The 113,062-nt window shown below is 54.4% G+C and carries 108 protein-coding genes, 2 tRNA genes and 1 other RNA gene (2 of these 111 running past the window's edge); 66 read left to right on the top strand and 45 right to left on the bottom strand.

Annotated elements, in window-relative coordinates; genetic code table 11:
* Together DOP62_RS04335 and cobO are read left to right on the top strand one after the other, a co-directional pair.
* A protein-coding gene (locus DOP62_RS04335) for a CobW family GTP-binding protein (protein WP_208673525.1) crosses the window boundary here: on the top strand, positions 1-797 show its 3' portion. The gene continues 358 nt to the left of window position 1, outside the view; 797 of the gene's 1,155 nt are visible here — the last part of the coding sequence; its start codon lies beyond the left edge, outside the window; its stop codon occupies positions 795-797.
* A 3-nt stretch (positions 798-800) separates the two neighbouring features.
* Complete coding sequence (cobO, locus tag DOP62_RS04330) at positions 801-1,448, top strand: cob(I)yrinic acid a,c-diamide adenosyltransferase (protein WP_208673522.1); 648 nt, start codon at positions 801-803, stop codon at positions 1,446-1,448.
* A gap of 6 nt (positions 1,449-1,454) precedes the next feature.
* Here the strand turns inward: cobO and purN are convergent, their stop codons facing one another.
* Both purN and obgE read right to left on the bottom strand, forming a co-directional pair.
* Positions 1,455-2,084, bottom strand: a complete 630-nt coding sequence (gene purN / locus DOP62_RS04325) for a phosphoribosylglycinamide formyltransferase (RefSeq protein WP_208673520.1) — start codon at positions 2,082-2,084, stop codon at positions 1,455-1,457.
* A 119-nt stretch (positions 2,085-2,203) separates the two neighbouring features.
* The gene (gene obgE, locus DOP62_RS04320) at positions 2,204-3,235 is read right to left on the bottom strand and encodes a GTPase ObgE (protein ID WP_208673517.1); all 1,032 of its coding nucleotides are present in this window, start codon (positions 3,233-3,235) and stop codon (positions 2,204-2,206) included.
* 99 nt (positions 3,236-3,334) lie between these two features.
* On the opposite strand from obgE, the gene DOP62_RS04315 reads away from it, so the two are divergent.
* Together DOP62_RS04315 and DOP62_RS04310 are read left to right on the top strand one after the other, a co-directional pair.
* The gene (locus DOP62_RS04315; protein WP_275937700.1) at positions 3,335-4,522 is read left to right on the top strand and encodes an ABC transporter ATP-binding protein; all 1,188 of its coding nucleotides are present in this window, start codon (positions 3,335-3,337) and stop codon (positions 4,520-4,522) included.
* Between the two features lie 88 nt (positions 4,523-4,610).
* On the top strand, positions 4,611-5,621 hold the full coding sequence (locus DOP62_RS04310; protein WP_208673514.1) for an LCP family protein: 1,011 nt from the start codon (positions 4,611-4,613) through the stop codon (positions 5,619-5,621).
* A 22-nt stretch (positions 5,622-5,643) separates the two neighbouring features.
* Here DOP62_RS04310 and DOP62_RS04305 read toward each other — a convergent pair whose 3' ends face one another.
* Positions 5,644-6,999 (bottom strand): 16S rRNA (cytosine(967)-C(5))-methyltransferase, encoded by a 1,356-nt coding sequence (locus DOP62_RS04305; protein ID WP_208677046.1) that lies wholly within the window; start codon positions 6,997-6,999, stop codon positions 5,644-5,646.
* Positions 6,935-7,315, bottom strand: coding sequence for an MGMT family protein (locus DOP62_RS04300; RefSeq protein WP_208673512.1), 381 nt, complete (start codon positions 7,313-7,315; stop codon positions 6,935-6,937). The genes DOP62_RS04305 and DOP62_RS04300 overlap by 65 nt, the downstream gene beginning before the upstream one ends.
* Before the next feature lie 213 nt (positions 7,316-7,528).
* Here DOP62_RS04300 and DOP62_RS04295 point away from each other — a divergent pair, with 213 nt between their 5' ends.
* Entirely contained in the window at positions 7,529-8,053 is a 525-nt protein-coding gene (locus tag DOP62_RS04295; RefSeq protein ID WP_208673509.1) for a hypothetical protein, read from the top strand.
* A 13-nt stretch (positions 8,054-8,066) separates the two neighbouring features.
* On the top strand, positions 8,067-9,029 hold the full coding sequence (locus tag DOP62_RS04290) for an inositol monophosphatase family protein (RefSeq protein WP_208673507.1): 963 nt from the start codon (positions 8,067-8,069) through the stop codon (positions 9,027-9,029).
* A gap of 87 nt (positions 9,030-9,116) precedes the next feature.
* Here DOP62_RS04290 and rsmD read toward each other — a convergent pair whose 3' ends face one another.
* Complete coding sequence (gene rsmD, locus DOP62_RS04285; protein ID WP_208673505.1) at positions 9,117-9,665, bottom strand: 16S rRNA (guanine(966)-N(2))-methyltransferase RsmD; 549 nt, start codon at positions 9,663-9,665, stop codon at positions 9,117-9,119.
* Positions 9,662-10,315: an imidazole glycerol phosphate synthase subunit HisH gene (gene hisH, locus DOP62_RS04280; protein WP_208673502.1), complete on the bottom strand. Its 654-nt coding sequence runs from the start codon at positions 10,313-10,315 to the stop codon at positions 9,662-9,664. The genes rsmD and hisH overlap by 4 nt, the downstream gene beginning before the upstream one ends.
* Positions 10,316-10,511: 196 nt before the next feature.
* Between hisH and DOP62_RS04275 the strand changes: the two genes are divergently transcribed.
* Positions 10,512-12,086 carry a DUF3370 domain-containing protein gene (locus DOP62_RS04275; protein WP_370538873.1) on the top strand — a complete coding sequence of 525 codons (1,575 nt, stop codon included), beginning with the start codon at positions 10,512-10,514 and terminating at the stop codon, positions 12,084-12,086.
* A 145-nt stretch (positions 12,087-12,231) separates the two neighbouring features.
* Here the strand turns inward: DOP62_RS04275 and DOP62_RS04270 are convergent.
* Together DOP62_RS04270 and radC are read right to left on the bottom strand one after the other, a co-directional pair.
* Positions 12,232-12,303 (bottom strand) — tRNA-Val (locus DOP62_RS04270).
* Between the two features lie 41 nt (positions 12,304-12,344).
* Positions 12,345-13,079 (bottom strand): RadC family protein, encoded by a 735-nt coding sequence (radC, locus tag DOP62_RS04265; RefSeq protein WP_208673499.1) that lies wholly within the window; start codon positions 13,077-13,079, stop codon positions 12,345-12,347.
* 27 nt (positions 13,080-13,106) lie between these two features.
* Here radC and DOP62_RS04260 point away from each other — a divergent pair, with 27 nt between their 5' ends.
* Entirely contained in the window at positions 13,107-13,976 is an 870-nt protein-coding gene (locus DOP62_RS04260; protein WP_208673497.1) for an EamA family transporter, read from the top strand.
* Here DOP62_RS04260 and cobM read toward each other — a convergent pair.
* The 5 genes from cobM to DOP62_RS04235 all read right to left on the bottom strand — a co-directional run bounded on the left by cobM (position 13,945) and on the right by DOP62_RS04235 (position 18,205).
* Positions 13,945-14,775 (bottom strand): precorrin-4 C(11)-methyltransferase, encoded by an 831-nt coding sequence (gene cobM / locus DOP62_RS04255; RefSeq protein WP_208673494.1) that lies wholly within the window; start codon positions 14,773-14,775, stop codon positions 13,945-13,947. The genes DOP62_RS04260 and cobM overlap by 32 nt on opposite strands.
* Positions 14,729-15,598 (bottom strand): prolipoprotein diacylglyceryl transferase, encoded by an 870-nt coding sequence (gene lgt / locus DOP62_RS04250; RefSeq protein ID WP_208673493.1) that lies wholly within the window; start codon positions 15,596-15,598, stop codon positions 14,729-14,731. The genes cobM and lgt overlap by 47 nt, the downstream gene beginning before the upstream one ends.
* Positions 15,599-15,680: 82 nt before the next feature.
* Complete coding sequence (petA, locus tag DOP62_RS04245) at positions 15,681-16,655, bottom strand: cytochrome f (protein ID WP_208673491.1); 975 nt, start codon at positions 16,653-16,655, stop codon at positions 15,681-15,683.
* 46 nt (positions 16,656-16,701) lie between these two features.
* Entirely contained in the window at positions 16,702-17,241 is a 540-nt protein-coding gene (petC, locus tag DOP62_RS04240; RefSeq protein ID WP_208673489.1) for a cytochrome b6-f complex iron-sulfur subunit, read from the bottom strand.
* A gap of 331 nt (positions 17,242-17,572) precedes the next feature.
* Positions 17,573-18,205, bottom strand: a complete 633-nt coding sequence (locus DOP62_RS04235) for a potassium channel family protein (RefSeq protein ID WP_228383068.1) — start codon at positions 18,203-18,205, stop codon at positions 17,573-17,575.
* A gap of 328 nt (positions 18,206-18,533) precedes the next feature.
* Here DOP62_RS04235 and DOP62_RS04230 point away from each other — a divergent pair, with 328 nt between their 5' ends.
* From DOP62_RS04230 to DOP62_RS04220, 3 genes are all read left to right on the top strand, one after another.
* Positions 18,534-19,037: a methyltransferase family protein gene (locus DOP62_RS04230; RefSeq protein WP_208673487.1), complete on the top strand. Its 504-nt coding sequence runs from the start codon at positions 18,534-18,536 to the stop codon at positions 19,035-19,037.
* A 213-nt stretch (positions 19,038-19,250) separates the two neighbouring features.
* Entirely contained in the window at positions 19,251-19,952 is a 702-nt protein-coding gene (locus tag DOP62_RS04225) for a hypothetical protein (protein WP_208673484.1), read from the top strand.
* Positions 19,949-21,043 (top strand): FUSC family protein, encoded by a 1,095-nt coding sequence (locus DOP62_RS04220; protein WP_208673482.1) that lies wholly within the window; start codon positions 19,949-19,951, stop codon positions 21,041-21,043. Before DOP62_RS04225 ends, DOP62_RS04220 begins: the two co-directional genes overlap by 4 nt.
* Before the next feature lie 110 nt (positions 21,044-21,153).
* On the opposite strand, the gene mnmA is transcribed toward DOP62_RS04220, so the two are convergent.
* Positions 21,154-22,224, bottom strand: a complete 1,071-nt coding sequence (mnmA, locus tag DOP62_RS04215) for a tRNA 2-thiouridine(34) synthase MnmA (RefSeq protein ID WP_208673480.1) — start codon at positions 22,222-22,224, stop codon at positions 21,154-21,156.
* 120 nt (positions 22,225-22,344) lie between these two features.
* On the opposite strand from mnmA, the gene DOP62_RS04210 reads away from it, so the two are divergent.
* Together DOP62_RS04210 and lipA are read left to right on the top strand one after the other, a co-directional pair.
* The gene (locus DOP62_RS04210) at positions 22,345-23,064 is read left to right on the top strand and encodes a hypothetical protein (RefSeq protein ID WP_208673478.1); all 720 of its coding nucleotides are present in this window, start codon (positions 22,345-22,347) and stop codon (positions 23,062-23,064) included.
* Positions 23,065-23,209: 145 nt separating this feature from the next.
* A complete protein-coding gene (lipA, locus tag DOP62_RS04205) occupies positions 23,210-24,139 on the top strand; it encodes a lipoyl synthase (RefSeq protein ID WP_208673476.1) in 930 nt (309 codons plus the stop codon).
* Positions 24,140-24,232: 93 nt separating this feature from the next.
* On the opposite strand, the gene DOP62_RS04200 is transcribed toward lipA, so the two are convergent.
* Positions 24,233-24,304 (bottom strand) — tRNA-Val (locus DOP62_RS04200).
* Positions 24,305-25,093: 789 nt separating this feature from the next.
* On the opposite strand from DOP62_RS04200, the gene DOP62_RS04195 reads away from it, so the two are divergent.
* The 11 genes from DOP62_RS04195 to DOP62_RS04145 all read left to right on the top strand — a co-directional run bounded on the left by DOP62_RS04195 (position 25,094) and on the right by DOP62_RS04145 (position 37,470).
* Complete coding sequence (locus DOP62_RS04195; protein WP_208677044.1) at positions 25,094-25,510, top strand: TerB family tellurite resistance protein; 417 nt, start codon at positions 25,094-25,096, stop codon at positions 25,508-25,510.
* Between the two features lie 121 nt (positions 25,511-25,631).
* Positions 25,632-26,366: a hypothetical protein gene (locus DOP62_RS04190; protein ID WP_370538872.1), complete on the top strand. Its 735-nt coding sequence runs from the start codon at positions 25,632-25,634 to the stop codon at positions 26,364-26,366.
* Between the two features lie 25 nt (positions 26,367-26,391).
* The gene (locus tag DOP62_RS04185) at positions 26,392-27,297 is read left to right on the top strand and encodes a 6-carboxytetrahydropterin synthase (RefSeq protein ID WP_261789814.1); all 906 of its coding nucleotides are present in this window, start codon (positions 26,392-26,394) and stop codon (positions 27,295-27,297) included.
* An 81-nt stretch (positions 27,298-27,378) separates the two neighbouring features.
* Positions 27,379-27,654, top strand: coding sequence for a hypothetical protein (locus DOP62_RS04180; protein WP_208673472.1), 276 nt, complete (start codon positions 27,379-27,381; stop codon positions 27,652-27,654).
* A gap of 121 nt (positions 27,655-27,775) precedes the next feature.
* Entirely contained in the window at positions 27,776-28,501 is a 726-nt protein-coding gene (gene purC, locus DOP62_RS04175) for a phosphoribosylaminoimidazolesuccinocarboxamide synthase (protein ID WP_208673470.1), read from the top strand.
* Positions 28,502-28,617: 116 nt separating this feature from the next.
* Positions 28,618-30,777: a BamA/TamA family outer membrane protein gene (locus DOP62_RS04170; RefSeq protein WP_208673468.1), complete on the top strand. Its 2,160-nt coding sequence runs from the start codon at positions 28,618-28,620 to the stop codon at positions 30,775-30,777.
* A gap of 9 nt (positions 30,778-30,786) precedes the next feature.
* The gene (gene lpxC / locus DOP62_RS04165) at positions 30,787-31,641 is read left to right on the top strand and encodes a UDP-3-O-acyl-N-acetylglucosamine deacetylase (protein ID WP_208673466.1); all 855 of its coding nucleotides are present in this window, start codon (positions 30,787-30,789) and stop codon (positions 31,639-31,641) included.
* Positions 31,642-31,659: 18 nt separating this feature from the next.
* Positions 31,660-32,127, top strand: a complete 468-nt coding sequence (gene fabZ / locus DOP62_RS04160) for a 3-hydroxyacyl-ACP dehydratase FabZ (protein ID WP_208673464.1) — start codon at positions 31,660-31,662, stop codon at positions 32,125-32,127.
* 6 nt (positions 32,128-32,133) lie between these two features.
* Positions 32,134-32,940, top strand: a complete 807-nt coding sequence (gene lpxA / locus DOP62_RS04155; protein ID WP_208673463.1) for an acyl-ACP--UDP-N-acetylglucosamine O-acyltransferase — start codon at positions 32,134-32,136, stop codon at positions 32,938-32,940.
* A complete protein-coding gene (lpxB, locus tag DOP62_RS04150; RefSeq protein ID WP_338438617.1) occupies positions 32,941-34,140 on the top strand; it encodes a lipid-A-disaccharide synthase in 1,200 nt (399 codons plus the stop codon). It begins immediately after the preceding gene.
* A 144-nt stretch (positions 34,141-34,284) separates the two neighbouring features.
* Positions 34,285-37,470 carry a sensor domain-containing phosphodiesterase gene (locus DOP62_RS04145; protein ID WP_208673461.1) on the top strand — a complete coding sequence of 1,062 codons (3,186 nt, stop codon included), beginning with the start codon at positions 34,285-34,287 and terminating at the stop codon, positions 37,468-37,470.
* A gap of 18 nt (positions 37,471-37,488) precedes the next feature.
* Here DOP62_RS04145 and DOP62_RS04140 read toward each other — a convergent pair whose 3' ends face one another.
* Genes DOP62_RS04140 through yidD form a run of 4 tightly spaced genes read right to left on the bottom strand, consistent with a single transcriptional unit; the run spans position 37,489 to position 39,961 of the window.
* On the bottom strand, positions 37,489-37,926 hold the full coding sequence (locus tag DOP62_RS04140) for an HIT family protein (RefSeq protein ID WP_208673460.1): 438 nt from the start codon (positions 37,924-37,926) through the stop codon (positions 37,489-37,491).
* Complete coding sequence (locus DOP62_RS04135; RefSeq protein WP_370538871.1) at positions 37,923-39,431, bottom strand: UDP-N-acetylmuramoyl-L-alanyl-D-glutamate--2,6-diaminopimelate ligase; 1,509 nt, start codon at positions 39,429-39,431, stop codon at positions 37,923-37,925. The genes DOP62_RS04140 and DOP62_RS04135 overlap by 4 nt, the downstream gene beginning before the upstream one ends.
* Before the next feature lie 24 nt (positions 39,432-39,455).
* Positions 39,456-39,722 (bottom strand): glutaredoxin family protein, encoded by a 267-nt coding sequence (locus DOP62_RS04130; protein WP_208673458.1) that lies wholly within the window; start codon positions 39,720-39,722, stop codon positions 39,456-39,458.
* Positions 39,713-39,961: a membrane protein insertion efficiency factor YidD gene (yidD, locus tag DOP62_RS04125; RefSeq protein WP_208673456.1), complete on the bottom strand. Its 249-nt coding sequence runs from the start codon at positions 39,959-39,961 to the stop codon at positions 39,713-39,715. Before yidD ends, DOP62_RS04130 begins: the two co-directional genes overlap by 10 nt.
* A gap of 72 nt (positions 39,962-40,033) precedes the next feature.
* On the opposite strand from yidD, the gene rpsD reads away from it, so the two are divergent.
* The 5 genes from rpsD to DOP62_RS04100 all read left to right on the top strand — a co-directional run bounded on the left by rpsD (position 40,034) and on the right by DOP62_RS04100 (position 46,662).
* Entirely contained in the window at positions 40,034-40,642 is a 609-nt protein-coding gene (gene rpsD, locus DOP62_RS04120; RefSeq protein ID WP_208673454.1) for a 30S ribosomal protein S4, read from the top strand.
* Between the two features lie 893 nt (positions 40,643-41,535).
* Positions 41,536-42,888 carry a CmpA/NrtA family ABC transporter substrate-binding protein gene (locus tag DOP62_RS04115; protein ID WP_208673453.1) on the top strand — a complete coding sequence of 451 codons (1,353 nt, stop codon included), beginning with the start codon at positions 41,536-41,538 and terminating at the stop codon, positions 42,886-42,888.
* A 53-nt stretch (positions 42,889-42,941) separates the two neighbouring features.
* Positions 42,942-43,778, top strand: coding sequence for a nitrate ABC transporter permease (gene ntrB, locus DOP62_RS04110; protein ID WP_208673452.1), 837 nt, complete (start codon positions 42,942-42,944; stop codon positions 43,776-43,778).
* A gap of 28 nt (positions 43,779-43,806) precedes the next feature.
* Positions 43,807-45,801: a nitrate ABC transporter ATP-binding protein gene (locus DOP62_RS04105; RefSeq protein ID WP_208673451.1), complete on the top strand. Its 1,995-nt coding sequence runs from the start codon at positions 43,807-43,809 to the stop codon at positions 45,799-45,801.
* A 24-nt stretch (positions 45,802-45,825) separates the two neighbouring features.
* On the top strand, positions 45,826-46,662 hold the full coding sequence (locus tag DOP62_RS04100) for a nitrate ABC transporter ATP-binding protein (RefSeq protein ID WP_208673450.1): 837 nt from the start codon (positions 45,826-45,828) through the stop codon (positions 46,660-46,662).
* 198 nt (positions 46,663-46,860) lie between these two features.
* Here the strand turns inward: DOP62_RS04100 and DOP62_RS04095 are convergent, their stop codons facing one another.
* Genes DOP62_RS04095 through DOP62_RS04085 form a run of 3 tightly spaced genes read right to left on the bottom strand, consistent with a single transcriptional unit; the run spans position 46,861 to position 49,737 of the window.
* Positions 46,861-48,483 carry a 2-isopropylmalate synthase gene (locus DOP62_RS04095; RefSeq protein WP_208673449.1) on the bottom strand — a complete coding sequence of 541 codons (1,623 nt, stop codon included), beginning with the start codon at positions 48,481-48,483 and terminating at the stop codon, positions 46,861-46,863.
* Between the two features lie 60 nt (positions 48,484-48,543).
* On the bottom strand, positions 48,544-49,275 hold the full coding sequence (locus DOP62_RS04090) for a lipoate--protein ligase family protein (RefSeq protein ID WP_208673447.1): 732 nt from the start codon (positions 49,273-49,275) through the stop codon (positions 48,544-48,546).
* A 9-nt stretch (positions 49,276-49,284) separates the two neighbouring features.
* A complete protein-coding gene (locus tag DOP62_RS04085) occupies positions 49,285-49,737 on the bottom strand; it encodes a YbjN domain-containing protein (protein WP_208673445.1) in 453 nt (150 codons plus the stop codon).
* A 119-nt stretch (positions 49,738-49,856) separates the two neighbouring features.
* Between DOP62_RS04085 and DOP62_RS04080 the strand changes: the two genes are divergently transcribed.
* A complete protein-coding gene (locus tag DOP62_RS04080) occupies positions 49,857-50,612 on the top strand; it encodes a sulfite exporter TauE/SafE family protein (protein WP_208677861.1) in 756 nt (251 codons plus the stop codon).
* Between the two features lie 12 nt (positions 50,613-50,624).
* Here the strand turns inward: DOP62_RS04080 and DOP62_RS04075 are convergent, their stop codons facing one another.
* Both DOP62_RS04075 and DOP62_RS04070 read right to left on the bottom strand, forming a co-directional pair.
* A complete protein-coding gene (locus tag DOP62_RS04075; protein ID WP_208673444.1) occupies positions 50,625-51,353 on the bottom strand; it encodes an ABC transporter ATP-binding protein in 729 nt (242 codons plus the stop codon).
* Positions 51,354-51,438: 85 nt separating this feature from the next.
* The gene (locus DOP62_RS04070; protein ID WP_208677042.1) at positions 51,439-52,995 is read right to left on the bottom strand and encodes an NAD(P)H-quinone oxidoreductase subunit N; all 1,557 of its coding nucleotides are present in this window, start codon (positions 52,993-52,995) and stop codon (positions 51,439-51,441) included.
* A 238-nt stretch (positions 52,996-53,233) separates the two neighbouring features.
* Here DOP62_RS04070 and topA point away from each other — a divergent pair, with 238 nt between their 5' ends.
* On the top strand, positions 53,234-55,885 hold the full coding sequence (gene topA, locus DOP62_RS04065) for a type I DNA topoisomerase (protein ID WP_208673442.1): 2,652 nt from the start codon (positions 53,234-53,236) through the stop codon (positions 55,883-55,885).
* A 4-nt stretch (positions 55,886-55,889) separates the two neighbouring features.
* On the top strand, positions 55,890-56,849 hold the full coding sequence (locus DOP62_RS04060) for an S-layer homology domain-containing protein (RefSeq protein ID WP_208673440.1): 960 nt from the start codon (positions 55,890-55,892) through the stop codon (positions 56,847-56,849).
* On the opposite strand, the gene DOP62_RS04055 is transcribed toward DOP62_RS04060, so the two are convergent.
* Positions 56,785-57,048: a hypothetical protein gene (locus DOP62_RS04055; RefSeq protein ID WP_208673438.1), complete on the bottom strand. Its 264-nt coding sequence runs from the start codon at positions 57,046-57,048 to the stop codon at positions 56,785-56,787. The genes DOP62_RS04060 and DOP62_RS04055 overlap by 65 nt on opposite strands.
* Before the next feature lie 398 nt (positions 57,049-57,446).
* On the opposite strand from DOP62_RS04055, the gene bchL reads away from it, so the two are divergent.
* The 11 genes from bchL (at position 57,447) to ssrS (ending at position 67,678) form a co-directional block, all read left to right on the top strand.
* The gene (bchL, locus tag DOP62_RS04050; protein WP_208673436.1) at positions 57,447-58,307 is read left to right on the top strand and encodes a ferredoxin:protochlorophyllide reductase (ATP-dependent) iron-sulfur ATP-binding protein; all 861 of its coding nucleotides are present in this window, start codon (positions 57,447-57,449) and stop codon (positions 58,305-58,307) included.
* A gap of 65 nt (positions 58,308-58,372) precedes the next feature.
* Positions 58,373-59,773 (top strand): ferredoxin:protochlorophyllide reductase (ATP-dependent) subunit N, encoded by a 1,401-nt coding sequence (locus tag DOP62_RS04045; RefSeq protein ID WP_370538870.1) that lies wholly within the window; start codon positions 58,373-58,375, stop codon positions 59,771-59,773.
* A gap of 326 nt (positions 59,774-60,099) precedes the next feature.
* A complete protein-coding gene (locus DOP62_RS04040) occupies positions 60,100-60,408 on the top strand; it encodes a carbon dioxide-concentrating mechanism protein CcmK (protein ID WP_011242449.1) in 309 nt (102 codons plus the stop codon).
* A gap of 147 nt (positions 60,409-60,555) precedes the next feature.
* Positions 60,556-60,855 (top strand): EutN/CcmL family microcompartment protein, encoded by a 300-nt coding sequence (locus DOP62_RS04035; RefSeq protein ID WP_208673434.1) that lies wholly within the window; start codon positions 60,556-60,558, stop codon positions 60,853-60,855.
* Positions 60,856-60,921: 66 nt separating this feature from the next.
* Positions 60,922-62,544, top strand: a complete 1,623-nt coding sequence (locus DOP62_RS04030) for a ribulose bisphosphate carboxylase small subunit (protein ID WP_208673433.1) — start codon at positions 60,922-60,924, stop codon at positions 62,542-62,544.
* A 34-nt stretch (positions 62,545-62,578) separates the two neighbouring features.
* A complete protein-coding gene (locus DOP62_RS04025; RefSeq protein ID WP_208673431.1) occupies positions 62,579-63,082 on the top strand; it encodes a hypothetical protein in 504 nt (167 codons plus the stop codon).
* Positions 63,083-63,123: 41 nt separating this feature from the next.
* Positions 63,124-63,951 (top strand): carbon dioxide-concentrating mechanism protein CcmK, encoded by an 828-nt coding sequence (locus DOP62_RS04020; RefSeq protein ID WP_208673429.1) that lies wholly within the window; start codon positions 63,124-63,126, stop codon positions 63,949-63,951.
* 390 nt (positions 63,952-64,341) lie between these two features.
* Positions 64,342-65,760 carry a form I ribulose bisphosphate carboxylase large subunit gene (locus tag DOP62_RS04015; protein ID WP_208673426.1) on the top strand — a complete coding sequence of 473 codons (1,419 nt, stop codon included), beginning with the start codon at positions 64,342-64,344 and terminating at the stop codon, positions 65,758-65,760.
* Positions 65,761-65,849: 89 nt separating this feature from the next.
* Positions 65,850-66,185, top strand: coding sequence for a ribulose bisphosphate carboxylase small subunit (locus tag DOP62_RS04010; protein ID WP_208673424.1), 336 nt, complete (start codon positions 65,850-65,852; stop codon positions 66,183-66,185).
* Positions 66,186-66,286: 101 nt separating this feature from the next.
* Positions 66,287-67,474 (top strand): 5-(carboxyamino)imidazole ribonucleotide synthase, encoded by a 1,188-nt coding sequence (gene purK / locus DOP62_RS04005; RefSeq protein WP_208673422.1) that lies wholly within the window; start codon positions 66,287-66,289, stop codon positions 67,472-67,474.
* A 22-nt stretch (positions 67,475-67,496) separates the two neighbouring features.
* A non-coding RNA gene (gene ssrS / locus DOP62_RS04000) (6S RNA) lies at positions 67,497-67,678 on the top strand.
* Positions 67,679-67,729: 51 nt separating this feature from the next.
* Here ssrS and DOP62_RS03995 read toward each other — a convergent pair.
* Entirely contained in the window at positions 67,730-68,140 is a 411-nt protein-coding gene (locus DOP62_RS03995) for a hypothetical protein (protein ID WP_208673421.1), read from the bottom strand.
* A 50-nt stretch (positions 68,141-68,190) separates the two neighbouring features.
* Positions 68,191-69,033: a hypothetical protein gene (locus tag DOP62_RS03990; RefSeq protein ID WP_261789812.1), complete on the bottom strand. Its 843-nt coding sequence runs from the start codon at positions 69,031-69,033 to the stop codon at positions 68,191-68,193.
* A gap of 324 nt (positions 69,034-69,357) precedes the next feature.
* On the opposite strand from DOP62_RS03990, the gene DOP62_RS03985 reads away from it, so the two are divergent.
* Positions 69,358-69,795, top strand: coding sequence for a peptidylprolyl isomerase (locus tag DOP62_RS03985; protein ID WP_208673419.1), 438 nt, complete (start codon positions 69,358-69,360; stop codon positions 69,793-69,795).
* A 32-nt stretch (positions 69,796-69,827) separates the two neighbouring features.
* Here DOP62_RS03985 and ribBA read toward each other — a convergent pair whose 3' ends face one another.
* Entirely contained in the window at positions 69,828-71,513 is a 1,686-nt protein-coding gene (ribBA, locus tag DOP62_RS03980) for a bifunctional 3,4-dihydroxy-2-butanone-4-phosphate synthase/GTP cyclohydrolase II (RefSeq protein WP_208673417.1), read from the bottom strand.
* 296 nt (positions 71,514-71,809) lie between these two features.
* Here ribBA and argC point away from each other — a divergent pair, with 296 nt between their 5' ends.
* Positions 71,810-72,868, top strand: a complete 1,059-nt coding sequence (gene argC, locus DOP62_RS03975; RefSeq protein WP_208673416.1) for an N-acetyl-gamma-glutamyl-phosphate reductase — start codon at positions 71,810-71,812, stop codon at positions 72,866-72,868.
* Between the two features lie 109 nt (positions 72,869-72,977).
* Here the strand turns inward: argC and DOP62_RS03970 are convergent, their stop codons facing one another.
* From DOP62_RS03970 to DOP62_RS03960, 3 genes are all read right to left on the bottom strand, one after another.
* The gene (locus DOP62_RS03970; protein WP_208673415.1) at positions 72,978-73,577 is read right to left on the bottom strand and encodes a hypothetical protein; all 600 of its coding nucleotides are present in this window, start codon (positions 73,575-73,577) and stop codon (positions 72,978-72,980) included.
* A 120-nt stretch (positions 73,578-73,697) separates the two neighbouring features.
* Positions 73,698-75,446 (bottom strand): 2-succinyl-5-enolpyruvyl-6-hydroxy-3-cyclohexene-1-carboxylic-acid synthase, encoded by a 1,749-nt coding sequence (gene menD, locus DOP62_RS03965; protein WP_208673414.1) that lies wholly within the window; start codon positions 75,444-75,446, stop codon positions 73,698-73,700.
* 59 nt (positions 75,447-75,505) lie between these two features.
* Positions 75,506-75,925, bottom strand: a complete 420-nt coding sequence (locus DOP62_RS03960) for a hypothetical protein (RefSeq protein WP_261789811.1) — start codon at positions 75,923-75,925, stop codon at positions 75,506-75,508.
* A 106-nt stretch (positions 75,926-76,031) separates the two neighbouring features.
* On the opposite strand from DOP62_RS03960, the gene DOP62_RS03955 reads away from it, so the two are divergent.
* Positions 76,032-76,310 carry a DUF6439 family protein gene (locus tag DOP62_RS03955; protein WP_208673412.1) on the top strand — a complete coding sequence of 93 codons (279 nt, stop codon included), beginning with the start codon at positions 76,032-76,034 and terminating at the stop codon, positions 76,308-76,310.
* A gap of 16 nt (positions 76,311-76,326) precedes the next feature.
* On the opposite strand, the gene DOP62_RS03950 is transcribed toward DOP62_RS03955, so the two are convergent.
* From DOP62_RS03950 to psaM, 4 genes are all read right to left on the bottom strand, one after another.
* Positions 76,327-76,794, bottom strand: coding sequence for an ATP-binding protein (locus tag DOP62_RS03950; RefSeq protein WP_261789810.1), 468 nt, complete (start codon positions 76,792-76,794; stop codon positions 76,327-76,329).
* 228 nt (positions 76,795-77,022) lie between these two features.
* Positions 77,023-77,481 carry a hypothetical protein gene (locus tag DOP62_RS03945; RefSeq protein WP_208673410.1) on the bottom strand — a complete coding sequence of 153 codons (459 nt, stop codon included), beginning with the start codon at positions 77,479-77,481 and terminating at the stop codon, positions 77,023-77,025.
* Positions 77,482-77,513: 32 nt separating this feature from the next.
* The gene (locus tag DOP62_RS03940; protein WP_208673408.1) at positions 77,514-77,897 is read right to left on the bottom strand and encodes a hypothetical protein; all 384 of its coding nucleotides are present in this window, start codon (positions 77,895-77,897) and stop codon (positions 77,514-77,516) included.
* Positions 77,898-78,048: 151 nt separating this feature from the next.
* Positions 78,049-78,138 carry a photosystem I reaction center subunit XII gene (gene psaM, locus DOP62_RS03935; protein WP_208673406.1) on the bottom strand — a complete coding sequence of 30 codons (90 nt, stop codon included), beginning with the start codon at positions 78,136-78,138 and terminating at the stop codon, positions 78,049-78,051.
* A gap of 123 nt (positions 78,139-78,261) precedes the next feature.
* Between psaM and phoU the strand changes: the two genes are divergently transcribed.
* From phoU to DOP62_RS03875, 12 genes are all read left to right on the top strand, one after another.
* Positions 78,262-78,936 carry a phosphate signaling complex protein PhoU gene (phoU, locus tag DOP62_RS03930; protein ID WP_208677041.1) on the top strand — a complete coding sequence of 225 codons (675 nt, stop codon included), beginning with the start codon at positions 78,262-78,264 and terminating at the stop codon, positions 78,934-78,936.
* Positions 78,937-79,260: 324 nt separating this feature from the next.
* Positions 79,261-81,498: a ribonuclease R family protein gene (locus DOP62_RS03925; protein ID WP_208673404.1), complete on the top strand. Its 2,238-nt coding sequence runs from the start codon at positions 79,261-79,263 to the stop codon at positions 81,496-81,498.
* On the top strand, positions 81,495-82,133 hold the full coding sequence (locus DOP62_RS03920) for a flavin prenyltransferase UbiX (RefSeq protein WP_208673403.1): 639 nt from the start codon (positions 81,495-81,497) through the stop codon (positions 82,131-82,133). The genes DOP62_RS03925 and DOP62_RS03920 overlap by 4 nt, the downstream gene beginning before the upstream one ends.
* Before the next feature lie 2 nt (positions 82,134-82,135).
* Positions 82,136-82,714, top strand: coding sequence for a hypothetical protein (locus DOP62_RS03915; protein ID WP_208673402.1), 579 nt, complete (start codon positions 82,136-82,138; stop codon positions 82,712-82,714).
* A gap of 61 nt (positions 82,715-82,775) precedes the next feature.
* A complete protein-coding gene (locus tag DOP62_RS03910; protein WP_208673401.1) occupies positions 82,776-83,201 on the top strand; it encodes a DUF2996 domain-containing protein in 426 nt (141 codons plus the stop codon).
* Between the two features lie 153 nt (positions 83,202-83,354).
* Positions 83,355-84,431 carry a magnesium-protoporphyrin IX monomethyl ester (oxidative) cyclase gene (gene acsF, locus DOP62_RS03905; RefSeq protein ID WP_208673400.1) on the top strand — a complete coding sequence of 359 codons (1,077 nt, stop codon included), beginning with the start codon at positions 83,355-83,357 and terminating at the stop codon, positions 84,429-84,431.
* A 169-nt stretch (positions 84,432-84,600) separates the two neighbouring features.
* Positions 84,601-85,341, top strand: a complete 741-nt coding sequence (locus DOP62_RS03900; RefSeq protein ID WP_208673399.1) for a peptidylprolyl isomerase — start codon at positions 84,601-84,603, stop codon at positions 85,339-85,341.
* A 14-nt stretch (positions 85,342-85,355) separates the two neighbouring features.
* The gene (locus DOP62_RS03895; RefSeq protein WP_208673398.1) at positions 85,356-88,349 is read left to right on the top strand and encodes a peptidase domain-containing ABC transporter; all 2,994 of its coding nucleotides are present in this window, start codon (positions 85,356-85,358) and stop codon (positions 88,347-88,349) included.
* Between the two features lie 33 nt (positions 88,350-88,382).
* Positions 88,383-89,702, top strand: coding sequence for an HlyD family type I secretion periplasmic adaptor subunit (locus tag DOP62_RS03890; protein ID WP_208673397.1), 1,320 nt, complete (start codon positions 88,383-88,385; stop codon positions 89,700-89,702).
* A 13-nt stretch (positions 89,703-89,715) separates the two neighbouring features.
* Positions 89,716-90,849, top strand: a complete 1,134-nt coding sequence (locus tag DOP62_RS03885) for a class I SAM-dependent methyltransferase (RefSeq protein WP_208673396.1) — start codon at positions 89,716-89,718, stop codon at positions 90,847-90,849.
* Positions 90,850-90,907: 58 nt separating this feature from the next.
* The gene (locus DOP62_RS03880) at positions 90,908-91,900 is read left to right on the top strand and encodes a glycosyltransferase family 4 protein (protein WP_370538869.1); all 993 of its coding nucleotides are present in this window, start codon (positions 90,908-90,910) and stop codon (positions 91,898-91,900) included.
* 93 nt (positions 91,901-91,993) lie between these two features.
* Positions 91,994-94,375 carry a glycosyltransferase family 4 protein gene (locus DOP62_RS03875; RefSeq protein WP_208673394.1) on the top strand — a complete coding sequence of 794 codons (2,382 nt, stop codon included), beginning with the start codon at positions 91,994-91,996 and terminating at the stop codon, positions 94,373-94,375.
* A 44-nt stretch (positions 94,376-94,419) separates the two neighbouring features.
* Here DOP62_RS03875 and dcd read toward each other — a convergent pair whose 3' ends face one another.
* Complete coding sequence (gene dcd / locus DOP62_RS03870) at positions 94,420-95,001, bottom strand: dCTP deaminase (RefSeq protein WP_011244505.1); 582 nt, start codon at positions 94,999-95,001, stop codon at positions 94,420-94,422.
* A gap of 53 nt (positions 95,002-95,054) precedes the next feature.
* Between dcd and DOP62_RS03865 the strand changes: the two genes are divergently transcribed.
* The 4 genes from DOP62_RS03865 (at position 95,055) to argJ (ending at position 99,197) form a co-directional block, all read left to right on the top strand.
* Positions 95,055-95,543 carry a cupin domain-containing protein gene (locus DOP62_RS03865; RefSeq protein WP_208673393.1) on the top strand — a complete coding sequence of 163 codons (489 nt, stop codon included), beginning with the start codon at positions 95,055-95,057 and terminating at the stop codon, positions 95,541-95,543.
* 79 nt (positions 95,544-95,622) lie between these two features.
* The gene (leuC, locus tag DOP62_RS03860) at positions 95,623-97,029 is read left to right on the top strand and encodes a 3-isopropylmalate dehydratase large subunit (protein ID WP_208677039.1); all 1,407 of its coding nucleotides are present in this window, start codon (positions 95,623-95,625) and stop codon (positions 97,027-97,029) included.
* Entirely contained in the window at positions 97,030-97,920 is an 891-nt protein-coding gene (locus tag DOP62_RS03855) for a TIGR04168 family protein (protein ID WP_208673392.1), read from the top strand.
* 32 nt (positions 97,921-97,952) lie between these two features.
* Positions 97,953-99,197: a bifunctional ornithine acetyltransferase/N-acetylglutamate synthase gene (argJ, locus tag DOP62_RS03850; RefSeq protein ID WP_208673391.1), complete on the top strand. Its 1,245-nt coding sequence runs from the start codon at positions 97,953-97,955 to the stop codon at positions 99,195-99,197.
* Between the two features lie 29 nt (positions 99,198-99,226).
* Here the strand turns inward: argJ and DOP62_RS03845 are convergent, their stop codons facing one another.
* From DOP62_RS03845 to DOP62_RS03835, 3 genes are read right to left on the bottom strand one after another with little or no spacing between them, the layout of a single operon-like run.
* A complete protein-coding gene (locus DOP62_RS03845) occupies positions 99,227-101,218 on the bottom strand; it encodes a transglutaminase TgpA family protein (protein ID WP_208673389.1) in 1,992 nt (663 codons plus the stop codon).
* A complete protein-coding gene (locus tag DOP62_RS03840) occupies positions 101,215-102,207 on the bottom strand; it encodes a DUF58 domain-containing protein (protein WP_370538868.1) in 993 nt (330 codons plus the stop codon). The genes DOP62_RS03845 and DOP62_RS03840 overlap by 4 nt, the downstream gene beginning before the upstream one ends.
* A complete protein-coding gene (locus tag DOP62_RS03835) occupies positions 102,204-103,142 on the bottom strand; it encodes an AAA family ATPase (protein WP_208673388.1) in 939 nt (312 codons plus the stop codon). The genes DOP62_RS03840 and DOP62_RS03835 overlap by 4 nt, the downstream gene beginning before the upstream one ends.
* Positions 103,143-103,365: 223 nt before the next feature.
* Between DOP62_RS03835 and DOP62_RS03830 the strand changes: the two genes are divergently transcribed.
* Entirely contained in the window at positions 103,366-103,572 is a 207-nt protein-coding gene (locus DOP62_RS03830) for a DUF896 domain-containing protein (RefSeq protein WP_208673387.1), read from the top strand.
* A 31-nt stretch (positions 103,573-103,603) separates the two neighbouring features.
* On the opposite strand, the gene nadB is transcribed toward DOP62_RS03830, so the two are convergent.
* The 5 genes from nadB to DOP62_RS03805 all read right to left on the bottom strand — a co-directional run bounded on the left by nadB (position 103,604) and on the right by DOP62_RS03805 (position 107,939).
* On the bottom strand, positions 103,604-105,256 hold the full coding sequence (gene nadB, locus DOP62_RS03825; protein WP_208677037.1) for an L-aspartate oxidase: 1,653 nt from the start codon (positions 105,254-105,256) through the stop codon (positions 103,604-103,606).
* Positions 105,257-105,343: 87 nt separating this feature from the next.
* Complete coding sequence (gene psbU / locus DOP62_RS03820) at positions 105,344-105,754, bottom strand: photosystem II complex extrinsic protein PsbU (RefSeq protein ID WP_208673386.1); 411 nt, start codon at positions 105,752-105,754, stop codon at positions 105,344-105,346.
* Positions 105,755-105,934: 180 nt separating this feature from the next.
* On the bottom strand, positions 105,935-106,654 hold the full coding sequence (locus DOP62_RS03815) for a GUN4 domain-containing protein (protein WP_208673385.1): 720 nt from the start codon (positions 106,652-106,654) through the stop codon (positions 105,935-105,937).
* Complete coding sequence (locus DOP62_RS03810) at positions 106,654-107,175, bottom strand: adenylyltransferase/cytidyltransferase family protein (protein ID WP_208673384.1); 522 nt, start codon at positions 107,173-107,175, stop codon at positions 106,654-106,656. Before DOP62_RS03810 ends, DOP62_RS03815 begins: the two co-directional genes overlap by 1 nt.
* On the bottom strand, positions 107,172-107,939 hold the full coding sequence (locus tag DOP62_RS03805; protein ID WP_208673383.1) for an HAD-IA family hydrolase: 768 nt from the start codon (positions 107,937-107,939) through the stop codon (positions 107,172-107,174). The genes DOP62_RS03810 and DOP62_RS03805 overlap by 4 nt, the downstream gene beginning before the upstream one ends.
* 46 nt (positions 107,940-107,985) lie before the next feature.
* Here DOP62_RS03805 and recJ point away from each other — a divergent pair, with 46 nt between their 5' ends.
* From recJ to DOP62_RS03790, 3 genes are all read left to right on the top strand, one after another.
* On the top strand, positions 107,986-109,983 hold the full coding sequence (gene recJ, locus DOP62_RS03800) for a single-stranded-DNA-specific exonuclease RecJ (protein WP_370538867.1): 1,998 nt from the start codon (positions 107,986-107,988) through the stop codon (positions 109,981-109,983).
* Between the two features lie 78 nt (positions 109,984-110,061).
* On the top strand, positions 110,062-111,351 hold the full coding sequence (locus tag DOP62_RS03795) for a glycosyltransferase family 4 protein (protein ID WP_208673380.1): 1,290 nt from the start codon (positions 110,062-110,064) through the stop codon (positions 111,349-111,351).
* 48 nt (positions 111,352-111,399) lie between these two features.
* Positions 111,400-112,458 (top strand): class I SAM-dependent methyltransferase, encoded by a 1,059-nt coding sequence (locus DOP62_RS03790; RefSeq protein ID WP_208673379.1) that lies wholly within the window; start codon positions 111,400-111,402, stop codon positions 112,456-112,458.
* A gap of 104 nt (positions 112,459-112,562) precedes the next feature.
* Here the strand turns inward: DOP62_RS03790 and DOP62_RS03785 are convergent, their stop codons facing one another.
* Positions 112,563-113,062, bottom strand: the 3' portion of a protein-coding gene (locus DOP62_RS03785) for a glycoside hydrolase family 57 protein (protein ID WP_208673378.1). 1,096 nt of this gene lie beyond the right edge of the window; 500 of the gene's 1,596 nt are visible here — the last part of the coding sequence; the start codon falls outside the window, past its right edge — the gene reads right to left on this strand; the stop codon is at positions 112,563-112,565.

The raw sequence follows: 113,062 nt of genomic DNA, 5'->3' as shown, positions 1-113,062 counted from the left end.
TGACGTTCTTGGGCTCGGAACTGCGGGATTTAACGCGACTCGATTCGATTGTCACCGTTGTTGATGCTGAGAACTACAGTCTCGACTTATTCAATAGCCAAGCGGCTTATAACCAGCTGCTCTACGGCGACATCATTCTCTTGAATAAATGTGACTTGGTTTCAGAGTCTCGCTTGCAGGATCTGGAGACGAAGATTCGCGAGATTAAAGCCGATGCGCGCATTCTCCGCACGACTCAAGCCCAAGTGCCACTGCCGTTGATTTTGAGTGTGGCACTGTTTGAATCCGATCGCTATTTCGATAGCCGCGACCACAGTGATTGCGATCACGACCATGGGCATTGCACCCACGAAGAACATGATCATCATCACGCTGAGCACGAGCATCACGATCACTCAGCCTGCGACCACGAACATGGTCATTGCGAACATGATCATGACCACCATCACCACCATGATCATGCCGCCAATCACCTAGAAATTGATGGCTTTACCTCGCTCTCTTTCCAGAGCGATCGCCCCTTTGCGATTCGAAAGCTGCAGAATTTCCTTGATAATCAGCTGCCGATCAATGTATTTCGAGCCAAGGGCATTCTTTGGTTTGATGAAAGTGAAAAACGCCACATTTTCCACTTAAGCGGCAAGCGTTTCAGTATTGACGACAGCGAGTGGACAGGGCCAAAACGCAATCAATTGGTGCTGATTGGTCAGGGTCTGGACCATGCTCAACTCCAACAGCAGCTAGAGGCCTGTTTGACACTGCCAAGTACAACTCGCGGCAAAGGGTTTGGGCGCTAAACCATGACCGATTTAGATCAAACTGCGATCGCGCTCAATGAGGTTGCTGGCCTGAGTGATGAGCAGCATCGTGCCAAAATGCTGCGCCGCAAACAGGTGCAAGAACAGCGTTTGGCCAGCCGCGATCGCGAAAAAGGGCTGGTGATTGTCCACACCGGCGACGGCAAGGGCAAGACGACAGCCGCTCTGGGAATGGTGCTGCGGAGCCTCGGCCATGGCTATCGCGTCGCGATCGTGCAGTTCATCAAAGGCGCTTGGGAACCGGCAGAAAAAGCGGCTTTTTCAGTCTGGGGCGATCGCCTCGAATTTCATGCCATGGGCGACGGTTTCACTTGGGAAACCCAAGACCGGCAGCGAGATATTCAAAGTGCCCAAACGGCTTGGCAGACAGCCTTAAGCTACATCCGCAACCCTGATTTCCGTTTGGTGCTGCTGGATGAGGTCAACGTCGCCCTCAAACTGGGCTACCTAGCGCCCGAGCAAATTCTGGCAGGGCTGACCGAAAAGCCCGACGACAGCCATGTGATTCTGACGGGGCGCGGGGCGCCCGCCGCGATCGTGGAAGTGGCGGATTTGGTCACCGAGATGAAGCTGGTCAAGCACCCGTTCCGAGAGCAGGGTGTGAAAGCGCAAGCCGGTATCGAGTTTTAGACACTGCTAAACAGGCAGGGGCGATCGCGCAGCAGCAAGGGCGATCGCCAGCGGCAGGATCTTATGCTCTTCCACTTGGATCCGCTGCTGGAGACTGTCCACCGTATCGTCTGGTAAGACAGGCACAGCCGCTTGCACCAAAATCGGGCCGCTGTCTACATCGAGAGTGACTAAGTGGGCAGTACAGCCACTAATCCGCACCTTGGCCGCGATCGCCTGCTCCACCGCCCGAATGCCCTTGAAGCTGGGCAGCAAGCTGGGATGGATGTTGATGATTCGCTCCGGAAAGGCCTGAATCAGTGTTTCGGTGACAAGGCGCATCCAGCCCGCCATGGCGATCCACTCGACCCCGCGATCGCGGAATGCTGTAATGATTGCCGCATCCAAATCTTCTCGACTGGCAAACTGACGGTGATCCAAGAGCAGCGCTGGAATTCCCAACCGCTCGGCTCGTTGGCGCACGTAAGCTTCAGGATTGTTGTAAATCAGCAGCCGAATCTCAGCCTGCAGCTGACCTGCCGCGATCGCCTGTGCCAAGGCTTCAAAATTGCTGCCATTGCCAGAGGCCAACACCCCCAAGGCGATCGAGGTTGAGGACTCAGTAGGAGAGCGATCGGGCACGATGAGACTCGACATAGCCAGTCAATACAAGGTCTTTAGGAACAGACAGCATTGGGAGGAAAGCCAAGAGCGGCTGCACTCAGACTGAGAGTGCACAAAATAGCCCCAGTGTTTGCCAATTCAAGCGTCCTACGTCAGTTCAAGACGCGCGTTTCACTGAGCTCTGCTGCCGCATCTAGTTCATCCAGCCACTGCCAGACCAAGCGCAACAAAGCCTCCAGACCCCGGCGATCGGCACTGGAAATGCAGAGTAGCGGCACCGTCGTCAGTGCTTGAAATTCGGCTTGCCAGAAGCTGAGATCCTCATCGAGGACGGCATCAATTTTATTGAGAGCCAGAATCTGTGGGCGATCGCTCAAGCCGCGACCGTAAGCCTTGAGTTCTGCCTGAATCGTCCGCCAGTCTGCGATCGGATCTTCTGCAGTCAGGTCAACGAGGTGGATCAGCAAGCGCGTCCGCTCAATATGGCGGAGAAAATCGTGACCCAAACCGGCGCCCCGATGGGCTCCTTCAATCAAGCCGGGAATGTCCGCAAAAACGGTGCCATCGCCGGTTTCTCGGCGCACGACTCCGAGGTTGGGCACCAGCGTTGTAAATGGATAGTCAGCAATCTTGGGCTTGGCTGCAGACAGGACCGAGATCAGCGTCGACTTACCTGCGTTGGGCAGGCCAATCAGTCCCACTTCCGCCAGTAGCTTCAGCTCCAGCCGTAACTGCCGCTCTTCTCCTGGCAGCCCGGGCAGAGCATGTTCAGGTGCGCGATTGCTGTTGCTGAGAAAATGCTGGTTGCCTAGGCCGCCCTTACCGCCCTGCGCCACCTTCAAGATTTGGCCTGCACTGGTGAGATCGCCGAGACATTCATCGGTTTCAGCGTCATAAACCGCCGTGCCACAGGGCACTTGAATGATCAGATCATCAGCGCTGGCACCGGTCATTCCCTTGGGGCCACCCCGCTCCCCATCCTGAGCTTTGAAGAGGCGGAGATAGCGAAAATCGAGCAGGGTTTGCAGTTGCTCCGTCGCAACCAAAATGACGGAACCCCCGCGCCCACCGTTGCCACCGGAGGGGCCGCCAGCCGGCACATATTTTTCTCGGCGGAATGCCACAATGCCATCGCCTCCATCGCCTGCTTTGACGCAGATTGTGGCGTGATCAATGAACTGCATGGCGTTGAGGAATCAAACTTCCATTTTAAGTGGTCGCTGCGATCGGTTGCCGGAGTCACGAGTGCTAAGCTGTTCCCGACCTTAGGCCGGGATTACAACGTGGCTGGCGTTGTTTTTGAAGAGATCGAGAAGCGTTTTCCAGAACAGGCCCGATCGCCCCAGAAAGGCGAGGTCGTGGTTCTGAATGGCATCAATCTCGAAATCGCCGACGGCGAGTTTATGGTCGTGGTCGGTCCTTCGGGCTGTGGCAAAAGTACGCTGCTGCGCTTACTGGCCGGGCTAGAAACGCCGACTCGTGGCCTGATTAAAGTGGGCGATCGCCGGGTGGATCGACTGCCTGCCAAGGCTCGCGATATTGCCATGGTCTTCCAGAGCTACGCGCTCTATCCGCACCTCAGCGTCTACGACAACTTGGCTTTTGGACTGCGGCGGCAGGGCGATCGCCCTTGGTGGCAACAGCAACTGGCTCTCGCGACGCGATCGCTGCCGAAATCCTTGCAGTATGAACCGGAGCAAGAAGCTCGGATCAAGCGACGGGTGCGGGAAGTGGCAACGATGCTGCAACTCGATACCTTGCTCGATCGCCAGCCCAAACAACTCTCGGGTGGCCAGAAACAACGGGTGGCCTTGGGACGTGCGATCGCTCGCAACCCCCAAGTTTTCTTAATGGATGAGCCGCTCTCCAACCTCGATGCCAAGTTGCGGGCAGAAACCCGGGCCCAGATTGTCTCGCTGCAACGACAACTGGGTGTGACGACGCTCTACGTCACCCACGATCAGACGGAAGCAATGACCATGGGCGATCGCATTGCGGTGCTCAACCGTGGCCATCTGCAGCAGGTGGCTTCACCGCTTGAGATCTATGAGCGACCCGCCAACCGCTTTGTGGCGCAATTCATTGGGTCGCCTCCAATGAACTTAATTCCAGTAACTGTACGGGCACCCCTGCAGCTCACGACCGAAAACTTCCGCTGTACCCTGCCGGAAGCTTGGGAACCGGTGCTGCGCCTCTACGATGGCCAAACAGTGGAGCTAGGGATTCGCCCAGAGCATCTTGAAGTTGGAGCGGCTGCTTCGAAGAACCTGCTGATTACTGTGACGGGCGTCGAAGCCCTCGGTAGCGATACCTTCATTGCCGGCGAACTGAAGGAGAGTGGCGTCGCGGTCCAGGCCCGCCTAGCGCCTCAACAACGCTGGCAGATGGGCGATAGCCTCTGGCTGACCTTTAAGCCTGATCAGGTGCATCTGTTTGATTTAGAAACTGGAAAAGCAATTCGTCCTAGCTAGGTCTGTGCCAGCTCTGCGGAGCGACCGTCCACCCGCAATTCTGCGATCGCAGAAGCGCTAGTCTAGATCCCGCCTCCTCAAAACTTCTATGGCGCGTCGCTTTTGGAAACGCAGCCTGCAGCTCACTGCGGTGGGACTTCTGGCCGGTTGTGTTTGGTTTGGACTCCAGCCATTGCCCCTGCGCAAAGTCAACAACGGCGATCGCCTACCAACCGCTTCGAGTCAACCACTCCTCGGTCTAACGGGTTTACAGCGCCCCTTCAGTCTCTTGATCTTGGGGGTGGACCAAGTACCGGATCCGGAAGCTTCGCCCGAGGCGATGTTTCGAGGCCGCAGCGACACGATGCTGTTTGTCTACCTCGATCCACAACGGGGGCGATCGCTGGTGGTATCGCTCCCGCGGGATACCCGCACTGAACTACCGGGTTACGGCATCGACAAAATCAACGCGGCCAATGTCTATGGTGGGCCTGTTTTAGCAGCAGAAACCACCCAGAGCCTCCTCGGTAAAGTCACCGTTGATCGCTATATCCGGGTTGAACAAAGAGCGATCGCCCGATTCATCGATGGCATTGGTGGCCTGACCGTTACGGTGCCAGAGCGGATGCAGTATCGGGATGTGACCCAAAACCTGACGATTGATCTCGAAGCGGGGCAACAGCATCTCAGTGGCGATCGCGCTGTGCAGTTTCTCCGCTTTCGGCAGGATGGGCTGGGCGATGTCGGTCGTATTCAACGGCAGCAAGCCCTCCTGAAAGCGCTGCAGCAGCAAGTGCTCAACCCCCTTGGAATCCTGCGGTTGCCCCTCGGCCTTGCCCTGAGCCAGCCCTACATCGACAGCGATTTAAGCGGCGCAGAGGTGTTGGCGATCGCAGCTTTTCTTGCCAGCAATAAACCCGTCGAAGTCTCGACCTTGCCGGGGCAGCCCAGCGGCAGTAGCTACGCGATTAGCTATTGGCTGCCGGACTACAACGCGATCGATGACTGGGTGGCCCAAGAGATTACACCGTCCCCCCTCTCGAGCAGTGGTTGGGATTGGTTCAAAACGGAGGTTGGCCGTTTTCTGCCCTTACCGCCCGCCGGTGCGGAAGCCAATTGATGCTCTTCCTAAGCAGGAGAGCCTAAGCGCTCAGCGGCGATCGCTGCAGTCGTGCCCCAAAGAAACCATCGCGATCGTGCCGATGGGGCCAGATGCGCAGGGTGCCGTTTGCTTCAGCCCAAGCTTGAAAAGGACTCTCTTCAGGGAGGGGAGCTAGTTGCCAATCGGAGTGGCGCTGCAAAAACTGCTCGATCACAGCTTCATTCTCGGCTGGATGGAGGGTGCAAGTGGCGTAGACCAAAATCCCATTGGGTTTTAGACAAGTGGCAGCAGCTTCGAGAATTTCTGCCTGCAACTGCGCCAGTTCCGCCACGCTCTCAGGGCTCTGCCGCCAACGACCGTCGGCATGGCGATGCAGCGTGCCTAAGCCCGAACAGGGAGCATCCACTAAAACGCGATCGGCCTGAATGCCATGCAGCTGGCGTCCGTCGATCGCACGGGTGGTGATGCTCTTCAACTGCAAGCGCTGGGCATTTTCTTGCACCTTACGCAGGCGCTTGGCGGATGGATCGCAGGCAATTACCTGACCGCGATCGCCTATCAATTCGGCCAAATGAGTGGATTTACCCCCTGGCGCAGCGCAGACATCCAACACGGTTTCACCCGGCTGCGGATCGACGAGGTGAGCAATCAACTGGGCACTGCTGTCTTGGACCATCCACCAGCCTTCGTCAAAGCCCGGGAGCTGTCGAATCGGGCCGGGCGGATCGATCAGTCGCAGGGCTTGGGGCAGTTGTGGATCGGGGGTACTGCGAATGGCCACGGCTTCCAGTGCTGCTTGCACCTGCGATCGCTCACAGCGCAGGGGATTGATCCGCAGGTCGATGCTGGGTGGCTGATTGAACCAGTGACAGAGAAATTCGGCTTCGTCCAAGCCCAGGCGATCGCTCCAGAACTGCACGAGCCAGTCGGGAAAGCTTTGGTGGATAGCCAAGGCTGTGACTGGATTGCTCGGTAGCGGCAGTGGATCGCGCTCTTCAGACTGGCGGAGATATTGGCGCAAAATCGCGTTGACGGCCCCAGCCAACCCCCCTAATCCCAGTTGTTTGGCGAGCTGCACAGTTTCCGCTACGGCAGCTGCTGTTGGAATCTGTTCGAGATAACGCAGTTGGTATAGCCCCAGTTGCAACACTGTTCGCAACACCGGAGGTTGCTGGGCTGCAGGTCGTTGGGCCAGCAGATCGATCAGGACATCCAAGGTGCGCTGGCGTCGCACACAGCCGTAGACCAATTCCGTCACCAGCCGGCGATCGGCTCCAGCCAAGCCCGATCGCTGTAGATGGCGATCGAGGGCAAGATCCGCAAACGCTCCGTCACGAATTGTCGTCAGGGTTTGAAACGCTACCCAACGGGCATTGCCCCGACTGGGACGCGGCAGAGTCGGGTTGCCAGCGGTAGCGGTGGAGACTGAGGCGTCCTTGTGAGTCAAATTCAATTCCTTCAGCTTCGAGCAGGTGACGCTGCAAATAATCACTGCCATGCCGCAGCGCAGACATGGATACTTCTCCCCGTGCATTGACCACCCGATGCCAGGGAATCGTGTCGGTCAGACTGGGCGCGACCCGATAGAGGGCATAGCCGACGACCCGAGGTTTTCCCGCTAGTCCAGCCAAGGTTGCGACTTGTCCGTAGGTGGCAACGCAGCCAACGGGAATTTGGCGAACCACTGCGTAAATCTGATCGTAGGTACTCACCTGGTGACAGAACAGCGCATCAGTATCAGGAATTTCGGTGATCAGAGATCGCTGGGATGAGGGCGGTCGCCTTTGCTGATCTTAGGGCGAGTTCAGGGGCGATCGTCACAATCCCAACAGTCAGAGACTGCGATCGGATGTCAAAATCAAGGACAACTCCTCCCTGAGCAGTGGCTTGGAACACTCTGCCCGACGCGACTGGAGACTCTATCAATGATGCTTCGATCGATCGCTCACACCCTCGTTTCTGCCCTTGGCATAAGCTTGGGCGCTGTTCTGCCCGCGATCGCCCAGACTCCTCCCCCAGCCACGCCTCCTTCTCCCCCGGCTCAGCCCCCGCAAATTCGGGAGTTAGCGAGAACCCCCTCCAAGTGCTACATCGGTCGTGATCCAGCCTCACTGACGCCTTACGACTGCGAGATCATCGCGATTTATACCAGCAAACAGCCCTACCCTAGCGGCGTCCAAATCAAATGGAGCTATGGCGGCCTCAGCGACTTCAGTCGATCGCAGACAGGCGAATGGCGTTGGTATGACCCGACGGGCAAGCGTTGGCTCGACACCCAGCCGACCTGGCTAGAACTCGAAGCCAGTGGTTGTTTCCGGTTCGGCAATATGTGCTTCGGTCGCGGCTTCCCGATCGTGCCGGAAATGAAAGCCACCACTCCATCGGCCAATCCGCCTAAAGCTGCTCCTCCGGCAGAACAGCCTCGCGGCACATCGACGCCTGCCACCTAGCCCGACCCTGCGCGTGACCCTGCTTCCTGTCTGTCCTGAACTCCACGCAGCCCTGACTGCGGTGCAATCAGCTGCCCAACTCTGCCAAACCGTGCGTCGCGATCGCCAAGCCACGGCTCTGTGCAAACCGGATCAAAGTCCGGTGACCGTAGCGGACTATGGTGCTCAAGCCCTGATTGCTGCGCATTTGAGTGAAACCTTTCCAGCCGATCCGCTGGTCGGTGAAGAGGATGCCAGTCTTTTGGCAGCTGATGTGCTGGATCAGATTACCGACTATGTCCGGCTGCAGCGACCACAAGCCTCACCTGATACCGTAGCGGCTTGGATTCAGCGGGGTAAAGGTCAACCCGGCGATCGCTTTTGGACTCTTGACCCAATTGATGGCACCAAAGGCTACGTGCGAGGCGACCAATACGCGATCGCGCTGGCTCTGATCGTTGAAGGCCAGGTAGAAGTGGCAGCGATTGCAGCACCCGCCCTTGATGGTCCGGATGGTGCGCTCTTTGCAGCGGTGCGGGGACAAGGCGCTTGGCAAATTCAGGGCGATCGCGTCATTCCCCTTCAAGTCAGCGATCGCCAAGCTACCGCTGCCCTCCGACTCGAAAGCGTGGAACGGGAGCATGGCCATCCCGCTTGGCAGGATGCGATCGCCACTCGGGCGGGATTAGTCACCCCGGCTCGGGCTGTCGATAGCTTGGTCAAATATGCGTTGATTGCCCGCGGCGAAGCGGACCTTTACTTACGGCTGGTCAATCCCGAGAGCGATCGCCGCGAGAACATTTGGGACCATGCAGCGGGCGTTCTCTTGCTACAGGAAGCGGGTGGCTGCGTCAGTGACCAAACCGGGCGATCGCTGGACTTTGGTGCTGGCAGTAAGCTCTTCAACAACCAAGGCATTGCTGCCAGTAATGCTGCCTGTCATGCTGCAGTTCTAGCGGCACTGCGGGCTCAAACCCCGCTCTTAGAACTGGTTTAATCTCCTGCTCAACCTCAAGGCCGGCAGGCTTGATGCAACTGGTCTAATTGACCTGTCGAGTGCAATAGCCAAGCTGCTCAATAAGCATTAAGCTTTGGTTTTCCAAGTAATCAGGCTAATAGCGGTACTGCCATAGCGGCGAGATTGTTTGAGTGTGAACCCAGGGGGAAGGGCGATCGCCCGATCAGGACGATGTTCTACCGCAATTTCTCCCTGAGTCTTCAGGAGCGATCGCTCAGCCAACAAAGCTAAAACTGGCTCATAGAGATCGCTGTCGTAGGGAGGATCGAAGTAGATCAGGTCGAAGGGCGCAGCCATCAGGGTGGCCAATATCCGGCAGACCTCTCCCTTCAACAGCCGTACCTCTTGGTCATCAGCTTGCAGCTTTTGCCAGTTGTGGGCGATCGCGCGACAAGCTTTCGGGGATTGCTCAATGCCCCAGACAGCGCTGGCGCCCCGTAATAGGGCTTCGCCCCCCATGGCCCCGCTGCCCGTGCACAGGTCAAGCCAACGACAGTTAGGAACGTGGAGTTGCCAGATGTTGAACACGGCATTGCGGACTCGAGCCGGTGTGGGTCGCGTGGTCAGACCAGCAGGGGTCTGCAGCGATCGGCCGCCCGACAGACGGATGCTCATGCCACTGGTTGGAGCTGGCTAGCCGCCACTTGTGCCACGAAGTTTGCCAAGAGCTGTAAGCCCGTCTTCGCGGATTTTTCCGGGTGAAACTGCACCGCCCAGAGGCGATCGCTGGCGATCGCAGCCGTTACCTGTTGAGATCCATGCTGTACGGTCGCTGCAGTCACAGCTGGATCGCTGGGAACCACGTGGTAGGTGTGGACAAAGTAGAACCAGGGATCTGAACCCAGATTTTGCCAGAGTAGACAATCAGGCTGTTGGAGCTGGAGTTGATTCCAACCCATATGGGGAATCACTAAGCCAGGCTCACTCCGAAACCGCTCCACTCGCCCCGACAGAATGCCTAATCCAGCCTCTTGACCTTCAGCACTGGACTCAAACAGTAGTTGCAGACCTAAACAAATGCCTAGAAAAGGCTTGCCGCTTGTCGCTGCTTGATGCAGTGGCTCAATTAACTGGCGATCGCGCAGGTGCTGCATGGCTGGATCAAACGATCCAACACCCGGCAGTAGGACTGCATCTGCCGCCAGAATCGTTGCCGGATCAGCCGTCACAATGGGATTGGCACCCGCTGCCTCTAACCCTTTGCATGCAGAGTGCAAGTTGCCCATGTCATAGTCAACCACGGCAATTTGAGGAGTGGAGGCCATGACGTTGCAGCTCAGCAGAAACAGAGTCGACTTTTATCTTAAGAGCCAATGGGAGCCAGTCGCTCTCAGACTTGCCCCTGGTGCAGGAATCGCCTAGAGTTTTAGCTTTGGCGGCATTTGCCTTTCGTAATGCACCGCTGGTTAGAGCTTTTGTTGTACTGCCGCCGACCTGCGTAGTCCGCAGTTCCTAGCCTTTATGCTGTTTCCGTTTTTTCCTGTGCCGCCAGCGTTTGTCCTTCCCGCTTTAACTGAAGGGCTGACGGAACAATCCTTGAGTCAAGTTCCTACCGATCCGAATCCAGCAGCAGAACCGCTGCCAGGTTTTACAACCAATCCTCCCACCACTCCACCACCGCGTCTGCGACCACTGCGACCCCTCCGTCCTAATCTGGCGCCGAATTTGCCGCCAGCCCTAGAGCCTGAAATTAGCCAGCCCCAAGAGATTCGCCCCCTACCGGGTCGGCTCGATTCAGTGCCGGTTTTTAATAGCAACAATCCTGAGATTGTCTCTGGTGAGGGTATTTTGCTCTCGACCCTGCCGCCTGAGGGCATGGTCAATGCGGAGGCCCATCTCGGCTATGCCTTTGAGGGGCGCTTCGATATTTTCACGCACCACATTTCCCGAGCTGCAACCCCAGAGCAGGTGCGGACGATGTTTCAGGGGGTTGTGCTCTACAACCCTAGCGATCGCCCAGTCACGGTGCAGGTGTTGAACGGCGCAACCTATCTGACGCGACCCGATGCGCTGTTCTTGCCCCTTGAGTCTTATCTGGAAGATTCTCGAGGCAGTGTGTTTTCGGGTCCTGGGAGCCGCGTTGTCAACGAAGTCCTGCGAGGTAACCGTCAGGGAGTTTTGCCGGAGTCGATCGTCATTCCACCGCGATCGCCCCAACTGCTGCTCAATCTGCCGATTCCAGTTGGGCCGCTGACCCCCTCATCCAACACGCGATCGCTACTGATGCGCTTGCAGAGCGATGGCAAAGTCTATGCCGCGAATGTGGCACTGTATGCCCCTCGAGATGAACAGGGCAACGAGCGAGCACCCAGCCTTGAGGACTATTGGACAACCCTGCAGACTGGATCGCTCGTCAAGCCTAATGATGCGATTCCCACTCCACCACGATCGGTCTTTTTTGTCAGCCGTCTGATCTATGGTCGAGTGGCGGGAGTGGCCGAAGGCTCAGTCTGGCGCACCACCGTCACCGACCCAAACAGCGACAAACTCACTATTGCGGGACCGGGCCGAGCGATCGCCTATCCAATCAGCACGTTGCCGCGGGGCACACTGGGAACCGAACAGGTGCAAAGCGCACCGATGTTAGCGCGCTATCCCTTCTCGGCCTATCTCTCCCATGGCAATTACGGGGTCGAGTACGACCTGACCTTCCCGCTGTTTAATGGCAGCGATCGCAGTCAAGCCGTTGCTGTCGTCTTCCATACGCCTGTCAAAACGGATGACGGGGGCATCCTGCGCTTCCTGCGAGAGCCTCCCGATCGCGTCTTCTATCGGGGGACGGTCCGCCTACAGTTTGAGAACGATCGCGGTCGTGAGGAAACGCGCTTTGTTCACATCGTGCAGAAGCGTGGCCAGCTTGGGGAACCGCTGATTATTTTGAATTTGAAGCCCCAAGAGATGCGCAAGGTGCGAGCCACCCTGCTCTATCCAGCTGATGCAACACCGCCACAGGTCTTTTCGATCTACACCCTCGACCCAGTCTCTGCAGGCCAACTGCAGCCGGTCATTCGCGATCGCGACCTCCGACGCTTTTGATAACTCAATAGACCGAGCCAAGGGTTATGAGTCACGCCGCCAAATCGGTTAAGGCTCGACTGCTGCTCTCTGGAAAAACACCCAGAGAACTGCGATCGCAGCCTTGCAAGCAATTAAAAGCCTACAAGCGGGAGGCTTAAAAAGATGGGCGATACTGGATTCGAACCAGTGACCCCTTCCGTGTGAAGGAAGTGCGCTACCACTGTGCTAATCGCCCGCAAGCTCTAATCTTACGGTGACTTTAGCGATCGCGCAAGCTCAGTCACCCTGGGGAAATTTCTGCCAAAGTCCTGTCGTATCGCGCAAGCTGCGGTGGTGTCCTTGTCCCAGAATGAGGTGGTCGAGCACGGGTAACTCCAGTGCTTGCCCGAGTTTCAGCAGTTGTTCCGTCAAACTGAGGTCGGCACTGCTGGGATCGACCTGACCGGATGGATGGTTGTGGGCCACGATCAAGCGGGTTGCCCCAAGTCGTAGCGCCTCTCGGAAAATTTCGCGGGGATTGGCCAAGGTTTCAGTCGCCGTGCCAATCGTCAACACCCGTTGGCCAATCAGATTGTGGCGGACATCCAATAGTAGCAGGGCAAAGCGTTCCTGCTCCGCCCACATTAGATCTGCACTGAGAGCTTTGGCAGCTGCTTCTGGGGAAGTAATCGGCAGGACTGTGTTGACATCGGTTTGATAAACCCGTTTTCCTAACTCGATCGCAGCCGCGATCGCCGTCGCCTTGGCCGGACCAATGCCGGGGATTTGCATCAGCTCAGCGACGGTAATTTGCCGCAGCACCCGCAGTGGTTCGCGCTGGTGTTGACCGAGCTGACTGAGCAAGAGTTGACCTAGCCCAACGGCTGATAGACCACCCGGCCCTTGTCCCGTTCCCAACAGAATCGCCAGTAATTCAGCCGTCGAAAGACCACTCGGCCCCGATCGCATCAGCCGCTCCCGCGGTCGCTCATCTTCGGGTAGATCAGCCACGCGCAAACCAGAAGTCGCCATAGGATTGCAGAGAGACGCTTCCTCAGCATGCCCACGGAGATTCGCTTGGCACCTTGGTTACTACTTGCCAGCCTGACAGCCACCTGTGAGGCGACCAAAGATCTATTCGCCAAGCGCAGTTTGCAGCAACTCTCCGCCACTCGTCTAGCCGCTTTGCTCTCGCTGCTAACGACGCTCCTGCTTTTGCCGATTGTGCTCTGGCAGGGGATTCCAGCGATCGGGCCCAACTTTTGGTGGAGCTGCTTGCTGGGCAGCAGTCTGAATTTAGTGGCCTTTTGGCTCTACGCGCGGGCGCTGCAGATGGGCGAGTTGTCGCTGGTAGCCCCGATCGTCAACTTGACACCCCTGTTTCTGCTGCTGACCTCACCGCTGATTGTGGCGGAACATTTGGCTTGGCAGGACAGTGCTGGCGTGATTCTGCTGGTCATCGGGGCTTATCAACTAAATCGCCGCGATCGCGACAGTAGCTCCCGTTTGCAACCCCTCATTGATCTCTGGCAGCAGCCGGCTCAACGAATCATGGTGTTTGTGGCGTTTCTTTGGAGCATCACCAGCAACCTCGACAAAATTGGTGTCCAGTCGTCTGATCCCTATTTCTGGCTGCTCTGCCTGTTTGGCAGTACTGGCATCGTTCTGCTGATCTTGGGGCGCGGTTTAGGGCCTGTCCGCAAATATCCTTGGCGATCGCTCAGTGCCATGGCGATCTTCAATAGCGTCGGTGTTGTGGCTCAAATGGTGGCGCTCAACCAAGCGACGGTCGTACAAATCATTTCCGTCAAACGCCTCAGCACCCTGATCGGCGTGGTCTATGGCGCTGTCTTCTTCGGGGAAAAGCAGCTCCGTCAGCGCTTTTTTGGGGCAGCCCTCATGATGGCTGGGGCGATCGTGCTGCTGTAGCTTCTGGTCGAAACAGATGGTGATAATCGGGGTTGTAGAGCTGCGATCGCCCTGCATCCGCCACATCCAAAGCGGGACTGACTAGATACAGCACCGTGCGATCGAGCTGCTGATCTTGGGTAATCTGCGCCAGCTCCGATAGCTTCCCTAGCCAGATCGCTTCATCCGGCCAACCCAGTCGATAGCAAACTGCGATCGGGGTTTCTGGCGGGTAATGCTCCAACAGTTCCGACTGTGCTTTCTCGGCTTGGCGAGCGCTGAGATAGAGACAGAGACTGGCCTGATGCGCGGCCAAAGACGATAGGGATTCGCGATCGGGCAGCCCAATCCGACCGGCGCAGCGAGTCAAAATGATCGTCTGCACAAGCCCTGGCAGGGTGAGCTCTTGCCCCAGTCGAGCTGCTGCTGCTTGAAAGGCACTGACGCCGGGAATGACTTGGTAGGGGATGCCCTGCGATCGCAGACCGGCGATTTGTTCCGCGATCGTGCTGTAGAGACTGGGATCGCCATCGTGGAGTCGCGCCACGATCGCCCCCGCTGCCACTCGCTCTTTGAGGATCGGCAGAATCTCTTCTAGCGTGCGATGGGCCGTTGGCAGTCGTTCTGCGTCTGGCCTTGCATCAGCCAAGATCGCAGGCGGTACCAATGAATCGGTGTAGAGCAGAACATCGGCGGCGGCAATCAGCTTTTGAGCCCGTACCGTCATTAGCTCCGGGTCGCCTGGGCCAACGCCGACGAAGTAAACGCCTGCACTAAAGCTCACTGCGCGACTCCCCCGAGAGTGCCGGACGAACCACATCTGGCAGCGATCGCTTCAAGCCATAGATCCAGACCAATCCCAGCACCCCAAAGGCGATCGAGACCAGACTGACGGCTTGGGCAATGCGCAGGGAACCCAGCATCAAGCTGTCAGTCCGCAGTCCCTCAATCCAAACACGACCCAAACTGTAGCCAATCAGATAAATGCAGGTCAGTGCACCAGCTTTGAGTGGTAAGCGCTGGCGTAGACCTTGGCGAAAAAGCCAGATCAGCAACAGACAGAGCAGTAAATTCCATAGCGATTCGTAGAGAAACGTTGGATGGAAATACTCGCTTTGAATGTAGTCCAGTGGACGGCGATCGATGGGAATGAAGAGTTTCCACGGTAGATCGGTCGGCGTACCAAAGGCTTCAGAGTTAAAGAAGTTGCCCCATCGCCCGATCGCCTGACCCAGAGCCAGCGAGGGCACCACCACATCGGTAAGCTGCCACAAGGAAATTTTGCGTTGGCGAGCAAAGAGTATGAGCGCTGCAGTTCCACCCAGGATTGCCCCGTGAATTGCGATGCCCCCGTGCCAAATCGCAAAGATTTCAGCGGGTCGACTGGCATACTGACGCCACTCAAACAGAACGTAGTAAAGCCGAGCGGCAGGAATTGCACCGATCACGAGCCAGACGGCGAGATCCGCGATCGCATTGGGATCGATATCGCGACGTCGAGCTAAACGCGATGACAGACTAATCCCCAACAGCACTGCCGAGGCGATCAAGACGCCATACCAGCGGATGCTGATAGGTCCCAGTTCGACGATGGTTGGACCTGGGGAGGTGAATTGCAGGGCCAAGAGAGTCACGATCGCCACCGTTACGCAGTCCTTATCTATACAAATACAAAGAGGGCAAGCGAAGCCTGCCCTCTTCCTTACAGCAGTGATTGAGTTCTGACTAGAAGTTCAGCTCAGCTGCTTGCACTTTCTCGACCTGTTTCTTCTTGAGCACCAGCAGCATTTGCGCCAGCATCACGGCGAAGAAGAAGGCCACAACACCCAAGACACGGTTGCTGCTTTGCAGAACGATCTCGGTGTCAATTTGGCCAAAGCCACCGACGTTGGGGTCATTGGTCAAGGCTGCACCTGCAGCGACTTCCGCGCCCACTTCCACAATCGGGGTGGGGCCAGCCGGCACGGCTTCGGTCACAGTCGTGCCATCTTCTTTACGGATGACGATGTCATAGCCGCTTGCCGTTTCGGTGACCGCATCGATCACGCCAGCAGCAGGGGCGGTATAAACGCCGTTATTGCTCTTTTGACCGGTCGGGTAGACCTGACCCCGGCCACGGTTGCCACCAACGTGGATTTGGTATTTGCCAAAGAAGACGTTTTTGTCTTTGGCCGGATCGGGCGAGAGCACTGGGAAGACAATCTCTTGGTGATCATCGCCGGGCAGCGGACCAACCAAGATGATGTTTTCTTGGTCTGCGGAGTAGTTGGTGAAGTAGACGTTGCCGATCTCTTCTTTCAGTTCTTCAGAGATGCGGTCTTCAGGTGCGAGCTTGAAGCCATCGGGCAGCATCAAGACAGCACCGACGTTCAGTCCACCTTTGCTGCCATCTCCCAAGACCTGCTGGGACGAGCGATCGTAGGGGATTTTGACAACGGCTTTGAACACGGTGTCAGGCAAGACCGAGTGAGGCACTTCCACTTCAGTCGGCTTTTTGGCCAAGTGGCAGTTTGCGCAGACAATTTTGCCCGTCGCTTCCCGCGGCGAAGCGTAGTTTTCTTGGGCCCAGAAGGGGTAGGCAGCAGCAGCTTGGGGCTGGAGCCAATCTGCGGCTCCCAACAGTCCTAGGCTGAGGCAGGCAACCAAGCTCAGGCGACCCAGTTGGCGCACGAGAGCTTTTGGAGAAAAACGCATGTTCATGGCTTTACTACAGGGCTCGGAAGTCTTCAGAGGACGGAGGGAGTAACTAAGCCCACCAGGGGTTGTCGCCGGTCCGGAAGTCGGTTTCGGTCCAAGGCGAGAGGAAGACTTTGTCGTCGTTCACAGAAACGTGCGCCAGTGCCAAGGACAACGGTGCGGGACCGCGGACCACTTTGCCGGTCGCGTCGTACTGCGAACCGTGGCAAGGGCACTTGAATTTGTTTTCGCTCGCATTCCAAGGCACCACGCAGCCCAAGTGGGTGCAAACCGCGTTGATGCCGTAGTCACTGATCGCTTCAGTGCTTTCGACCACGAGGTAGGTGGGGTCGCCCTTCAGGCCTTGCACCAAGGTGCGATCGCCCACATTGTGATCAGCCAAAAACTTAGAGAGGACGACATCATTGCCAAGCGCGTCCTTGGCCGAGACACCGCCGCCACTTCCACCACTGGAAGGCGGAATGAAGTAGTTCACCACCGGATAGAGGGCACCCAGGGCGACACCTGTGACTGAGCCGAAGGTCAGCAGGTTCATGAACTGCCGACGCCCCATGCTGGGGACGTCTGAAGCTCCCGATACTTGAGTCATAAAACCGACGCTGCAATGGTTATCCTGCAAGGATGTATTATCGCACTCCCCCTGTATCGTTAAGAAATTAGCGGTCAAGTATTGAGTTTTGTAACTTTCTGAAAGCCGCCTCTGCTAGCGCTATCTCTGATGAAAAGCCTTAGCCAGACTGGCGATCGCTAACTCACAACTCAGCAACTGTGAGCAAGCCATCTGTTGGTGGTTGCTGGGGCTCTGGGAACTTTGCTAGGGCGGAATGGTGATGCTACTTGGCTGGATGGAGTCAGGCTGAAGTCTTTTACCCCAGCGAACTGGGGTGACTCTGCATTGCCTGACGGTAGGAGTCTGCTGTTTAGGCTCTGGGCGAATTTTGGCTGCTGTAAAGACTGACGAGACGAGCGATCACGATAGCCAAATAGAGTTGGCCAAACATCGCTTCAAAGCCAGCGAGCAGTTTGGCAACTGGATTGATTGGAACGATGTCGCCAAAGCCTGTGCTCGTCAGAGTGATGAAACTGAAGTAGACAAAGGGATTGTTGTCCTGATGTTCTGGCAGGATTAAGAACGCTTGAGAATCTAAAACAGCGATCGCTTGGTAGAGAATCGACCAAAGAATTGCAATTAGCAGATAGATGCAAATTCCGCCTTTGACAAGATCCGCAGTGACCTGGGATTGACGCAGCAGAGTTTGAATCAGCAATGTGATCACTACTCCGAGGAAGAGAGAAGAGCTTAAGAGTGTAATAAAGCGAAAGAGAATACTGAGAACCGGGAAGAACTGAAAGCCACCTAATTCATTAGTGACAATCGTCCCGAAGGTGACAATGGTCAGTCCTAGAAGCAATCGCGAGATGTGTTGCGAGGGACGAGTGATTTTCAGGACTTGCAGTAAGCTACTGAGTAAAATAAAGGAGACAATAATTGTTTCAATTTTGTCTATCTTAAAAATAACGCCGATTGAGACAATGCTAATTAGGATAAACAACAGTTGATTGTAGGGCCGTTCAAGAGAAAGCTTAAGAAACTGCCACCGCATCATACCCTCACTGGTCGACTTTCATGGATAGCCTAATCCCATCATTTCAAGCACACTTAGAGAAGTCAACGTTTGTTTCGGACTGGGGATCGAGACTCGATCGGTAGAGGGTGAATAGGGAAAATCTTGGATAAATTCAAAAAGCAATTGAAAGACTTGAATGGTTCTTTCATGAATTTTATTTATAAATAATCGATAAAATTTAAGATAAACTCTCGGTTTTCGCCAGATATTAATGACAATCTGGCAATGGTGAAAACAGTGATTGGAGATAACCATGGATCTGTTTCAGCGTTGGGGTTTTGACTGGAAACATTGGTATCGGGGCGATCGCGGTGAGTATTGGCTGTTCGCACAATTGGCTTTGCTGGCAGCCTTAGTTGTGGTGCCGCGCTGGCCCATTCCGATCGCAGCAGATTGGATTGTCTGGCGTTGGGCGATTGCACTGCCTTTCTTATTGATCGGGGCTGGGCTAGCGATCGCGGGTCTTCGCTTTTTGGGCGACAGCCTCACGCCTTTGCCGGCTCCTCATGCAGAATCTACCCTCGTTCAAGCTGGCATTTATGCTTGGATCCGCCATCCTCTCTACAGCGGTCTCATGATCGGTAGCATCGGTTGGGCAATCGCCCTCTGGAGTCTGAGTCAGGCTGCGATCGCTTTCGTGTTAATTCTGGTGCTGATCGGTAAAGCACGGCTTGAGGAACGCTGGTTACGCGATCGCTACTCTGACTACGCCGATTACCAATCCCGCGTGAAGGCCTTTATTCCCGGATTGATCTAACGCCGACAATTCATTTGCCTGTGGACTCGTCGGAGGCTGTAACTGCCAATCAAGAAAAGCAACTGCAAAGTTAGCTGTCTGTGGCCTGGGTTACCCTAGTGTCGACTGGCAAACGCTCTCGGACGTTCAGCTGCACTGGATTGGAGTGAATGGTGGCGCTAATCAGGCAACCACAACTGGCACGAGTTATCGCACAAGGAGGGAGGTAGAGAAATGCGCTTCCATCTCCGTAGCCGCTCGGGCGAAGAAATTGTCCTTTATCTGCGACCTGGCAATCCGGCAGCGCCCATTGAAATGGCGGGGCCAGCCAATCTCTGTGGTACGGTTTCGACCCTGCTCAAGATGTCCTTAACAGGTCTATCGGCTACCTCTGAGGATTTGCTGAGCCTCTGCGAATACGATCCGGTTTTCCGCCACTGGTTTCGCCTTGAAGCTGTGGTGAAGGATGGCGAGCCAGACCCAGCGCAGCGGGAAGACGCGAAGTTCGCGGCGATGGAACCCATCTATCCCTCCCAAGTGGCGGCGATGCGTCTTGGCGAACGCCTGATTGCGGCCAGTCTGGTGACCAAAGAGCAATTGGATGAGGCGCTCAAGGGTATCCAAGAACAGATGCCTCACCTACAAGTGGGTGAAATTCTCTGTGGTCGCGGCTATCTCCGCCATAAGACCATGGAGTTTTTCCTCGATCCTGTCACGCAGATGAACACGGCATTTTTGACCCTGCGCCTAGGTGAACGCTTGCAAGCTGCTGGAGTCGTGGACGATCGCGATGTACATCGTGCTCTGCAATGTCAGCAATGGTTGCCTCTCTCTCTGGGTCGGTTGCTGGTGCTCAACGGATCGGTGTCTCAGGCCACGGCAGACTTCTTTGGTCGGTTGACGATTGAACCGACGGATCTGTCCTTGCAAGCATGAAGTCGTTGCAAACGACACTGACCCGAGGACAATGGCGTCACCTTTGGAAAAGTGCTTCAGGTGCCGCGATCGCTGTGGCGATTGGCAATCAGCTTGATCGCCTAGAACCCGATATCTGGAGCGTCAGCGATACCACTTGGAGTGCCGTCACGGTTCTTGTTGTCCTCCAAGCCAATCTAGGTGGCTTGTTACAAGCCAGCAGCAGTCGTCTCCAAGGCACCATCATCGGTGGCACCTGCGGTACGTTGGTCGGTCTCCTGCTTGGCTTTACACCTTGGAGTGCCGGTGTTGCCGTCTTTTTCTCCCTTGCTTTCTGTCTGACCGCCCGCTTAAATGATGCTCTACGATTAGCGGGACTGACGAGCTTAATCGTCCAAAGTAGTTTTGCCATCGGTGTCAGTCAGCCTTGGCTGGTCGGTCTTGGGCGTTTGACCAGTGTCTTTGTTGGAATTGCGATCGCGGTTGGCGTGTCGTTGTTGCTCTGGCCTCGACCAGCTCTGCTGCAGTTAGAACAGGGGTTGCGATCGCTGTTTGCCGATGCAGCACAGTTATACGCTGCCTTGAATTTGAGTGGCGAGCAGGATGATGCGATCGCAGAACCCCAGCGTTTGACGAGTCTCCAACTGCTGCGGCAACAGCTCCGGCGCAATCGCCAAAGCCTGCAGGAAACGCAGCATGAACCTTGGCTAGACCTCAAACGGCACAGCCAGCTAGAACTCCAAGCCCGAGAAGCCGACACCTTAGTCTTTGCCCTGCATGCCTTGGTGGAACTGCGTCGAGAAGGTCCCTTGCCTGCCGATTTAGCGATCGCTGAGCTGGATCACATGATTCAACAGGCTCTCCAAAAACTGGCCGAAACCCTCAGCCTCCCACCGGAGCTATGCCAGCAACTTGCCAGCGTTCTCGAAGCGCAATTTGAGCATCTGCGAGTTCTGCGACAACAACGGGCGCTGCGATCGCTGGATGAGTCCGATTTACTGCGTGGTCTAGCGCTCTTGCAGGAACGCTCCTTGATCAGTCGCCTGTTGCTGCGGCTGGGCGGCTGGCCAGAAGACAATCCCTTCTGGGATCCAGCTTCTCCGTCCGCTTAAACCCTGCAACAGTTTATTGATTTGACGTTGCTGTGCAGGAAAGAGCCGCTTGGATTGTGAGGGCAGACAGCCTATCTATCATTCAGTTCTTCTACTTGCTCTGGAGTCGCTTAGGCATGCTCCAAAGACTCTGCCCGATCGATGATGCCGCCACCCAAGAGGCGATCGCCGTCGTACCAAACAGCTGCTTGGCCCGGCGTGATGCTGAACTGGGGGTCTTCAAAACAGATGCGAGCCCGATCGCCCGGCAGGGGAATGACAGAACAAGGCACTGGTGCTGAGCGATAGCGCACTTGAACGGCTGCTGGAATCGGTATTTCTGGTTCTGCGATCGAGACCCAGTTGACCCGCGAAACAGTGCATTCAGCCTGAGCAGCGCTGTTGCGATCGCCCACCACAACACGATTATTCACAGGGTCGATCGCAATGACATACAGGGGTTCACTGTGGGCAATGCCCAAGCCTTTACGCTGACCGATCGTGTAGTGATGAATGCCCGTGTGTTTACCGAGGACGCGACCGCTTTGATCAACAATGTCGCCTTCGCGAGCTTGGATATAGCGATCGAGAAAAGCGCGCATTGAGCCATGAACCTCCGCCAGACAGAGATCCTGACTTTCGGGTTTTTCAGCAGTGCGCAATCCCAGCTCCGCCGCTATTTGGCGGGTTTCCGGTTTAGTCAGTTCTCCCAGGGGAAATTTGACGGACTGGAGAACCGATTGGGGCAGGTCGTAGAGAAAATAAGTCTGGTCTTTATTGCGATCGACAGCACGCAGCAGCTCTGTCCGTCCCGTCTCAGGGTTGTGGCGCAGCCGAGCATAGTGTCCTGTTGCGATCGCATCAGCTTTCAGCTCTGTCTTGGCATAGTCCAGCATCGGGCCAAACTTGACCGCCCGATTGCACTGAGAGCAGGGCAGAGGTGTAATTCCGGCTTCGTAACCCTGCACAACATAGTCAACAATGGCTTCTTGGAAGCGATCGCGGCTATCGACTACGTGGTAAGGCACACCCATCTGCTCACAGATGCCTGCCGCATCCACCATGCCTTCCGAGCAGCACTGTCCCTTGCCCTTCATCAGCCAGAGCGTTAGTCCTTCCACAGCGTAGCCTTGGCGGTGCAGTAACGCCGCAGCGACGGAACTATCGACTCCGCCTGAGAGTCCGACGACAACGCGCTCCATTATTTCTGTCAATGTTGGGCAGCAGTAGCAGTTCTAGGCTAACACCGACGACTTGCGAGCCGGAGAGCAACCCGTTAGACTCACAGCCAACGAGCAGAGGGCTTGGAGCCCCGACCCTAAATGCCTGTGCGATCGCCAATTTTCCTCTTTAGTGGACTGCTGGGCAGCCTGGTTTCCACTGCTGCTGCGATCGCCCAAGATATTTTGCCGCCGCCCCCTCCAACTGCTGTCCCTTCTGCTCCAATTCCGGTCCAGCCCGCGCCGGCCAATGTGGCCCCACCCGTCACCCCCAGTCCATCAGTAGGCGTTCCCACCGGTGAATCAGTGCCAAGCACTGGCAACTATGTGGTCTTCGTCAATAGTTCGAGTCAGGCCCTACTCGACATCATGCGGGCTGTTGATCCCAGCATTGCTTTTCTCAATTTTGAAGGGCGGACGGTCATTACCTTGGGCACCTTTGCCACGGCGGCCGAAGCCAAACAACGGCTGCAGCAATTTCAAGCCTTGGGCATCACCGGCTTTGCCAAAAATACAGTGGATGGTCGGTTGATTCCGGCTTTGGAACTGCCCAGTCCCTTTGCCAACACGCCGCGCCCCATCCCCACCACCTACAATCGCGGCTATTACCTAGCGATTCCGAGCTTTAGCCAAGATGTACCAACTCTCACGAGTTTGCTGACCCGCTACGATTTGCAGGGCGGTCAGGTGCAAAGCCGATCGCTCCCCCTTGGGAACTTTGTCGTGATTGGTCCCTATGCCCAGTCGAGTCAACTGAATACTGTGTTGCAGACGCTCCGTAAAGCGGGCCTACAAACAGTGCGTATTTACTACGGCGGCTAGTGCATTTCGAAGCAATCTTGCCCTGCGCTCGATCCTATGACTTATCACTTGCAGCTGTAGTTTCGCTTGTCAGAGTCTCTCTACAGGTGCTTGGGCAGAGGCGATCGTGTTTGTCATTGGCTAGCGACGCAGCCTCTCGGCAGCCATGTCACAATGCCTGCAGCATTGGACGTTCGCGGTGAATGCTTCTCGCCAGCCTGCTTCTACCTTGCCCCCTTGGTTGCGATCAGGCCTTGGGCGTGCCAGTGAAGTTTCCCGAGTCCAGCAGGTCATCAAGCAGCGTCAGATTCACACCATTTGCGAGGAAGGACGTTGTCCTAATCGCGGCGAATGCTATGCCCGAGGAACGGCCACGTTTTTGCTGGTGGGACCCACCTGCACACGGTCCTGTGCTTTTTGTCAGGTGGATAAGGGGCATGCACCGCAGCCGATCGATCCTGCTGAACCCAGTCGGATTGCTGAAGCAGTTGAGACTTTGGGATTGCAGTATGTGGTGCTGACGGCGGTTGCCCGCGACGATTTGCCGGATCAAGGGGCAGGCCAGTTTGCTACAACGATGCGGGCGATCGCCCAGCGCTGCCCTCAGACACAGATTGAAGTGCTGACGCCGGATTTTTGGGGCGGTGACCCCGATCGCGATCGCGCAGAGCAGGCACAAGTCGATCGCTTGGCTGTGGTTTTGGCCGAGCAACCAGTCTGCTTTAACCACAACCTCGAAACCGTCGAGCGACTCCAAGGGCAAGTCCGACGTGGGGCACGCTTCGATCGCTCCCTGCGGTTGTTGTCTCTCGCTAAGCACCTGGCACCTGCCATCCCTACCAAATCAGGCTTGATGCTGGGTTTGGGTGAAACTCAAGCTGAGATCATTGAAACCTTGCAAGCGCTTCGGCAGGTAGGGTGCGATCGCCTTACCCTTGGCCAATATCTGCAGCCTTCCCTGGCCCATTTGCCCGTGCAGCGCTACTGGACACCAGCCGAGTTTGAAGAACTGGGTGCGATCGCCCGTGAGTTGGGCTTTCAAATGGTGCGATCGGGACCGCTAGTCCGCAGTTCCTACCACGCTGATAGTGGGTGAGCTTGGACTGCTCTTGACCTCGATTCTGCTCTATGTCTGGTCTCTAGCAGCCCAAAAAATGACCAGCAAGCGCTGAATTTGAGAAGTTTAGTATGGGCGATACTGGATTTGAACCAGTGGCTCCCACCTTGTCATGGTGGTACTCTACCCCTGAGTTAATCGCCCGCGCCTTTGCGCAGTTATTAATATTGCAGCCTCTAACCGTAACTGTCAAGCAGGCTGGCCATTAATTCTGTGGCATTGTTGTGCTCTCCGACCGAAACCTGACTTCAGACTGGCTAGTGGTGCAAACCAAGACTGCTGGGGCACTCATATCTCTATCCATACCTACCGAGCGTGAAGTCACTGTCGCGATCGCTGAGTCTACCGAACAGTTGCACTGCTGGAATCTCTGACGACTGAGAAACAACCAAAACCTCATTTAGGCAGGAACTAGGCTGACCAATCCCTGATCCCTGAGTTCCATGATCATTGACAACTGCCTGCCTCAATCCCTGCGAACTCATACAAGCAATCAATTACTGCTTTGAAATTTATCTTGATTTGATAGTGAGTTCTTATTTCATAGGTAAGAATTGAGACGCTCACTCAGCAGTCAAAGCCTTGCTGTTTTTTGAAGGAAATTGAGCTTCTCATGATAGTTATTCAATAGAGAATATTGGTTATTTAAGTAGTGAGACTTTGATAATTAATGTCGGACGATGGTTGTATTGGGGTCTTTGTTGATTATATTTGACATCAAAAATATCAATGTTTCAACGTTATTAACAGAGCGATCGCCGTAAACTGTGCGGTTCATCTAGGCGTGAGACCGCGTCTTGACTTGTCTTCAGAAATGCAGGGACAAACATAAAGAATGGTTTGCGAAAGGCCCAGTTTTTTCGAGCAGCTTCTATCGTAGAGGTGAGATTAGACTCAAAAATCTTTCTCTCAGTTGCATTGGTGTCTGTAACCATGCGTCCTTCCACTCTTGAGCCTCACGATCAACGATCTGTCTTACGCTTGCTCATTGGTGCTGCTTGGCTAGATGGCGACATGCAGCCCGAGGAAAGGCATTACTTGCAAGGCTTATTAGAAAAATATCGTTTAGCGACTGATCCAGAATTTCAGGATCTCATGGCTCGATCGCTACCCATTTCTCCAGCTGTTTTTGAGCAGTGGTTAAGCGCTTATTTACGACAGCATCCACGTCGAGAAGATGTTGAAAGTCTGCTCGATCAAATCAGCAGCGTCATCTACGCTGACAGTCTCATCGATGCCCGCGAGGCGGCTGTTCTCTGCGAAATTGAGCAAGAACTGGAGCATCGGCCGGCCTTGCGTCTGCTCGATCGCCTCCAAACTTTCTTCCATCACTGTCTTGTAATGTCATGACCGCTGTCATTGGACTGTTGTGCAGTGGTTGCGATGGGGGCTGCTCTTCAGTGTGCTTGCGGTCATCTATGGGAACGCCGGTAGAATAGGCCTGAAGCGCTGGCGATGCTTGGTGGCTGCTGTGCCTGTTCGCTCCCGTACTCTTTGGCATCCTGTCCGGCGACTGCCCTTGCCTTGGGGCGATCGCAGCTTGCCACTTCCCAAAAGCGCACTCTACGGCGGGGCATTACTGCTCCTCTTTCTTTGGGACTGGCAGATATCGCTGTCGTTAACGCTGGGAGCTGGCGCAACGCTGTGGCTGTACCGCCTGCAGCGCCTTGATTGGTCTCGACGTCAGCAGCAAGTGCAGCGTTGGTTGCGGGGGCGCGATCGCCGCTGGTTATTGGCTGCTGGTGGGGGTGGCTTGGTGTCCTTAGCGCTTTACACGAGCAGCAGTATTTGGACGGAAGAAGGTCGGCCTTGGCTCGCCTTCAGTAACTTCGCTGAAACCATGGGATTGCTTGCTTTAGCGGCTCTCTTGGTTGGTTTTGTCAGTCAGCAACAGCACCGCGATCGCGAAGGCATTTTTGATCAAGCATTGGTAACCTTGACGGCGGCAGATCCGTTGCAACGACTTTTAGCCGTGCGATCGCTACAGCGGTTACAAGCCCAACAGTTGCTCGAACCTAGCGAGCAACGGTTATTGCAAGACGCGTTGCTCTTGTTGCTGCGTCAAGAAACGGAGGACAGCATCCGAGAGCTGGCTTTGAGCCTGATTGATCGTCGCAGCGATCGAGCATTGCTGGCGGCTGCACCGCAGCCTCTGCAGCTCAACCCTCGCACCACCACAACCGAGACGCTCCCTGCGCAACCCTAGGGTCTGGGATAAAGCCACTATCCTAATGAGAGACAGCCAATCACGGGATCGCGATCGCCACGCCATGGAGTGCATCATCAACCGTCGGGCACTATTTTCTGCGAGCCACCGCTATTGGCTCCCGGAACTCAGTGAGGCCGAGAACCAGAAATTGTTTGGTGCCTGTGCCCGCTTCCCTGGCCACGGACACAACTATGTGCTCTACGTGTCCATGCGGGGCGAACTGGATGAGTACGGCATGGTGCTCAACCTCTCAGACGTGAAGCGGGTCATTAAAGACGAAGTCACCAGTCAACTGGACTATGCCTATCTCAATGATGTTTGGCCAGAGTTTCAGGCGAGCTTGCCCACCACTGAAAACCTAGCGCGGGTAATCTGGCAGCGACTGGCGCCTCACCTGCCGATCGTGCGCATTCAACTGTTCGAGAGCCCGAGCCTTTGGGCTGACTATCTAGGACAAGCCATGGAAGCCTACCTGACCATTCAGACCCACTTCAGTGCTGCTCACCGCCTTGCGAAAGAGAGCCTTAGCTTTGAGGAAAACTGTGAAATCTATGGCAAATGTGCGCGCCCCCATGGCCACGGCCATAACTATCACCTCGAAGTGACTGTTGCGGGCGAGATTGATCCGCGCACGGGTATGCTGGCGGATTTGGCAGCCCTACAACGAGTGGTGCAAGACACAGTCGTCGAGCCTTTTGACCACAGCTTTTTGAACAAGGACATTCCCTACTTTGCTGAGGTGGTACCGACGGCAGAGAATATCGCTGTCCACATCCGCGATCTGCTGGCGGGGCCGATCCGTGAGTTGGGCGCACGCCTATACAAGGTCAAACTGATCGAAAGTCCTAACAATTCTGCAGAAGTCTATTGCCCACAGCCTAGTCGCCTGTCATCTGACGTAGAAGCAGCAGTTCCGGTCTTGCTCTAGTCGCGATGGTCACTGACCTGCGTTGGGCTGCAGTCATTTTGATGGCTGCTAGTCATCTCTATCGTTTTGGATTGAAGGTTGATGCGATCGCCTGCTGAGCATTTCCAAGACTTGGAAGCCCTGATGCTGACGAAAGCTGCTGAACTGGAAGCTGATGTGCGATCGCTGCAACAGCAAGATCAAACAACAGAATGGCCTACGGCGTGGAAGCGGCACTATAACCACCGCTTTGCCCAAATCTTTTGTCAGTCGCGGCCATTGCGCAATTGGGCAGCAGATGCTGCAGCTTGGGGCCTATTGCCCGATCGCCGCTATCCCTCAGCGGGTAATCAGCCTGCTTCCAGCGATCGCCCCTGATTCACGGGATCCGAGGATAAGCGCTGCTTGCCTCCTAATCATCCTCAGGGTCCTCAACATTGCCGCTGGCTCTCGCAGTGTACCAGCGCAGTAAAATGGAACGTCACTCCGCCCTAGTTACATGAGCGCTCCCCTCTACGAAGGCAAGGCCAAAATCGTCTATGCCACCGATGATCCACAGGTTTATCGTACTTACTTTAAGGACGATGCCACTGCCTTTAATGCTCAAAAGCGGGGACAAATCAGTGGCAAAGGAGCGATCAACTGCGCTGTCTCCAGCTATCTGTTTCGGGTCCTAGCTCAGGCCGGTGTTACCAACCACTTCATCGAGCAGATCTCCGAGCGGGAGATGAACGTTCAAGCTGTTGAGATTGTGCCCTTAGAAGTTGTCGTTCGGAATTTAGCGGCGGGTAGCCTCTGCAAACAAACAGGGCTGGCTGAAGGAACTGCAATCGCGCCGCCGTTGGTAGAGTTCTACCTCAAAAATGATGCCCTCGGGGATCCATTGCTCACCCCCGATCGCCTTCGTCTTCTGAAGATTGCGACTGAGGCAGAAGTGCAGCACCTGCAAACGGCTGCCCTTCAGGTCAATGCGTTGCTCCAGACCTTTTTCAACCGCTGCGGCATCACGTTAGTCGATTTCAAATTGGAATTCGGCCGCGATCGCCAAGGTCAAATTCTCCTCGCTGACGAAATTAGCCCAGATACCTGTCGACTTTGGGATCAGCAGGAATCCGATCCTGAAAAGCGCATTTTGGACAAGGATCGCTTCCGCCGCGATCTCGGAGACGTGGAAGCTGCCTACGCACGTGTTTTAGATTTAGTGGCCCAGCAAGCGCAGGCGTAACAAAAAGTGTGGGGTAGAATTGCGGCGTTCTGGCCGTGTGCAACTTTCCGGTTGCCATGACGTCCTGGGCGAGGGCTATGCGATATCGGTCTGTCCGTCGGTGGTGTGAGAGAGATATGTCGAAATCCAATCAGGTGCAACGCCTAGCCTTAAGCGTCTACTGTGCCACCGCGATCGCGATCGCAGCGTCACCCGCTCAAGCTGAAACCCAAGCAACGCCGGCGCCTTCTAAGCCGACGGTGGCTAATTTCAAGATTGAAGGTCCTACGGCAGTTCCTGAACCGGCCGCGATCGCCAGCCCAGTGCCGCTGGCACAAACGTCGCCTGCGCCTGATGGCGGGGTCACTCCTACTCCGACCCCAACAACGCCGTCTCCGACCCCCGAGACGCCCCCGACGGTTCCTCCGGCAACAGTACCTGTTCCTGCTGCAGAAACACCGGCTCAACCAGAGCCCCAAGTTCTTGTTTCTGAAGTGCAGATTGTCGGGGTGGCAGGAAATCCCGATGAAGCGCAGCTCCTGGATGCAATCTACGGCGCCATTCGTACTCAAGCGGGAGCGACATCAACACGGACGCAGCTCCAAAATGACGTCAATGCCATCTTTGGCACGGGCTTGTTCAGCAATGTTCAGGTGTTGCCTGAAGACACACCGCTCGGGGTGCAGATCACCTTTGTGGTTGAGCCCAATCCCGTTCTCAGCAAAATTGAACTGGACGGAGCCAAGGTTCTCCCCGATTCAGTCGTTCAAGAAACCTTTAAGGACGACTACGGCAAGATTTTGAACCTGCAAACCCTGCAGGCTCGGATCCGTACTCTCAACACTTGGTACCGCGAGAACGGTTATGTGTTGGCTCAGGTGGTGGATGCTTCGCGGATTAGTCCAAACGGTGAGGTGACGCTCCGAGTTGCGGAAGGTGTCATCAGTGAGCTGATCGTCCGTTTCCAAAATGCGGAAGGGCGATCGACTGATGAAGAAGGAAATCCCATTCGTGGCAAAACTCGGCCTTTTATCGTCACGCGGGAATATTCCTTCAAAGAAGGTGACGTTTTTAACCGCCCCCAAGCAGAAGCGGGGTTGCGCCGAATTTTTGGCCTAGGCTTGTTCAGTGACGTACGTCTCAACCTTGAGCCGGATCCCCGCGATCCGACGAAGGTCGTTGTCGTTACCAACGTGCAGGAAAGCTCAACTGGTAACTTCTCAGCTGGCGTGGGTTTTAGTGATGCCAGCGGTCTGTTCGGGACCATTGGCCTACAAGAGCAAAACTTTGGCGGGAATAACCAGAAGCTAGGCTTCCAGCTCTCACTGGGTCAGCGCCAAGCCCTGTTTGACATTAGCTTCAGTGATCCGTGGATTGCTGGCGATCCCTTCCGATCGTCCTACAGCGTCAATGTATTCCGCAGTGCAGAGCTGGCGCTGCAATTTACCAATGGGCCGATCGATGTCAATTTGCCCAACGGGAATAGCATCATCACGCAACGGACGGGGACTCAAATTCTCTTCACGCGTCCCCAATCTGACCCCTACACGCGGCCAGAGTGGACGCTGTTTGGCGGCGTCAGCTTTAACATCGTTGACATCACGGACATCAACGGTACGGCTTTTGCCCAAGATGAGTTTGGGAACCCGCTAACAGCGTCTGGCGGCTCGCAAGACACCCTGTTTGGCCTCATTTTTGGTGCAGTCCGCGACACTCGTGACAACGTCGCCACACCAACTCGCGGTAACTTCTTCCGGTTCAACATCGACCAGTTCCTCCCGATCACTGCGAATGGGGTGTTCTACAACCGGATTCGGGCGGGCTACAGCTTTTACGTACCGGTGCGTCTGCTCCGCTTCCAAGAGGGCTGCCGTAAGGACAATCCGACGGCAGAGGAATGCCCTCAAACCTTGGCCTTCAATATCCAAGCTGGTACAGCCCTCGGTAACTTGCCACCTTACGAAGCCTTCTGTATTGGCGGTGTCAACACGGTGCGGGGCTATGAAGAATGCGGCCTTGCCAGTGGCCGTAGTTTTGTTGTCGCAAGCGCAGAATATCGCTTCCCAATCATCAGCCAATTCCTCGGTGGCGCCCTCTTTGCTGATGCCGGTACATCCTTGGGTAGTGATAGTGCCGTGATTGGGGCGCCGGCTGTGGTGCGTGGTAAGCCTGGCGGAGGGGTTGGCTACGGCTTTGGGGTTCGCATTGCTACACCGGTAGGACCAGTACGGCTGGACTTGGGTTTCACGCCGGATCAGGGCAACCGCATCCAGTTTGCGATTGGCGAAAAATTCTGAGGCGAGACTATGGCGATCGCAATTCCCCGTCGGACTCTCGCAGGGCCTGTTGACTGCACGGGTGTAGGGCTTCACAGCGGTGTGGAAGTCACCGTGCGCCTAGAGCCCGCAGTGAGTGGCAGCGATCGCCGCTTTGTTCGTACTGATCTGCCGGGCTCACCGGAGATTCCTGTTCACCTCGATCACGTCCACGAGACGCTGCTCTCAACAGAGTTAGCAACGGAGCAAGCCAGTGTTCGCACCGTTGAGCATCTACTGGCTGTTCTCGCTGGTTTGGGCGTCACAGATGTTCGAATTGCGATCGATGGACCGGAGCTACCGCTGCTCGATGGCTCAGGGGCGGAATGGCTAGCTGCGATCGCTGCGGTCGGTACGGTCGAAATTGCGGGCTTCCTGCCAGTTCCTATGTTGACCGAGCCACTGACGGTGACTGAAGGGGATGCCTTTGTCACAGCCGTGCCTGCTGAAGAAACGCGTCTCAGCTACGGTATTGACTTTGATCTTGCCCCAATCGGAAATCAATGGTTTAGTGTGCGCTGGCGGCCTGATGACTGGGAGCGCGAGGTGGTGCCAGCTCGAACCTTTGGTCTGGCTCCTCAAATTGAAGCCTTGCGCCAGCAGGGCTTGATTCGCGGGGGTAGCTTGGAAAATGCTTTGGTCTGCGATCACGATCGCTGGCTGAATCCGCCGCTGCGTTTTTCAAACGAGCCCGTGCGTCATAAACTCTTAGATCTGGCTGGGGACCTGAGCTTGCTCGGTGTCCTGCCCCAGGCCCACATCCTTGCCTACAAAGCCAGTCATCGGCTCCATGTTCGCTTTGCCCGTGAACTCCAAGCCCGCTTGACTAGCCTTGCTTCCTGTTGACCTTTCTTCGCTCTCTACATGACCGCCAACCCGGATGCTCCAGCCTTGCCGACGTTGCCCTTGGCCGTGGAGACGATTCAAGGCCTGCTGCCCCACCGCTACCCGTTTGCCCTTGTCGATCGCATCATTGACTATGTACCGGGTGAACGAGCGGTTGGGATTAAAAATGTGACTTTTAATGAGCCGCAGTTTCAGGGGCATTTCCCAGGGCGACCGCTGATGCCGGGAGTCCTGATTGTGGAAGCTATGGCCCAAGTCGGTGGCGTGATTGTCACCCTGATGCCAGATATGCCGAAAGGTCTGTTTGTGTTTGCGGGCATTGACCAAGTGCGCTTCCGGCGGCCGGTGGTGCCCGGCGATCAGCTGGTCTTAACGGCCCAACTCCTCAGCGTTAAGCGCCGTCGCTTCTGCAAAATCCAAGGTGAGGCGATGGTGGATGGCCAGCTGGCAGCCAGCGGAGAACTGTTGTTCTCGCTCGTGGAGTAACGGCTGGTGAGTGCAGTAATTCACCCCACCGCAATCATCGCGCCGGGGGCCGAGATTCACCCCAGCGTCCAAGTCGGCCCCTATGCCGTCATTGGTGAGCATGTGCGAATTGGGGCGCATACGACTATCGGTGCCCATGCCGTTATCGATGGCTGGACCGAAATTGGTGAAGAGAATCGGATCTTTCCAGGAGCGGCGATCGGACTGGAGTCGCAGGACAAAAAAACCGATGGTTCTCTCAGCGTTGTGCGGATCGGCGATCGCAACCGCATTCGTGAGTACGTAACCATCAACCGTGCCACCAAAGCGGGCGAGGCGACGATTATCGGTAACGATAATCTGCTGATGGCCTATGTCCATGTGGCGCATAACTGCGTCCTTCAGAACCGGATTGTCATTTCCAACGCGGTCTCATTGGCGGGACACATTGTGGTCGAGTCAGGAGCGGTGATTGGCGGCATGTCGGGGCTGCATCAGTTCGTCCATGTCGGTCGCAATGCCATGATCGGTGGCATGAGTCGGGTTGAGCGAGATGTGCCGCCCTACATGCTGGTGGAAGGCAACCCGGCCCGCGTGCGATCGCTCAACCTCGTAGGGCTAGAGCGGGCAGGGCTGCGGGATGGACAAGAAGGCGAGGTGTTCAAGCAGTTGAAGCAGGCCTATCGGCTGCTCTATCGCTCGGATCTCTTGCTGAAGGAAGCGATCGCGGAAATTCGCCAGATCTCAGACCTTGAGCACCTACAACACCTCTGTAACTTCCTCGAAGCTTCTCAAGGGAGCGAGCGTCGGGGTCCGACTCCGGGTAGCAAGTAAGTGGCAGCACTTCGACTGTTCATCAGCACCGGCGAAGTCTCAGGCGATTTGCAGGGCAGCCTGCTGATTGCGGCGCTGTTTCGGCAGGCTCAGCAGCTAGGCATTGAGCTGGAAGTGTTCGCCTTGGGAGGCGATCGCATGGCAGCAGCCGGTGCGACGCTGCTGGCCAATACGATCGGCATCAGTTCAATTGGCATCTGGGAAGCGCTGCCCTACGTCTGGCCAACGTGGCGTTTACAGCAAAAGATCGCGCGGCAGATTCGTGAAACGCCACTCGATGCTGCAATTTTGATTGACTACATCGGTCCCAATATTGGCTGGGGCGGGCGTTTGCCAAAATCCCATCCCAACATTCCGATCTTTTATTACATCGCACCTCAGGAATGGGTCTGGTCGTTTGGTGAGGGCAAGACGACTCAACTCGTCGGTTTCAGCAATCGCATTTTCGCCATCTTCCCCGGTGAAGCCAAGTACTACCGCGAACGCGGGGCAGCTGTGAGTTTCGTCGGCCATCCCCTGATTGACGAACTCCAAAATCGGCCCGATCGCGCCATGGCTCGTGCCCAGCTGGGTTTGCAGGATCAGGAGCGGGCGATCGCTCTCTATCCGGCTTCTCGACCTCAAGAGCTAAAGTTTCTGCTACCGACTGTCCTTGCTGCGGCTCAGCAACTCAACAACGAGCTGCCGAATCTCCGCTTCTTTGTACCACTCTCCCAAGAGCAGTTTCGAGCAACGATTGAGCAAGCTGCTCAAGATTTAAGCCTGCCCTTGCAAGTTGTTGGTGGTGAGACAACAAGGCTAGTGCAAGCGGCGGCGGATTTGGCGATCGCGAAGTCAGGAACCGTCAACCTCGAAATTGGCCTACAGGGTGTTCCCCAAGTTGTGATTTATCGGGTTGGTGCAGTGACCGCCTGGATTGCGCGTCATATTTTGCGCTTCTCGATTCCCTTCATGTCGCCCGTCAACTTGGTGAATATGGAGGCGATTGTGCCGGAGCTGCTGCAGGATGAGGCCAACCCTGATCGCATTGCGGCGGAAGCGAAGACTATTCTGCTGGATCCTGAGCGGCAGGCGGCAATTCAAGCTGGTTACGGACGCATGCGCCAAAGTCTAGGTGAACCCGGTGTTTGCGATCGGGCTGCAAAAGAAATTCTGATATCCGTTCTCAAACAACAGAGTTCTATTGATACGACTGACTAATCACGAATAGTTTTCTGCCTGCTCTAGCCAATACCTGTAGTTGCTGGCACTATGCGGACGAGATGGTATCGTCTAGGACTCCGGAGTGGTCACAGAAAGATTTACACTGCCTAGATCAGTCGCCGCTCAATTTGCAGAAACCGGATGTTAGAACAGCCTACAGGTCCGTTGTTTGAGCAAATTAGCCGCGAGGACTGGGAAAAAACGCCGGAAAGTGTGCAGCAATTGATCCAGGCTTTGTTGAGCGTGGCCGATCTGAGCGCGCAAAAAAGCACCCAAACCAGTGCGGGTCGCCAAGCCATCAATCAATTTCTCCGCGAGAGTTTGCGCTATCAACAGGTCGTCGAGGCACAGACAGATTTAATTTTGCGATCGCGTCCAGATACGACTGTCGTCTTTGCAAACAAACCACTGTGTGAGGTTCTCGGACTGCCCGTAGGCGAGATTAGTGGGCTGGCATGGGATAGCCTTGTTCCTCCTGATGATCTCACAAAACTCCAAGACAAAATTGCTGGATTAAGTCTCGAGAGCCCAACATTTGAGAGTCTAAATCGCAACTACGGAGAAGAGCAAAAAATCAAGTGGATTCAGTGGGTTAATCAGGGAATTTTTAACGATTCTGGTCAGTTGATTGAGATTCAGTCAGTCGGTCGAGATGTGACAACCTTGATCGAGCAAATTAAGAAGGAGAAAACCCTTAACCATGTCTTTGAAGCTATCCGTAAATCGCTGGATCTGAAAACTGTTTTTGAAACTGCAACAGCTGAGTTTGCAAAAATCCTCGATGGACTCAGTTGTTCGATTGTCCAATATCTCAGTGATCAACAGGTTTGGATTCACGTTGCAGACTTTCAATATGATAAGAGCCGAGAATCAACCGTTGGCACAAGAATTTCAGACTTGAACAACCCGTTTGCTGAGCAGCTTAAAAAGTTTCAGATTGTCCGTGTTGAAAATACTAAGCATATTAAAGATGAAGTTAACAGAGAGCTGGCTAAGTCTATCCCAGGTGCCTGGTTATTAATTCCTTTGGTCGTTGAGGAGAAGCTCTGGGGAAGCTTTACTATCATTGCGACACAACAGCCTTTTGTCTGGACTGAGAGTCAAGTTGATTTAGCTTGCAGTGTCGCGAGCCAGCTAGAAGTCGCGATTCAGCAAGCCAATCTCTATCAAAAAGTTCAGCAAGAACTCAGCGATCGCTGCAAAGCAGAAGCATCTCTAAAGGAAAGTCAGACTCGTTTTCAGAAAATTGCTGATAACTTGCCTGGTGTTATTTATGGTTATCAGCTAAAGACGGATGGCAGTGATGAGTTTACCTACATTAGCTCTGGCTTCCAAGAAGTTTATGGTGTTGATCCAGCCAGAGCACTAGAGGACAGCAATGTTGTCTGGCAAATGATTCATCCTGAAGACGTTGAGGTTCTGAGAGCTGCAACTCTAGAATCCCAGAATACTCTACAGACTTGGGAAGTTGAGTTTCGCATTATTACTTCTGCTGGAGATTTGAAATGGATGCAAGGGAGGGCTCGACCGACCCGCCAAGACAATGGGGAGACGGTGTGGGATGGCTTAATTATTGATATTAGCGATCGCAAAAAAATAGAAGCTGAATTACAAGCAAGTGAAGAGCGCTACCGATTGCTTGCAGAAAATACCAGTGATCTGATTTGCCTGCATGAAGCAGATGGTGCCTATCTCTATATCAGCCCTTCTGTTGAATCCCTCTTAGGTTTTTCCAGTGAGGAAATGATTGGTCAAAGCCCCTATGAATTCTTCCATCCGCAAGACCGTGATCGCATTCGTGAAGAAGTCCATCGCGCTGTTCTTCAGGGAGCTGAAGTCCCAGTTGTCTATCGGATGCGCAAGAAATCAGAGGGTTATATTTGGTTTGAAACATTAACGAAACCAATTTTTAACACAGAGGGAGAAGTTACTGGGATTCAGACAACCTCTCGAGATGTGACTCAACGAATTGAAATTCAAAATAAACTTCAGCATGATGCTTGGCATGATGATTTAACTGGCTTATCTAATCGAAATCTTCTGATCGAACGCTTAGAACTTGCGATTCATCGAGCTAAGCGAATCAAAAACTATAAGTTTGCAGTGCTATTTTTAGATCTCGATCGCTTTAAGGTCATTAATGATAGCTTAGGACATCTAGTTGGTGATAAGTTATTAGTCGAAATTTCGAACAAACTAAAATCAATGATTCGTTCCCATGATCTAGCGGCACGGCTAGGTGGGGATGAATTTGTGCTTTTAATCGAAGACATCCAGAGTTTAGAAGAGCCGATCAAAATTGCAGAGAGGGTTCTAGCATCCGTTCAAGCTCCCTTGGAATTAGAAGATCGCTTAATTTACACCTCAGCTAGCATTGGCATTGTCCTGGGTAGTAGTGACTATAAGGATGCCAATCATCTTCTGAGAGATGCAGACATTGCGATGTATCGATCTAAGGCTCGCGGCAGGGCCCGTTATGAAGTCTTTGATACGGCGATGCATGCTCAGGCTCTTGAGCGTCTTCATCTCGAAAATGATTTACGTCAGGCGATCGCCCGTCAAGAATTTATATTATATTACCAACCTATTATTCAATTAAAGACGGGTGAAATTACGGGTTTTGAAGCCCTCATTCGCTGGCAACATCCAACACAGGGAATCAAGCCTCCCAAGGATTTGATTCCGATCGCGGAAGAAACGGGTTTAATCACCACAATTGACTATTGGGTCTTGACTCAAGCTTGTTGCCAACTAGCAGAATGGCAGTCTCATTATCCTGAGACCTCAAATCTCAATATGAGCGTGAATTTATCAGCTCAAGATCTAAAGTATGGTCAGCTGATGCAAGAGATTCAATCCGCTCTGCAAGATTCAAAAATCAGTCCTAGCTTACTCACGCTAGAAATTACTGAAAGTATGTTGGTTGAGAATACGGATGAAACGATTCAGCTGCTTTCTGAAATCAACCAACAAGGCATCCAAATTAGCATTGATGACTTTGGAACTGGATATTCGTCGCTTCGCTATCTACACACTCTGCCAGTCAACAACCTGAAGGTTGACAGCTCATTTGTTGGTGAAATCACTCATAATCCTAATAACTATCAAATCGTCAGCACAATTATTGCTCTTAATAACCAGCTAGGGCTAAAAGCGATTGCCGAAGGTATCGAAACGCGTGAACAATTGGATTTACTGAGTACGCTTGGCTATCAGTATGGTCAAGGTTACCTATTCGCAAGACCTCTTAGTCCAGAAGAGGTTGAATCCCTTTTGTCCAATCATCAACACTTGCAAGGTTCCGATCGCCTCCGACTGACTTTTTAGCATCTAGAGAAAGTCCCTCTAACTATCTCCTTTGCTATTCAGGTTGAAATCTGCTTTGTTTGTGTTTGAGGATGGCAGCCAATAGGCAGCCTGCTCTGGCAAGACCCAGCGAATACCGCCACGCGGATCGGGGCGATCGCCTGAATAACGGGGAATCAGGTGAATGTGAGCTTGGGTGATCGTTTGACCTGCTGCCAGCCCGTCATTGATGCCGATATTGAAAGCATCAGGTTGATAGCGCTCTTGTAGCTGCGATCGCACGATCGCGACGAGTTCCCAACTGGATTGAAACTCCTCAGGTGGCAGCTCGAATAGGGACTGGACTGCTCGTTTGGGAACGACCAGACTATGTCCTGGTGAGACTGGATAGCGATCGCGAAAGGCCACTGCCCAGTCATTTTCGGCCAGCAGGTCTAAAGAGGCTCGTCCGCCAAAAGCGGCTAATCCATCACTCATGCAGACTGACGCTCGGCTAAAGCTAGCCGTGCCTGCTCGCGATCGTCGAAGTGGATTTTCGTCGTGCCAAGAATCTGATAGTCCTCGTGGCCTTTCCCTGCCAAGAGCACACCATCCCCAGGCTGAGCCGAGAGAATCGCCTGACGAATGGCCACCGTGCGATCGGCTTCGACGACGACCGGGCTTTCTGCCGGGATGCCCGCCACAATATCCGCCAAAATCTGACGCGGGTCTTCGGTGCGCGGGTTATCAGAGGTGACAATCACCCGATCGGCCAGCCGTGCCGCAATTTCGCCCATCAGGGGCCGCTTGGTGCGATCGCGATCGCCTCCACAGCCAAACACGCAGATCAGCTCACCCTGAATAAATGGACGAGCCGCTTTCAATAGGTTTTCAAGACTGTCGGGCGTGTGGGCATAGTCGACAATCACCGTCGGGTCTGTCTCCCGACCCACAACCCGTTCCATGCGACCGGGTACACCAGCAAAGTCAGGGACGGCAGCCAGCATCGTCTCGATCGATAAGCCCAGTGTCCAGCCCGCCGCGATCGCCCCCAACAAATTGGCGAGGTTGAATTGACCGACGAGAGGCGATCGGAAGGGGAAAGCCCCCTCTGGCGTTTTGATGGTGCCTTCAACGCCGGTTGGCCCGTACTGCAAGTCTGTGGTGCAAAAGTCTGCCGTGCCTGAAACGCTGTAGGTGAGACATTGCTCGGGCGGCGTCATGGCGATCAAGCGCTGACCGTAGGCATCATCGGCGTTGATAATAGCTTTGCCGCGCAGATAGGGCGGCGCAAACAACCTTGCCTTGGCTGCAAAGTAGGCCTCCATCGTTTGGTGATAGTCCAAGTGGTCTTGGGTGAGGTTCGTGAAAACGGCGACATCAAAGCCGCAACCATTAACCCGACCCTGATCCAACGCGTGGGAACTGACTTCCATGACTGCAGCTTGGCAGTCTGCTGCAACGGCGGTCGCTAGTTGGGCATGTAAATCAGTAGCAAAGGGCGTTGTATGTTGCGCCACTTCGGAGTAGCCAGGCCAGCGGTTATAGAGCGTGCCTAACAGCGCTGTCTTTGTGTCTGCAGCGTTGAGAAAGTGCTCAATTAAATGGGTCGTGGTGGTTTTACCGTTAGTGCCCGTCACCCCTGCTAACTTCAAGGCCTGGGCTGGTTGGTTGTAGAAGGCTGCCGCGATCGCCCCAGCAGTGACCGGCATTTGATCACTCAGGATCAAGCAAGCATCTGGATTGGCAGAGAGCGGACGTTGCGCCAGAGCAGTGGGGGTGACAATTGCAGCAACCGCCCCAGCCGCGATCGCTTCTGGCCAAAACTGGCCGCCATCCACTTGGGTGCCGGGCATCCCCAGGAACAGATCCCCCGGTTGGCAACGGCGCGAGTCGGTCTGCAGACCGGTGATCGCTAAATCTAAGGCAGCATGTTGCGGTTGGAGGACCTGGGTCGGAGTTGAAGCGAGCAGCGATCGCAGGTTCATGGGTTCCCTCCGCATTGGGCGTTAGCGTGTTGTAGCAGATCAGGCGCGATCGTTAAAGCGTTGCAACAGGCTTTCGACTTGGCTGAGGCTGGCGCGGGGGGCTAAGCGTGGCAAGGGGGTCTCGCGTCCATCGGATTCGACTCGACAAAGTACCGGGACTTCAAACTGATAGGCCGCAAACCACTGGGCATTGAGGCTGATATCGCGGACTTCCAACTCGATCGGCAGCGATCGCACCTGTTGCAGCTTTTCGGCCAGTCCCTCACAGAGATGACAGCCGTCTTTGCTGTAGAGCACTAGTCGCATGGTGTCTTTCCGCAGGCACAGGAGGGCAAGGGCGGAACCGGATCATAACCGCCGGGATGAAAAGGGTGGCAACGGAGAATGCGACGAATGGTTAGCCAACTGCCTTTGAGGGGGCCAAAGCGATCGATCGCTTCCAGCCCGTACTGGGAGCAGGTCGGATAGAAGCGACAACTAGCGGGAGTCAATGGCGAAATCCAGCGGCGATAGAACTGGATCAAGGCCATAAGCAGCAATTTCATCCGTTCATCCGGCGAGGTTGCGCAATCGCGGTATGATGTGAGTTTTGGACAAATCCTTCAGAGGACTGCCCGATGTCTCGATATAGAGGCCCACGCCTCAGAATTGTACGGCGCTTGGGGGACCTACCTGGTCTCACCCGTAAGGCTGCTCGTCGGTCTTACCCCCCTGGTCAGCACGGCCAAGCCCGGCGCAAGCGCTCAGAGTACGCGATTCGTCTTGAAGAAAAGCAAAAGCTTCGCTTTAACTACGGCTTGTCGGAACGACAACTGGTTCGCTACGTGAAGAAGGCGCGCCGTATGCAAGGGTCCACCGGGACCAACTTGCTGCAGCTGATGGAAATGCGCCTTGACAACATCATCTTTCGTCTTGGCTTTGCGCCCACGATCCCGGGTGCTCGTCAGCTGGTCAACCACGGCCACATCACGGTCAATGGCCGCGTCGTGGACATTGCGAGCTACAACTGCCGCCCCGGTGAAGTGATTGGAGTTCGTCAGCGAGAAGCCTCTCGCAAACTGGTGACGGCCAACCTGGAATACCCAGGTCTCTCTAACGTGCCTGTGCACCTCGACCTTGACAAAAACAAGCTCGAAGCAAAAGTGACCGGTAATTGCGAGCGCGAATGGGTTGCGCTGCAAATTAACGAACTACTGGTGGTCGAGTACTACTCGCGCAAAGTGTAGACTCCCCACCCCTTACTCTGACCGCAACAGCTCCTGCCTTTGGGTGGGGGCTGTTGTTGTTTGTGCATCTACAGCGGTTGCAACCATCCTCCCCCTGATCCCAATCAAAAGCACGGTTGGATGGGCAGTGCTTCATCGCGATCGAGACGTCTGCTTGAGCGAGTTGACTAGGTTGATAGCCTCGCAACGCACTGGCAGGCACTCGTCCTACGGCCCTGCTGATGCGGTGAATAGCTTAATGAGTGACACCCATAGGTATCGTGGCTGAACTTATCGGCTGCCTGAGGCTAGAGATTAGAGATGCCCAGAGGCGGGCGATCGCAGTCAGCTTGCAACCTCATGACAAGCCTTTTGGTCTTGGCATGCGATCGCTTTATTAATCATTGAATTCATCTCAACTCAATGATTAATAACAATTAAAAATTCCTAGTTTTTGAATTGTTTTGGGCAATGGTGCATCTAAAAGCATGATTCTACCTACAATCTTGAGTCCCAAGTGCCATAAGAACGATTAAGTCAATCCAGTACTGAGGATTGAGTTGGTCATCGCAATAATTACAACAGCTCAATTGTGATGATTGTTTAGCTTATCGAATAGAAAAACTTATCTCGGCGATTGAAAAAATAAGAGCAATTTCAGCGTTTAACGCTTGCGTAATCCTGTCAAAAGACCGTAAATATCTCTACATGCAAAGCGCAAAGTCCATTGACTAAGCTCTATAGGAAAACCTAGGAGCGTCCGTTTAGGGAGTCAGCGATCGCATCTATAGAGAGCAGATCATCTTTCTATAGATGTCAGGAAGACAGAGCGTTTCTGCGCCTCTCGTGAAGCAATTTGCACAACTTGTCCATCTTTAGCAGCATCTCCTGTTGTGGGATGTAGGGGGAGACGTATGAACGAATTTCGTCCAGTCAATCGTCGTCAGTTTCTGTTCACCCTTGGTGCAACAGCAGCCAGTTCTATTTTGCTAAAAGCCTGTGGTAACCCTCCTTCATCTACTGGCGATAGCAGTTCCAGCACAACTCAGCCGATCGCCGCTGGCGCAGGTGATCTCGAAGTCAAAACGATCAAATTGGGCTACATTCCCATTTTTGAATCAGCCCCACTGATCATTGGCCGCGAAAAAGGATTTTTTGCCAAGTATGGCTTGGATGTTGAAGTTTCCAAACAAGCCAGCTGGGCTGCTGCTCGCGATAACGTTATCTTGGGCTCCGCTGGCGGTGGCATTGATGGTGGTCAGTGGCAAATGCCCATGCCTGCCTTGCTGACTGAGGGCGCAATCAGTAATGGCCAGAAAGTACCCATGTATGTCCTGGCTTGTCTCAATACTCAGGGCAATGGCATTGCTGTCTCCAATCAGCTCAAAGCCCAGAATCTGGGTTTAAACCTCACCCCCAATCGCGACTTTATCCTGAACTATCCGCAAACTAACGGCCGTAAGTTCAAGGCCTCTTATACCTTCCCCAACGCCAACCAAGATCTTTGGATTCGCTACTGGTTTGCATCAGCTGGGATTGATCCCGATCAGGATATTGAGCTCCTGACTGTTCCCAGTGCAGAAACGTTGCAAAGCATGCGCAATGGCACGATCGATTGCTTTAGTACTGGGGATCCTTGGCCGTCGCGAATTGCCAATGATGGCATCGGTTATCAAGCGGCTCTGACGGGGCAAATGTGGCCGTTCCACCCCGAAGAGTTCCTCGCCGTACGAGCGGACTGGGTCGACAAACATCCGAAAGCCACGATCGCCCTACTGATGGGCTTGATGGAAGCGCAGCAATGGTGTGACCAGCGGGAAAACCGGGCAGAAATGGCCAAGATCCTCTCTGGTCGGAACTTCTTCAATGTGCCGGTTTCGATCTTGCAGCCGATTCTGGAAGGTCAAATCAAAGTTGGAGCGGATGGTAAAGATCTCAACAACTTTGAGGCTGGTCCCCTCTTCTGGAAGAGCCCTCGCGGCAGTGTCTCCTATCCCTACAAGGGTTTGACCCTGTGGTTCCTGATCGAATCGATGCGCTGGGGCTTCAACAAGCAAGTACTACCGGATATTGCCGCTGCTCAGAAACTCAATGATCGCGTGACTCGCGAAGACCTATGGCAAGAAGCCGCCAAGAAATTGGGCGTGCCAGCGGCGGATATTCCAACAGGTTCTAGCCGTGGTACCGAGACCTTCTTTGATGGCATCACTTACAACCCAGAAAATCCGCAAGCGTATCTCCAGAGCTTGAAGATTAAACGGGCTTAAAGCGCATCAATTCTCAACTTTAGTTCAGTCAATATCAGGAGATAGACAAGACCATGGTTACTGCACGGGAAACAAGACGAAACGGCAGTCGTTCCTCTGGCTTGAAGAAATGGCGTCAAAAGCTAGACGGTATCTTGCTACCGCTAGCAGGAATCTTGGGCTTCCTCATCATTTGGCAGATCTTTTCTAGCAGCGGGGCAACCCGCTTGCCCGGCCCGCTCAGCCTATTCACAGAGGAGAGAACGCGGGAATTACTGCTCTATCCCTTCTTGGATCGCGGCGGGCTGGATAAAGGTCTGTTCTGGCAGACGATCGCCAGCTTGACGCGGGTTGCCCAGGGCTTTTCAATTGCTGCCATTGTTGGTATTTCAGTTGGCATCTTGGTGGGCTTAAATCGCACACTCAATGCCACGTTGGATCCGCTCTTCCAGTTCCTGCGCATGATTGCGCCGCTGGCTTGGGTGCCGATCGCATTGGTTGCCTTCCAGCAAAACCAGCCTGCTGCTATCTTCGTCATTTTCATCACGGCAGTTTGGCCCATTTTGATCAACACGGCGGAAGGCGTTCGTCAGATTCCCCAGGACTACAACAACGTGGCCCGAGTGCTGCGGATGTCGAAAAGTAAGTATCTGATCAAGGTTGTCTTACCAGCAGCTCTGCCTTACATCTTCACGGGTCTACGCATTGCGATCGGTTTGTCTTGGTTGGCAATTATTGCTGCTGAAATCGTGATGTCTGGCATCGTTGGCATCGGCTTTTTTATCTGGGATGCCTATCAGCAAAACTACGTCAGCGACATCATTCTGGCTGTGATTTATATCGGTGCTGTTGGCTTGTTACTCGATCGCTGTGTGGCTTGGCTTCAACGCTGGATTCTACGCAATATGTAAGGTTTTCCAAACACTCGGGGGATTGATCATGAGTCTATTTGTTGCTGTTGAAAACATTGAAAAATCATTCCCTCTGAGTGGTGGGAATGAATACCTTGCCCTCAAGGGAATTGATCTGGAAATCAAACAAGGGGAATTCATCTCGCTGATTGGCCACTCCGGCTGCGGGAAATCGACCCTGCTCAACCTGATCGCTGGCCTTGAATTACCGACAGATGGTGCAGTCAGTCTGGAGGGTCAGCAGATCACAGCACCAGGGCCAGACCGGATGGTGGTCTTCCAGAACTACTCGCTTTTCCCTTGGCTAACGGTGCGCGAAAATATTGCACTGGCCGTTGATGAAGTGCTGCGCGATCTGCCGAAAGAAGAACGGCAAGCGATCGTGGAAGAGCACATCCAACTGGTGGGCTTGGGGCATGCAGCGGATAAGCCACCTGCTCAACTTTCTGGTGGGATGAAACAACGGGTCGCGATCGCCCGAGGCTTAGCAACCCGACCAAAATTGCTGCTGCTGGATGAACCCTTTGGAGCACTGGATGCGCTGACCCGCGGCAATCTGCAAGAAAAGCTGATGCAGATTTGTGAAGAGAACCACGTCACGGCTGTGATGGTCACCCACGACGTTGATGAAGCAGTGCTGCTGTCTGACCGGATCGTGATGCTGACCAACGGCCCCGGCTCGAAAATTGGCGGCATTTTGGAAGTCGATATCCCTCGCCCGCGCAAGCGGATGGATGTGGTGCACCACCCCAGCTACTACAGTCTGCGATCGGAAATCATTTACTTCCTTAATCAGCAAAAGCGGGTCAAGAAACTCAATGCCCGCAAGGTGACTACCGTGGCGCGGCATGGTCTGGAAAAGGTCAACCTCGAAATTGGCTATGTGCCTCTGATGGCCTGCGCACCGCTGGTTGTCGCTCAAGAAAAAGGCTTCTTCGCCAAGCATGGGCTGGATGAAGTCAGCCTCGTACGGGAAACCAGTTGGCGCGGCATTGTTGATGGTCTGTCTGGCAACTACTTAGATGCTGCTCAGATGCCCTCTGGGATGCCGGTTTGGATGTCAGTCGGGGGGCATGGCGATCGCCCGCTGCCGATTGTCTCTTCACTGACCATGAGCCGGAATGGCAATGGCATCACGCTGTCGAAAGCCCTGTACGACGAGGGCATTCGGACGGTTGATGACTTCCGAAACTTGCTGCGCAGCACGGCAGACAAGCAGCACATCATGGGCATTGTCCATCCGGCTTCGATGCATAATCTGTTGCTGCGCTACTGGCTGGCGGCCAATCAGATCGATCCCGATCGCGAGGTGCAATTGCGCACGATTCCACCGGCGCAGATGGTGGCGGATCTCAAGGACGGCACGATCGATGGCTACTGCATCGGTGAACCGTGGAACGCTTGGGCCGCTCAGAAAGACGTCGGTTTCACGATCGCCAACGACCTCGAGATTTGGAACGGCCATCCGGGCAAAGTGCTCGGTGTTCGCGAAGACTGGGCCAACCGCTATCCCAACAGCCATGTGGCCTTGGTCAAGGCGCTACTGGAAGCCTGCCAATATTGCGAAGATCCCGCTAATTGGGATGAACTGCGCGACTTGCTGAGCGATCGCCGTTACCTGAGTTGCCCGAAGGAATACATCCAGTTCAGCCAGACGACCGATGGTAGCCCCGACCTGACGGTGCCTCACCATCGCTTTGCAGGCGCGGGCGTCAACCGTCCCAGCCGGACAGAGCATCTCTGGATCATGACCCAGCTGGCTCGCTGGGGTGATATCCCCTTCCCCCGCAACTGGGTTGAGATTCTAGAGCGCGTTTGTCGGGTGGGTGTCTTCAGCACGGCTGCCCGCGAACTGGGTCTTTCAGAAGTCGTGAGCTATCAGCGCACCACACCCGTCGAACTGTTTGATGGTGTGCCCTTCAACGCCGAAGACCCGATCGCCTACCTCAACTCCTTGCCAATTCACCGCGACTTCAGCGTGGCAGAAATCGCCCTCGATCAGCCTCGTGCGATCGCCGCCTAGACTCCCCTCCAGAGGACTTGTGTCATGCAAACCCTACGTCACCATCAGCCGACGGCGCTTTCCTCGCCGGGGCGTGATCCCTTCCTAGTTGTCGAGAATGTCTCCAAAATCTACGAGACACCTAAAGGACCCTACACCGTTCTTGATGGCGTTAATCTCACCGTTCAAGAAGGCGAATTCATCTGCGTGATTGGCCACTCGGGCTGTGGCAAATCAACGCTCTTGAACATGGTTTCGGGATTCAATCAACCGTCCTATGGTTCCGTGCGCTTAAAGGGTCAAGAAATCGATCGCCCCGGTCCCGATCGCATGGTGGTGTTCCAAAACTATGCGCTCCTGCCTTGGATGACAGCCTTTGAGAACGTCTACCTCGCAGTGGATTGTGTGAACCCCCAAATGCGGGAAGGAGAAAAGCGGGAAATAGTCCGCGAACACCTCGCCATGGTTGGCTTGACGGAAGCGGCTGATAAGAAAATCACCCAAATTTCGGGCGGGATGAAACAACGGGTGGCGATCGCACGGGCTCTCTCGATTCGTCCTGAAGTGCTGATTCTGGATGAGCCGTTTGGGGCACTCGATGCGATTACCAAGGAGGAGTTGCAGGAAGAGCTACTCAAAATCTGGAACGATCATCGCTGCACCGTGCTGATGATTACCCACGACATTGATGAAGCCCTGTTCCTTGCCGATCGCTTGGTGATGATGACCAATGGTCCATCAGCCAAGATTGGCGAAATTTTGGAAATTCCCTTCCCGCGTCCCCGCGATCGCGAGCGAATTATGGAAGACCCGCAGTACTACGACCTGCGCAACTACGCGTTGGATTTTCTCTACAACCGCTTTGCCCACGACGACGAGTAAACCGGAACTCAACTCCAAACACAGCCTCAAAGACTCCCTCTGCCTGCATGGGCGAGGGATTTTTTATTAGGCGAGCTTGAAAATAAGTTCATTGTCCGCAACCATGCGTGGGAGCAGGGATCCTTTAGGGGGCCCCTGTTCCTATCCGCCTCAGCCATCCCAGACGGTGGCTTACTGCTTCTTGGTTGCAGCGGTTGGTTAGCGGCCGAAGCCCGCAGTGACCGGTTCTTGTGGGTGCAGCGGCTTATCTTTTTGGAGTGCCTCAGCCAAACGGTTGAGTGCGTGGATGTAGGCTTGAGCCGAGGCAACGAGAATATCGGTATTGGCTGAATGCCCTGAGAAAATGCGATCGTCATGGCGCAGACGAATCGTCACTTCCCCGATCGCGTCAATCCCAGCCGTTACCGACTTGACCGAGAACTCGATCAGCTCATTCGGGATATTGACGACGCGATTGATGGCTCGATAAATAGCATCGACTGGTCCTGTGCCGATCGCCGCATCGGTCAGTTCTTCCCCTTCGGGAGTGCGCAGCGTCACGGTTGCTGTGGGACGGGCATGATCGCCCGCCGACACTTGCACCAGCTCTAGCTTGAACAGCTCAGGGGCTTGCTGAGTTTCGTCATTGACGATCGCTTCCAGATCGCGATCGGTGACTTCCCGTTTTTTATCTGCCAACTCCTTGAAGCGCAGGAAGGCACGATTCAAATCGTCCTCGCTGAGCTCATAGCCCAGCTCCTGCAAACGAGTGCGGAAGGCATTCCGTCCGGACAGTTTGCCGAGGGTAATGCGATTGGTGCTGAGGCCAATCGTTTCAGCATCAACGATTTCGTAGGTCAGCTTGTTCTTGAGAACGCCATCTTGGTGAATACCCGACTCATGCGCAAATGCATTCGCTCCCACGATCGCCTTATTCGGCTGCACCAACATGCCGGTCAAGTTGGAGACCAAGCGCGAGGTTTTATAAATTTCGCGGGTGTTGATTTGAGTCAGCGGTGCTTCCGATTCTGCAGGACGGCCCAAGAAAGGATTAAAGTACTGCCGCCGCACATGCAGCGCCATCACCAGCTCTTCCAGCGCCGCATTGCCAGCTCGCTCTCCGATGCCATTGATTGTGCATTCCAACTGGCGTGCACCATTCTTGATCGCTTCGAGGAAATTGGCGACGGCCAAGCCTAAGTCGTTGTGGCCGTGGACGGAAATAATCGCTTGGTCGATATTGCGAACATTGTGCCTAATGCCAGCAATCAAGCCCCCAAATTCGCTCGGGGTCGTGTAACCGACCGTGTCGGGAATGTTGATCGTCTTGGCTCCCGCCGCGATCGCCGCTTCTAGGCATTCATAGAGGAACTCTGGATCGGAGCGGCCAGCATCTTCGGGCGAGAACTCGACATCCTCTACCAGCGAGGCAGCATAGCCAACCATCTCAGGGATGACGGCCAACACCTCAGCCCGACTCTTCTTGAGCTTGTATTCGAGGTGAATATCAGAAGTGGCGATGAAGGTATGGATGCGCCCTTTTGCCGCTGGTGCGAGTGCTTCCGCCGCCGCCTTAATATCCTGACGAGTGGCTCGCGCCAAACTGCAAATCGTGGGGCCATCGGCTGTGCCGACTTCGGCAGCAATGCGCTGAACCGCTTCAAAATCACCGGGACTCGCAAAGGCAAAACCGGCTTCAATAATGTCGACATTCAGTCGAGCCAGTTGACGCGCGATCGCCAGTTTCTCTTCCAGGTTCAGGCTTGCGCCGGGCGACTGTTCGCCATCCCGGAGCGTGGTATCGAAAATGAGAATCCGGTCGTTCGAGCTTGCGCTGGCCATCGGACGGTTGCCAGAAAAACTGTTTTTATTCTAGGTGCCGAACTTCGCGCTTGCGGTGTTTTACTGGGTGAGCGGTGACGGTGGCTTGTGGATCTGGAACCGCGATCGCCGCTCATCAACAGCCTGCCAATCCGCAGCTGTCAAGGACCCATCAGTTAGGTTCAGGCCATAACAATCCGCGAAGCTACTGACCAATGTGGTCGCGAGAGTGGCGATCGGGAGGTCGAGAACTGGTGGCGGTGTTGTCCCCAAGACCTGGGGCCAGCAATCGGGGGGGTGCAGCTGAATTGAGCCTTGCTGCAGGACGGTGCGATCGCGCCAAAGCTGAGCGCTGCCAATACACTTGCGTCCGTCCGCGAGTCGTAAATCAGCAACCGTTGCGCGAGCAAAGCAATCGATCGCTGTGCGATCGGGGCGATCGCTGCCTGTGATCAGGGGCTGCTCCAAACGCTGAAACGCCTGTCGGAGGAACTGCGAGAGAAGGCAGTAGGTCTGACGGCGATCGCGATCGGCGGGCGCAGGCGTTACCAAGGAATAGCAAAGGTCGCCGCCATGCAAGACAGCTCGCCCCCCTGTTGGTCGACGCACGATGGGGCAAGACCAATTGGTCGAGAAGGAAGCCTGATGCCAGCCCAAAGAGAGAGTCGGTTCGGGCCAGCTAAAGAGTCGAAACGTTGGGGGTCGGCGATCGCGACGCACCTCTTCCAACAGCCAATCATCCAAGGCCATCTGCCAGTCGCCAGATGCGACGAGCCAAGGCAGCAGTTGCCAAGACCGTGTTGAGAAGGGCACCACTCGGCGTTAGGCGGGCAGTCCATCGACATAGGTGGCAGCAATACTGGCTACCAAGGTGATGGCTCGCGAAATTTCGCCCGCTGAGAGATCGGCCACAGTGCGGCTTGCGACCATCGTGACGTGATCGTCGTATAGCGCAAACCGAGCTTCCAAGGTCTCTGCCCAGTTGAGAGTGAGCAAGCGGTGCAGAAGACTGGCATCTGCCGGCGTGCTCAGCGGAAACACCTTGGACCACACCGTAAACAGGTCGTCTTCACTCGATCCTGTCAGTTGGACAAAGACTTCGAGCTGCCCATAGCGAAACTTCCAAATAGTGCCGCTCCCCGTGTGACTGACTTGGGCACTGTCGGCGTCGGCCAAGCTGCTGATGACGGTCTCGATGATGTCGATGTAATCTAGCGGCGCAGTCGCAGTGACGTCCAAGGATTCTAGAGTCGTTTCAGCGGAAGACACAGCCATGCCAATCTCCTGAGTCGGTTAGCGAGCGGGTAAGGGCGGCGCTGCTTTCTTTCTAGCACTGTTCAACCCGCGTGGCCGTATGGTCTTGCAGACTTGTCCCCAACTCCACAGAAGACACCATGCTGACATTGTTCCTGATTGGGATCGGCGCTGGCCTCTTAGCAGGGTTACTGGGGGTTGGCGGTGGTGTCTTAATGGTTCCGGTCTTGGTTGGCTTGGGCGTCAGTCCGATCCAAGCCTTCGGCACCAGCAATCTCGCGATCGTGATCACCTCGATTGCTGGGACTTGGCAAAACTGGCGATCGGGTAATTTGCAAGCCGCTAGCATTTGGCAACTGGGACTACCGGCGATCGCAACTGCTCAGTTGGGCGTATGGATTGCTCAAAAGCTGTCAGCGGCGACGTTGCTGCTGGGAATTGCTGGTCTCTATTTACTCAATATTTTCTTGGTGGAGTTACGCCAGTGGCTCAACCGATCGCGAGAGAAAGCGATCGATCAGCAACCACGTCCAACACTGGCTGCTATTGTCTTGACCGGTTCCCTCGGCGGCATCTTAGCGGGGTTGTTTGGCATTGGCGGCGGCACGTTGATGGTGCCTCTGCAAGTCCTCTTGATGGGCGTTCCGATTAAAACAGCAGTTCAGACCAGTCTGGGCGTGATCATCGTCACGGCTTGCTCAGCGCTGACGGGCTACGCGATCGCGGGGGATGTTCTCTGGCGGGAGGGTTTATGGCTGGGGCTGGGCGGTCTGCTGGGGGTGCAAGTCACGACTCGACTCTTGCCCAAACTACCCTCCCTGTTGGTGCAGCGCTGCTTTCAACTGCTACTGCTGACCTTTGCGATCTATTTCATTTGGAAAGCGCAAAACCCCTAACGATCGCTACTCTCAGGAGGCTGTCGCAGCTAAGACTGCTCGGGGTGGGTTGTGGGTTTCGCGCTGAATCTGACCATCACGGAACCAGATCACCCGCTCAGCGCGATCGGCGACATCCGCTTCGTGGGTGACGATCACGATCGTGATACCCCGCTGATGCAGCTGATCGAAAATACTCAGCACTTCTTCGGTGGTCTGAGAATCCAAAGCTCCCGTGGGTTCATCGGCTAGGAGTAACACTGGTTGGTTCACGATCGCTCGGGCGATCGCCACCCGCTGTTGCTGACCACCGGAGAGCTGACTGGGCTTGTTATCCAGTCGTTGAGCCAAGCCGACTTGTGTCAAAGCAGCGACCGCGCGATCGCGGCGCTCTTGGCCGGGAATGCCAGCGTAGATCATCGGCAGCATCACGTTCTCCACCGCGCTGAGCTGTGGCAGAAGATGAAACTGCTGAAAGACAAAGCCAATTTTGCGGTTGCGAATCGCCGCTAAGGCATCGTCATCTAATTCCGCTACATCGGTGCCATCCAAGTAATATCGACCTGCCGTGGGGCGATCGAGACAGCCAATCAGGTTCATTGCCGTCGATTTGCCTGAACCGGAAGCGCCCATAATTGCGCAGTATTCGCCTGCCCGTACTTGGAGGTCGACATGATCCAAGGCGCGGACGGTCGTTTCTCCCTCGCCATAGACCTTGCTGACATGCTCGAACTGAATGACCGGTGGCAAAGAGGCTGACATGGAAGGGCGACGACAGCTCAAAAAGAAAGACAGCGCCATGCTAGCGCTGTCTTCGGTTGGATGAGTGTCAGTGATAGCTACAGGGTCAGCTGGCTGAGACCGCTTCAGGGAGCAAAGGAGCGGAGACAGTAACGCTGGCCGGCGGGGTCACGCTCAGGAAAGTGCTGCTGTTGACCGAGCTACTGGCCAAGTTAAACAGCGGGTTCGAGAGAATACCCGCAACGGTGGTCGCAATCACGCAGAGCACCAGCCCAGCCCGTAAGGCTTGCATCCCTGGCAGATTCCAGTTGGTTTCGGGATAGTTGCGCACTGACTCCGACATCTCCTGGGGCTCTTTGACCACCATCATCTTGATCACCCGGATGTAGTAGTAAATCGAGATGACGCTGGTAATCAAAGCCAGTAGGACCAGTCCGTACAGACCAGCTTGCCAGCCCGCCCAGAACAGGTAGAGCTTGCCAAAGAAGCCTGCCAGTGGCGGAATGCCGCCCAGCGACAGCAGGCATAGACTCAAGCCCAGTGTGACTAGCGGATCTTTTTGATAGAGACCGGCGTATTCGCTGATTTGATCCGTGCCCGTGCGCAGCGAGAAGAGGATGACGCAGGCAAACCCGCCCAAGTTCATGAACAGGTAGATCAGCAGGTAGTAAACCATGCTGGAGTACCCTGCTTCGGTGCCCGCAATCAAGCCGATCATCACGAAGCCGGCCTGGGCGATCGAGGAGTAGGCTAGCAGGCGCTTCATGCTGGTTTGGGCCAGCGCCACAACGTTACCCAGAATCAGACTGAGGATCGCCAGTGCGGTGAAGACAAAGTGCCATTGCTCCGTCAAAGCGGGATAGGCAGTGACCAACAGGCGAATGGCTAAGGCAAAGCCAGCGGCTTTAGAACCGACCGACAGGAAGGCGACAATGGGCGTCGGTGAACCCTCGTAAACGTCAGGCGTCCACTGGTGGAAGGGAACCGCCGAGATTTTGAAGGCGATGCCTGCGATCACGAAGATCAACGAAATCAGCAAGGCCAAAGGTTGAGCTGTTCCCAGTTTCTCCGCGATCGCCGACAGCTGGGTTTCACCACTTGAGAGGCCGTAGAGCAGCGAAACACCATAGAGGAAAATCGCTGAGCTCGCGGCTCCAATCAGCAAATACTTGAGTGCTGCTTCATTGGAGCGAGGGTCACGCTTCATATATCCCGTCAATAGATAAGACGAAATACTAAGCGTTTCGAGTGACACAAAAATAGTCACAAGCTCGTTGGCTCCTGAGAGAAACATCCCCCCCAGTGAAGCGGTGAGCAAAATCGTAATGAACTCTCCAAGAGAAGTTCCCGACTGCTCGACATAGCGAATGGAAAGCAGGATGGTGACGGCTGCTGATAGCAGCACAATGCCGCGAAAAACAATGCTGAGATTGTCGCCGTTGAAGCCACCGAGAAACGCCAAACTCTGGCTGGCATCCCACTGCAGGGTCAGCACTGCGATCGCGGCACTTAAACCGGTAATCGCTAGGGCTGGTGTTAGACGGAGTGACTGCCGTCCCAAAATCAAATCTGTGACCAGAACCGTCAGCAGTGTGACGATCACGATGCCTTCTGGCAGAATCACACCGGCATTGAGTTGACCGGCGAGGGTTAAAAAGTCCATAGGTCGGTGCGACTCAGAACTGGGGAACGCCAGCAGGTTCATTTTGTAACCTGAGGCATCAGCCACTGATTCTACCCTCCTCTTTGCCTGATCCTTCGGCGATCGCAGTTGCAGGAGACTTCACATCTTTGGCTATAAGTGGAAGAGGAGGTTACCCATTGATCACCCCTCTGGGTTTGCCTCTTGCGATCGCTCTTTCATACTTCCCTAGCTGCCAGCTCGGCAGAATCGTGACTCCATGCCCAAACTCGTCATCGTCGAGTCGCCCACTAAGGCGCGCACCATCCGCAACTACCTGCCGAAGGATTACCGCGTCGAAGCATCGATGGGACATGTCCGCGATCTTCCGCAATCGGCTAGCGACATTCCCGCCGAACTAAAAAGTGAGAAATGGAGCAATCTTGGGGTTGACGTCGAAAATAACTTCGCGCCACTTTATATCGTCCCCAAGGATAAAAAAAAGATTGTCAAAACATTGAAAGATGCCTTAAAAGAGGCCGATGAACTAATTCTGGCAACGGACGAAGACCGCGAAGGTGAAAGTATCAGTTGGCATCTGTTGCAACTATTGCAACCTCGCGTGCCGACCAAGCGCATGGTCTTCCACGAAATCACCCAAGAGGCAATTCAATCGGCCCTTAAAAACTGTCGGGATGTCGATCAGCGCCTCGTCCATGCCCAAGAAACCCGCCGCATTCTCGATCGCTTGGTGGGCTACACGCTCTCGCCGTTGCTCTGGAAAAAAATTGCTTGGGGCCTGTCGGCTGGACGGGTGCAATCCGTAGCCGTTCGCCTGCTTGTTCAGCGAGAACGGGCGCGGCGAGCCTTCCGGCAGGGGAGTTATTGGGATCTCAAAGCCCAGCTGGCAGTGGAGTCTGGGCAATTTGAGGCCAAACTCTGGACCTTAGCGGGCCAACGCCTTGCGACTGGTAGTGATTTTGATGAGAGTACTGGTCAAATCATCGCTGGCCGTCAGGTTTGTCTGCTCAATCAGCAGGAAGCAGAAGCGCTGCGCGATCGCTTGCAGACTGAGCCGTGGCAGGTGAAGTCGCTGGAGGAAAAACCAACCACCCGCAAGCCCGCACCGCCTTTCACGACTTCGACGCTGCAGCAAGAGTCAAACCGTAAGCTGCGCCTCTCAGCCCGTGAAACGATGCGGGTGGCCCAGAGCCTCTACGAGCGCGGCTTTATCACCTACATGCGGACGGACTCGGTGCATCTCTCACAGCAGGCGATCGCGGCGGCGCGCAGCTGTGTCGAACAGATGTACGGCCAGAACTATCTCAGCCCGCAACCACGCCAGTTCACCACCAAAAGTAAGAACGCCCAAGAAGCCCACGAAGCGATTCGCCCCGCGGGGAATACCTTTAGGCTGCCCCAGGAAACGGGACTGTCAGGCGCTGAGTTTGCGCTCTACGACCTGATCTGGAAACGCACGATCGCCTCGCAGATGGCCGAGGCCCGGCAGACAATGCTGAGTGTGCTCTTGCAAGTCGATAACGCGGAGTTCCGCGCTAGCGGCAAACGGATCGACTTCCCCGGCTTCTTCCGCGCCTATGTGGAAGGGTCAGACGATCCAGATGCAGCCTTGGAAGATCGTGAAATTCTGCTGCCGGCCCTGAAAGTTGGCGATCGCCCCACCTGCCAAGAGTTGGAAGCGATCGGTCACGAAACCCAACCGCCTGCCCGCTACACCGAAGCGTCGTTGGTCAAGATGCTGGAAAACGAGGGCATTGGACGCCCCAGTACCTACGCCAGCATCATCGGCACGATCGTCGATCGTGGCTATGCCCAACTCGTCAGCAACACCCTAACGCCGACCTTTACCGCCTTTGCCGTAACCGCACTACTGGAGCAGCATTTCCCTGACTTGGTGGACACCAGCTTCAGTGCGCGCATGGAGCAATCCCTCGACGACATTTCCAATGGGGAAGTCGACTGGTTGCCCTATCTCAGTCAGTTTTATCGGGGCGATCGCGGTCTAGAAGAGCAGGTCAAACGTCGCGAAAGTGAGATCGATCCCGCGGCTGCCCGCACGGTTGCACTGGAAGGACTGCCCGCAAAGGTCCGCATTGGTCGCTTTGGCGCTTATTTGGAAGCCGAAGCGGATGGAGAAGCGATCAAGGCTAACTTGCCCAAGGAACTGACGCCTGCCGATTTAGATGCTCAGCGGGTTGAGACGCTGCTGCGACAAAAAACCGAAGGGCCGGATCAACTGGGAACACATCCGGAAAGCGGTGAGCCGATCTATCTGCTGACCGGCGCCTACGGCCCCTATGTGCAGTTGGGGGAAGCCACTGAAGAGAAACCCAAGCCCAAACGAGCCTCCCTGCCCAAGGGCATGAGTTTGGAAACGATTTCGCTTGAACAGGCAGTCGGTCTGCTGTCACTACCGCGGACCTTGGGTGAACATCCGGAAACGGGTCGCCGCATCCAAGCAGGCTTGGGGCGTTTTGGCCCCTACATCGTTTGCGATCTCGGTGGGGGCGAAAAAGACTACCGATCGCTCAAAGCGGATGACGATGTGCTGACGATCGACTTGGATCGCGCTCTAGAATTGCTGGCGCAACCGAAGAAGAGTCGCGGCCGTAGCAAGGAACCAATTCGGGAAATCGGCCTGCATCCCGAGGATCAAGCGCCAATCCAAATCTTTGAGGGACCTTATGGTCTCTACCTCAAACATGGCAAGGTCAATGCCTCGCTGCCGGAGGATGAGAAGCCCGAGACGATCAGCCTCGAGACTGCGATCGCAGCTTTAGCCGCCAAGGCGGGTCAGGCCAAGGGTAAAGGGGGACGCCGCAGTAGCGGTACGCCGAAGAGTGGTGAAACCAAAACCCGAGCCACGAAAACAACTAAGAAAACAACGACTCGTCGGGCCACGAGCCGCTAACACCGTGCGAGATCTGTTTGGATATCGATTCCGACCCGCGATCGCGTTGGGTCTACTGGCGATCACATTGCAATCCTGCAGCGGTACACCGTTTGGTCAGTCGCTGCAGCAGTCCTTTGAACGGCCAGAGAATGGAACGGGGCCAACCTCGCCCACAACACCCATGCCCGCCCCACCAGTTACTCCGCCAACTCCGCCGGAGAGCAGCGATCGCTTTACGGATCTCGACCAGATTCCTGCTGCTCTGCGCAGCCAAGTGGAAGAGCTACTAGAACTAGGGGTACTGGATACTCCCGGCGATCGCCAGGGTCGGTTTGACCCCAACCAGCCAATTGATCGCGGCACGTTCGCGCGTTGGCTCTTGGCAGTCAACAACCGTTTTTTTGAGGATGACCCAGGCCGCCAAATTCGACTGGCGATCGCAGACAGCCCGCCCGTTTATACAGATGTCCCGTCGAGCAACCCGAACTTTATCGCCATCCAATCGCTGGCTGAAGCTGGGACCCTACCCAGTCGCCTCAGCGGAGACACAGCGGCAACCCGTTTCCAGCCCGCAGCGCCTCTGACCCGTGCAGACCTCTTGCTCTGGAAAGTACCGCTGGATCACCGTCAGCCTTTACCGACGGCGACTCCGGACAAGTTAGCCAGCAGTTGGGGTTTTCAGGATGCGAGTAGTCTCGATCCGCGCCTGCAGCGGGTGCTGCTTGCCGATGATGACAATGGTGCCCAAAGCGTTGTCCGGCGAGTGTTTGGCTTTACTCAGCTCTTCCAACCCCGCAAAGCTGTGACCCGTGCGGAAGCTGCGGCGGCTCTTTGGTACATCGGATTCCAAGGGGAAGGCCAATCTGCTGCCCAAGTCTTGCGATCGCAGCAGACGCCACCGGCGACACCAACGCCTCCTACCCCGGCACCCGCGAATCCACCCGCTCGTCCTCCGGCCCAGCAGCCTCCTGCTCAGCCTTGATACTCTCGCGATCCTCAGCGGAGAGTTCAGATGAACTAGCCTGCAAGCCAGACCATAGCTCTTGGGCGAGTTGGACAACCGCACTAGCCTCATCCTTAGGCAAAGTAGACTGTTCAATCAGAAACTGAAGCATGGCGATCGGGTCTGCTTGGAGGGCCCAGAGCTCTGCTTCTGATAGCTGGCAATCGTCAATAGCCATCGAACTTTGCCCCAACCGAGCAAGTTCACTATTTTTATCAAATCTGGTCGTTAGTGCGCGATCGCTGGTGTCCGGAACCATCAGCCTCAGTGGGGCACCTGTCTCGGCGGCGATCGCTTGGAGAAATTCCTAGAATTTCAGCAAAAGCAAGTTTTGTTTTTTGTTTTTGCTTTCTATAAAACAAAAAAGCAAATTATTTGAAGTGAGTTTAAGGGCTATCAAAAAGCTTGGTTAAATATCCAAGCCAACTTAAATCCATTAAATACTCTAAACGCTGTCAATCACTTGTTTAATGACTGCAGTTCTGGCTTGAACGCGCTGATAATGCAGGCATTCCCACAGGGATGGCATTCGACCCATTTCGAGCTATCGCTTGTGACTGCCAAGGAGTCGGCAACGTGAAACTTTCGGTCTACGGCAAAGGCGGTATCGGCAAATCAACCACGAGCTGCAATATTTCGGTTGCACTAGCGCGAAGGGGCAAAAAAGTCCTGCAAATCGGTTGCGATCCAAAACACGACAGCACGTTTACGCTGACTGGATTTTTAATTCCAACCATCATTGATACGCTGCAGGCCAAGAGCTATCACTACGAAGATGTCTGGCCCGAAGATGTGATCTATCGGGGTTACGGCGGTGTGGATTGTGTAGAAGCAGGTGGACCACCCGCTGGGGCCGGATGCGGGGGGTATGTAGTCGGTGAAACCGTCAAACTTCTCAAAGAGCTCAATGCTTTTGATGAGTATGACGTCATTCTTTTTGACGTTTTAGGTGATGTCGTTTGTGGGGGATTTGCAGCCCCGCTTAACTATTCTGATTACTGCCTCATCATCACGGATAACGGCTTTGATGCTCTCTTTGCTGCCAATCGAATTGCTGCTTCTGTTCGCGAAAAAGCACGCACCCATAATCTGCGACTCGCTGGTTTAGTGGGCAATCGCACCAGCAAGCGCGATCTGATTGACAAGTATGTCGAAGCAGTCCCAATGCCCGTGCTAGAAGTTCTTCCCCTCATTGAAGACATTCGTATCTCGCGGGTCAAAGGCAAGACTGTTTTTGAGATGGCGGAGAGCGATCCGAGCCTGAATAGCGTCTGTGACTATTACCTCAATATCGCTGATCAAATCTTGGCCCGACCTGAAGGCGTTGTTCCTAGTAGTGCTGCCGATCGCGAATTGTTTAGCTTGTTATCTGATTTCTATCTCAATCCGCCTCAGCAAGCATCTGCAGCGATCGCTTCAGAAGCCTTATTGGTGTAGTGCGGTTCCACGGCTGATATCGGTGCGCTCAAGTTCTGCTGCTCTCTCTTCATCCCTCCTCATCAATGACGACTACCGAAGCACCCTCAGCACTCACTTTTGAGTGTGAAACGGGCAACTATCACACCTTTTGCCCAATTAGCTGTGTCGCTTGGCTCTATCAGAAAATTGAAGACAGCTTCTTCTTAGTGATTGGCACCAAAACCTGTGGCTATTTCCTCCAAAATGCCATGGGCGTCATGATTTTTGCCGAGCCGCGCTATGCGATGGCAGAACTCGAGGAAGGGGATATTTCTGCTCAGCTCAATGACTATGCAGAATTGAAACGCCTTTGTACTCAAATCAAACGCGATCGCAATCCCAGTGTGATTGTTTGGATTGGCACTTGCACAACTGAAATTATCAAGATGGATCTGGAGGGACTCGCCCCCAAACTGGAAGCCGAAATTGGCATTCCGATCGTGGTCGCTCGTGCCAATGGCTTGGACTACGCCTTCACCCAGGGCGAAGACACTGTGTTAGCTGCTATGGCCGCTCGCTGCCCCGAAGCTGCTACCAGCGAAGCAGATCAGCAAGAACGCACGAACGCTATCCAGCGTCTGCTTCAGTTTGGGAAAGCTCCTGCCGCTGAGCAACAGCCTGCCTGCCCCAAGCATCCCCCCCTCATCTTGTTTGGATCGGTGCCCGATCCGGTTGCCACCCAACTCACGATTGAACTGGCCAAGCAAGGAATCACAGTCTCGGGCTGGTTGCCAGCCAAGCGCTACACCGAGCTGCCAGTCATTGCTGAAGGAAGTTATGCAATCGGCATCAATCCCTTCTTGTCGCGGACTGCAACTACTTTGATGCGACGGCGAAAGTGCAAAGTCATTGGTGCGCCTTTCCCAGTTGGCCCTGATGGTAGTCGTGCGTGGATTGAAAAAATTTGCAGTGTTCTTGGTATTGAGCCACAGGGTTTGGCAGAACGCGAAGCCCAAGTTTGGGACAGCATTGAAGACTATCGTCAGCTCGTGGAAGGCAAGCAGGTCTTCTTTATGGGCGACAACCTCTGGGAAATCTCGCTGGCTCGCTTCCTGATTCGCTGCGGAATGCGCTGTCCTGAAATCGGTATCCCTTACCTCGATCGCCGCTACTTAGCAGCAGAGCTCGCCTTACTGGAGGAGACGTGCCAATCGATGGGTGTGCCTCTGCCCCGTTTGGTCGAAAAACCCGATAACTACAACCAACTGCAACGGATCGAGGCATTGCAGCCCGACTTAGTGATCACCGGCATGGCCCATGCCAACCCGCTCGAGGCACGGGGCATCAGTACCAAGTGGTCGGTGGAATTTACCTTTGCCCAGATCCATGGCTTCGGCAATGCCCGCGCCATCCTGGAATTGGTGACTCGTCCCTTGCGTCGCAACCTCGCGTTAGGGACTGTCGGCAGCAGCCAATGGGTCAGTGAAGCCGTCATTCCTCACTAGGCTGGCTGCGATCGCCCGACCAAAGTTCCTGTGCGATCGCGGTCCTAGTCATGAGAAACTATTGAGGGATTCTCGGGGTTGAACCCAGCGTTCAGCTATCCAGAAGCAAGAGCTTTTGCTCAACCCAAACCCGATGGGGACGATTAGTTTTACTGATGGGGCCAATCGAAAATCACCATCAGCTTAAATATTGTCAATAGATCCCCATCAATCTAATCTTTTGATTAGAGCGCCAGAAGCATGCTGAACATCGAGTCTCCGTACTCGATTCTTAAGTTCCAGCTTCTTGCTAGAGACTGACTCGAATTTTTAAAGGACGTGGACTCATGCCTATTGCGGTTGGAATGATCGAGACCCTGGGCTTCCCGGCTGTTGTGGAAGCAGCTGACGCGATGGTCAAAGCAGCGCGTGTCACGCTGGTTGGCTATGAGAAAATCGGCAGCGGCCGCGTCACGGTCATTGTCCGGGGCGACGTTTCGGAAGTCCAAGCTTCCGTCTCTGCGGGTCTCGACTCGGCGAAACGGGTTGCTGGTGGTGAAGTGCTGTCGCACCACATCATTGCTCGTCCCCACGAGAACCTGGAATACGTCCTCCCGATCCGCTACACCGAAGCTGTTGAACAATTCCGCATGTAGGGTTGAGGGCTGTTGAGTTAAGTTCAATAGCCCTTTCATCTTGATTGCCGACTCTTTGGGTGAGTCTTTCAAGATGCACCTTGGCAGATTTGTTTGTCTGTTCTTCGATGGTCGGCTGTCCTGTTGTGCCGTCGATGTGGGATCAGCATGCGCATTGCTAAGGTTCGCGGAACTGTGGTCAGCACCTACAAGGAACCCAGCCTGCAAGGGGTAAAGTTCCTTGTTGTTCAGTTCATTGATGAGGCTGGACAAGTCCTTCCGGAATATGAAGTCGCAGCTGACATGGTTGGCGCGGGTGTTGATGAGTGGGTGTTGATCAGTCGTGGCAGTCAAGCACGTCATGTGCGGGATTGTCAGAATCGCCCAGTCGATGCAGCAGTTATTGCAATCATCGATACGGTCAATGTTGAAAACCGCTCCGTCTACGACAAACGCGAGCACAGCTAGCAGGCAGGCTCTTTGAGCCCCTGTTATTCATCGAGTGGATTGAGCCCAGGCTTGGGAGGGTTGAGGATGCCGAGCCCAACGACGATCCCCGTTGCTTCAACGGCAGGTCGGTTGGCTGAGCCCCATATAGATCCCGCTGCTCAGGTGCATGCGATCGCCAGCATTATTGGTGACGTTCGGCTGGCAGCAGGTGTCCGCGTTGCAGCGGGGGTTTCGATCCGTGCTGACGAAGGAGCGCCATTCCAAATCGGAGAAGACAGCCTTTTGCAAGAAGGTGCTGTCATCCACGGTTTGGAATATGGTCGTGTCTTGGGCGATGACCAAGCTGACTACTCTGTCTGGCTCGGTCGTCGAGTGGCCATCACCCACAAAGCACTGATCCATGGTCCGGCCTATCTCGGAGATGATTGCTTTGTCGGTTTTCGGTCCACCGTTTTCAACGCTCGGGTTGGGGCCGGTTCGGTAATCATGATGCACGCCCTAGTGCAAGACGTAGAGATCCCACCCGGTCGCTACGTTCCCTCAGGGGCCATCATCACGACCCAGCAGCAGGCCGATCGACTGCCAGAGGTTCGTCCGGAAGATCGGGAATTTGCTCGCCACATCATCGGCTCACCTCCGGTGATTGTGCGGTCTACCCCAGCAGCGACTGCTGATTTCAATTCCACACCAACTCCTTCTCCCCTTCGTCCATCGTCTAGCGAGGCAACGACCGTGAGCGCTTACAACGGCCAAGGCCGACTCAGTTCTGAAGTCATCAACCAAGTTCGGAGCCTGTTGAATCAGGGTTATCGGATTGGGACGGAGCATGCGGACAAGCGCCGCTTCCGCACCAGCTCTTGGCAGTCCTGTGCACCGATCCAAAGCAGCAACGAACGCCAAGTCCTCGCTGAACTGGAAACTTGCTTGGCCGAGCATGAAGGCGAATACGTCCGCCTCCTCGGGATTGATACCAGCACGCGCAGCCGAGTCTTTGAAGCCTTGATTCAACGGCCCGATGGTACGGTTCCTGAGTCACTGAGCAGTCAGCCGGTAGCTGTAGCGCCTAGCGGCGGTCGTCAAAGCAGCTATGCCAGTGTCAGTGGCAACCTTTCTGCCGAAGTTGTCAGTCAAGTCCGTAACTTGTTAGCCCAGGGTTATCGGATTGGGACGGAGCATGCGGACAAGCGCCGCTTCCGCACCAGCTCTTGGCAGTCCTGTGCACCGATCCAAAGCAGCAACGAACGCCAAGTCCTCGCTGAACTGGAAACTTGCTTGGCCGAGCATGAAGGCGAATACGTCCGCCTCCTCGGGATTGATACCAGCACGCGCAGCCGAGTCTTTGAAGCCTTGATTCAGAATCCCCAAGGGCCTGTTGGGTCTAGCGGTGCAGCAGCACCGGCAGCAGGGACGACCTCGACTTCCAGCCCCAGCTATGCCAGCAATGGTTCCGGATCAGGTGACGTGGCCAGCCAAGTCCGCGGCTTGCTCTCGCAGGGCTACCGGATCAGTGCAGAAGTGGCTGACAAGCGCCGCTTCCAAACCAGCTCTTGGCAGACCTTGCCGACCTTGAGTGGACAGAGCGAGTCGACTGTGTTGTCTGCGCTGAACGCTCTCTTGCAAGAACACCAAGGTAAATACGTTCGCCTGATTGGCATTGACCCTGCGGCTCGCCGCCGTGTGGCTGAACTGTTGATCCAAAAGCCGTAAGTTTGCCGGCAATCCGGCGATCGCCCTTGTCTTCATGCACCTACCGCCCCTAGAGCCCCCGATCAGCGATCGCTACTTCGCCAGTGGTGAGGTCACGATTGCTGCTGATGTGGTGATTGCTCCAGGGGTTTTGCTGATTGCCGAGGCCGATAGCCGGATTGAAATTGCCAGCGGGGTTTGCATTGGCTTGGGGTCAGTGCTCCATGCTCGGGGTGGAGCCATCATCATTCAGGCAGGTGCTTTGCTGGCTGCCGGTGTGTTGATTGTGGGTCAGAGTGTTGTGGGTCGCCAAGCCTGCTTGGGGCCTTCGACAACGCTGATGGATGTTTCGGTTGAGGCAGGTGGAGTCACTGCTCCTGGTAGTTTGCTGAGTGCGCAGGCAACCGGAAGTACGCCGACCGCTGCGTCAGTAGCCAGTGCTTCAGTGCCAGCATCCGAGGCGCGATCGCCCCAGACCAGTGCGATCGCCCAGCCGACCAAGGTCTACGGCAAGGAACAGTTTTTGCGGATGCGCCAGAGCATGTTCCCCGATCGCTAAGATGTGCACAGCGGCTCTTGGAGCCGTAGGGTACTTTGTTGATGACCGCTTCTCTCGCCTATTCGCAGCCTCGCAATGCCGGTGCGCTAGGGGTCATTTGCACCCGTAGCTTTCCAGCAGTTGTCGGCACAGCGGACATGATGCTCAAGTCCGCAGATGTCACGCTGGTCGGTTACGAGAAGACGGGTTCAGGTTTTTGTACAGCGGTCATTCGCGGCGGTTATGCCGACATCAAACTGGCCCTAGAAGCTGGGGTCGCTACTGCTCGCCAGTTTGAGCAGTATGTGTCTAGTACGATCTTGCCGCGACCGCAGGCGAATCTAGAAGCCGTTCTGCCGATCAGTCGGCGGCTCTCGCAAGAGGCAATGGCAACGCGATCGCATCAAAATGTTGGCGCGATTGGGCTGATTGAAACCAATGGGTTCCCCGCTTTAGTTGGAGCAGCCGATGCCATGCTCAAGTCAGCTAACGTCAAGCTGATCTGTTATGAGAAAACGGGCAGCGGTCTCTGTACTGCGATCGTGCAAGGCACCGTTTCCAATGTGACCGTTGCTGTTGAAGCCGGCATGTACGCAGCTGAGCGGATCGGCCAGCTCAACGCAATCATGGTTATCCCCAGACCGCTAGACGATCTGATGGACAGCCTGCCCGAGCCGCAGCTTGACGGCGAAGCAACTCAGCCACTCCAATTGCCACTGCGCGTTCGCGAGAAACAGCCACTCCTAGAGCTGCCTGAACTAGAGCGCCAGCCGATCGCGATCGAAGCCCCCCGATTACTCGCCGAAGAGCGGCAGGCAGCCTTGGAATTAACCCAAGAGGCGCCAATTCCAGAACCCTTAGAGTTACCAAATCCACGCACAGATCAGTGACGGAAAAAGCGCCGTAATTACACTGGTTTTTCGCTGAAAGTTGACCGTTCAGCCAGAGTAAGTCAGAAAAAATGTCAACGCCTTCAATCCAGATGGGAGGCGGCTTTTGGTGTTGTTAGCGAGATGGCTCGTCGATCTAATAAGCAGGGCATGAGCCAGCGTTAAGCAAATCAAATCAAATCTCGCTTCTGGGCTTCAATAAATGGTTCCGATTGATGATAGGTTGATTCATGAGGAATCTAAGGCTTAATTCTCCACAAAAGAATTAAGCGTCCGTCGCAACGGAATGCTCCGCTGGACTTGCGCTGTGGGACTGCAGCTGTACAGGCTCCCCCTGCCAGAAATCCTGAATCGTCGAGCATATCTGACATATCTCTAGGGAGAGACGACATGCCCAAGACGCAATCTGCCGCAGGCTATAAGGCCGGGGTGAAGGACTACAAACTCACCTACTACACCCCCGATTACACCCCCAAAGACACTGACCTGCTGGCGGCTTTCCGCTTCAGCCCTCAGCCGGGTGTCCCTGCTGACGAAGCTGGTGCGGCGATCGCGGCTGAATCTTCGACCGGTACCTGGACCACCGTGTGGACCGACTTGCTGACCGACATGGATCGGTACAAAGGCAAGTGCTACCACATCGAGCCGGTGCAAGGCGAAGAGAACTCCTACTTTGCGTTCATCGCTTACCCGCTCGACCTGTTCGAGGAAGGGTCCGTCACCAACATCCTGACCTCGATCGTCGGTAACGTCTTTGGCTTTAAAGCCATCCGTTCGCTGCGTCTGGAAGACATCCGCTTCCCCGTCGCCCTGGTCAAAACCTTCCAAGGTCCTCCCCACGGTATCCAAGTCGAGCGCGACCTGCTGAACAAGTACGGCCGCCCGATGCTGGGTTGCACGATCAAACCGAAACTCGGTCTGTCGGCGAAAAACTACGGCCGTGCCGTCTACGAATGTCTTCGTGGCGGTCTGGACTTCACCAAAGACGACGAAAACATCAACTCGCAGCCGTTCCAACGCTGGCGCGATCGCTTCCTGTTTGTGGCTGATGCAATCCACAAATCGCAAGCAGAAACCGGCGAAATCAAAGGTCACTACCTGAACGTGACCGCGCCGACCTGCGAAGAAATGCTGAAGCGGGCTGAGTTCGCGAAAGAACTCAACATGCCGATCATCATGCATGACTTCTTGACGGCTGGTTTCACTGCCAACACCACTTTGGCGAAATGGTGCCGCGACAACGGTGTCTTGCTGCACATCCACCGTGCAATGCACGCGGTGATCGACCGTCAGCGCAACCACGGTATTCACTTCCGTGTTCTGGCCAAGTGTCTACGTCTGTCCGGTGGTGACCACCTCCACTCCGGTACCGTCGTCGGCAAACTGGAAGGCGACAAAGCATCGACCTTGGGCTTCGTTGACCTGATGCGCGAAGACCACATCGAAGCTGATCGCAGCCGCGGTGTCTTCTTCACCCAGGATTGGGCTTCGCTGCCGGGCGTGCTGCCGGTCGCTTCCGGTGGTATCCACGTGTGGCACATGCCCGCACTGGTGGAAATCTTCGGTGATGACTCCGTCCTCCAGTTCGGCGGTGGTACCTTGGGTCACCCCTGGGGTAACGCACCGGGTGCAACTGCAAACCGTGTTGCTTTGGAAGCTTGCGTCCAAGCCCGTAACGAAGGTCGTGACCTCTATCGCGAAGGCGGCGACATCCTCCGCGAAGCTGGCAAGTGGTCGCCTGAACTGGCTGCTGCCCTCGAACTCTGGAAAGAGATCAAGTTCGAATTCGAAACGATGGACAAGCTCTAAGGAGCCTCTGACTATCTCTTGGGGAGTCGGAGCAACCTAGTAAGCCTCGCTCCCCAGCATTTCGACTCAACCCTTCAGGATTTCTGATAATGAGCATCAAAACCCTGCCAAAAGAGCGTCGTTTCGAGACTTTCTCGTACTTGCCGCCTCTTAGCGATCGCCAAATCGCTGCTCAAATAGAGTACATGATCGAGCAAGGCTTCCATCCCTTGATCGAGTTCAACGAGAGCTCGAACCCAGAAGAGTTCTACTGGACGATGTGGAAGCTGCCCCTGTTCGACTGCAAGAGCCCTCAGCAAGTGCTCGACGAAGTGCGTGAGTGCCGCAGCGAATACGGCGACTGCTATATCCGCGTTGCTGGCTTCGACAATATCAAGCAGTGCCAAACCGTGAGCTTCATCGTTCACCGTCCCGGCCGCTACTAAAGCCTGATTGGTCTTGATGGCCGCTCCTGTCTTCGGGCAGGAGCTTTTTTCTGTCTGCCATTCTTGAGGATGGCGGACTCTTTCCCTTTTTCTCTACGCCCATGAATGCGATCGCAGTCTCCCCTGTCCAGCACGTTGGAGTGATTGGTGGTGGCCAGTTAGCTTGGATGCTGGCACCAGCAGCGCAACGGTTGGGGATGTCGCTGCACGTTCAAACACCCAATGATCACGATCCAGCAGTGGTGATCGCGGATCAAACCGTCCTAGCAGCCGTGGCAGATGCGTTGGCAACCGCCCAATTGGCTCAAGCCTGTGACGTAATCACCTTCGAGAACGAATTTGTCGACCTACCGGCGTTGACGGAGTTAGAAGCTTCCGGCGTCCGCTTTTGCCCCCGTCCTGCTGCGATCGCCTCACTACTCGACAAGCTCGATCAGCGGCAACTGCTGAACCGTCTAGGATTACCGACCCCGCGCTTTTTGGCGATCGACCCAGCAACAGCAACCGAGTCTGAGCTAACGGTGTTGGGGTTTCCAGTGGTGCTGAAACAGCGCCGCCACGGCTACGACGGCAAAGGCACCCAGATTCTGCGATCGCTACCCGAACTCCAACAAGTTTTGCAGTCCTACGGCGACACACCGCTCCTGCTGGAGGAGTTCATTCCCTTTGAGCAGGAGCTAGCAGTGATGGTCGCCCGTAGTCAAAGTGGGGCGATCGCCACTTTCCCCGTGGTCCAAACCTATCAACAGGATCAAGTGTGCCGTTGGGTGATCGCACCCGCTGCAGTCAGTGACGCACTTCAAACAGCGGTGGCTCAGATGGCACAGCGACTGGTTGAAGCCGTGGACTATGTAGGCATCGCTGGTTTAGAGCTGTTTCAGCAGGGCGATCGCCTTTGGGTCAATGAAATTGCGCCCCGCACCCACAACTCGGGGCACTACAGTCTGGATGCCTGTCAGACCTCGCAGTTTGAGCAGCAGTTGCGCGCGATCGCCAACCTGCCTTTGGGGTCGACAGCCTTACAGTGGCCGGGAGCTTTGATGGTCAATCTCTTGGGCTATGAGGATCGCCAGAGTGACTACGCTGAACAGCGCCAGCAACTAGCGGCTCTGCCCGGAGCCTGCCTCTATTGGTATGGCAAGACAGAGTCGAAGCCGGGTCGCAAGCTGGGGCACATCACCTTGCCCCTGACAGGGACGACACCAGATGAGCGATCGCAGCAGGCGCAAACTTTACTGGCGCAGGTAGAGGCAATTTGGCCTAATTACTCCAGCATCCACCAGCCCTAGAAGCCTGCTAGGATGACCACAGATCTGGCTGCGGCGTTGGTGACTGCCAACAATGTTTTTTGATCTATACCTTTCGAAGTTGGGTGCTCTCGCAGAGCCGACAGCAGTAGACCGAGCTTGACTCGGAAACTTAATGTTGGCCGCAAGCTCCCCCCTGGTTCCCCCAGGTCGAAATCTGAGGTAAGACGGCGTCGCGGTTAGATCTCTCTTTGCCAGATAATTGACAGCCTCGCGCTTAGGTAGAGCCTCGGTAGGCTAGAGCGGTGCGGAGTAAGTAAAGCTTGCGATTGCGATCGCCTGGTTTTGTTGAACCGTCACGGTATCTAGCACGAGATCCGCATCCCCAGGGTTGCTGATATCGCCAATTGTGCCCCGCAAGAGTATTTGGTCTGGATGCGTGGGATGCAGGGGATTAGAGCGGATTTCCCAGTAGCGCAACGTGGCTGAGCGGCTACAGCGAGCCGGAGCGATCGGGTTCGCTGCCATGGAACCTGCAGCAATCGCACCAAACGGAACAGCAGCTAAGCTAAAGCGCACGACTTCATCGGTGAGTTGTTGGGTCTGGGCGTTGTAGTCTGCAGCGAGAATGAGCCAGCCACTACTAGCTCGATCTCGAATGAGCTCGCACAAACTGTTGCGGAGTTCTTCGCCAAGCGTGACGGTCATTTAAACAGTCAACCTCGTTGTAATCAAACGGTCTTGAGTAATGCCAGTGGCTAGGCTTCGGGCAAAGGGCTAACAGGTGTCAAAACCGGGTCAAAGCTAAACCAGTAGCGATCGCGGTGTTTGACTAATGCCCGACCGAAAGCCCCATAAATATAGGCGACTTCAGGGGTGCTGGGGTTCCGGGGTCGCACTCGAAAGTGTGACTCCAGTGTTGAGGAGAGTGATCGCTGAGTCTGTAGCTTGCCAATGACGAGAGTGCACCCTGTCCCTCGGCACTGTGATTGCCCTGCAAAGGGCTGAAATGTTCCGAGATTGACTTCAATGCCGTGGGCAACGGTTTGCGATCGCGGGGATTGGGTGAGTGTGCACTGAAGTTGAAGCATGGGTTCCAAGACCAGCCTCACTGTTGAGGTAGACCGCGAAACAACCTGTCCTTGGATGGGTCGTACCTCGTGGAGCTTGGGCCGCGGCAGAACGCGATCGCGCGGATGGGTTAGAGGCTGCCAAGCATTGTGATCTTGGAGAGATTCTTTCTGGGATTTTTTGTAACGCAAACTCGACGCCAGCGGGGGGCAATCCTGACGCTTACAGATCCAAATCAGGGCTCGATTCAGTTTGCGACCATCAAAACATTGAATAAAAAGACGTGTCCCATGAGCTGAAGCTGCGACTAATCGCTGATCGCGCAGCGTTTCCCCGAAATAGCGGTTTTCATCGGTATAGATGAATTGGTGGCCTTCTTGATAGACCTGGTATTGCCCCCCACGCACCAGCCCAATTTTGGCTAAATCAATATGAAGGTGGGGGGTTTCAGGATTCCGATAAGCGTTTGGCAACAGAATAAAAATGGGTCCAACAAAAGACTGTGCGGCAGCATTGAGCTCCTCAAGCACTGTCAATGATGGAGGCTGAGTCAAGGGTTGCGATAGCTGACCTACTGATTGATGAGACTCTCTCACTAAGGGGAAATTCTCTCTCATCAGCTTGCTCCCCAGAAAGGCTAAAACTGAAATTTCAATTTAGGTATATCACGAGAAACATGATGTGCTGGAGGAACTTGACAAGTTCTTTCTCTTCTGAAGGGGTGGAGTGGGCGATCGCGTCAAAATCTTGTTCCTCCATCGGCAGGGAACGCCTCAGCCTTGAGTCGCTAGCTCCCTGCCCCGGCCTGGCAACGGGCTAGGATCACAGCAGATCCACTTATCCACGCAGTTTTAATGACCCAAGCCATTCTGGAAACCGAGAAAGGCACGATTCGTCTGCGGTTCTTTGATAGTGATGCCCCAAATACGGTGGCAAACTTCGTGAAGCTCTCGCAAGACGGCTTCTACGATGGCCTCACCTTTCACCGCGTGATTCCGGGCTTTATGAGCCAAGGTGGCTGTCCCCACGGCACCGGAACCGGCGGACCTGGCTACAAAATCCCTTGCGAAATCAACGACAACCCGCACTTGGCCGGCACGCTCTCGATGGCCCATGCCGGTCGGAATACGGGAGGAAGCCAATTCTTCATCTGCCATGAACCTCAGCCCCACTTGGATGGCGTCCACACAACCTTCGGCCAAACCGAAGATGACGAGAGCCTACAAGTGGTCCGATCGCTGCGCAATGGCGATCGCATCCTCTCCGTCAAGATCGTGACGGATCCTGCTTAGTCAACATGAGTCAGGCTGGGGCTGGATCAGCCTCAGCTGACAAAGCTAGGTCGTTCCTGCAGCTGCAAGTGATAAATCTGCTGTAGTTTCAAGTGCTTGAACTCACTGCTGAGCTCAGGTAAGGGCAGTGACTGGCGATCGAGCTGAACCTGCAAGCTTGTCAGCGGATCGTGGCCATCAGCCAACAGAAACTCTAGGTCTTCAAGCCCATCGATCGCGGCAATTTGTTCGAGGCAGCGCTGCAATTGTGTTGCCAGCGGTTGATCAGGGTGGTGGTACCAATCGGAGGCGATCGCTTCTGACTGAGCGAGACCAATCTGCAATGTCAGCACTTGGGGGCCAAAGACCGCCGAAGCTACTGATCGCAATTCTTCTTGCAGAAATAGTCCTTCTGCTTGCACCAAGCTGCGAATCTGACCAATCAAGGTCTGACGGTAGGGGTTGTCCTGCAGTTCAGGTGTGAGATGCAGGGCGATCGCCGCGAGATGGGTTTTCAACAGCAGATGCCCGAGTTTTTCGCCCTTGGTTGCCAAATAGGAAGAGTTGTAGGGTGTGGCTTCAATCAGCAACGGCACACGATCGACCACTTCTAATCCATAGCCCTTGAGACCAGCAATCTTGCGGGGATTGTTAGTGATCAGGCGGATGCGCGTTACCCCCAGATCGTTAAGGATTTGGGCACCCACGCCATAATTGCGCAGGTCGGCGGGAAAACCGAGGCGGGCATTCGCTTCGACGGTATCCAATCCCAAGTCTTGTAGCGAATAAGCCTTGAGTTTGTTGATCAGACCGATGCCGCGTCCTTCCTGGCGCAAGTAGACGATCACACCCTGTCCGGCGTTTTCAATCATCTTCATGGCAGCTTGGAGCTGCATCCGGCAGTCGCAGCGCAGTGAACCAAAAGCATCGCCGGTCAAGCATTCGGAGTGAACGCGAACCATCACTGGTTGCTGGCTAAAGCAACTGGGATCACCCTTAACCAGCGCCACATGCTCCGAGCCATCCAAGCTGTTGCGGTAGGCAAAAATCGTGAACTGACCGAATTCGCTGGGAAGGGTTGCGATCGTTTCGCGGATGACGAACCGCTCATGTTGCAGGCGGTAGCTGATCAAGTCAGCAATGCTGATCAGTTTCAGTTTGTGCTGACGAGCGTAGTCAATTAAATCTGGCAGGCGGGCCATCGACCCATTGGGGTTCTGAATTTCACAGATCACACCAGCGGGATAGAGCCCAGCCATTCCCGCCAGATCGACGGCTGCTTCGGTGTGTCCTGCCCGCTTGAGCACGCCACCCTCCCGCGATCGCAGCGGAAAAATGTGACCGGGGCGGCGCAGATCATGCGGTTTGGTCAGGGGATTGATCGTGGCTTGAATGGTGCGGGCGCGATCCTCGGCAGAAATACCGGTGCTAACCCCAAGATGGGGTGCAGCATCAATGCTGACCGTGAAAGCAGTTTGATTGCTATCCGTGTTGCGATCGACCATCAGTGGCAGATCGAGCTGGTCGAGGCGATCGCCTGTCATTGCCAGACAGATTAGGCCCCGCGCTTCCACCGCCATGAAGTTGATCATTTCGGGGGTGGCAAACTGAGCCGCACAGATCAGGTCGCCCTCGTTTTCGCGGTTTTCGTCATCGACGACCACCACCGCGCGACCGGCTTTGATCTCCGCAATCGCGTCGGCGATCGGGTCAAACTGAAAGTCTTCTGGCAAAGTCACAGCCGCCAATCAAGGCTTACAAAGGTCATGATTTCATCTTAATTCTCTGAGAAACTCCGGTCTGGCCAGCGATATAGGCGGGATTCAGACAAGAGCGGGAGCGCAGGCAACTCTTTTGGAATAGCAAGCAAGACTGGAACGCCTACTAAGTAACAGCAGAACTTGACGCGGATTGAGGCCCTTTTGGAGCAGGCTGGAGCAGTCAATGGCTGGCTCTCGCGATCGCCCCCCTGCCTCAGACTCCCCAGGAAGCGCTAAAATGCTGCTCCATTGCTGTTTGGCCTGTGGCTGCGTTCATGCACGAGTCTTCCCGTCTTCCCGTCGGCATTATTGGCGCTTCAGGCTATGGCGGTGTTCAGCTTGTCCGGCTGTTGCAGGATCATCCGCGTCTAGAAATCGCCTATCTCGGAGGCGACAGCAGCGCGGGTAAAAGTTTTGCGGATCTCTATCCCCACCTGGGGCCGCACCTCAACTTGACGATTGAAGCGATCGATATTGACCGCATTGCTGAGCGTTGTGCAGCGGTTTTCCTCTCACTTCCCAACGGTCTGGCCTACGACTTGGCTCCGGCTTTGCTGGAACGAGGCTGCAAGGTCTTAGATTTGTCCGCCGACTATCGCTTTCACGATCTCAAAACCTATGAGCGCTGGTACGGTGGCGATCGCCAGGACAGCGCGATTGCCCAATCTGCTGTCTATGGCTTGCCGGAGCTGTACCGCAATCGCATTGCCAACGCCCAGTTGATTGGTTGCCCGGGCTGCTATCCGACTGCCAGCCTGTTGGCGCTGGCGCCGGTGCTCAAGCAGGGCTTGATCGACCCTGACACGATTGTGATTGATGCCAAGTCAGGCACTTCGGGCGCTGGACGCCAAGCGAAGACCAATGCGCTTTTAGCTGAGGCTGGGAATTCGGTGGGCGCCTATGGTGTTGCACGGCACCGTCACACGCCCGAGATTGAACAGATCTGTGCGGATCTGAGCGGTCATGAGGTGCTGCTCCAGTTCACGCCTCACTTGATGCCGATGGTGCGAGGGATTCACTCCACCATCTACGCCAAGCTCCGCGATCCCAACCTGACAACAGAGGACTGCCTGACGGTCTATCAGGCTTTCTATCGCAATTCACCGATGGTCAAGGTGCTGGCTCATGGCACCTACCCACAAACCAAGTGGGCTTCGGGAACAAACCTTTGTTACCTCGGCTTAGAAGTTGATGCTCGGACAGGGCGAATCGTGCTGCTTTCAGCGATCGATAACCTGATCAAGGGACAAGCAGGTCAGGCAATTCAATGCCTGAACTTGATGCAGGGCTGGGAAGAAGGTTTAGGTTTGCCCACCCTCTGCTACTACCCCTAGACCATCCGCGATCACAAATCAGCAAAAATCCCTGTCAGACCAAATGGTGCTGGACAGGGATTCTTTAGAGGTGGCAATTAAGCTAGTCAGTCTTCAACCGAACGAGAGTCTAGTCGAGGTATCCCATCAGCTCCGACGAGACTGGATCGATCGCATTAGACGCGACGGGACGCAAACCAAAAGCTGATTCAATGCGATCGATTTTGAGCGTGCTAGCCATCGTGGGGCGGGCGCCCGCATCGTTTTGCACTTTGACAATCGTGAAGTTATCGGCTGCGATCGGACGCTGTTCGGGGTCGCGGTAGGTCCCAACAACAGTGATCGTACTAACGCCGATTGGACGAATAGCATTGGTGCCGAACGTACCTGCGACAGCCACAGTATTGACCGCCACGGGCCGATTGCTGGGCAGTCCACCCGTGCCTTTGAGAATCAAGGCATTGCCTTGCACATCATGCACGATCGCACCGGACTCAGTCCCTTTGGTGGGGGTAATCGCAGCGTCGGAGGTAGACATAGTAGGAGCCTCAGCAAGTTCAGGAGCAATGGGTTCGGGCTGGGGAGTCGTGTCTGCAGGAGTGGGCGTCGGTTCTGGCTCAGTCGGCGTCTCTGGCGTCATGGCAGACGGTTTGGGTGGCGACGGTTGAGCGTTTGCGGCGGGCCGAGGCGTCCGACGACGACTTGAAGGTCGGGGGTTTCCGCTCGTCATGAATAGTAGCCCTCACTGCTGCCAAGGTGATTGAGAAAAGCTAATGGCTCTGATAATCACCGCTTGTGCGGCAATTCGCCGCCTCTGGGGATCAATCTACCATTGGCTGGTATCCCGATTTCAGTCCCCACTGGGGATCGCTGCAAGCTCGGTAAATAAGGCACGCCGCCAAGCTGCATTGTGACGGCGGTTAGTCAACAGATGCAGTACGCGGATACCCGTTGTCGGGAGGGTTTGGATGGACTTGATCAGCTCCTGCTCTGTGGCGATCGCCTGATACTCGACGCCATAGGCTTGGCAAAGCACAGCAAAGTCCACGGACTGTGGTGTTGCCACAAACGGCTCAAAGCTCGGTCCACAGTCACGAATCGGCAGCAATTCAAAGATGCCGCCGCCCGAATTATCGATCAGCACCACTGTGAGGTGGCCCTGGAGGCGCGATCGCTGCAGAAAGCCATTGCTGTCGTGCAAGAGCGAAAGATCACCGGTGATTAAGACGCTGGGGCGATTTTGATGAGCAATCCCAATCGCTGTGGACAGCGTGCCATCGATGCCATTGGCACCTCGATTGCAGTAGAGCGATCGCTGCTTGTTGTTAGCCAACCAGAACCACTCCAAATCACGAATCGGGGTGCTGTTGGCCACAAAAATTGGCGTTTGGTCAGGTAGATGCTGACTGAGGAGGCGGGCAATCAGGGGCTCGGTCAAGTCCGGCACTGCCGCCAAATGCTGAGCGATCGCAGTCTGAACGGCTGTCTCTGCTTGCTGCCACTGCTGACTGTAGGGATTCGGAGGTGCGATCGCAGCGGGAATGGGGATCGCTTCTACTGCCACCGGGAGATGGTGACTAGATCCGTGTAGTGGATCAAAGTTCTCTGGGCGGGGTGCCACAATCCAGCGCGGACAGGTCTGCTCAGCCAGCCACAGCCGTAATTCCTTACTGGTTGGCAATTCACCGACTTGTAGCACTGCCTCCGGCTTTAGCGTTGCCCGCCAGTGTGACTGCCGCAGGATGAAGTCGTAGCCACTGATCAGTAAGGGGCAGTCATCTGCAAACTGACGCAAGGGCGTCACTGCATCACTAAGCACCGGCCAGCCGAGATGCCGTGAAAGACGGGCGATCGCCTGCGTAAAAGCAGCGGGATCTTCTGGAGCGATCGGGCCGACGGTAATCAGCCCCTGCGCTGGTAGCGGCGGTAGCGGTTGGTGAATCTGCGGGGTCGGTACTGCTGTCAGCAATTCCGCAAAAAAATCTTCGCCGGGCCACTGTTGCGCCAGCCAAGTCTGGGTCGTGGGATCAGCGATCGGGGCAAGAGGCTCTCGAAGGGGTTGATTGAGATGGACAGGCCCACCCCTCAGCGCCTGTTGCCAAGCTTGCTGGACGGTTTGCCGCAGGTAACGCAGCAGCTCCAGATCTAGAGCTGGTAATGCGAGCTCGGCTTGCCAGAGGGGATAGCTGCCAAATAACTTGAGCTGATCGATCGCTTGACCGGCATGACACTGGCGGAGTTCAGGCGGGCGATCGGCAGTGATCACGAGCAGGGGGACACCACTTTCTTTTGCTTCAATCACCGCTGGGTAGAAATTGGCACCCGCTGTTCCCGATGAGCAGAGCAGTGCCACGGGACGGTGGCTAGCGCGGGCACGCCCTAAGGCAAAAAAGCCTGCTGATCGCTCATCCAAGATGGGAATGGCCTCGATCGCTGGATGCTCGGCAAAGGCGATCGCCAAGGGAGCAGATCGGGAACCTGGGCAAATCACCACCGTTTGCAGACCCAGCTGCACAAAGCTCTCCGCTAACACGGAGGCCCAGAGAGTGTTGAAATTGCGAGGGTCGATCGGCATGGTGACAGCAGCAGCTTGCCCCATTCTTTCATGGGCGATTGCACAGCCAGCTAATCACTAGTCATTGACAGATCTGACCTGAGCTAGCGAGCAAGCCAATGCAAAAACCAACCGAGCAGAAATCCCAAACCGCCAAAGCGTAGGAACTGCCAGAACGATTCTTTCAGGGCAGGCCAATCAATCAATCGGCTTTCGAGGTTGACCTGCAACTCGATAATCTGTGCTTCGAGGCTGCGCAACTGATCGCGGGCAGACTTCACTTCTTGTTGAGCGGCTTCTTGAGCTTCTTGCAGTGTTTCCCAGCGTTGGCGATCGCGCACCACTTGCCGATAGCGATCGCCCACCTCCGTCAGCTGTTGCTGGGCTTCGCGCATCGATTGCTCAAAGCGATCGCACCAATCGGGGCTGAGCACCGGCAGCGATCGCCGTTTGCGGCGGGTTAGCCGTCGCCACCAGAGCCAAAGGTAGCTCAACGTCAGTGCGACGGCGGCCGTCAGCAGCACAAAAGAGAAAAGTGACGAACCCTGCATTGAGCCCTGCCCAGACCATCCTGCGCCTACACTGCAAGGAGAGTCCATCGCTCGTCAAGTCTTTCTGACCCCAACCCCCATGACGACTTCTCCTCTGCAAAGTCCGGCTAGCCAAGCCCTGCGCGAAGTCGACACGATCGCGATCGCCCAAGTTCTCCTGGAACGGCTCGCCCTGACAGACGACCAGTGGCATCGCTACAAAAACAATCGTCCGGTCCGCGCTCGCGAACAAGCTGCCGCTGCAATTCTGGCCCTTTTGCAAGATCGTCAGGACGATGCCCAAGCTCATCTGCAACAGGCATTAGGGCTGCTCGATCGCAGCATTACACCGCCGCCTTGCCCTACCCATCAACGCTAAAAAGTAGAACTGATTCTCAAGAAATTGCCCAGCGCAGCAGGACCTGTTCAGGCTTCGGCTGCCAAGCCAAGAGCGGATGGGGTAGATAGCGGCAAAGCTTGAGCTGGTTACCAGTCTCGTTCCAAATCACTTGATCAAAGACCTGTCGGAGGATATAGAGCCCTCGCCCTGATTCCCAACTACTATCGGGCAGTTGACAGGTGTGGCGATCGCTCAAAGGTGGGCAATCACCAAATCCGCAGCCTTGGTCGGTAATCACCCACCAGTGATGGGCTCCCGATCGCGTATATTGCACGGTAATTAATTTGCTGGGGTCAGAACAGTTGCCGTGTTTGACCGCATTGACGAGGGCTTCTTGCAACCCTAGATGTAACTCGGAACGATGGCGGGCAGGGACTCGACGTAGCAAGGCAGACAAGATCGGCTCTAAATGCAAGGTAGAAGCAAAACTCACTTGCTCCCAAGTCGCTTCTGGTACTGTCACCACTGGGCAGACCCTCATTGCAACCGCGCTTGACCTTTCTCATCCTAGCCAGCCGCTCCACCTGCGAACTGTTAGCAACGATACGAACTGTTGCAGCTTGACGATAGACCAAGAGCAGCAGTGTCCTTGAAGGCTGGTTGAAGAGGATGCACCAGAGTTGGCCAGCTAAGAATTTATGGGCTGATAGCGGACTATTCCTAAGCCAACCTTGGTGCAGGACAGGTTCGTTTAGAGGACTTGATGGGTGTAAGCGTGTTGTTTGACGTTATCCTCCGGCCGGACAACTGGAGCCGCGTTCAAGATACGTTTGCGCTCCAGCGAGTATTGAAAACCGTCGTAGCGATCGCCCAAGGGTAAGCGATCGTGGTTCTGGCTATCGCGGCGATAGGTGCGGGCTGCTGCTAGCAGTCGTTCGCCAAAGTCTGAGCAGAGCTGAGCGGTTTCTGGCCAGTCACTCGGACGTTGCCAATCGGTCAAATCGATCCAGTCGGCAATGGTCGTTGCGATCGCCGTTTGGTAGGCCGTAGGAACGCCAGCAAACAGAGTCGTCAATGCTGCTGCGGGAATGGGCTCAATAATGGTGAGTTCTTGCAGTCCTTCAGGTTGTTTGAGGAAGCAGGTGGCCAAGCCCAAGACAACGTAGCTCTCGGGGCTCAAGTCATCAACGGGCCAAGGAGTGGCAGGCATGGAGGCAGCAGTGAGGAGGTCTATGCGCCATCCTAACGACTGCTTTCTGGGCTCGCCTCTTGCCACACAATTCGTTTCTGACCGGGCTGAATCCAGTTACCTTGCTCCTGCATGACCGTCCGAGCCTCAGCTGTTGAGAAGACCCGCGCAAAATCGTTTTTTAAGATCTGGACTCGTCTTTCCGTGAGCTGTAGCTCCGCATCTAGCTCCTGCAACCGTTCCAAGCGGGTTGCGGCAGACTGAAGAAGGCGGAGCCCTGAGGTACTGAGGAGTGCAGCCACGGCAAAGAGTAGCGTCAGCTTGACGGTCGGTTCCAGCCAGAGCCATTCACCCGTCGCTTTGGCAGTCGAGGCTTGAGTCACCGTGACAGGGCGGCGATCGCGCGGGGAGGCAGAACGAACCTGAGGAGCAGCCATGCGATCGAAAGAGTGGGAACTTGTAGACCAAACTCTAGCGGGTTTGCGCGGTGAGTGCCAAGCTTTGTGCTCCTACAAGCAAAAACTCCCTGATGATCTGCAGTCACCAGAGAGTTGCGGAGGGATGAACGCCAATAGACTAGCGATGGCTTTAGCGATAGAGTTCAGTACCTAAACGGTAGGCCAAGATAGCTGGTACGAGGGCAAGGAGTAGGGCGACGAAGACTTGCGTATCAGTCATTACAGGCTCTCTCTCGATTTCAGCGCTAGATTGCTAATTACTTTCCGCGATCGAAAAGAGTCAAACCAGCGCTTTTCACATCATTTAACAACTTGAGGTTCATCACCCACCTTGCTCGACCCCATGTTCCACAGCACCTTTGAGGGCTTGCCAGCGACCCGCACCCGCTTTATGAAGCAGGTGAAGGATGTTCAGCAGGACATTTTGCGGATGGGGGCATTGGTCGAAAACTCCTGCTGGCTCGCTCGACAAGCCCTCGTGGAGCGAGATTTATCGGCGCCTGATCAAATCGATCAGCAAGATCAGGTGATCGATGCGCTCTACCGCAAGATTGAGCAAGATTGTCTCAGCTTGGTGGCCCTGCAGTCCCCGGTTAGTCGCGATCTGCGCATTCTCAGCGCTTTTATGCAGATCGTCCGTGACCTCGAGCGGATTGGTGACTACGCTGAAAATTTGGGCGAAATTGCAGTGCGACTGTTTGCCCTTGCCCCCCATCCAATCATCGAGCCGGTTGGGTTGATGCTGGAGCGATCGCGATCGATGTTGGCCATGAGCTTGGCGGCGATTGCCAATATCGACGCTGAGCTAGGACGGGCGATTAAAGACAAAGACGATGCCGTCGATGCTGACTTTGATGCTCTCTACGAGCGCCTGGTCCATGACTCTCAGGCACAGTTCAACCTAGAAGCAACTGTCTTGCTTGTCTTAGTGATCCGCCATATCGAACGGATGGCCGACCATGCAACGAACGTTGGGCAGCGCATTTGCTTCATCCAGAGCGGTCGGATGCCCAACTAAGCCGGTCCCGATCGCAGGGGCACCGTAGAATAGACAGACGCCGTTGTCGCGTCATGCTGGGCCGCTACGTCTCCAAGAGCGATCGCCTGAGATTTTGCCCTTGAGCCCAAGGATAGCCAGCAAGCTGGGCAATGGCTCACTTGTGTGCTCTGTTTTGGCTGGCTGTTCTTGTTGCCCTAGATTGGCAGCCTGCAAAGGAGCAGCACAGGTGTAGCGTCGTCTGAGCTGACAGTCTTGTCCGACTGTTGTGAACTGTCACCTTAGCGATCGGCCCTCCGCTTCAGGCCATTGCCGCCCCTCAACCCCACCTCTATCCCCGACTCGATGAACTTCTCGATTGCCACGCTTCTGACTCAGTTCAGTGAAGGAAAGTTTGTTGCCCCTAAACAGCTAGAGAAAAAACTGGGCTGCGAAGACGAGGACAAGAGCCGCAAACTACAAATCGTCTTAGATGCCCTCGAACGTTTGGGCTTGCTGACCAAGGATCGGGGTAAGTATCGGCGCAATGAAGAGAACGAGTGGGTGGAAGCTCGGTTGCGCTGCTCGAGCAAAGGCTTTTGCTTCGCGATTCAAGATGCGGAGGATGCAGAGGATATCTACATCCGTGAGCATCAGCTCAACCATGCTTGGAATGGCGATCGCGTGCTGGTCAATGTCCTGCGCGAGGGCAGTCGGCGGCGCAGTCCTGAGGGCGAAGTCAAGCTAATCCTCGAGCGGGCTAACAGCAGTGTCCTCGCTCGCATTACTGAGAAGTCTGAAGGCGAAGGGTTCCGCGCTGTGCCCTTGGACGATCGCCTGCTCTGCGAGCTCGATTTGGAGAGTAATGGTCTCGATTTGGCGGCTAATCGGGACTACCTGGCCAGCGTGGCTGTTCAGCGCTATCCCCTAGCGCAACTGCCGCCAGTCGGTAAGGTGACTCAGATTTTGGGCAGCGACCCCGAGTCGGCCTCGCCGGTTGATTTAATTCGCTGCAAGCATAATCTGCCTTCTGACTTGAGTGAGGTGGCGATCGCAACGGTCGTTAGTCTCCCGAGTGCTCCCGAGTCTGACCCGATTCAAGATCGTTTGGATCTCCGCCAGTCTTTCACTTTGGCGATCGCCTCTGATCCAGCCCATCCGCTCGATGCGGCGCTCAGTATCCAGTCGGATGCTTCAGGCGGCTGGCAAGTCATCGTCCACACCGTAGAGGTGGCCAGTTCGATACCGCTTCAGTCGGATCTCGACCTTGAAGCCCAGCGGCAGGGTATCGATCTGCATCTTGGTGAAACGGCACTGCCCTTGCTACCGCCAGTCTTCACCCAAGGATTGGGCCGGTTTGTTGTGGGCGACGACCGACGGGCTGTCTCCTTGCTGATCCGAGTCGATGCAACGGGCGTCGTACAGGACTATGAGCTGCAACCGAGTCTGGTGCAGCTGAAGCAAGTGCTGTCTCCGGCGGAAGCAACGGATCTGCTGGCTGATAGTAAAGCAGCGGGGGAAGCGGTCGAAACGCTCAAGCAACTGCAGGCGATCGCTGACCGTTGGCGAACCCAACGACGTGAACGGGGCGGCTTTGAACTGACGGTCACGCAGACGACTGGGAATGACGAAGGTGTTCTAGGCGTGGTGTTGCGATCGCCCGCGATCGTGGGAGCCGTTCAGGAAATCCTGATTCAAGCCAATCGCTTGGTCACAGAGCATTTGCAGGCTCTGGAACTACCCGTGCTCTACGTTGGCCAGCGATCGCCAGATCTGGGTAGCATTCAGGATCTGCAGCGGCTGGCGGCTGGTTTAGGACTGGCGATCGAAGTCGATGAGAACGAGACGGAGCTGAACCGTCTTGCACTGCAGCAATTGAGCGATGCCACGCAAACCTCAGAACTTGCCAACTTGCTCGATCATCTGCTGCTGCAAACCTTCAAACCGAGCTTCTACAGCACGCAGCCAGTAGCCCACTTCAACCTTGGGCTGGAAACCTACGGTCATTTCGTGGCGCCCAGCCAACGCTATGCGGACCTTTGGGTGCAGCGGGTGCTGCTGGCTCTGTTCCAACAAGGGCGCGATCGCCGCTCCAGCCGCAGCAAGGAAGGCGTCAATATCCGCCACAGCGGTAGTCATGGCCAAATTAACTGGAGTGTTCTGCCTCCTGAAGTCCAAACAGAACTGGAAACCGATTTGAAGCTGCTGGCCCAACAGCTCAGCGAGGCGGAGAAACGAGCCATTGAGGCCAGTGTTGATTTCCAAGGCCTGAAAAAGGCAGCCGCCGCCAAAGCCTGTATCGGTCAGACCTTTGCTGGTGTGATTCGGGGTGTTCAGTCCTACGGCTTCTTTGTCCAAATTGAAGCCCTGCAAGTTGAGGGACTCGTTCACGTCAGTTCCCTTAAAGATGACTGGTACGAATATCGTTCGCGCCAGCAGCGCTTGATTGGGCGTAAGAATCGGCGCCAGTTTGGCCTAGGCGATCGCGTCGAGGTGGAAATTCGCAATGTCGATTACTACCGCCAGCAAATTGATCTTGGGGTGTTGCCGTTGCCGGAAGTTCCGCCAGTGACGCCTGATCGCGAACCCATGGAAATGCTGTGAGTGTCACTCCTTCCCAGCCCCTCGTCCTTGGAGTGAGTGGTGCATCGGGCATGATCTACGCGGTTCGTGCCCTGCGCCATCTGCTCTTGGCGGATCTGGCGGTTGATTTAGTGGCGTCGCGGGCAGCGGCTGAAGTCTGGCGATCGGAGTCCCACATTCCTTTCCCCTCGGCTCCCGAGCTGCAGGAGAAATTCTGGCGAGAACAGGCCGGTGTGCCCGATCGCGGTCAACTGGTTTGTCATCGCAGCAGTAATGTTGGTGCTCGCATTGCCAGCGGTTCTTTCCGAACGCGGGGCATGGTCATCCTGCCCTGCAGCATGAGTACCGTCGGTAAGTTGGCCTCGGGGGTGGGTAGCGATCTGCTGGAGCGGGCAGCTGATGTCCACCTCAAGGAAGGGCGCTGCTTGGCGATCGTCCCAAGGGAGACGCCCTTCAACCTGATTCATCTGCGCAATCTCACGACCTTGGCAGAGGCTGGGGCGCGGATCGTACCGGCGATTCCAGCTTGGTACCATCAACCACAAACCATCGAAGATCTGGTGGATTTTGTTGTGGCACGGGTCTTAGATTGCTTTGGGTTGGACTGTGTTCCACTCAATCGTTGGCAGGGCAACGTCGATCAAGCCGAGGACTGACTATGCGATCGGCGCTTGGCGTGAGTTTTTTGGCGATCGCCCTAATCAGTGTTTTGCTGCTGGTCAGCAATCTGGGCACCCGCCTACCGGTCTATTTTTTGACGTTGCAGACCCGTCCCCAACCGCTGGGTCTGTGGTTTGTGCTGGCGATCGCGGTGGGCTTGCTCACGAGTGCCATCATCCATTGGCTGATTCGCTCGATCTCAAGCCCAGCTACTCCATCAGCTTCGACGGGTTCCAGTGGTACGGGCCCAGAGCCACGAGCGCGCCGTCGTGGCGACTGGACCTTCATGGGCCGAGAAACCGGTGGCCCAACACGCAGTCAGTCCTCATCAACTGAGCCTGCAGAACCTTGGGAAACCGGGGGGTGGTCAGCTCGCTCCCGTGCAGAATCCGCCCCACCGCCGCGATCGCCTCGTCCAGAACCCACCCCCGAACGGGTGATTGATACCGGTTTCCGAGTCGTGAAGCCCCCGACGACTGCTGCAGAATCATCCCCTAGCCGTCGCCCCAGCCCAACGCCACCATCGACGACCACGACGGGAGATGATTGGGATTTTGTTGAGCAAGACGATTGGTAGGCGAGTAGCGATCGGTAAGATCAACGCAGCGCTCACCCGTTTTGCTCATTGGTCAGTCCTGATGCCTGAAGAACAAACTGCAACTCCCCCAGCTCAACCTGCAGCCAAGAAAGCCAAGCCTCCAGCCTTGGAAGACAAACCGTTCCAAGAGTTTGTCCAAGTCGATCTGCTGCCTGCTGTCCGTCAAGCCCTCAGCGATCGGGGCCTTGCCGACTTAGACCTGCAATTTGTTGAAGCCCCTTTGCCTGTCGTGGGCGATCGCTGCTGGCAACTGCAAGGCTCTTGGGCCAACGGTCAACGGCGGTTCTTGCTGGGATTCACTGAAGAAAACCTAACCGCGCCTAAGGTGTTTACCTTGGCGGACGGCAAAGCTGCCCCGGCAACCCTAGAAGCCTTTTTGGGTGATGAGCGCAAGATCACTTTGCCTTTGCTCCTCAACCGCATCCTCTCGCGTCTCGATGGTCAAAAATGGCTCGAGCAAAATTAACAGAGTCGTAACACTTTGTCGTAACTCTTCACCCCTTACCGGCCTTGCCTTTAGAGGCCGTTGATAGACTGAAGACGGTCTGGAGTTCTCACACGGCAGTGAGTGACTTACGGCCAGCTCAGGCGAACTTCACAACCAACTCCCAGCACTGCTATGGTTGATTCCCTCCAAAAACCCGAACTCGAAGAATTGCGTCCGGGCATTAAGGCTCCTGCCAAAGAGACGATCCTGACGCCTCGCTTCTACACCACCGATTTTGAAGCGATGGCCAAGATGGATCTCTCACCCAACGAGGATGAACTGCGGGCCATCTTGGAGGAGTTCCGCGCTGATTACAACCGCAAGCACTTCGTCCGCACGCCGGAATTTGACGGCTCGGCTGACGACATGGATCCGGAAACTAAAAAGGTTTTCGTGGAATTCCTCGAGCAGTCTTGCACTTCGGAGTTCTCTGGCTTCTTGCTCTACAAAGAGCTGAGCCGTCGCATCAAAAACCGCAACCCGCTGTTGGCGGAATGCTTTGAGTTGATGGCCCGCGACGAAGCCCGTCACGCAGGCTTCCTCAATAAGTCGATGAGCGACTTCAACCTGCAGCTCGACCTCGGCTTCTTGACGGCTAACAAGAAGTACACCTACTTCAAACCGGCTTATATCTTCTATGCCACTTACCTGAGCGAGAAGATTGGCTACTGGCGCTACATCACGATTTTCCGTCACCTCGAACAGCACCCGGAATATCGGATCTACCCGATCTTTAAGTTCTTCGAGAACTGGTGCCAAGACGAAAATCGTCACGGTGACTTCTTCGATGCCTTGATGAAGGCACAGCCTTCGACCGTGCGCGGTTTTATCGCCAAGCTTTGGTGCCGCTTCTTCCTTCTGGCTGTCTTTGCAACGATGTACATCCGCGACGTCCAGCGCAAAGAGTTCTACGAAGCACTCGGTCTGGATGCCCGTGAGTACGATCGCCTTGTGATCGCTAAGACGAACGAGACTTCGGCTCGCGTCTTCCCGGTTGTTCTCGATGTCGATCATCCCAAGTTCTACGATCGCCTCGAAACTTGCATCAACAACAACAACCAGTTGGCTGCGATCGAGGCTACCCAGGCACCCAAGCCGGTTAAAGTGCTGCGCAAGCTGCCTTACTACCTCTCTAATGGCCTGCAGCTTCTGAAGCTCTACCTGATCAAGCCTCTAGAGTCTGAGAAATTCCAGCCAGCAGTGCGCTAGCGATCGAGGGCACTAATCTCAATTAAGGCAGGGTAACGGCTGGTTGCCCTGCTTTATCATTTTCAAGGTTTGACTTCTGGCCTGGTCCTCGGCTGTGGCTGAAATGCTACAGAAGTCAGCCATTGCCTTCTATGATGGGAAAACTTTGGACCGTCCGCTCCTTGACTCAATGACCTTAGCGTCTTCTCAAAAACCTTTTCGGCTTGTGGTGGGCGATCGCGAGGTTCAAGAAAGCGACTTAGCCGCCCTACTCCAAAAGCATCAACTGCTGGCAGAGTTAGTTAAGCGCATCCGTTTTGAGCAAGTACTGCAGGGTATGGACGTTCAGCCAGATGCCCTCGAGCAGGAATGTCAGGCTTGGTGTGTTCAGAATCGAATTACTCCGCAGCAGCTGCCACAACTCTTGGCGCATCAAAAGATTTCGCTTGAACAATGGAAGGCATCAGTCGAAAATCGACTGCGGCTCCGTCTTTTCCAAGATCGTGAATTTGGCCATCGTGTCGAAAATCACTTTCTCAAACGCAAGAGTCAGCTAGACCTTGTGAGCTACTCCCTGCTGCGCCATTCTGATGGGAATCTCATTCAGGAGCTCTATCAACAGATCCTGCATGAGGAAGCTAGTTTTGAAGAGCTAGCAACTCAATTTTCGCAGGGCCATGAAGCCAAAACCGGTGGCAAACTAGGGCCTGTGCCGCTCAGTCAGCCTCATCCAGCTCTCGCTGAAATTCTGCGTACTGCTCAGCTAGGGCAAGTCCTTCCACCCTGTACTCTCGAATCTTACTGGCTCATTATTCGCCTCGATCAACTCCAACCAGTTGCGTTTAATGAAACGATTCGCCAGCAGATGTTGCAGGAATTGTTCGATGAATGGTTAGGTGCTGAAGTTCAGCATGCTTTAAACGCCCTGTAAATTGCTTCTAAACAATGGTTGCTATCCCTTCGAATCTCTGCGAACTCTTAGCTGGGCAGGCTTACTTTCAAAGCTATCCTGCAGCAGCCTACGAGCCTTGGCGAGAACAGCTCCAACTTGGAAAGTTTGCAGTTGGGCAACCTCTGCTACCGCCAGAACAGTTGCCAAGCCACGTTCTGGTGGTGCTCAGCGGTCAGGTTCGCGTGGTGTATCAACCTGTTGGTCAAGCTCGTGGTATCAGTCTGGGCCGATTTGGGGTTGGCTCTTGTCTGGGCTGGGCACCGCTCTTGCGAGGTTGCCCAGGTGAGGCGACCAGTGGTTCCGAAGCGGGTGTTGTGCTTGCGATACCTGCTGCAGCTTTCCTAGACATGCTCAAACAGCTACCTGATTTAGCTCAATCATTTGGTAGCCAGGCAGCTCCTAGCGAGGTCATGTCTGTTCTGCAAGCTCAGTCTTGGCCTAGCCCACTCACGGTTCAAGAGTGGTCAGGGTTTGTACAGGAGCTACTGCCTCAGGCTCGTGTTCAGCTAATAGATGACGCTCGTACTGCTCCCAAATCACATCTATCCAGTGACTACGACTGGTATGTAAGTGGCAACAATGGCGCAGCTGCTCTTGGCATAGCAATCGAGCGTGGAGATACTCCGCCAGCCCCCAAAGGAAGCTTGGCTCTCCGCTTACTAGGTTTGCCGGCAGGGACTGTAGCCCGACGACAAACGCCTAATCCAGTGGCTGCAATTGAGGAGTCTGTCAGCCCTCCTCCAACAACCGAGAGCGCGATTGTCGGTTCTGAGTCTCTTTGGAGTACAGCGGCGCCCGCTGGTCTGTCCTCTGATCTTTATGACGACAGTCAGCGCAACCAAAAATTCCCAGTCGAGCGGGGTAATGATCCAGTCAGTGAGGCACAGGCCTGCCTCAAAATGATTGCGCGATCGCTCCAAATTCCGTTTCGGCGCGATCAAATTCAGCGTGTCATTGAAGAGCAATATCGGCGTCTAAAAGCTATCTCCCTACAGGAGCTGGCAGTCTTGCTGGAAATGCAAGCACTTCGCAGTCAAATTTTGCAATTACGCTTAGTGGACTTGGCGCGTGTTCCCTTGCCAGCCTTGATTGCTTGGGAAGAAGGTCACGCTGTTCTCTATGCGGTCGATGCAACCAGCATCACACTTGCAGATCCACGGCAGGGCTTACTTAAACTGTCTCTGGCTGATTTTCAGCAGCGTTGGGGCAATGCAGGAACAGTTCTCTTAGCAACCAAGACCCAATTTACTCAAAGCCAGCGATTTGGTCTGAGTTGGTTCTGGCCTTCAATTCAGCGCTACCGCGTGCGCTTAATTGAGGTTCTAATAGCCTCATTGGTAGTTCAGCTATTTACACTGGCCAATCCGCTAATTATTCAACAAGTAATTGACAAGGTTATTGGTCAAGGAAGTCTCAATAATCTTAATAGTTTTGCGATTTTACTAGTTATTCTTGGGATTTTTCAGGGACTTTTAACCAGTTTAAGAACCTATCTATTTGCAGACACTACAAACCGCATCGATCTAAAGCTAGGGAGTGATATTATTGACCACCTGCTCAAATTGCCCTTGCGCTATTTTGAGCGACGACCAGTCGGTGAGCTAAGTAGTCGTGTTCAAGAGCTAGAAAAAATTCGTAGCTTCTTAACTGGAACTGCTCTCACAACGGTGATGGATGCGATGTTCTCAGTCATCTACATCCTTGTGATGTTCTTTTATAGTTGGTTCCTCACGGTTGTTGCGCTGTCAACGGTTCCTGTTTTTGTAGGCATCACGTTTTTTGCTTCGCCGATTGTTCGCCGTCAATTACGTGAAAAAGCAGAGCGAAATGCTGAAACGCAATCTCAATTAGTTGAAGTTCTCAGCGGTATTCAAACCGTCAAAGCACAAAATATTGAATTAAAGGCACGCTGGCAGTGGCAAGAACGCTATGCCCGTTATATTGCCTCGGGTTTCCGTAACATTAATACATCTACGACTGCCTCTTCCCTAACTGGATTTTTTAACCAGCTCTCAGGATTGCTAGTTCTTTGGGTTGGGGTCTATCTAGTCTTCGATAACCAGATGAGCCTTGGGCAGCTGATTGCTTTTCGAATTATTTCTGGCTATGTTACGCAGCCACTTTTACGACTTGCTCAGCTTTGGCAAAACTTCCAAGAAACGGGACTTTCTCTTGAGCGTCTAGCTGATATTGTAGACACACCTCAAGAGTCAGACAGTGACGATCAGGGCAAGATACCTATGCCTATGATTACTGGCAAGGTAGAAGTTCGTAACCTTAGCTTTCGCTTTGGAGAGCAAGGCCCTCTGCAATTGTCAAATGTCAGCTTAGAAATTCCGGCTGGTGAGTTTGTCGGCATAGTAGGCCAAAGTGGCTCTGGGAAAAGCACGCTAATGAAGCTACTACCCAGACTATACCTGCCACTGGAAGGCGAAATTTTGATCGATGGTTATGACATCAGCAAGGTTGAACTATACTCTTTGCGTCGCCAAATTGGGATTGTTCCTCAAGACAGCTTGCTATTCCAAGGCACGGTAGAGGAAAACATCTCGTTGACAAAGCCCAACGCAACCACTGATGAAATCATTACGGCGTCTAAGATTGCCGGAGCTCATGATTTCATTATGACCTTGCCTCTGGGATACAACACCCGTGTCGGAGAGCGAGGAGGAGCACTCTCGGGTGGACAACGGCAGCGAATCGCGATCGCTAGAACTGTTTTACAGAACCCACAGCTTCTGATCCTTGATGAAGCGACTAGTGCGTTGGACTATGATACGGAACGACAAGTTAGTATCAATCTACAGCAGCACTTTCGCGGTAGAACGGTCTTCTTCATTACGCACCGTCTCAGTACAGTTCGACATGCTGACCGAATTATTGTCATGGATAAGGGTGCAATGGTTGAGCAGGGCAGTCATGATGAACTGATGGAACTTCGAGGGCGTTATTACTGTTTATACCGACAGCAAGATGCTCTGAACTAATCCAATTCTCTGTTGTTTCGCACTAAGAATCACATGGCTATTTCTTCTTCTAATCCTGATTCACCCCAAAATACAGCAGCAGAGGCACCACTTAATCCTGACCAAGACGTTAGTCTAAACCAGAGTCGTTTATGGTCACGATTAACAATTTGGACGCTGGTTGCAGTCACTGCTAGTGCTACTGCTTGGGCGTGCATTGCTCAAATTGATGAAGCAGTACAAGTTCAAGGTCAGCTTGAACCTAAGGCAGCAGTCAAAGATGTGCAGGCACCTATTGGTGGAGTTCTAGAACAGCTAGAGGTTAAAGAAGGTCAGCGCGTAACGCAAGGCCAAATTTTGGCTCGCTTCAATGCAACGACTGTTGAAGAGCGTATCCGAGCTTTAACGGAAATTAGAGAACGACTAGTCGCTGAAAACCAAACCTATCGTGCTCAGATTGGAGAAACTGCAGACGGTGTTGCCTCAATGAATCAGCGGCAACGAATTGAAGCCGCTCGTCAGGAATTTGAGAGTAGACAGGAAGCAGCCCGCCTAGAAGCATCGCAGCTTAAGCAGCAACGACTTCAAGTTGAGAGTGAGCTTCAGCAAGTAGAATATTCTCTTGATCTAAATCGGCGTATTTTGAATGATTTACGACCATTGTATGAAGAAGGTGGGATTGCTAGAACGCAGTATCTAAAACAGGAAGAAACTGTAAGTCAGCTTGAAAGTACGTTGGAGAAGAATCAAGCAGAGCTGCAGCGCCTACAATTTGCTATCAGTCAAGCTGAGGCTCGTTTAACGAATACACAAACGGTTACTTTCTCCGAGGCTAGAGGCAGAATTGAAGAAAACGCACGACGAATTGCAGAGATTGATAGTCAGATTGCTGAAGCAAAACAGAATCTAAAATATCAGATAGTCAGAGCTCCTCAAAGCGGCACAGTTTTTGATATCAAAGCACAAGGCCCCGGGTATGTTGCGAATACCTCTGAGCCATTGATGAAACTAGTGCCCGATGATCAGCTTGTAGCACGCCTCTACATTCCCAATAAAGATATTGGATTTGTCCGTACGGGTCAAGAAGTTGATATCCGGATCGACTCCTATCCATTTAGCGAGTATGGGGATCTACAAGGAAAGTTGACTCGAATTGGTTCAGATTCCTTGCCACCTAATGATATTTATCAATACGTTCGATTCCCAGCAGAAGTGACTCTGAAAGAACAAAAACTTGTAAGTCGTGGACGCGAACTGCCAATACAGTCAGGAATGTCTGTTTCAGCGAGTATTCGTTTGCGTCAACGACCGGTCATTACTCTACTGTCGGATCTCTTCTCACGCAGTAGTGATTCCTTGAAGACTATTCGCTAGGTTAAAATTCTTGATGTCTCCTGGAGAAAAGAGAGAAAGTTTAAGTGGCTTAGTTGCAGCAATTCGGCGTGAAGCTGCAAAACTCTCCAACTTAGAGGAAAGATTATTTGATTCGCAAATTCAATCTTCTTGGCGGTCAACAGCAGATATTGATTCAGATTTGAATGCTGCAATACGAGCGGCAGAAAATCTTGCAGCCGCTCGTTTGTCGGTGCGATCGAGCACAAATAATTTATTCAAGAAAATATGTCGAAAGTTGTTTCTATCATTCCTTGATCGTATTGAACGGAGACGATGTCAATCGGAGCTAGCTTTACTACGTGTGCTTCAAAATCTGCATGCTGCTCAACAGAGGCTTTATGATGAGCTGAAAGAAGCACAAGAACTTACTGATCAATCTTTGGTTCGTCAGTTTCAGCATTTGCAGCGCCAAATTGATGTCCAGGATTCATCCTCAACGATCAACCCTGAATTAGAAAAACTCCTTGAACGCTTTTACTGCAAGTTTGAGTCTGAGTACCGTGGTTCTAGTGATTCTGTTCGACACCGATTGCGACCCTATCGCGATCGCTTAACAAACTCAGCTTCTCCATTGAGAGTTGTTGACCTAGGCTGCGGTCGTGGCGAATGGCTAACGCTGATTCGTGATCTTGGTCATCTTGTGAAAGGTGTTGATTACAATCCTGAGTTTGTGGATATCTGTCAACAGCAAAAATTGCAAGTTGAACTAGCTGATGCAGGTGCTTGGCTACATAGCCAATCAGATCAAAGTGTGGATGTTATATCTGCTTTTCATGTGATCGAGCATCTGCCGTTCTCAACTTTAGTTGGGTGGATCCAACAAATTCACCGAATTTTAAAGCCACAGGGTTTGCTCTTGCTAGAGACTCCTAACATTAGCCAATTCCATGTGGGCTTAGTGGATTTTTACCGAGATCCTACTCATACTCAGAAGATTCATCCTCAAATGATTCAAACTTTACTAGAGTCTATAGACTTTACTGATATCGAGACTGCCTATGTTGATGCTCACGGTGATGAGATTAAATGGCTGCCAACAGATTTAGTACAATTGCAGGATCCAGGGCAATACGGTTCTCTTCCTGCTGACTTAGCCATTATTGCTCGTAAAGCAGCTGAGAATTAGACTTATGCGCATCGCGATCGCAACAGTTCAAGTACCCTTCTGTAAAGGGGGTGCTGAAATGCATGCTGAGCGTTTACAAAGCGCGTTTGAAGATCATGGACATCAATCAGATATCCTAACCTTGCCTTTCTCTTTTTCACCACCCAAAGCTGTTCACCAGTCAATTGATCTTTGGCAAACTGATGAAGTACAGCAGCTGATTTCTTCTAGTTGTGACGCTATTGTTGCACTACGGTTTCCAGCATATCTCGTGCAGCATCCAAGACGTGTTCTGTGGCTACTTCATCAACATCGAGCAGTCTATGATCTTTGGAATACAGCCTATACACAGAATTTGTCGCGTAGTTCTGAAGGTTATGTTCTACGTCAAAGAATTCAAACACTTGATACACAAGAGTTAAATCGATATCGGCATCGTTTCAGCAACTCGACAACTGTTACGGAACGCCTCTATCAATTTAATGGTATTACTTCAGAACCTTTGTATCATCCACCTCCATTAGCAGGTCGATACTATAATCAACCAGCCAAGCTTTTTATCTTTTGCCCAAGTCGTTTAGAAGATCTTAAACGTCAAACTCTTTTAATCGAAGCGATCGCTCAATTACCGAAGGTATTTGTAGTCTTCGCTGGAGAAGGAGGTAACCGCCAATATCTTGAAACTCAAATCAAAGAACTAGGGTTACAGGATAGAGTTTGTCTATTAGGGCATATCAGTCAATCAGAGTTACTTGCTTTTTATGCCAACTGCACAGCAGTCTTCTATGCTCCCTATGACGAGGATTTTGGTTATGTCACACTTGAGGCAATGCTCTCTCGTAAACCTGTAATTACCTGTACGGATTCCGGAGAACCTGCCCGAATTGTCCAGCATCAACAAACAGGATGGGTTTGTGAGCCAACCCCTCATGCGATTGCAGAAGTAATCGATTGGTGTTGGTTAAACGCTGATCAAGTACAGGAGATGGGTATGGCTGGTTGGGAGTATTATCAATCCTTAAATATCTCTTGGGAAAACGTTGTTCATCGCTTGCTAGCTGCAATTGAATAAGCTCTGATTCCAATCTAAAATCCCCAAAAAATAAACCTTTTTCAAAGGCTACAATAATATTTCCTCTTACTCTTGGATTGTGAAAGCCTAATCATGCAGATTGGTATTATAGCTCCTAGCCCTGTGCCCTTTTGCATTGGTGGCGCCGAAAAGTTTTGGTGGGGACTACAGCGTGCCTTTAATGAACTGACTCCTCACTCAGCTGAGTTGATTAAGCTTCCCTCACCTGAAAATGACTTTTCCAGTTTAGTTCAGAGTTATCAAAGGTTTTCACAACTCAAGCTTGATCACTTTGATCTCCTGATCAGTAGTAAATACCCAGCTTGGATGGTCAGTCATCCTAACCACATCTGTTATCTTCAGCATCGACTTCGTGGTCTTTATGATACTGACAATGGCCATCAAAGAGATCTTAGGCTGACACATTACTCGCAACTCAAGAAGATATCTGAGATTCTGAGCAATGATGTTGATCGCCAACAGATTAATTTCCTTTTTTCTGAAGTTAAAAGTTTTTTACTGCGAGAACCAATTGACTCTAAACTCTTGGATTTTCCAGGACAGTTAATTCGTCAAATCATTCATTATTGTGATCGCATTGCCTTGAATCCTTCAGAGATTGCTGGCTATGCAGCAATCTCTCATAATGTAGCTCATCGAAAAAACTACTTTCCTGATTCAATTAAACCTAAGGTAATTCATCATCCTTCTGATTTAGAAAGTTTCTATTGTGGTAAAAATGATTATTTTTTTACTGTTGGCCGTCTGGATAATGCAAAGCGAGTTAGTTTGCTGATCTCAGCAATGAAGCAAGCTAAAACAGATATACCACTGTTGATCGCTGGTACTGGTCCTGAAGCTAATACTCTCAAACAGCAAGCAGGTAATGATTCTCGCATTCATTTCTTGGGATTTGTGAAAGATCGAGAAGTGATCGATCTCTATGCTAATGCTCTTGCAGTTTTGTATGTTCCTTATGATGAAGATTATGGCCTTGTTCCCATTGAAGCTTTCCGCTCTGGTAAGCCTGTTATTACAGTTACTGATGCAGGTGGACCTTTAGAGTTTGTCAGGAATTTGAAAACAGGTTGGGTTGTTGCACCAAAACCTATATCGATCGCTCAGGCAATCGATGAGTGTAGTCAAAATATTGATCGTGCTGCTGAGTATGGCAAAGCTGGACAAGCGATCGCTGAGACCATCACTTGGGAAAAAACAGTTCGTGAGTTACTTGCTCTCGTTGAACCTGCTCAGCAATTCGCTGCTCCACGGCGCAAGCATCTTTTAATTGGATCTACGTTTCCAGTCACGCCACCCCGTAGTGGCGGCCAAAGCCGAATTTTTAATCTTTATAAGGCACTCAGCTATGAGTTTAAGGTTGAGTTGATTAGTCTCGGTCCTGTGAATAGTGATCCAAAAACCTATCAGCTGACTGAGAACTTTTGTGAAATCATTGTTCCCAAGTCACGAGCTCACCAAAAAGTAGAACATCAGCTAGAGCGGCAAGCCGGAGTCTCGATTGGTGATTTAGCTGCAACCTTCTATGGCGATCGCACTCCTCAACTGATCGAAACTATCAATCAGCGGCGATCGCAGGCTGATGTTCTGGTTGCCTCTCACCCTTATTTACTGCCTTGGTTACAACCCAAGACTAGTACGAGCAAATTAGTGTACGAAGCTCACAACTGTGAGTTTGATCTGAAGCAAGGGATGTTTGCTCAAAATCGGAAAGGTATTGCTCTGGCTCAAGAGGTGTTATCGCTTGAAGCTAAAGCTTGCCAACAAGCTGATCTTGTTGTGACCTGCCTAGAGGAAGACTGGCAGCGACTCTGTGAGCTTTATCAGTGCCAAGCTATACCTCACGTCTTAGTTCCTAATGGCGTCAACTGTCAAGAAGTCCTGTTTGTTAATCCATCGGTACGATCGCAATGGAAAAAAAGAATTGGTTATTCCTCTTTCATCTACCTCTTTGTAGGGAGTTGGCACTCGCCTAATGTCGAAGCCGCTCGTGCAATTGTGGGTTGGTCAGCCAGCTTTCCAAGGCAAGAATTCTTAATTGTTGGTAGTGTCGGGCATGCCCTGCAGCAAGAATTTAAAAAGCTGCCAGCTAACGTCCACTGCTTGGGCGAAGTTGACGCTCGGACTAAACAAGTTGCCTTGAGTGTCGCTGACGTTGCTCTTAACCCGATGTCTTCAGGATCAGGGTCGAATCTAAAAGTTGTAGAGTACTTGGCCAGTGGCTTACCCCTGATTACAACTGAGTTTGGGGTCCGCGCACTTCCAGCAGCACTGCAAGAGCAGTGTCTGCTTGGAGATTTAACTGATTTCCCCAACTTGATGCAACAAGCTCTCAGCAATCCCCATTTGCATGACCTAGAAGTTCGTCAGTCAGCTCGTCAGATAGTTGAAGATCAGCTTGATTGGCCAGCGATCGCCCGCGACTACGCGATCGCGCTTAAACGGTTGCTGAAATAGCCTGAATTCAGCCGATCCTAACCCCGATAATCAAAGGCTGAAATTTAGACCTTGGCGAGGGTTACTCGTTCTGGTTGATTTTGGTATTTACCAAAGCGATCAGCATAGGTCGTGTCGCAGGGTTCGCCTTCGAGGAAGAGCAACTGACAGATGCCTTCGTTGGCATAAATACGGCAATCGGCACCCGAGGAGTTGCTAAATTCCAGCGTCAAATGACCTTCCCAAGAAGCTTCGGCAGGCGTGGTGTTGACGATGATGCCGAGGCGGGCGTAGGTGCTTTTGCCCAAGCAAACCACGGTGATGTTCGACGGAACGCGCAGCCGTTCTAAGGCAACCCCAAGGCCGTAGCTATGTGCCGGCAAGATGAAATATTGACCGTCTTGATCCTCATGCAACTCCACCGACTCCAAGTTGGCTGGATTGAAGCGCTTGGGATTGACGACAGTGCCCGGAATGTGGCGAAAAATCAGGAATTCCTGGGGCGATAACCGCAGGTCGTAGCCGTAGGAGGAGCAGCCATAGCTCAGAACTGGGGCATCAGCGCTATGGCGAATCAGATTGGCCTCAAACGGCTCAATCATGCCAGCGCGGGCTTGTTCAACAATCCACTTATCGTTCTTGAGCATGGCGATCGCAGCAATTCAAGCTCATCATAAGTTGCGATCGCAGAGGTTATTCGATGGGTCAGCCACAAACTGCTGAGGAATGGATTACGGCGCTGGACTTACAACCACATCCCGAAGGCGGCTTCTACCGTGAGATCTACCGCGCTAACCTTACGGTCAACTTGGGCGATCGCCAACGATCGGCGAGTACGGCTATCTATTACCTGCTGCGTGCTGGGGAGCGATCGCGGCTACACCGGCTGCGCTCCGATGAACTCTGGCATTTCTACGCCGGCCAGCCCTTGACCGTGCATCAACTGATTCCTGAACAGGGCTATCAAGCGCTGACGATCGGAGCGGATCTCAGTCAAGGCCAGCAACTGTGCGGCGGTGTTCCAGCGGGCGTTTGGTTTGGCGCAACCGTCGCTGCTGAAACCGGATTTTCGCTGGTGGGCTGTACCGTGGCACCGGGTTTCAGCTTCGAGGATTTCGAAATGGCGGAAGGGGAGGCATTGCTACAGGCCTTTCCCGAGTCGCGATCGCTGATTGAGCAACTGACCTGAGTCCCGAGAAGGAGTGCAACAGCGTCGAAGCCCGAGTGAGATAATGGAGGCTCGCTATTTTTTCGCCACAGCAACGCCAATGAGCCGCGGTACCCTGTTCGACAAAGTTTGGGACTTGCACACCGTCGCGACCCTGCCCTCGGGTCAGACGCAACTGTTCATTGGCCTGCACCTGATCCACGAAGTCACCAGCCCGCAAGCCTTTGCCATGCTGCGCGATCGCGGCCTGAGCGTGAAATTTCCGGGTCGGACGGTGGCAACGGTTGACCACATTGTGCCGACAGAAAATCAGGCGCGTCCCTTCGCCGACAGCTTGGCCGAAGAGATGATCGTGACGCTGGAGAAAAACTGTCGCGAGAACGGCATCCGCTTCTACAACATTGGTTCTGGCAGTCAGGGCATTGTCCATGTGATTGCGCCGGAACAAGGTTTGACTCAGCCGGGCATGACGATCGCCTGCGGAGATAGCCACACCAGCACCCACGGCGCTTTTGGCGCGATCGCCTTCGGGATTGGCACCAGTCAAGTGCGGGATGTCTTGGCCTCGCAAACGCTGGCCTTGAGCAAGCTGAAAGTTCGCAAGATTGAAGTCAACGGCGAGTTGCAGCCCGGCGTCTACGCCAAGGACGTGATTCTGCACATCATCCGCAAGCTCGGCGTCAAAGGCGGCGTTGGCTATGCCTACGAATTTGCTGGCAGCACTTTCGCAGCGATGTCGATGGAAGAGCGGATGACCGTCTGCAACATGGCGATCGAGGGCGGAGCGCGTTGCGGCTACGTCAATCCGGATCAAACCACCTACGACTACCTGCAAGGCCGTGAGTTTGCCCCCCAAGGCGAAGCATGGGATCGGGCGATCGCTTGGTGGGAAAGCCTGCGTAGCGAAGCCGATGCGGAATACGACGATGTTGTTGTCTTTGATGCGGCGGAGATTGCGCCGACCGTAACTTGGGGCATTACTCCCGGCCAAGGCATTGGCATCACGGAGACTATCCCGACGCCGGATAGCCTGCTGGACGAGGATCGAGCTGTGGCTGCCGAAGCCTACAGCTACATGGATTTGGCACCCGGTGCGCCGCTGCAAGGGACGAAAGTTGATGTCTGCTTCATTGGCAGTTGTACCAATGGCCGGATCAGTGACCTGCGCGAAGCCGCCAAAGTGGCCAAAGGTCGCAAAGTTGCGGCGGGCATTAAAGCCTTTGTCGTGCCCGGTTCGGAGCGCGTCAAACAGCAAGCCGAAGCTGAAGGTCTTGACCAAATCTTTACGGCGGCGGGCTTTGAGTGGCGGCAGGCCGGTTGTTCAATGTGTCTGGCCATGAATCCGGACAAACTGGAAGGCCGTCAAATAAGTGCTTCCTCCTCAAACCGTAATTTCAAAGGCCGTCAAGGCTCGGTCTCGGGACGGACGTTGCTGATGAGCCCAGCCATGGTGGCCGCCGCTGCGATCGCCGGTGAAGTGACGGACGTTCGTAACTGGCTGAACTAGGTGCCGCCTCTGCGTCTAGCGATCGTTGGCGACATCCACGACCAGTGGACACCAGCGGATCAAGCGCTGCTGCTGCAACTTCAGCCTGATTTGACGCTGTTTGTCGGCGACTTTGGCAATGAGTCGCTGGCTTTAGTTCAAGCGATCGCGGCGATTCCTCTGCGAAAAGCCGTGATTCTTGGCAACCACGATGCTTGGTACACGGCGACCCGTTGGCGGCGATCGCAATGTCCCTACGACTGGACGCACGAAAACCGCTTTGAGCAACAGCTTGAGGCGCTGGGATCGCTCCACGTCGGTTATGGCCGCTTGGATTTTCCGGAGTGGAATCTGAGCGTGGTCGGTGGGCGACCTTGTAGCGCGGGCGGGAGCCAGTGGCAGCATCGCCGCTTCTACCGCCACTACTACCAAGTCGGTAGCTTCCCTGAGTCAGCGCAACGAATTGCCGATTGTGCGATCGCTTCAGCCTGCGATCGCGTGCTGTTTCTCGCCCATTGCGGCCCCAGCGGTTTAGGCGATCAACCAGAAGATCCCTGCGGCAAGGATTGGTCGAAGCCGGGTGGTGACTTTGGCGATCCAGATTTAGCCATGGCGATCGCTCAAGTGCAACGCCAGAAATCAGTACCTTTGGTCTGCTTTGGCCACATGCACCACCGCTTGCGGAATCGGCGCGATCGCCTGCGCCGTAGTTGGCATCGCGATGCAGCGGGCACGACCTACCTCAATGCTGCCGCCAGTCCGCGCCTCTTGAAGGCCGAACAAACCACCCTGCATCATCTGCTCTGGGTTGAGCTAGGTGAGGATTCACTGAGAGCGCAGCAGAGCTGGTGGACACCGGCCGGAGTCTTAGTTCAATCCGAAGAACTACCCTTAGAGCGGCAGCTCGCTTGATAAAATCGCCTGCGGACTGGGCGGAGAAAATAATGCAAGCAGCGTGGCAGGTCATTTCCGGCGGAATTACCGCACCGCGGGGCTTTCAAGCCGCAGGGATCACAGCTGGACTCAAAGCTTCGGGTCAGCCGGATCTGGCGCTGATTGTCTCCGAGAGTGATGCGATCGCCGCCGCCGTTTTCACGACCTCACAAGTTCGCGCCGCTTGTGTGGACTTTAGCCGTCAGCAACTAGATGGCAACAGCATTGCTCGGGCGATTCTCTGCAACTCGGGGCAGGCCAACGCCGCAACTGGCGATCAAGGCTGGTCTGATGCCGTCGAGTCGGCGGGACAACTGGGGCAAGCGCTGCAGATTCCCAGCAATCAAGTTCTGGTTGCCTCCACAGGGGTGATTGGCCAGCGGATCAAGATGGATGCACTGCGTACCGGTATTCCCCAAGCGATCGCTGCACTTTCCCCAGAAGGTGGCGCTGCTGCTGCTCAAGCGATCTTGACCACGGACTTGATTGCCAAACAAATTGCCTTGGAATTGCCTCTGGGCGATCGCACGGTGCGGATTGGCGGCATCGCCAAAGGCTCCGGCATGATCCACCCCAACATGGCGACCATGCTATCGTTCATCACCTGTGATGCGGCGGTGTCTCCGCAACTCTGGCAAGACATGCTCAGCCGAGCGGTCGATCGCAGCTTCAATCAAATCACGGTGGATGGCGATACCAGCACCAATGATTGCGTGTTTGCCCTCGCCAACGGTCAGTCACGCACGCCGGCAATTACGGAGCGCGGCCCGATCGCAGACCAGCTAGAGGCGATGTTGACTGCTGTCTGTCAGCACTTGGCTAAGGCGATCGCTCGCGATGGAGAAGGGGCGACTTGTCTGATTGAAGTGCAGGTGAAAGGCACCGCCGACGATACCGCCGCTCGGGCGATCGCTCGCACGATCGCCGGTTCCTCGCTGGTTAAATCGGCCATTTTTGGTCGTGATCCGAACTGGGGTCGGATTGCAGCTGCAGCTGGCCGTGCCGGTGTTCAGTTCAATGCCGAGAATTTAGCAGTTCGTCTGGGTCAGTTTGAGCTACTCCGTAATGGCCAGCCGTTGCCGTTCGATCGCGATGCCGCCAGTCAATACCTCCGCGATCGCGCAGCGGGTGCCTACCTCCAAGACGACACGGTACTGATCCAGGTTGAAGTCGGCTCAGGCACGGGTCAAGGCATTGCTTGGGGCTGCGACCTCAGCTATGACTATGTCCGTATCAATGCTGAATACACCACCTGAGCTATCTGCAACAAAAGCGATCGCCGTCATTAACGACGACTGGTTCGCAGGAGCTGCCGTAGGTCTTGGAGCGATCGCTGTAGAAGGTTGGTTGGCACCGCTTGCTGGGCATAGCGCTGAGCTAGGTACTGCTGAGTCAAATGGCTAAACGCCATCGCCCAAGGTTGGTTGAGACTTGCGAGGCGTTCAGCATAGGCAGATGGGCCTTCCTGCGGTTGGCGCGGCCAACCCGCTTTGGCGATCGCACGGCAAGCCTGCTGATAGATCCGCAGACTGGGATCTTCTGGCGATCGCCGATCCAGCCAACGGGAGAGTAGCCACATCAAACCTGCGGCGATCAGAATGCTCGCAACGAGCAAGAGAGATAGGCCAACCTGTCCCAACTGTGCCAACAACGCGGCCAAAAGCTCCTGCTGGCGTTGGTTGTCGTAGCTCAATACCCAAGACGTCCAGCGGTAGTCTACTGAAGCCCAAAATTGCCAAGCCTGATCGAGCAGAGGCAGACGGCGCAACGCTGCTGCACCAAGGAGACCGCCAGCGGCTTGAGCCCGATCTTCGGGTGTCAGAGCAGCTTCCAGTCCTTCACTAAGTCGCAGTGGCGCGATCGCGGCAGTTGGATCAACCCGCTGCCAGCCTTGCCCCGGCAGCCAAACTTCAGTCCAAGCATGGGCATTGGCTTGGAGCACGCTGTAGTAATTCGCCTGCGAATTCCACTCACCGCCAAGGTAGCCGGTGACGACGCGCGCCGGTATGCCTGCCGCCCGCATCAAAAAGGCAAAACTGCTGGCGTAATGTTCGCAAAAGCCCGCCCGACTGCGAAACAGAAAGTCATCAATGCTGTCGTTAGCTGTGAGCAAGGGCGGCTGCAGGGTGTAGCGAAAGTCCTGTTGTTGTAACTCCTGCAAACTGGCTTGCACGAGGGCGGCATCGTCATTCGGGAAGCGATCGCGTAGCCGTTGAGCCCAAGCCCGACTTTGGGGGTTCCCGCTGGGGGGTAACTGCAAATTGACTTGGCGATCGCGGGGCGAAAGGTTTAGATCCGCTTGATAACGCTCAAAGGCAATGCCTTGGTAGCGCGTTTGCTGGCTGAGTGGAATGCGCGTCCGAAATTCAAAGCGTGAATCGAGAAGAATGCCCTCGCTGCTGGGGCGACTCAACTCCAAGGCATAGCGCCACGTGCGCTGACTGGGTTCGGCAATGACAGTGTAGGGAATGTCCCCTTCACCCGTCAGTTCCGGTGCCACTTCACTTGGGTCGAAGCGATCGCGGAAAGGAAGGGGCTGCCAACCACGGCCATCCGTCAGTTCATGCACCATTGCTCGCCAGTAGAAGCGATCGCTGGGTAGGGAAGCTTCAGGGAAACTAAAGCGAAAAGCCAGTGCAGAGGAGCGGCTGAGCTCAGCAATCTCACCGGGCGAGACGCGATCGCTCAAACCGGTTACGGCTCGTTGGGCTACGGGCAATCCCCAGAGAGGTGGCAATCGTGGCGCAATCAAAAACAGCACTAGCAAGAGTGGCACCGTCGGAGCCAGCAAGCGCAAGAGCGCAGCGAAGGGCTGCCGTGGTCGGCTGAGGGGGCGATAGAGTGCCGCTAATCCTAAGGTTTCCAGCGCGATCGCCAGTAACAAAACCAGTGTTTCCAGCAAACTCTGGCGCAACAGAAAACCAAGCGCCACTAAGCTGTAGGCAATCAGCACTAGGGCTTGATAGTCCCGCTCCTCTTGCAGCTCCAACAGTTTGAGGGCAAAAGCTAAGGTCAACAGGCCGAGAAAAACACTGAGCAAGCCCTGAGGCAAGCCCACCAACAGCGCCAAGATCAGGGCGATCGCGGTCAGACTATGGCGCAGTGTTTGGGGTAAGAGCGATCGCTTCTGCCACTGGCGAAGCAGCCCCCAAACTAGGAGGGCGATCGCTACAAAAGCAGCCACGGGCGGCAAATCCCCAAGGAGCAGCAGCACAGCAATCGCAAAGCCGCTGCTCAGCAGTCCTAAGCCAGAACGGGGCGGGAACCAAGGCGTCATACCGTTCGCTCCAGTCCATAGAGCGCGATCGCTTGGAGGCAAGTACGTTGATGAACCGACCCAGTGTCCGCTTCCCAGCGCTGGGATCCGAGTACAAGGCCAAAAAACTCACCTCGGCGACTGAGTTCCTGTACTGCCCAAGTCAAACGTCGTAGCCGCTGCTCCAAATCTTGACCGGGGGTGTGCTGCAAACTGAGCCAGCACTGCTGCGATCGCTCACCTGCAAAAGCTTTGCTGTGCAAGCCCCGCCCCTGCGCCAACTGTTTCCAAGCCACCCGCCGCAGCGATTCTCCAGGTTGGTAGGGTTGCAGTCCCGCAAACTCCTCGCTGGTGGTCTGATGCAGCTCAACCGTACTGACAGGCTGCTCTGGGGTTGCCGACGTTGTGGCGATCGCCTCAGTCTGCAGTGGCCAGCGTTCGGGCTGGGGCAAAATCACGGCTTGCCAATCCAAATCCAGCACGGTCCAAGTCCGAAATAGCCCTAGGGGATAGTCGCTGCGTACTTGCAGTCGTCCGGGCCGATACCAGCCGCGTTGGCTAGGGACAACCGTTAGGCTCACGATTTCGCTGGGCGATCGCAGTTCTGCAAGCCGCAGGCGATCGCTGCTGGGTAGGTGCAGCCGTAGGGCATAGCGGGATGTTTCTGTCCTCAGACGCACTGACAACCGGAGCGGTTCACCAACTTGTCCGTCGGCTGTAGGCAAGGCTTCCAGTTCCAGTCCATCCAGATTGCGAAAGCTCTGGAAAATGCAGCCTAAAAACAAACTCAGCAGTAACAAGCTGAGTAGCAGAACCAAGTTGTTTTGATAGTTGGTGCCAATGAGATAAAAGGCGATATCCAACGCCAAAAAGACGGCTCCGAACTGACTGGGGAAGATAAAAATGCGTTCGCGATTCAGGCGGATTGGCGATCGCGGTGGTAGTTGTCGTGCCAGCCAAGCTTCAAAGCGCGATCGCCCGAGTTGCTTTAGCCACTGCCTCAGCTTCATCGCACAGGATCCACGCTTTCCAGCAGAGATTCAGCGTAGCGGCGATCGCCCTGACCGGTGATGCTGCCCCGTAGCCGATGTTCCGCGACGGCTGGAAAAATCGCCTGCACATCCTCGGGCAGAACATAGTCTCGTCCAGCCAAGAACGCCCAAGCCTTGGCTGCGGCCAGAATCGCTTTACTAGCTCGCGGTGAAAGGGGATTGGGAATCTGCGAACGCTGCCGACTTTCCTGCACCAAGGCCAACAGATACTCCAGCAGCGGATCACTGGCGCGAACTTTTGAGACCTCCAATTGCAGATCCTGTAAGGTGTCGGCGTTCAGGATGGGCAGTAGGGCTGCACTGGGGCGATCGCCATCACTCCCGCGCAACATCGCTAATTCTGCTTGGTGATCCGGGAAGCCCAATTCCAGCCGCATCAAAAAGCGATCGAGCTGGGATTCAGGCATCGCAAACGTTCCGGCTTGATCGATCGGATTCTGAGTGGCGATTACAAAAAAAGGCTGTGGCAGCGGGTAGGTGTCACCTTCGTGGCTGACCTGCCGCTCGGCCATCGCTTCAAGGAGTGCACTTTGGGTTTTGGGACTCGCGCGATTGATTTCATCTGCCAGCAACACTTGACTGAAAATCGGGCCGGGATGAAACCGAAAGCGTTGCTCTTGTTGTTCAAAAATCGAGACTCCCAGTAAGTCTGCTGGGAGGAGATCGCTGGTGAATTGCACCCGTCGATAGCTAAGACCAAGACTGTTCGCCAAGCTTTGCGAGAGCAGTGTTTTGCCCATGCCGGGCAAGTCTTCAATCAGCAAATGGCCACGGGCGAGTAAGCAGGCGATCGCCAGTTGAATCTGTCGCTCCTTCCCCAGTAACACCGTCTGCAATTGAGCTAAGACAGCAGCTAAAGGCGACGCTTCGCGGGTTTCTGGGAGCACCGGCACTGGTCCGACAACAACAGTTTCTCTATGGTCGCTGATCTACTCGGTTCTGACGTGCTGAACGCCACTGTTTTTGGAATTTTCAGCAGGCGATCGCACCTCTGATTGCGTATGGGTTCACGGTTGTGCTGATTGCAGTTCACAATTGCCAAACTGCCCCGAAAACTGCAAGCTAGGGCTGGTTCTAACGGTTTGTTTTGATTCGACTGCGACTGAGGAATATCCCGTGCCCCAGAAACATTATCGAGATCTAGAAGGCAAGACGCCAGAAGAGCAGGAAGCCCTGCGTCAGCAATATTTTCAAAACTTCCGTGAGGGTATGGAAAAAACCCTAGAAAACGAAATTGACGGCCATGAACGCAAGATGACAATCATTGGCTTGATCACGTTGGGTGTTTTCGTTACTGTTCTCGGACTGGCCGCTTGGCTCTAGCGAGATCCAGCTCGCTGGGCTGCCTGACAATTCACTGACATGCGATCGCGGTTGTAAACCACTGCCCCGCTTGAATATCCGTATGGACTTGCCACGCTGGATCGGGCTGAGGGTAGTCGCTGCGATAGTGACCGCCACGGCTTTCGGTCCGAAAATCAGCACTTTTGAGAATGAGCTGGGCGATCGCTAAGAGGTTGCGCAGCTCACCCCACTCTCGTAAGGCTTCGGCATCCAGACCGTCTAGCTGCTGGGCCTGACCCACTGGAACTGCTGTGATCGCCTGACTGAGGGGCTCGGCTTCAAAGTCTGCTTGCCAAGCTTTGACTTGGGCTAATGCTGCCTGCAGGCGATCGGCCTCGCGACAGATTCCCGCTGCTTTCCAAACTAAATCCTGAAGCGCTTGACGCTGCTGTTGCCAGCGATCGCGATCACCCGTCACCCGCAAGTCCTCTGGGGGATAAGTCGGATTATTGGGCTGAACAGGCGGTAACTCGAGCTGCTGAAACTGCCGCCCAAACACCAGACATTCCAGCAGCGAATTGCTGGCCAGCCGATTAGCTCCATGTACACCGGTGCAGGCCGTTTCACCGACGGCGTAGAGCCCAGGGCATGTCGTAGCCCCACTCAGATCGGTGTAGACACCGCCCATCCAGTAGTGCGCAGCAGGCGCGATCGGTAGCGGTTGCTGAAGAGGATCCAACCCCCAGCGGCGACACTTTTGCAGAATGTTAGGAAAGCGATGCTCAACCGTCGCTGCAGGGATGGGCCGTAGATCCAGCCAGACCTGCTCCGTGCCTGTCTCCAGTAAATGCCGGTAGATGGCGCGGCTGACAATATCGCGGGGTGCCAGTTCACCGCGATCGTCGTAGCGAAACAGGAAGCGATCGCCTTGGGCATCCACCACATGAGCACCCTCGCCTCGTACCGCTTCGCTAATCAAAAAGCGTGGTGCGCCGGGCCAAACCAAGGCGGTGGGATGGAATTGGAAAAACTCGAGATCTCGGAGCTTTGCCCCTGCGCGGCCTGCTAAAGCAACCCCATCGCCAGTGCTCAGAGCCGGATTTGTCGTTTGTGAGAAGACTTGGCCGCCACCACCACAGGCCAGAATCACTGTGCGGGCAGCTAGCCAGCGTAGCTGCTGACCTTGCAGGAGCAAGACACCACAGCAGCGTCCCTCACGATCGCGCCAGAGATCGACTGCTAGACTCTGAGCCAAAATTTCAAGATTGGGGCGCTGAAGGACTTGCTCGAGGAGCGTGGTGACGATCGCGCGTCCGGTCGTATCAGCCGCATGCAACACCCGATGGCGGGAATGGGCAGCCTCAAGGGTCAAGGCCAGATGATCGTTGGTGCGATCGAAGGCGACGCCGAGGTCCAGCAGCGAGGCAACACAGTGTGGGGCTGACTCTACTAGCAAGCGAACCGCTGCGGGCTCACAGAGGCCAGCCCCTGCCTGCAGCGTGTCCGCATAGTGCAAATCGGCTGAGTCATCCGGAGCCGTTACCGCCGCTAAGCCGCCTTGCGCCCAGTCGCTGGCCGATCGCTGAGGCAAGTCCTTACTGAGAATCGCCACTCGGTAATGCGACGGCAGGCAGAGACCGGTGTAAAGCCCCGCTGCACCTGCACCGACAATGATCACGTCGTAGGCAGCGGAATCGGCAGCAGGCGCAGCAGAGTCAGACAAAGGCAGAGCAGTGGCAAAGGGATCAAGCGACAGAAAAGCCCGCAGCGACATCCACCACTGCGAGCTTACAAACCTAGGGGCGAGACCCTAGCGATAGATGCCGTTGTTGATACGGTCATCCCCTTCGTTGAGGGCATCACGGGGCGGGGTCACGGTGAAGTTGTCGCGGTACTTGTCGAACAGCTCCCGTTGGCGATCGCTGAGATCGAGCTTCAGCACGTCATCGACAGAGTCGTAGGGACCGCCTAAAACAATTTTGCTGGCGAGGTAGGGATACATTCCTGGGAACTGTTGGAATGCGCGAACCCCAATGTTGTTTAGGTCGAGCTTACCGCCGGCTTCGAGGCGCTGATCATCAGCAGCATTGCGGATCTCCGCTTCGGCGACCGCCAATAGGGGCGATTGGAGAGACAGTGCTTGTGCAGATTGCACGGAGATACCCAGCACAAGCGCCAGCACAAGCGCCAAGGAGAACAGTCGCTGTGCAAGTTGTTTCATTCCCTTGTAGACCTCCTGGACGAAATTGAGAGCAATAGAAGGGCGCCGTTGCAGCTTGCTGCAGGCATCCTGATGGCGCAGTTGCGCACGAGCTAAGAGATAGCCTAACCCAGAGGGGGACCCGCTCAGCGCTTCGTTAACAGAGCGATCGCAACTTGGCACAATCGCTGTCTAGAACAGCTAGGCTTTCGGGTCCGCAAAGGCCGGATGTTCGAGGAGCGCCGCCATCACCCGCGCCCCGCGCAATTGGTTGGTCAGCGGCAAATGCCCACGGGGTGCTTCCACACTCCAAGTAAAGGCACCGGGATAGCGCGTCCAGGTGTTGCCTTGCTTCCAGCCGATACGAGGCCAGAGTTGCTCCCAGACGCGATCGACACTCAGCCACAATTCACGCTGGACTGAAAAGCCGAACTTGTCTTCGGAGTAGACGCGCCAGAGTTTGTCAATCGTCTCCAGATCCAGCCGCGGGAAGTTCAGCACTTCCGTGTAGTAGAGCCACTTACGGGCTTTGGCGGCCGTCCCCGCCAGCTCACAGAGTTTGACGGTTGTTAAGCGATCGGCTTCCTGCCAGTCGCCTTCGATCAGTGCGTCTTGGATCGGCTGGTAGTCGATGCCTTTTTCAGAAGGGAGATAGAGCAATCCGAAGGGAAAGGCTTCCGCGAGGTAAAGCGCGATCGCTTCATCTTGCAGGGCCAGTAGCTCCCGGAAGATCGTGCCGGCAACCCAGTCGAAGCCGCGATCGCGGCAATCTTGTAGATAGTCCTTGAGCACTCCGTGGCCGGGCTCACCCAAGCTCAGCAACTGGGTGATGGCTTGACGTCGCGGGCGATCGCTTTTACTGCGGAGCCGCTGACGCAACTGTTCAAGATCGAGCCCGGGGGAAGACAAAGACGAAGCCATCAGCGCGAGGTACTGGATTTGATCAGCGAATCAGCCGACTCGCCCCGAATTCGCGCAATCAGGGCAGACGTGGAGCTGGGGACTTCAACAGCAATCAGTTGAATGGCACCGCCATAGCTCTGGACTGCAGGCGCTTCGGGTAGCGACTCAATTCTATAGTCTCCCCCTTTGGCGTAGATTTCGGGCTGCAAAGCCTGAATCAATTCCGTCGCGGTCGGCTCACTGAATAGGACAACGGCATCGACGGCACCCAAGGCGGCTAGGACTTCCGCTCGCTCCTGTTCCGGCACGATCGGGCGGGGCGGTTGACCCTCGGGTTGGGGTTTGATGCCCCGCACGGAAGCATCACTATTGAGGCCAATCACCAGCGATTGCCCCAAGTTCCGGGCTGCTTGCAAATAACGAACATGGCCGGCATGGAGCAGATCAAAGCAGCCATTGGTCAGCACCAAGGGTCGCCAGCGATCGGGCTCGGCCGCGATCGCTGCTTGGAGTTCTGCCAGGGTGTAAACGGCGCTCATGCTTGGCTGGCGTGGAGTTCCACTAACGCTTCTAGACGCACTGTCGGTGCCAGATAATCTGGCCCGTCAATCACCTGACAAGGTTCTGCTTCGTGGCCAAGGCCGTTGAGCACCGCGATCGCGCCCGTAAAGTCATGGTCGCGGCTGTAGTAGCCCTGTGTGATGAAGGTTGCTAGATCTGCACCAGAAGCGGACTTCAGACCTGCCGCGGTGTCTTCAAAGGCGAGGCAAACTTCAGGTTCTAGCTGCAATTCCTTGAGCACATGGGTGTAGATGTCCGGTGCCGGTTTTTTGGCGGGCACCACATCGCCGGCCCCGATCGCAGCGAACCAGCCGATGCTCTCCTCACCCAAGGTGCAGCGCAGCAAGGTGAGAACATTCTCTGGGGTTGTGGTTGTGGCGATCGCCAGGGTCAAGCCAGCCTCCCGTGCCTCCAGCAGCAGCCGCTCCACCCCAGGCCGCAGACCGATTTGACCGCCGTGCAACAGCTCGTGGTAGCGGGCATTTTTGGCAGCGTGGAGCGAAGCAATCCAAGCTTTTTGATCCTCAACCTCAGGCGCTTCCGGTTGCCAGCGATCGAGGTAATAGCGAATCCGTTCTTTACCACCGGTAATCTTCAGCAGCTCGCCGTAAAGTTCCGGTGTCCAATCCCAGTCCAGCCCCGCTGCAGCAAAGGCTTGGTTGAAGGCGATGCGATGGCCATCCCGCTCGGTTTCAGCCAAAGTACCGTCGACATCAAAGATCAGGGCTTGCAGCGCGGGCATGGAGGCGAGTCTCCCTACAATTGGAAAGCGAATTGGAACCGAGGTCTTGACCAGTCTACCGGCCGAAGCGGCGACCCTTTTGCCTGAACAACGCTGGATTTTGGCACCCGCTAACCCTAATGCAGCAGAGCTGGCAGCCGAACTCGGACTCCCGCCAGTACTGGCGCAGGTGCTGATCAATCGCGGGTTAGGAGCGATCGCGGAAGCCCGCAACTATCTACAGCCTGAACAGCAGGAATTGCCTGACCCCCGCGAGGAATTTGAAGATCTCGTGGAGAGCGTGCTCCTGCTAGAAGAAGCAATTCGGCAGGGCGATCGCATTGCCATTTGCGGCGACTACGATGCCGACGGCATGACCAGCACGGCTCTGTTGCTGCGGACGTTTCGCCATTTGGGCGCGAAGGCGGAGTATGCCATTCCTAGCCGAATGCAAGAAGGCTACGGCATTAACGAGCGGATTGTGGAGGAGTTTGCCGCTGCCGGTGTCCGCGTGGTGCTGACGGTGGATAACGGCATCGCTGCTCAAAAACCGATCGCCCGCGCTCGCGAGTTAGGGCTGACGGTAATCGTCACGGATCACCACGATTTGCCGCCGGAACTACCGCCTGCTAACGCCATCCTCAACCCCAAACTCCTGCCTGAAGACTCGCCTTACTACGGACTGGCAGGTGTGGGTGTTGCCTACGTTTTGGCGCTTTGTGTAGCGGAGCAATTTGAGCGTCAAGCCGAGCTGATTCGGCCACTGTTGGAGCTATATACCCTCGGCACGATCGCCGATCTCGCACCGTTGACGGGGGTGAATCGTCGCTGGTTGCAACGAGGACTGCGACTGCTGCCCAAGTCTCAACTGCTGGGAATTCAAGCCCTGATGAGTGCGGCGGGTGTAGAGCCGAGTAATCGTAGCCTCAAGCCCGAGGATATTGGCTTCAAATTAGGGCCGCGCATTAATGCGATCGGGCGGATTGGCGATCCACAAGTCGTGATTGAATTGCTGACGACTGAAGACCGCGATCGCGCTCAGGAATTAGCACAAATTTGCGAAGCAACGAATCGCGAACGGCAGACACTGTGTACACAGATCACCGAAGAGGCGATCGCGATCGTCGAAGCCGAAGGGTTTAATAATCGCCAGACGGCTGTGCTGGTGTTGGCACAACCCGATTGGCACCACGGCGTGATCGGAATTGTGGCATCACGTTTAGTCGAACGCTACGGCGTACCGGTGTTCATCTCCACCTGCGAAGATGATGGACATTTGCGCGGCTCAGCACGGGGTACGCCTGAGTTTGATGTTTTTGCCGCGCTGGAGCATTGCCGCGATCTACTCGGACGTTTTGGCGGTCACCGTGCAGCGGGTGGCTTTTCGCTACCGGCTGAAAATCTATCGGCTTGGCGATCGCGCTTACAAGCCTTTGCTGTAGATTGTTTGCCGCTCGATTGCCGCCGTCCAGCCTTAAATATCGACGCCGAGCTATCACTCGATCAGGCCAGCCTTGATCTGTTTGAGCAACAACAACAGCTCCAGCCCTTTGGGATTGGCAATAATGAGCCACTCTATTGGACACAAAATGTTGCGGTTTTAGAACAGCGTCGTATTGGTCAAAATCAAGACCATTTAAAGCTGACAATTGGTCGAGGCTCACGAGCAATCAGTGGTCTATTTTGGCGCTGGGGCGATCGCGAATTGCCAAGCGATCGTCTCGATATTGCCTACTACCTCCGCGAAAACTTTTGGAACGATCGCCGCGAACTTCAACTCGAAATTGTTGGTCTTCGGGCAACCCAAACTGCCAGTCAACCGATCACTTTCCTCTATGGCGATCGCACATATCAAATTACTGCCACAGCAGAGAATTGGTATCTCACGAACTCAGAGGGAGCTGTTCTTCGGATTTCAAACGATCGTCAACAAGGTTTTTTACAGCAGCCCAATCAAAAACCTCAACCCATTGACCTACAGCACCCCTATCTTCAGGCTTTGATTCAAACAGCGGCTAAAATCTTGTCGACTAGTCCTATCGATTCGCAGCTTTCTCTTGTCTAAAAGTGAAAATTTCCAGAGGGATTGTCAGAACAGAGTGATACAATCAAACCGCTTTAATCTTCTCGTTTAGGCATAACAATGCTCAATTCCTCCCCTCTTCTTTTGGTCTACGGACTCGATCTAGAAGGGCCAGTCCATCGGGGAATTGCCACCTATGCTAAAGCGATGATTCGCTTATTAGCAGACTTAGGTTATCCGCTACACTTATTAACTGGTGCTGGCTCACTACCTGCTTCACCTCTTACGGAGTTAGCATTACATCGTCATCTTGATCACCCATCAGTTTGGTCGCGCCTACAACTCGTTCGAGCATATTTTAAAGATCGATTAGGCTTTGAAAAAGCGATCAAAGTTCCTGTTAATTTGGACTTTTCGATCGGCGATCGCCTCAACTACTTACAGCACGTTCAACTGCTACGCAATCAACGCTTGTTCTATCGCAAGCTACGATTACAGGCCAAACTCTCAGACCAGCCATTTAAGCTTGATACTCGTAACTATCCAGTTGTCCTAACCAGTTCGCCGCTCAACCTCAGAGCTTCTAAAAATAGCAAACTTATTCAGGTGATCCATGACTTGATTCCACTGAACTATTTACGTCATCCTGATGAAGCAGAAAGCTTTCTCCGTCGATTGAAAAGTACTGCGGAGTACAGCGATCGTATTCTTTGTATTTCAGATAGTACTCGCCAACAGTTTTTGGAGTTATTCCCTCAAGCTGAATCGCGGACAGAGACGCTTTATCAGCCAGTCAGTTTCTCCGCAACAGCTTTAGCGCTTGCCAATCGACCGGACTATGCCCAGTCGGTGCTTAGAAAATATCGGCTAGAGAGCGATCGCTACTTCTTTTTTGTCGGGGCGATCGAGCCGCGTAAAAATCTCGAGACTTTAATTGCAGCTCAACGGATTGCAGTGATTCAAACTCAGCTGCCGCTGGTGATTGGTGGGACAGCCGATGTTCATACTAAGGACTATGCTCAATCTCTTGCCCAGCAAACACGCCCTGAAGATCAAGTCATTTGGGCGGGTTATGTAAGCGAAGCTGAAAAAATTTGTCTCTTACGCCACTGTCGATCGCTCACCCTCCTCTCTTGGCAAGAAGGCTTTGGTATTCCAATTATTGAAGCTTCACTTTGTGGTCGTTCTAGCCTGCTGGCCGACATTCCTATCTTCCGTGAAGTGATGGGTGATGCTGCCGTCTATGCAAAACCTGACGAGCTGCTAGCAGTGGCAGATGCCCTGACCCAAATTGGGCAATATCCTGCTCAGTTAACTCATCTGCGATCGCAGGTTGTTCAGCAAGCTGCATTATTTTCAACTCAACAGGTTAAGCAGAATCTCCATAAAGTTCTCCAGTCGATGCAATAAACTATCATTTCACGACTAAGATCAACTTATGAAAGGTGGCTAGGAAAAATGGCATTCAAGCGACTCAAAAATAAACTTAAAAAGCTACAGAGCCGCTTCTTTCATCACTATTCAAAGCCACAAAATTCATTTGAGGCTTTACCATTTCTTTTAGATGTCTATCAAGTAATCAACAATCAGCAGCCTGATCTCGATACTGTTCAAAAACTTGGGAAACAATTGGAACGAGGTCTGAGCTTCCGTGAAGTTCTAAACTCTTTAATCTCTCAACGGTCACAGTTACCTCAACCTGAAGCAGCTGTAGTTGATCTCTTTACCACGATCGCTGCTCAAGCCTACTATCCTTGGCCAGTTCCTTCTTTTATTGACCAACCACAATTAAATCTCAATCAGTTTAATCAACTTTGGGAAGCACTACCACGTGCTGAATTCATTATTGGTCAAGCTGACTATCTACAAGTTCACAAGACTCGATTTTGGGAGTTATTGAATGCTGTTAAATTTGTTGTCGGTGATTGCCCTGCTCGACTCCTAGAGTTTGGCAATTCAGAAGTCTCAGCGCTTTATCCTCAGCTAATACCAACGATCACACTAGATTTGAGCGATCGTGTTGTGGCTGATGACTACATTGGCTTCACAGAAGCAAAGTGCCGGCAGAAGTTCAAAATTGATCAATATTTTTCAATTGATCTTGAACATATTGGGAAAGCAGAAAAGCTACCGAACCCAGCCGGTTATGACTGCGTTGTCTTCACAGAAGTACTGGAGCATCTCTGTGCTGATCCGCAACAGATTATTGAATTTTTACTCTCTCTCCTCAAACCTTCTGGGCAACTCATTCTGAGTACACCCAACTATTTTCGGTCAGAAAATTTGTTGCAAATCAGTCAAGGTAAGAATCCTCAGCCTTACCATCCCGGATTTGCCGGCAATTGGGACGGGCATTATCACTATCGCGAATACAGCGCGATAGAACTGGATTCGCTCATTAAATCTGCTGGTGGCACTGTTGCTTGGGGATATTATTCTAGCTGTTGGGACGGCGATGAAAGTCGATCGCGATCGCTGCGTGGCAATCTAGTTGTTTGTGTTCGACTAAACCCCTAGAGTAATTCACTGATTTTCAATAAATCTTGTTGATTTTGAGATCTCACTGAGCTGATTAAGTGATTGCTTTTCAATAATTATCAGCTCAGTAAGTGAGTCTCAGTCTAGGCGTTAAGAGGGCGATAGACTCGATAGTTAATAGATGGGAATATATTGTCAATCGCGGCTACTTTTTCTAGCCACCCCGAGTCGACTTTTTCAGCCAGAATATCCTCGTAGAGTTTGGTAAATCGCTGTAGGTGGATGCGTGTTCGGCGGACTGCATAGGGCACCATCGTTCCTGTACGCATAATGAAGGCCCAGTCTGATGATTGTGCCAGCAGTAACTCCCGTGCTGCTTGATTCAAAGCTCGCCATTCCAACTCATCAGATGGCTCGCGTCGGCTTAGCTCAATCATGCGCTCAGCTGCCTTATGCAGATAGGGATAGATCCAGGCATTGGTGTCGTTGAGCCAGTATTCATGGAAGCCCTTAAAGCCCCAGCTCGACTGGCTAGGCCGTGCAACTTGCTGTTGCGGATGCTGACGCAAATAGTCTGCCAAATGCGTCATTGAGAACTGATTTTGATCAAACCAAGTCTTGCGGAAGAGGTAATCCAAGAACC

The organism is Synechococcus elongatus PCC 11801, assembly GCF_003846445.2.
Classification (GTDB): Bacteria; Cyanobacteriota; Cyanobacteriia; order Synechococcales; family Synechococcaceae; genus Synechococcus; species Synechococcus elongatus_A.
The sequence above is the reverse complement of the archived record's forward strand: the minus strand, read 5'-3'. Positions and strand labels throughout refer to the sequence as shown.

What these genes read in the sequence shown, in the direction of transcription:
- cobO (WP_208673522.1), top strand. Translation starts at nt 801, where the DNA reads ATGACCGATTTAGATCAAACTGCGATCGCGCTCAATGAGGTTGCTGGC.
- purN (WP_208673520.1), bottom strand. Translation starts at nt 2,084, where the DNA reads ATGTCGAGTCTCATCGTGCCCGATCGCTCTCCTACTGAGTCCTCAACC.
- obgE (WP_208673517.1), bottom strand. Translation starts at nt 3,235, where the DNA reads ATGCAGTTCATTGATCACGCCACAATCTGCGTCAAAGCAGGCGATGGA.
- DOP62_RS04310 (WP_208673514.1), top strand. Translation starts at nt 4,611, where the DNA reads ATGGCGCGTCGCTTTTGGAAACGCAGCCTGCAGCTCACTGCGGTGGGA.
- DOP62_RS04295 (WP_208673509.1), top strand. Translation starts at nt 7,529, where the DNA reads ATGATGCTTCGATCGATCGCTCACACCCTCGTTTCTGCCCTTGGCATA.
- rsmD (WP_208673505.1), bottom strand. Translation starts at nt 9,665, where the DNA reads ATGAGCATCCGTCTGTCGGGCGGCCGATCGCTGCAGACCCCTGCTGGT.
- hisH (WP_208673502.1), bottom strand. Translation starts at nt 10,315, where the DNA reads ATGGCCTCCACTCCTCAAATTGCCGTGGTTGACTATGACATGGGCAAC.
- DOP62_RS04275 (WP_370538873.1), top strand. Translation starts at nt 10,512, where the DNA reads ATGCTGTTTCCGTTTTTTCCTGTGCCGCCAGCGTTTGTCCTTCCCGCT.
- radC (WP_208673499.1), bottom strand. Translation starts at nt 13,079, where the DNA reads ATGGCGACTTCTGGTTTGCGCGTGGCTGATCTACCCGAAGATGAGCGA.
- DOP62_RS04260 (WP_208673497.1), top strand. Translation starts at nt 13,107, where the DNA reads ATGCCCACGGAGATTCGCTTGGCACCTTGGTTACTACTTGCCAGCCTG.
- cobM (WP_208673494.1), bottom strand. Translation starts at nt 14,775, where the DNA reads ATGTGGTTCGTCCGGCACTCTCGGGGGAGTCGCGCAGTGAGCTTTAGT.
- petA (WP_208673491.1), bottom strand. Translation starts at nt 16,655, where the DNA reads ATGAACATGCGTTTTTCTCCAAAAGCTCTCGTGCGCCAACTGGGTCGC.
- petC (WP_208673489.1), bottom strand. Translation starts at nt 17,241, where the DNA reads ATGACTCAAGTATCGGGAGCTTCAGACGTCCCCAGCATGGGGCGTCGG.
- DOP62_RS04230 (WP_208673487.1), top strand. Translation starts at nt 18,534, where the DNA reads ATGGATCTGTTTCAGCGTTGGGGTTTTGACTGGAAACATTGGTATCGG.
- DOP62_RS04225 (WP_208673484.1), top strand. Translation starts at nt 19,251, where the DNA reads ATGCGCTTCCATCTCCGTAGCCGCTCGGGCGAAGAAATTGTCCTTTAT.
- DOP62_RS04220 (WP_208673482.1), top strand. Translation starts at nt 19,949, where the DNA reads ATGAAGTCGTTGCAAACGACACTGACCCGAGGACAATGGCGTCACCTT.
- mnmA (WP_208673480.1), bottom strand. Translation starts at nt 22,224, where the DNA reads ATGGAGCGCGTTGTCGTCGGACTCTCAGGCGGAGTCGATAGTTCCGTC.
- DOP62_RS04210 (WP_208673478.1), top strand. Translation starts at nt 22,345, where the DNA reads ATGCCTGTGCGATCGCCAATTTTCCTCTTTAGTGGACTGCTGGGCAGC.
- lipA (WP_208673476.1), top strand. Translation starts at nt 23,210, where the DNA reads ATGTCACAATGCCTGCAGCATTGGACGTTCGCGGTGAATGCTTCTCGC.
- DOP62_RS04195 (WP_208677044.1), top strand. Translation starts at nt 25,094, where the DNA reads ATGCGTCCTTCCACTCTTGAGCCTCACGATCAACGATCTGTCTTACGC.
- DOP62_RS04185 (WP_261789814.1), top strand. Translation starts at nt 26,392, where the DNA reads ATGAGAGACAGCCAATCACGGGATCGCGATCGCCACGCCATGGAGTGC.
- DOP62_RS04180 (WP_208673472.1), top strand. Translation starts at nt 27,379, where the DNA reads ATGCGATCGCCTGCTGAGCATTTCCAAGACTTGGAAGCCCTGATGCTG.
- purC (WP_208673470.1), top strand. Translation starts at nt 27,776, where the DNA reads ATGAGCGCTCCCCTCTACGAAGGCAAGGCCAAAATCGTCTATGCCACC.
- DOP62_RS04170 (WP_208673468.1), top strand. Translation starts at nt 28,618, where the DNA reads ATGTCGAAATCCAATCAGGTGCAACGCCTAGCCTTAAGCGTCTACTGT.
- lpxC (WP_208673466.1), top strand. Translation starts at nt 30,787, where the DNA reads ATGGCGATCGCAATTCCCCGTCGGACTCTCGCAGGGCCTGTTGACTGC.
- fabZ (WP_208673464.1), top strand. Translation starts at nt 31,660, where the DNA reads ATGACCGCCAACCCGGATGCTCCAGCCTTGCCGACGTTGCCCTTGGCC.
- DOP62_RS04145 (WP_208673461.1), top strand. Translation starts at nt 34,285, where the DNA reads ATGTTAGAACAGCCTACAGGTCCGTTGTTTGAGCAAATTAGCCGCGAG.
- DOP62_RS04140 (WP_208673460.1), bottom strand. Translation starts at nt 37,926, where the DNA reads ATGAGTGATGGATTAGCCGCTTTTGGCGGACGAGCCTCTTTAGACCTG.
- DOP62_RS04135 (WP_370538871.1), bottom strand. Translation starts at nt 39,431, where the DNA reads ATGCGGAGGGAACCCATGAACCTGCGATCGCTGCTCGCTTCAACTCCG.
- DOP62_RS04130 (WP_208673458.1), bottom strand. Translation starts at nt 39,722, where the DNA reads ATGCGACTAGTGCTCTACAGCAAAGACGGCTGTCATCTCTGTGAGGGA.
- yidD (WP_208673456.1), bottom strand. Translation starts at nt 39,961, where the DNA reads ATGAAATTGCTGCTTATGGCCTTGATCCAGTTCTATCGCCGCTGGATT.
- rpsD (WP_208673454.1), top strand. Translation starts at nt 40,034, where the DNA reads ATGTCTCGATATAGAGGCCCACGCCTCAGAATTGTACGGCGCTTGGGG.
- DOP62_RS04115 (WP_208673453.1), top strand. Translation starts at nt 41,536, where the DNA reads ATGAACGAATTTCGTCCAGTCAATCGTCGTCAGTTTCTGTTCACCCTT.
- ntrB (WP_208673452.1), top strand. Translation starts at nt 42,942, where the DNA reads ATGGTTACTGCACGGGAAACAAGACGAAACGGCAGTCGTTCCTCTGGC.
- DOP62_RS04105 (WP_208673451.1), top strand. Translation starts at nt 43,807, where the DNA reads ATGAGTCTATTTGTTGCTGTTGAAAACATTGAAAAATCATTCCCTCTG.
- DOP62_RS04100 (WP_208673450.1), top strand. Translation starts at nt 45,826, where the DNA reads ATGCAAACCCTACGTCACCATCAGCCGACGGCGCTTTCCTCGCCGGGG.
- DOP62_RS04095 (WP_208673449.1), bottom strand. Translation starts at nt 48,483, where the DNA reads ATGGCCAGCGCAAGCTCGAACGACCGGATTCTCATTTTCGATACCACG.
- DOP62_RS04085 (WP_208673445.1), bottom strand. Translation starts at nt 49,737, where the DNA reads ATGGCTGTGTCTTCCGCTGAAACGACTCTAGAATCCTTGGACGTCACT.
- DOP62_RS04080 (WP_208677861.1), top strand. Translation starts at nt 49,857, where the DNA reads ATGCTGACATTGTTCCTGATTGGGATCGGCGCTGGCCTCTTAGCAGGG.
- DOP62_RS04075 (WP_208673444.1), bottom strand. Translation starts at nt 51,353, where the DNA reads ATGTCAGCCTCTTTGCCACCGGTCATTCAGTTCGAGCATGTCAGCAAG.
- DOP62_RS04070 (WP_208677042.1), bottom strand. Translation starts at nt 52,995, where the DNA reads ATGGACTTTTTAACCCTCGCCGGTCAACTCAATGCCGGTGTGATTCTG.
- topA (WP_208673442.1), top strand. Translation starts at nt 53,234, where the DNA reads ATGCCCAAACTCGTCATCGTCGAGTCGCCCACTAAGGCGCGCACCATC.
- DOP62_RS04055 (WP_208673438.1), bottom strand. Translation starts at nt 57,048, where the DNA reads ATGGCTATTGACGATTGCCAGCTATCAGAAGCAGAGCTCTGGGCCCTC.
- DOP62_RS04045 (WP_370538870.1), top strand. Translation starts at nt 58,373, where the DNA reads ATGACGACTACCGAAGCACCCTCAGCACTCACTTTTGAGTGTGAAACG.
- DOP62_RS04040 (WP_011242449.1), top strand. Translation starts at nt 60,100, where the DNA reads ATGCCTATTGCGGTTGGAATGATCGAGACCCTGGGCTTCCCGGCTGTT.
- DOP62_RS04035 (WP_208673434.1), top strand. Translation starts at nt 60,556, where the DNA reads ATGCGCATTGCTAAGGTTCGCGGAACTGTGGTCAGCACCTACAAGGAA.
- DOP62_RS04030 (WP_208673433.1), top strand. Translation starts at nt 60,922, where the DNA reads ATGCCGAGCCCAACGACGATCCCCGTTGCTTCAACGGCAGGTCGGTTG.
- DOP62_RS04025 (WP_208673431.1), top strand. Translation starts at nt 62,579, where the DNA reads ATGCACCTACCGCCCCTAGAGCCCCCGATCAGCGATCGCTACTTCGCC.
- DOP62_RS04020 (WP_208673429.1), top strand. Translation starts at nt 63,124, where the DNA reads ATGACCGCTTCTCTCGCCTATTCGCAGCCTCGCAATGCCGGTGCGCTA.
- DOP62_RS04015 (WP_208673426.1), top strand. Translation starts at nt 64,342, where the DNA reads ATGCCCAAGACGCAATCTGCCGCAGGCTATAAGGCCGGGGTGAAGGAC.
- DOP62_RS04010 (WP_208673424.1), top strand. Translation starts at nt 65,850, where the DNA reads ATGAGCATCAAAACCCTGCCAAAAGAGCGTCGTTTCGAGACTTTCTCG.
- purK (WP_208673422.1), top strand. Translation starts at nt 66,287, where the DNA reads ATGAATGCGATCGCAGTCTCCCCTGTCCAGCACGTTGGAGTGATTGGT.
- DOP62_RS03995 (WP_208673421.1), bottom strand. Translation starts at nt 68,140, where the DNA reads ATGACCGTCACGCTTGGCGAAGAACTCCGCAACAGTTTGTGCGAGCTC.
- DOP62_RS03985 (WP_208673419.1), top strand. Translation starts at nt 69,358, where the DNA reads ATGACCCAAGCCATTCTGGAAACCGAGAAAGGCACGATTCGTCTGCGG.
- argC (WP_208673416.1), top strand. Translation starts at nt 71,810, where the DNA reads ATGCACGAGTCTTCCCGTCTTCCCGTCGGCATTATTGGCGCTTCAGGC.
- DOP62_RS03970 (WP_208673415.1), bottom strand. Translation starts at nt 73,577, where the DNA reads ATGACGAGCGGAAACCCCCGACCTTCAAGTCGTCGTCGGACGCCTCGG.
- menD (WP_208673414.1), bottom strand. Translation starts at nt 75,446, where the DNA reads ATGGGGCAAGCTGCTGCTGTCACCATGCCGATCGACCCTCGCAATTTC.
- DOP62_RS03955 (WP_208673412.1), top strand. Translation starts at nt 76,032, where the DNA reads ATGACGACTTCTCCTCTGCAAAGTCCGGCTAGCCAAGCCCTGCGCGAA.
- DOP62_RS03945 (WP_208673410.1), bottom strand. Translation starts at nt 77,481, where the DNA reads ATGCCTGCCACTCCTTGGCCCGTTGATGACTTGAGCCCCGAGAGCTAC.
- DOP62_RS03940 (WP_208673408.1), bottom strand. Translation starts at nt 77,897, where the DNA reads ATGGCTGCTCCTCAGGTTCGTTCTGCCTCCCCGCGCGATCGCCGCCCT.
- psaM (WP_208673406.1), bottom strand. Translation starts at nt 78,138, where the DNA reads ATGACTGATACGCAAGTCTTCGTCGCCCTACTCCTTGCCCTCGTACCA.
- phoU (WP_208677041.1), top strand. Translation starts at nt 78,262, where the DNA reads ATGTTCCACAGCACCTTTGAGGGCTTGCCAGCGACCCGCACCCGCTTT.
- DOP62_RS03925 (WP_208673404.1), top strand. Translation starts at nt 79,261, where the DNA reads ATGAACTTCTCGATTGCCACGCTTCTGACTCAGTTCAGTGAAGGAAAG.
- DOP62_RS03915 (WP_208673402.1), top strand. Translation starts at nt 82,136, where the DNA reads ATGCGATCGGCGCTTGGCGTGAGTTTTTTGGCGATCGCCCTAATCAGT.
- DOP62_RS03910 (WP_208673401.1), top strand. Translation starts at nt 82,776, where the DNA reads ATGCCTGAAGAACAAACTGCAACTCCCCCAGCTCAACCTGCAGCCAAG.
- acsF (WP_208673400.1), top strand. Translation starts at nt 83,355, where the DNA reads ATGGTTGATTCCCTCCAAAAACCCGAACTCGAAGAATTGCGTCCGGGC.
- DOP62_RS03900 (WP_208673399.1), top strand. Translation starts at nt 84,601, where the DNA reads ATGACCTTAGCGTCTTCTCAAAAACCTTTTCGGCTTGTGGTGGGCGAT.
- DOP62_RS03895 (WP_208673398.1), top strand. Translation starts at nt 85,356, where the DNA reads ATGGTTGCTATCCCTTCGAATCTCTGCGAACTCTTAGCTGGGCAGGCT.
- DOP62_RS03890 (WP_208673397.1), top strand. Translation starts at nt 88,383, where the DNA reads ATGGCTATTTCTTCTTCTAATCCTGATTCACCCCAAAATACAGCAGCA.
- DOP62_RS03885 (WP_208673396.1), top strand. Translation starts at nt 89,716, where the DNA reads ATGTCTCCTGGAGAAAAGAGAGAAAGTTTAAGTGGCTTAGTTGCAGCA.
- DOP62_RS03880 (WP_370538869.1), top strand. Translation starts at nt 90,908, where the DNA reads ATGCATGCTGAGCGTTTACAAAGCGCGTTTGAAGATCATGGACATCAA.
- DOP62_RS03875 (WP_208673394.1), top strand. Translation starts at nt 91,994, where the DNA reads ATGCAGATTGGTATTATAGCTCCTAGCCCTGTGCCCTTTTGCATTGGT.
- dcd (WP_011244505.1), bottom strand. Translation starts at nt 95,001, where the DNA reads ATGCTCAAGAACGATAAGTGGATTGTTGAACAAGCCCGCGCTGGCATG.
- DOP62_RS03865 (WP_208673393.1), top strand. Translation starts at nt 95,055, where the DNA reads ATGGGTCAGCCACAAACTGCTGAGGAATGGATTACGGCGCTGGACTTA.
- leuC (WP_208677039.1), top strand. Translation starts at nt 95,623, where the DNA reads ATGAGCCGCGGTACCCTGTTCGACAAAGTTTGGGACTTGCACACCGTC.
- argJ (WP_208673391.1), top strand. Translation starts at nt 97,953, where the DNA reads ATGCAAGCAGCGTGGCAGGTCATTTCCGGCGGAATTACCGCACCGCGG.
- DOP62_RS03845 (WP_208673389.1), bottom strand. Translation starts at nt 101,218, where the DNA reads ATGACGCCTTGGTTCCCGCCCCGTTCTGGCTTAGGACTGCTGAGCAGC.
- DOP62_RS03840 (WP_370538868.1), bottom strand. Translation starts at nt 102,207, where the DNA reads ATGAAGCTGAGGCAGTGGCTAAAGCAACTCGGGCGATCGCGCTTTGAA.
- psbU (WP_208673386.1), bottom strand. Translation starts at nt 105,754, where the DNA reads ATGAAACAACTTGCACAGCGACTGTTCTCCTTGGCGCTTGTGCTGGCG.
- DOP62_RS03815 (WP_208673385.1), bottom strand. Translation starts at nt 106,654, where the DNA reads ATGGCTTCGTCTTTGTCTTCCCCCGGGCTCGATCTTGAACAGTTGCGT.
- DOP62_RS03810 (WP_208673384.1), bottom strand. Translation starts at nt 107,175, where the DNA reads ATGAGCGCCGTTTACACCCTGGCAGAACTCCAAGCAGCGATCGCGGCC.
- DOP62_RS03805 (WP_208673383.1), bottom strand. Translation starts at nt 107,939, where the DNA reads ATGCCCGCGCTGCAAGCCCTGATCTTTGATGTCGACGGTACTTTGGCT.
- DOP62_RS03795 (WP_208673380.1), top strand. Translation starts at nt 110,062, where the DNA reads ATGCTCAATTCCTCCCCTCTTCTTTTGGTCTACGGACTCGATCTAGAA.
- DOP62_RS03790 (WP_208673379.1), top strand. Translation starts at nt 111,400, where the DNA reads ATGGCATTCAAGCGACTCAAAAATAAACTTAAAAAGCTACAGAGCCGC.